105 protein-coding genes and 1 riboswitch (1 of these 106 running past the window's edge) are annotated in these 115,343 nt (G+C 44.2%); of the genes, 42 read left to right on the top strand and 63 right to left on the bottom strand.

Going from position 1 to position 115,343, the window contains the following annotated elements:
• From AB4486_RS09205 to AB4486_RS09195, 3 genes are all read right to left on the bottom strand, one after another.
• Positions 1–205, bottom strand: partial view of an HNH endonuclease gene (locus tag AB4486_RS09205; protein WP_102385395.1) — the beginning only. The gene continues 962 nt to the left of window position 1, outside the view; only the first 205 of its 1,167 coding nucleotides appear in the window; it begins with the start codon at positions 203–205; its stop codon lies off the left edge, out of view.
• A gap of 69 nt (positions 206–274) precedes the next feature.
• Positions 275–1,132: an HNH endonuclease gene (locus AB4486_RS09200; protein WP_102385396.1), complete on the bottom strand. Its 858-nt coding sequence runs from the start codon at positions 1,130–1,132 to the stop codon at positions 275–277.
• A 294-nt stretch (positions 1,133–1,426) separates the two neighbouring features.
• Entirely contained in the window at positions 1,427–1,807 is a 381-nt protein-coding gene (locus AB4486_RS09195) for a hypothetical protein (RefSeq protein WP_016800220.1), read from the bottom strand.
• Positions 1,808–1,940: 133 nt separating this feature from the next.
• Here AB4486_RS09195 and AB4486_RS09190 point away from each other — a divergent pair, with 133 nt between their 5' ends.
• Positions 1,941–2,978 (top strand): tyrosine-type recombinase/integrase, encoded by a 1,038-nt coding sequence (locus AB4486_RS09190; RefSeq protein WP_029203706.1) that lies wholly within the window; start codon positions 1,941–1,943, stop codon positions 2,976–2,978.
• 110 nt (positions 2,979–3,088) lie between these two features.
• Here AB4486_RS09190 and AB4486_RS09185 read toward each other — a convergent pair whose 3' ends face one another.
• The 3 genes from AB4486_RS09185 to AB4486_RS09175 form a co-directional block, all read right to left on the bottom strand.
• Entirely contained in the window at positions 3,089–3,238 is a 150-nt protein-coding gene (locus AB4486_RS09185; RefSeq protein WP_371958531.1) for an L-threonine 3-dehydrogenase, read from the bottom strand.
• A gap of 108 nt (positions 3,239–3,346) precedes the next feature.
• Complete coding sequence (tdh, locus tag AB4486_RS09180; protein ID WP_017059546.1) at positions 3,347–4,378, bottom strand: L-threonine 3-dehydrogenase; 1,032 nt, start codon at positions 4,376–4,378, stop codon at positions 3,347–3,349.
• 110 nt (positions 4,379–4,488) lie between these two features.
• Positions 4,489–5,682: a glycine C-acetyltransferase gene (locus AB4486_RS09175; protein WP_372117005.1), complete on the bottom strand. Its 1,194-nt coding sequence runs from the start codon at positions 5,680–5,682 to the stop codon at positions 4,489–4,491.
• Positions 5,683–6,137: 455 nt separating this feature from the next.
• Here AB4486_RS09175 and AB4486_RS09170 point away from each other — a divergent pair, with 455 nt between their 5' ends.
• Together AB4486_RS09170 and AB4486_RS09165 are read left to right on the top strand one after the other, a co-directional pair.
• Complete coding sequence (locus tag AB4486_RS09170; protein WP_065584581.1) at positions 6,138–7,070, top strand: LysR family transcriptional regulator; 933 nt, start codon at positions 6,138–6,140, stop codon at positions 7,068–7,070.
• A complete protein-coding gene (locus AB4486_RS09165; RefSeq protein WP_017069423.1) occupies positions 7,070–7,453 on the top strand; it encodes a VOC family protein in 384 nt (127 codons plus the stop codon). Before AB4486_RS09170 ends, AB4486_RS09165 begins: the two co-directional genes overlap by 1 nt.
• A 111-nt stretch (positions 7,454–7,564) precedes the next feature.
• On the opposite strand, the gene AB4486_RS09160 is transcribed toward AB4486_RS09165, so the two are convergent.
• The 4 genes from AB4486_RS09160 to AB4486_RS09145 form a co-directional block, all read right to left on the bottom strand.
• A complete protein-coding gene (locus tag AB4486_RS09160; RefSeq protein ID WP_372117003.1) occupies positions 7,565–9,100 on the bottom strand; it encodes a PepSY-associated TM helix domain-containing protein in 1,536 nt (511 codons plus the stop codon).
• Positions 9,101–9,211: 111 nt separating this feature from the next.
• Complete coding sequence (locus tag AB4486_RS09155; protein WP_017064798.1) at positions 9,212–9,562, bottom strand: hypothetical protein; 351 nt, start codon at positions 9,560–9,562, stop codon at positions 9,212–9,214.
• 301 nt (positions 9,563–9,863) lie between these two features.
• Positions 9,864–10,259 carry a cytochrome b562 gene (locus AB4486_RS09150; RefSeq protein WP_017059534.1) on the bottom strand — a complete coding sequence of 132 codons (396 nt, stop codon included), beginning with the start codon at positions 10,257–10,259 and terminating at the stop codon, positions 9,864–9,866.
• A 144-nt stretch (positions 10,260–10,403) separates the two neighbouring features.
• Positions 10,404–11,150 carry a phosphatase gene (locus AB4486_RS09145; protein ID WP_017059533.1) on the bottom strand — a complete coding sequence of 249 codons (747 nt, stop codon included), beginning with the start codon at positions 11,148–11,150 and terminating at the stop codon, positions 10,404–10,406.
• Positions 11,151–11,471: 321 nt separating this feature from the next.
• On the opposite strand from AB4486_RS09145, the gene AB4486_RS09140 reads away from it, so the two are divergent.
• Positions 11,472–14,495, top strand: coding sequence for an HD domain-containing phosphohydrolase (locus AB4486_RS09140; protein WP_372117001.1), 3,024 nt, complete (start codon positions 11,472–11,474; stop codon positions 14,493–14,495).
• A 42-nt stretch (positions 14,496–14,537) separates the two neighbouring features.
• Here the strand turns inward: AB4486_RS09140 and AB4486_RS09135 are convergent, their stop codons facing one another.
• Positions 14,538–15,563: a DMT family transporter gene (locus AB4486_RS09135; protein ID WP_372116999.1), complete on the bottom strand. Its 1,026-nt coding sequence runs from the start codon at positions 15,561–15,563 to the stop codon at positions 14,538–14,540.
• A gap of 91 nt (positions 15,564–15,654) precedes the next feature.
• Between AB4486_RS09135 and AB4486_RS09130 the strand changes: the two genes are divergently transcribed.
• Both AB4486_RS09130 and AB4486_RS09125 read left to right on the top strand, forming a co-directional pair.
• Positions 15,655–16,602, top strand: a complete 948-nt coding sequence (locus AB4486_RS09130; protein WP_065584578.1) for a LysR substrate-binding domain-containing protein — start codon at positions 15,655–15,657, stop codon at positions 16,600–16,602.
• A 36-nt stretch (positions 16,603–16,638) separates the two neighbouring features.
• Positions 16,639–16,959 (top strand): heavy metal-binding domain-containing protein, encoded by a 321-nt coding sequence (locus AB4486_RS09125; RefSeq protein WP_004730185.1) that lies wholly within the window; start codon positions 16,639–16,641, stop codon positions 16,957–16,959.
• Positions 16,960–17,106: 147 nt separating this feature from the next.
• Here the strand turns inward: AB4486_RS09125 and AB4486_RS09120 are convergent, their stop codons facing one another.
• On the bottom strand, positions 17,107–18,363 hold the full coding sequence (locus AB4486_RS09120; RefSeq protein WP_102428807.1) for a peptidoglycan DD-metalloendopeptidase family protein: 1,257 nt from the start codon (positions 18,361–18,363) through the stop codon (positions 17,107–17,109).
• A 161-nt stretch (positions 18,364–18,524) separates the two neighbouring features.
• A complete protein-coding gene (locus AB4486_RS09115) occupies positions 18,525–19,364 on the bottom strand; it encodes a tetratricopeptide repeat protein (protein WP_017067625.1) in 840 nt (279 codons plus the stop codon).
• Between the two features lie 276 nt (positions 19,365–19,640).
• Here AB4486_RS09115 and AB4486_RS09110 point away from each other — a divergent pair, with 276 nt between their 5' ends.
• On the top strand, positions 19,641–20,156 hold the full coding sequence (locus AB4486_RS09110) for a cytochrome b (protein ID WP_082151303.1): 516 nt from the start codon (positions 19,641–19,643) through the stop codon (positions 20,154–20,156).
• 80 nt (positions 20,157–20,236) lie between these two features.
• On the opposite strand, the gene AB4486_RS09105 is transcribed toward AB4486_RS09110, so the two are convergent.
• The 5 genes from AB4486_RS09105 to AB4486_RS09085 form a co-directional block, all read right to left on the bottom strand.
• The gene (locus AB4486_RS09105) at positions 20,237–20,671 is read right to left on the bottom strand and encodes a hypothetical protein (RefSeq protein ID WP_017064806.1); all 435 of its coding nucleotides are present in this window, start codon (positions 20,669–20,671) and stop codon (positions 20,237–20,239) included.
• A 116-nt stretch (positions 20,672–20,787) separates the two neighbouring features.
• Positions 20,788–21,054, bottom strand: coding sequence for a hypothetical protein (locus AB4486_RS09100; protein ID WP_017059525.1), 267 nt, complete (start codon positions 21,052–21,054; stop codon positions 20,788–20,790).
• Positions 21,055–21,289: 235 nt separating this feature from the next.
• Complete coding sequence (locus AB4486_RS09095) at positions 21,290–23,074, bottom strand: ABC transporter ATP-binding protein (RefSeq protein ID WP_372116997.1); 1,785 nt, start codon at positions 23,072–23,074, stop codon at positions 21,290–21,292.
• The gene (locus AB4486_RS09090; RefSeq protein WP_102428805.1) at positions 23,068–24,831 is read right to left on the bottom strand and encodes an ABC transporter ATP-binding protein; all 1,764 of its coding nucleotides are present in this window, start codon (positions 24,829–24,831) and stop codon (positions 23,068–23,070) included. The genes AB4486_RS09095 and AB4486_RS09090 overlap by 7 nt, the downstream gene beginning before the upstream one ends.
• Positions 24,832–25,059: 228 nt before the next feature.
• Positions 25,060–25,578 carry an NUDIX hydrolase gene (locus tag AB4486_RS09085; protein WP_017059522.1) on the bottom strand — a complete coding sequence of 173 codons (519 nt, stop codon included), beginning with the start codon at positions 25,576–25,578 and terminating at the stop codon, positions 25,060–25,062.
• Positions 25,579–25,880: 302 nt separating this feature from the next.
• Here AB4486_RS09085 and AB4486_RS09080 point away from each other — a divergent pair, with 302 nt between their 5' ends.
• Positions 25,881–26,141 carry a DUF333 domain-containing protein gene (locus tag AB4486_RS09080; RefSeq protein WP_017059521.1) on the top strand — a complete coding sequence of 87 codons (261 nt, stop codon included), beginning with the start codon at positions 25,881–25,883 and terminating at the stop codon, positions 26,139–26,141.
• A 38-nt stretch (positions 26,142–26,179) separates the two neighbouring features.
• Positions 26,180–26,302: a hypothetical protein gene (locus AB4486_RS09075; protein ID WP_017059520.1), complete on the top strand. Its 123-nt coding sequence runs from the start codon at positions 26,180–26,182 to the stop codon at positions 26,300–26,302.
• 4 nt (positions 26,303–26,306) lie between these two features.
• Here AB4486_RS09075 and AB4486_RS09070 read toward each other — a convergent pair whose 3' ends face one another.
• Positions 26,307–27,185, bottom strand: coding sequence for a YdcF family protein (locus tag AB4486_RS09070; RefSeq protein ID WP_372116995.1), 879 nt, complete (start codon positions 27,183–27,185; stop codon positions 26,307–26,309).
• 376 nt (positions 27,186–27,561) lie between these two features.
• Here AB4486_RS09070 and AB4486_RS09065 point away from each other — a divergent pair, with 376 nt between their 5' ends.
• The 3 genes from AB4486_RS09065 (at position 27,562) to AB4486_RS09055 (ending at position 31,809) form a co-directional block, all read left to right on the top strand.
• Entirely contained in the window at positions 27,562–28,932 is a 1,371-nt protein-coding gene (locus tag AB4486_RS09065; protein ID WP_372116993.1) for an L-serine ammonia-lyase, read from the top strand.
• 415 nt (positions 28,933–29,347) lie between these two features.
• Complete coding sequence (locus AB4486_RS09060; protein ID WP_102332034.1) at positions 29,348–30,826, top strand: peptide MFS transporter; 1,479 nt, start codon at positions 29,348–29,350, stop codon at positions 30,824–30,826.
• Between the two features lie 200 nt (positions 30,827–31,026).
• Positions 31,027–31,809 carry a siderophore-interacting protein gene (locus tag AB4486_RS09055; RefSeq protein ID WP_102332033.1) on the top strand — a complete coding sequence of 261 codons (783 nt, stop codon included), beginning with the start codon at positions 31,027–31,029 and terminating at the stop codon, positions 31,807–31,809.
• A gap of 134 nt (positions 31,810–31,943) precedes the next feature.
• On the opposite strand, the gene AB4486_RS09050 is transcribed toward AB4486_RS09055, so the two are convergent.
• The 6 genes from AB4486_RS09050 to AB4486_RS09025 form a co-directional block, all read right to left on the bottom strand.
• Positions 31,944–32,846, bottom strand: a complete 903-nt coding sequence (locus AB4486_RS09050; protein WP_372116992.1) for a multidrug transporter — start codon at positions 32,844–32,846, stop codon at positions 31,944–31,946.
• Between the two features lie 137 nt (positions 32,847–32,983).
• The gene (gene phnR, locus AB4486_RS09045; RefSeq protein ID WP_048609092.1) at positions 32,984–33,688 is read right to left on the bottom strand and encodes a phosphonate utilization transcriptional regulator PhnR; all 705 of its coding nucleotides are present in this window, start codon (positions 33,686–33,688) and stop codon (positions 32,984–32,986) included.
• 67 nt (positions 33,689–33,755) lie between these two features.
• Positions 33,756–35,465, bottom strand: a complete 1,710-nt coding sequence (locus AB4486_RS09040) for a putative 2-aminoethylphosphonate ABC transporter permease subunit (protein WP_372117040.1) — start codon at positions 35,463–35,465, stop codon at positions 33,756–33,758.
• A gap of 21 nt (positions 35,466–35,486) precedes the next feature.
• Positions 35,487–36,596: a putative 2-aminoethylphosphonate ABC transporter ATP-binding protein gene (locus AB4486_RS09035; RefSeq protein ID WP_136999162.1), complete on the bottom strand. Its 1,110-nt coding sequence runs from the start codon at positions 36,594–36,596 to the stop codon at positions 35,487–35,489.
• A 227-nt stretch (positions 36,597–36,823) separates the two neighbouring features.
• Entirely contained in the window at positions 36,824–38,245 is a 1,422-nt protein-coding gene (locus tag AB4486_RS09030; protein ID WP_372098268.1) for an FAD-dependent oxidoreductase, read from the bottom strand.
• A 136-nt stretch (positions 38,246–38,381) separates the two neighbouring features.
• Positions 38,382–39,392, bottom strand: a complete 1,011-nt coding sequence (locus AB4486_RS09025) for a putative 2-aminoethylphosphonate ABC transporter substrate-binding protein (protein WP_128644407.1) — start codon at positions 39,390–39,392, stop codon at positions 38,382–38,384.
• Positions 39,393–39,760: 368 nt separating this feature from the next.
• On the opposite strand from AB4486_RS09025, the gene phnW reads away from it, so the two are divergent.
• The 4 genes from phnW to AB4486_RS09005 all read left to right on the top strand — a co-directional run bounded on the left by phnW (position 39,761) and on the right by AB4486_RS09005 (position 44,618).
• On the top strand, positions 39,761–40,864 hold the full coding sequence (gene phnW, locus AB4486_RS09020; protein WP_102495249.1) for a 2-aminoethylphosphonate--pyruvate transaminase: 1,104 nt from the start codon (positions 39,761–39,763) through the stop codon (positions 40,862–40,864).
• Entirely contained in the window at positions 40,864–42,285 is a 1,422-nt protein-coding gene (locus tag AB4486_RS09015; protein ID WP_372116989.1) for an aspartate aminotransferase family protein, read from the top strand. Before phnW ends, AB4486_RS09015 begins: the two co-directional genes overlap by 1 nt.
• A 114-nt stretch (positions 42,286–42,399) precedes the next feature.
• Entirely contained in the window at positions 42,400–43,218 is an 819-nt protein-coding gene (gene phnX / locus AB4486_RS09010) for a phosphonoacetaldehyde hydrolase (RefSeq protein ID WP_048608839.1), read from the top strand.
• 332 nt (positions 43,219–43,550) lie between these two features.
• Positions 43,551–44,618, top strand: coding sequence for an OmpA family protein (locus tag AB4486_RS09005; RefSeq protein ID WP_102428795.1), 1,068 nt, complete (start codon positions 43,551–43,553; stop codon positions 44,616–44,618).
• A gap of 133 nt (positions 44,619–44,751) precedes the next feature.
• Here AB4486_RS09005 and AB4486_RS09000 read toward each other — a convergent pair whose 3' ends face one another.
• Positions 44,752–45,150 (bottom strand): OsmC family protein, encoded by a 399-nt coding sequence (locus AB4486_RS09000; protein ID WP_017068628.1) that lies wholly within the window; start codon positions 45,148–45,150, stop codon positions 44,752–44,754.
• Positions 45,151–45,350: 200 nt separating this feature from the next.
• Between AB4486_RS09000 and msrB the strand changes: the two genes are divergently transcribed.
• A complete protein-coding gene (gene msrB, locus AB4486_RS08995; RefSeq protein ID WP_229647718.1) occupies positions 45,351–46,493 on the top strand; it encodes a peptide-methionine (R)-S-oxide reductase MsrB in 1,143 nt (380 codons plus the stop codon).
• 98 nt (positions 46,494–46,591) lie between these two features.
• On the opposite strand, the gene AB4486_RS08990 is transcribed toward msrB, so the two are convergent.
• A complete protein-coding gene (locus AB4486_RS08990; RefSeq protein ID WP_372116987.1) occupies positions 46,592–47,959 on the bottom strand; it encodes a TrkH family potassium uptake protein in 1,368 nt (455 codons plus the stop codon).
• A gap of 19 nt (positions 47,960–47,978) precedes the next feature.
• Positions 47,979–48,635, bottom strand: coding sequence for a TrkA family potassium uptake protein (locus tag AB4486_RS08985; protein WP_019820412.1), 657 nt, complete (start codon positions 48,633–48,635; stop codon positions 47,979–47,981).
• Between the two features lie 186 nt (positions 48,636–48,821).
• Here AB4486_RS08985 and AB4486_RS08980 point away from each other — a divergent pair, with 186 nt between their 5' ends.
• The 3 genes from AB4486_RS08980 to AB4486_RS08970 all read left to right on the top strand — a co-directional run bounded on the left by AB4486_RS08980 (position 48,822) and on the right by AB4486_RS08970 (position 53,053).
• On the top strand, positions 48,822–49,991 hold the full coding sequence (locus AB4486_RS08980; RefSeq protein WP_065585022.1) for a mechanosensitive ion channel family protein: 1,170 nt from the start codon (positions 48,822–48,824) through the stop codon (positions 49,989–49,991).
• Between the two features lie 86 nt (positions 49,992–50,077).
• The gene (locus AB4486_RS08975; RefSeq protein WP_372116986.1) at positions 50,078–51,613 is read left to right on the top strand and encodes a mannose-1-phosphate guanylyltransferase/mannose-6-phosphate isomerase; all 1,536 of its coding nucleotides are present in this window, start codon (positions 50,078–50,080) and stop codon (positions 51,611–51,613) included.
• Between the two features lie 15 nt (positions 51,614–51,628).
• On the top strand, positions 51,629–53,053 hold the full coding sequence (locus AB4486_RS08970; RefSeq protein WP_102332022.1) for a phosphomannomutase CpsG: 1,425 nt from the start codon (positions 51,629–51,631) through the stop codon (positions 53,051–53,053).
• 110 nt (positions 53,054–53,163) lie between these two features.
• Here AB4486_RS08970 and aroG read toward each other — a convergent pair whose 3' ends face one another.
• The 4 genes from aroG to AB4486_RS08950 form a co-directional block, all read right to left on the bottom strand.
• Complete coding sequence (aroG, locus tag AB4486_RS08965) at positions 53,164–54,216, bottom strand: 3-deoxy-7-phosphoheptulonate synthase AroG (RefSeq protein ID WP_017061746.1); 1,053 nt, start codon at positions 54,214–54,216, stop codon at positions 53,164–53,166.
• Between the two features lie 313 nt (positions 54,217–54,529).
• Positions 54,530–54,745: a DUF3820 family protein gene (locus tag AB4486_RS08960; RefSeq protein WP_004730103.1), complete on the bottom strand. Its 216-nt coding sequence runs from the start codon at positions 54,743–54,745 to the stop codon at positions 54,530–54,532.
• Between the two features lie 13 nt (positions 54,746–54,758).
• Positions 54,759–55,094, bottom strand: a complete 336-nt coding sequence (locus AB4486_RS08955; protein WP_372116984.1) for a hypothetical protein — start codon at positions 55,092–55,094, stop codon at positions 54,759–54,761.
• Between the two features lie 100 nt (positions 55,095–55,194).
• Complete coding sequence (locus AB4486_RS08950) at positions 55,195–55,548, bottom strand: hypothetical protein (protein ID WP_017068634.1); 354 nt, start codon at positions 55,546–55,548, stop codon at positions 55,195–55,197.
• A gap of 323 nt (positions 55,549–55,871) precedes the next feature.
• Positions 55,872–55,961, top strand: a riboswitch (cyclic di-GMP riboswitch).
• Between the two features lie 72 nt (positions 55,962–56,033).
• On the opposite strand from AB4486_RS08950, the gene gbpA reads away from it, so the two are divergent.
• Positions 56,034–57,500, top strand: coding sequence for an N-acetylglucosamine-binding protein GbpA (gene gbpA / locus AB4486_RS08945; protein ID WP_372058056.1), 1,467 nt, complete (start codon positions 56,034–56,036; stop codon positions 57,498–57,500).
• Between the two features lie 111 nt (positions 57,501–57,611).
• Here gbpA and cyoE read toward each other — a convergent pair whose 3' ends face one another.
• From cyoE to AB4486_RS08925, 4 genes are all read right to left on the bottom strand, one after another.
• A complete protein-coding gene (gene cyoE, locus AB4486_RS08940) occupies positions 57,612–58,586 on the bottom strand; it encodes a heme o synthase (RefSeq protein WP_372103304.1) in 975 nt (324 codons plus the stop codon).
• Positions 58,576–59,631 carry a heme A synthase gene (locus tag AB4486_RS08935; protein ID WP_372116982.1) on the bottom strand — a complete coding sequence of 352 codons (1,056 nt, stop codon included), beginning with the start codon at positions 59,629–59,631 and terminating at the stop codon, positions 58,576–58,578. The genes cyoE and AB4486_RS08935 overlap by 11 nt, the downstream gene beginning before the upstream one ends.
• Before the next feature lie 102 nt (positions 59,632–59,733).
• The gene (locus AB4486_RS08930) at positions 59,734–60,342 is read right to left on the bottom strand and encodes a hypothetical protein (RefSeq protein WP_372116980.1); all 609 of its coding nucleotides are present in this window, start codon (positions 60,340–60,342) and stop codon (positions 59,734–59,736) included.
• Complete coding sequence (locus tag AB4486_RS08925) at positions 60,335–61,282, bottom strand: SURF1 family protein (protein ID WP_102428788.1); 948 nt, start codon at positions 61,280–61,282, stop codon at positions 60,335–60,337. The genes AB4486_RS08930 and AB4486_RS08925 overlap by 8 nt, the downstream gene beginning before the upstream one ends.
• Here AB4486_RS08925 and AB4486_RS08920 point away from each other — a divergent pair.
• Positions 61,170–61,400 (top strand): DUF2909 family protein, encoded by a 231-nt coding sequence (locus AB4486_RS08920; RefSeq protein ID WP_017066085.1) that lies wholly within the window; start codon positions 61,170–61,172, stop codon positions 61,398–61,400. The genes AB4486_RS08925 and AB4486_RS08920 overlap by 113 nt on opposite strands.
• A gap of 19 nt (positions 61,401–61,419) precedes the next feature.
• Here the strand turns inward: AB4486_RS08920 and AB4486_RS08915 are convergent, their stop codons facing one another.
• From AB4486_RS08915 to coxB, 4 genes are read right to left on the bottom strand one after another with little or no spacing between them, the layout of a single operon-like run.
• Positions 61,420–62,304 (bottom strand): cytochrome c oxidase subunit 3, encoded by an 885-nt coding sequence (locus tag AB4486_RS08915; RefSeq protein ID WP_009845661.1) that lies wholly within the window; start codon positions 62,302–62,304, stop codon positions 61,420–61,422.
• 38 nt (positions 62,305–62,342) lie between these two features.
• The gene (locus AB4486_RS08910) at positions 62,343–62,972 is read right to left on the bottom strand and encodes a cytochrome c oxidase assembly protein (RefSeq protein ID WP_017064839.1); all 630 of its coding nucleotides are present in this window, start codon (positions 62,970–62,972) and stop codon (positions 62,343–62,345) included.
• Positions 62,973–62,983: 11 nt separating this feature from the next.
• A complete protein-coding gene (ctaD, locus tag AB4486_RS08905; RefSeq protein ID WP_017061756.1) occupies positions 62,984–64,645 on the bottom strand; it encodes a cytochrome c oxidase subunit I in 1,662 nt (553 codons plus the stop codon).
• On the bottom strand, positions 64,642–65,844 hold the full coding sequence (gene coxB, locus AB4486_RS08900; RefSeq protein WP_372116979.1) for a cytochrome c oxidase subunit II: 1,203 nt from the start codon (positions 65,842–65,844) through the stop codon (positions 64,642–64,644). Before coxB ends, ctaD begins: the two co-directional genes overlap by 4 nt.
• Before the next feature lie 454 nt (positions 65,845–66,298).
• On the opposite strand from coxB, the gene AB4486_RS08895 reads away from it, so the two are divergent.
• Positions 66,299–68,005, top strand: coding sequence for a phospho-sugar mutase (locus AB4486_RS08895; protein WP_136982406.1), 1,707 nt, complete (start codon positions 66,299–66,301; stop codon positions 68,003–68,005).
• A gap of 106 nt (positions 68,006–68,111) precedes the next feature.
• On the opposite strand, the gene AB4486_RS08890 is transcribed toward AB4486_RS08895, so the two are convergent.
• The 4 genes from AB4486_RS08890 to yegD all read right to left on the bottom strand — a co-directional run bounded on the left by AB4486_RS08890 (position 68,112) and on the right by yegD (position 72,721).
• Positions 68,112–68,744 (bottom strand): LysE family translocator, encoded by a 633-nt coding sequence (locus AB4486_RS08890; protein ID WP_017064843.1) that lies wholly within the window; start codon positions 68,742–68,744, stop codon positions 68,112–68,114.
• A gap of 150 nt (positions 68,745–68,894) precedes the next feature.
• Positions 68,895–69,527 carry a fumarylacetoacetate hydrolase family protein gene (locus AB4486_RS08885; protein ID WP_017061760.1) on the bottom strand — a complete coding sequence of 211 codons (633 nt, stop codon included), beginning with the start codon at positions 69,525–69,527 and terminating at the stop codon, positions 68,895–68,897.
• 290 nt (positions 69,528–69,817) lie between these two features.
• Complete coding sequence (locus AB4486_RS08880) at positions 69,818–70,876, bottom strand: porin (protein WP_372116977.1); 1,059 nt, start codon at positions 70,874–70,876, stop codon at positions 69,818–69,820.
• Between the two features lie 492 nt (positions 70,877–71,368).
• Positions 71,369–72,721 carry a molecular chaperone gene (gene yegD, locus AB4486_RS08875; protein WP_017064846.1) on the bottom strand — a complete coding sequence of 451 codons (1,353 nt, stop codon included), beginning with the start codon at positions 72,719–72,721 and terminating at the stop codon, positions 71,369–71,371.
• A gap of 159 nt (positions 72,722–72,880) precedes the next feature.
• Between yegD and AB4486_RS08870 the strand changes: the two genes are divergently transcribed.
• Complete coding sequence (locus tag AB4486_RS08870) at positions 72,881–73,189, top strand: DUF1289 domain-containing protein (RefSeq protein ID WP_372116976.1); 309 nt, start codon at positions 72,881–72,883, stop codon at positions 73,187–73,189.
• Between the two features lie 134 nt (positions 73,190–73,323).
• On the opposite strand, the gene AB4486_RS08865 is transcribed toward AB4486_RS08870, so the two are convergent.
• Complete coding sequence (locus AB4486_RS08865) at positions 73,324–73,674, bottom strand: HopJ type III effector protein (RefSeq protein WP_017061764.1); 351 nt, start codon at positions 73,672–73,674, stop codon at positions 73,324–73,326.
• A gap of 194 nt (positions 73,675–73,868) precedes the next feature.
• Between AB4486_RS08865 and AB4486_RS08860 the strand changes: the two genes are divergently transcribed.
• Positions 73,869–74,528, top strand: coding sequence for a PilZ domain-containing protein (locus AB4486_RS08860; RefSeq protein ID WP_017066093.1), 660 nt, complete (start codon positions 73,869–73,871; stop codon positions 74,526–74,528).
• A 59-nt stretch (positions 74,529–74,587) separates the two neighbouring features.
• Here AB4486_RS08860 and luxQ read toward each other — a convergent pair whose 3' ends face one another.
• The 5 genes from luxQ to AB4486_RS08835 all read right to left on the bottom strand — a co-directional run bounded on the left by luxQ (position 74,588) and on the right by AB4486_RS08835 (position 79,792).
• The gene (gene luxQ / locus AB4486_RS08855; RefSeq protein ID WP_372116975.1) at positions 74,588–77,161 is read right to left on the bottom strand and encodes a quorum-sensing autoinducer 2 sensor kinase/phosphatase LuxQ; all 2,574 of its coding nucleotides are present in this window, start codon (positions 77,159–77,161) and stop codon (positions 74,588–74,590) included.
• Positions 77,161–78,255, bottom strand: coding sequence for an autoinducer 2-binding periplasmic protein LuxP (locus tag AB4486_RS08850; RefSeq protein WP_372116974.1), 1,095 nt, complete (start codon positions 78,253–78,255; stop codon positions 77,161–77,163). The genes luxQ and AB4486_RS08850 overlap by 1 nt, the downstream gene beginning before the upstream one ends.
• A gap of 308 nt (positions 78,256–78,563) precedes the next feature.
• Positions 78,564–78,878 (bottom strand): GIY-YIG nuclease family protein, encoded by a 315-nt coding sequence (locus AB4486_RS08845; RefSeq protein ID WP_017061768.1) that lies wholly within the window; start codon positions 78,876–78,878, stop codon positions 78,564–78,566.
• On the bottom strand, positions 78,879–79,535 hold the full coding sequence (locus AB4486_RS08840; RefSeq protein ID WP_017061769.1) for a YceH family protein: 657 nt from the start codon (positions 79,533–79,535) through the stop codon (positions 78,879–78,881).
• Positions 79,536–79,591: 56 nt separating this feature from the next.
• Entirely contained in the window at positions 79,592–79,792 is a 201-nt protein-coding gene (locus AB4486_RS08835; protein ID WP_017068647.1) for a hypothetical protein, read from the bottom strand.
• Positions 79,793–79,987: 195 nt separating this feature from the next.
• Here AB4486_RS08835 and AB4486_RS08830 point away from each other — a divergent pair, with 195 nt between their 5' ends.
• The 3 genes from AB4486_RS08830 to AB4486_RS08820 all read left to right on the top strand — a co-directional run bounded on the left by AB4486_RS08830 (position 79,988) and on the right by AB4486_RS08820 (position 81,529).
• A complete protein-coding gene (locus tag AB4486_RS08830) occupies positions 79,988–80,302 on the top strand; it encodes a DUF496 family protein (RefSeq protein WP_004742367.1) in 315 nt (104 codons plus the stop codon).
• A gap of 197 nt (positions 80,303–80,499) precedes the next feature.
• Positions 80,500–81,126: a D-Ala-D-Ala carboxypeptidase family metallohydrolase gene (locus AB4486_RS08825; protein ID WP_017066096.1), complete on the top strand. Its 627-nt coding sequence runs from the start codon at positions 80,500–80,502 to the stop codon at positions 81,124–81,126.
• A 166-nt stretch (positions 81,127–81,292) separates the two neighbouring features.
• A complete protein-coding gene (locus tag AB4486_RS08820; RefSeq protein WP_017061772.1) occupies positions 81,293–81,529 on the top strand; it encodes a hypothetical protein in 237 nt (78 codons plus the stop codon).
• A gap of 31 nt (positions 81,530–81,560) precedes the next feature.
• Here AB4486_RS08820 and AB4486_RS08815 read toward each other — a convergent pair whose 3' ends face one another.
• Entirely contained in the window at positions 81,561–84,125 is a 2,565-nt protein-coding gene (locus tag AB4486_RS08815; protein ID WP_372117038.1) for an ATP-binding protein, read from the bottom strand.
• A gap of 966 nt (positions 84,126–85,091) precedes the next feature.
• Between AB4486_RS08815 and AB4486_RS08810 the strand changes: the two genes are divergently transcribed.
• Positions 85,092–86,528, top strand: coding sequence for a glyceraldehyde-3-phosphate dehydrogenase (locus AB4486_RS08810; protein WP_372116973.1), 1,437 nt, complete (start codon positions 85,092–85,094; stop codon positions 86,526–86,528).
• 239 nt (positions 86,529–86,767) lie between these two features.
• Here AB4486_RS08810 and AB4486_RS08805 read toward each other — a convergent pair whose 3' ends face one another.
• Both AB4486_RS08805 and hcp read right to left on the bottom strand, forming a co-directional pair.
• Positions 86,768–87,835 carry a 2Fe-2S iron-sulfur cluster-binding protein gene (locus AB4486_RS08805; RefSeq protein ID WP_372116971.1) on the bottom strand — a complete coding sequence of 356 codons (1,068 nt, stop codon included), beginning with the start codon at positions 87,833–87,835 and terminating at the stop codon, positions 86,768–86,770.
• A gap of 101 nt (positions 87,836–87,936) precedes the next feature.
• On the bottom strand, positions 87,937–89,598 hold the full coding sequence (hcp, locus tag AB4486_RS08800) for a hydroxylamine reductase (protein ID WP_017068651.1): 1,662 nt from the start codon (positions 89,596–89,598) through the stop codon (positions 87,937–87,939).
• Between the two features lie 273 nt (positions 89,599–89,871).
• On the opposite strand from hcp, the gene AB4486_RS08795 reads away from it, so the two are divergent.
• Positions 89,872–90,102: a hypothetical protein gene (locus AB4486_RS08795; protein ID WP_372116970.1), complete on the top strand. Its 231-nt coding sequence runs from the start codon at positions 89,872–89,874 to the stop codon at positions 90,100–90,102.
• A gap of 53 nt (positions 90,103–90,155) precedes the next feature.
• Positions 90,156–91,319 (top strand): alpha/beta hydrolase, encoded by a 1,164-nt coding sequence (locus tag AB4486_RS08790; protein ID WP_372116969.1) that lies wholly within the window; start codon positions 90,156–90,158, stop codon positions 91,317–91,319.
• A 392-nt stretch (positions 91,320–91,711) separates the two neighbouring features.
• On the opposite strand, the gene AB4486_RS08785 is transcribed toward AB4486_RS08790, so the two are convergent.
• The 3 genes from AB4486_RS08785 to AB4486_RS08775 form a co-directional block, all read right to left on the bottom strand.
• Positions 91,712–92,326, bottom strand: a complete 615-nt coding sequence (locus AB4486_RS08785; protein WP_017061779.1) for a LysE family translocator — start codon at positions 92,324–92,326, stop codon at positions 91,712–91,714.
• A gap of 127 nt (positions 92,327–92,453) precedes the next feature.
• The gene (locus tag AB4486_RS08780; protein ID WP_017061780.1) at positions 92,454–93,374 is read right to left on the bottom strand and encodes a LysR family transcriptional regulator; all 921 of its coding nucleotides are present in this window, start codon (positions 93,372–93,374) and stop codon (positions 92,454–92,456) included.
• Positions 93,368–93,829: an Lrp/AsnC family transcriptional regulator gene (locus tag AB4486_RS08775; protein WP_372116967.1), complete on the bottom strand. Its 462-nt coding sequence runs from the start codon at positions 93,827–93,829 to the stop codon at positions 93,368–93,370. Before AB4486_RS08775 ends, AB4486_RS08780 begins: the two co-directional genes overlap by 7 nt.
• A 254-nt stretch (positions 93,830–94,083) precedes the next feature.
• Here AB4486_RS08775 and yjeH point away from each other — a divergent pair, with 254 nt between their 5' ends.
• Positions 94,084–95,355 carry an L-methionine/branched-chain amino acid transporter gene (gene yjeH, locus AB4486_RS08770; protein WP_017066490.1) on the top strand — a complete coding sequence of 424 codons (1,272 nt, stop codon included), beginning with the start codon at positions 94,084–94,086 and terminating at the stop codon, positions 95,353–95,355.
• A 46-nt stretch (positions 95,356–95,401) separates the two neighbouring features.
• On the opposite strand, the gene AB4486_RS08765 is transcribed toward yjeH, so the two are convergent.
• A complete protein-coding gene (locus tag AB4486_RS08765; protein ID WP_372116965.1) occupies positions 95,402–96,859 on the bottom strand; it encodes a PLP-dependent aminotransferase family protein in 1,458 nt (485 codons plus the stop codon).
• Between the two features lie 90 nt (positions 96,860–96,949).
• Here AB4486_RS08765 and AB4486_RS08760 point away from each other — a divergent pair, with 90 nt between their 5' ends.
• Together AB4486_RS08760 and AB4486_RS08755 are read left to right on the top strand one after the other, a co-directional pair.
• Positions 96,950–97,609, top strand: coding sequence for a pyridoxamine 5'-phosphate oxidase family protein (locus AB4486_RS08760; protein WP_372116963.1), 660 nt, complete (start codon positions 96,950–96,952; stop codon positions 97,607–97,609).
• 82 nt (positions 97,610–97,691) lie between these two features.
• Entirely contained in the window at positions 97,692–98,618 is a 927-nt protein-coding gene (locus AB4486_RS08755) for an urea transporter (RefSeq protein ID WP_017061785.1), read from the top strand.
• Positions 98,619–98,628: 10 nt separating this feature from the next.
• Here the strand turns inward: AB4486_RS08755 and AB4486_RS08750 are convergent, their stop codons facing one another.
• Positions 98,629–99,636, bottom strand: a complete 1,008-nt coding sequence (locus tag AB4486_RS08750) for an AraC family transcriptional regulator (protein WP_017061786.1) — start codon at positions 99,634–99,636, stop codon at positions 98,629–98,631.
• A gap of 133 nt (positions 99,637–99,769) precedes the next feature.
• On the opposite strand from AB4486_RS08750, the gene AB4486_RS08745 reads away from it, so the two are divergent.
• From AB4486_RS08745 to AB4486_RS08720, 6 genes are all read left to right on the top strand, one after another.
• Complete coding sequence (locus AB4486_RS08745; RefSeq protein WP_017066493.1) at positions 99,770–100,120, top strand: MFS transporter; 351 nt, start codon at positions 99,770–99,772, stop codon at positions 100,118–100,120.
• Positions 100,114–101,337 carry an HlyD family secretion protein gene (locus tag AB4486_RS08740; protein ID WP_017066494.1) on the top strand — a complete coding sequence of 408 codons (1,224 nt, stop codon included), beginning with the start codon at positions 100,114–100,116 and terminating at the stop codon, positions 101,335–101,337. Before AB4486_RS08745 ends, AB4486_RS08740 begins: the two co-directional genes overlap by 7 nt.
• Before the next feature lie 679 nt (positions 101,338–102,016).
• The gene (gene codB / locus AB4486_RS08735) at positions 102,017–103,255 is read left to right on the top strand and encodes a cytosine permease (protein ID WP_372116961.1); all 1,239 of its coding nucleotides are present in this window, start codon (positions 102,017–102,019) and stop codon (positions 103,253–103,255) included.
• Positions 103,256–103,264: 9 nt separating this feature from the next.
• A complete protein-coding gene (locus tag AB4486_RS08730; protein ID WP_136982714.1) occupies positions 103,265–104,542 on the top strand; it encodes a cytosine deaminase in 1,278 nt (425 codons plus the stop codon).
• A gap of 358 nt (positions 104,543–104,900) precedes the next feature.
• Complete coding sequence (locus tag AB4486_RS08725) at positions 104,901–105,113, top strand: cold-shock protein (RefSeq protein WP_004740083.1); 213 nt, start codon at positions 104,901–104,903, stop codon at positions 105,111–105,113.
• Between the two features lie 458 nt (positions 105,114–105,571).
• Positions 105,572–106,588, top strand: a complete 1,017-nt coding sequence (locus AB4486_RS08720) for a GGDEF domain-containing protein (protein WP_017060611.1) — start codon at positions 105,572–105,574, stop codon at positions 106,586–106,588.
• A gap of 130 nt (positions 106,589–106,718) precedes the next feature.
• Here the strand turns inward: AB4486_RS08720 and AB4486_RS08715 are convergent, their stop codons facing one another.
• The gene (locus tag AB4486_RS08715; protein WP_017060610.1) at positions 106,719–107,315 is read right to left on the bottom strand and encodes a malate synthase; all 597 of its coding nucleotides are present in this window, start codon (positions 107,313–107,315) and stop codon (positions 106,719–106,721) included.
• Between the two features lie 169 nt (positions 107,316–107,484).
• Between AB4486_RS08715 and AB4486_RS08710 the strand changes: the two genes are divergently transcribed.
• Complete coding sequence (locus AB4486_RS08710; RefSeq protein ID WP_082242223.1) at positions 107,485–109,014, top strand: DUF3612 domain-containing protein; 1,530 nt, start codon at positions 107,485–107,487, stop codon at positions 109,012–109,014.
• A gap of 567 nt (positions 109,015–109,581) precedes the next feature.
• Here the strand turns inward: AB4486_RS08710 and AB4486_RS08705 are convergent.
• Positions 109,582–111,231, bottom strand: coding sequence for a DEAD/DEAH box helicase (locus AB4486_RS08705; protein ID WP_372116960.1), 1,650 nt, complete (start codon positions 111,229–111,231; stop codon positions 109,582–109,584).
• A gap of 162 nt (positions 111,232–111,393) precedes the next feature.
• Entirely contained in the window at positions 111,394–112,749 is a 1,356-nt protein-coding gene (locus tag AB4486_RS08700) for a diguanylate cyclase (protein ID WP_086774385.1), read from the bottom strand.
• 283 nt (positions 112,750–113,032) lie between these two features.
• Between AB4486_RS08700 and AB4486_RS08695 the strand changes: the two genes are divergently transcribed.
• Positions 113,033–114,175 carry a DUF3541 domain-containing protein gene (locus AB4486_RS08695; RefSeq protein ID WP_371720943.1) on the top strand — a complete coding sequence of 381 codons (1,143 nt, stop codon included), beginning with the start codon at positions 113,033–113,035 and terminating at the stop codon, positions 114,173–114,175.
• Between the two features lie 144 nt (positions 114,176–114,319).
• Here the strand turns inward: AB4486_RS08695 and AB4486_RS08690 are convergent, their stop codons facing one another.
• Complete coding sequence (locus AB4486_RS08690) at positions 114,320–114,937, bottom strand: class I SAM-dependent methyltransferase (RefSeq protein ID WP_017064868.1); 618 nt, start codon at positions 114,935–114,937, stop codon at positions 114,320–114,322.
• Between the two features lie 45 nt (positions 114,938–114,982).
• Positions 114,983–115,252, bottom strand: coding sequence for a hypothetical protein (locus AB4486_RS08685; protein WP_017064869.1), 270 nt, complete (start codon positions 115,250–115,252; stop codon positions 114,983–114,985).
• Positions 115,253–115,343 lie beyond the last annotated feature (91 nt).

The following is a 115,343-nucleotide window of genomic DNA, read 5'->3' as shown; positions in this document are numbered from 1 at the left end:
AACCTCTATCCATCGTTCGATGGCAGTTAGGACAAAGCAAAAGTAAATTGTCTTCATTAACATCGCCACCTAAATGAAAAGGCAAATATGTAGAAAACTCCAAAGGCACAGACTCACCAGAAGCATTGCACATACAACACTGATTGTTATATTTCGCGACAACTTTACGTTTAGTTGCTCTTGGTATAGCTCTTCTTTGATTCATGTGATTTTATCCGAGTTCTAACTACTTAAACCGCCAAGAAACGATTTTATCTTGAGTACATGTATGTGTTTATTTGCCAAACGCTACCTTAATCACATTCTCTTCTTGTATGTCATAACGTTGTTCTAGTTTCCACTTTGGGTTTTGCTGCCATTGAATGCCTGTTTCGATACAAAATCCAACACCGCAGCGTACCATGACGCTAGATGAAACGTTCATACCTAAGACTTGCGTACCCGAATCAGAGAAATCGATATTAGTACCACCTATACTGAAATTAATTTCGACGACAGTAATAGGAAAAATAAAGTCGCTAGTATCAGAGATCTTATATTTGGACTTTAACTGTTCATCTGTCAATAGTTCCAAAAATCGTAGATAGAGAAAGTCACCGTTACCATACCGAACTTCAAGCTCTTTGCCTTGTGGAGGTGACCTAAGATCAATTGGATGCCCAATATTTTCCCATGAATTTTCATCTATAATCAGCCTTTCTTCTGGTAACAGGCTAAGCATGCTTACGCTTAACCTTTGAAAACCATTAGAATCACGGTTAAATGCCACGAGGTTATGTCCATCAATTTGTACAGGGATTGGTGTCTCATAGTAAAGGTTGCCGCCTACAACCGACAACATATCACGCCGTAGCCACTCTAAATTCCCCTTAACACTTTTTGAATGAACTCGATTCTTTTTAAACTCGTGTAATTGCTCGTTTGTGTAAGCACGTCCATCCGCTTTGTTATGATGGTGGGCACAAAGAGCAATCATCCCTTTTGGGTCGTTATGCGGCTTGATGTGAACTGGCGGATCGAAATGATGATATTCCAGATAAGGGTTACCACAGTCTCTGACAGGACAACCAAAACCGACTTCTTCTCTTAGGGTTTCCTTGACTTTTTTCGGAATGGATTTTCGTTTCGCCATACTCTTACCTAAATAGAAATACTCAACTTTCTTGGGTAGCCTTTGCTATCTGTTCGCTTGGATTTCTGACAAATCTTTGTTGCTCATCCAAACTCTACTTTATATGTTAACAGTTGCACTCTATCAACAATATTTAAAGTAGGTCAAACAAAAGGCATAAGGATACTAGTGAAATTATTTCAAACACATTTTGGGGCAAAAATGAGCTAGCCAACCTGCTAATTTAGAAGATCGAGCCGACAATACGGACTGTAAGTTTCTGGCCTAACTGATTTATAAATTATCACCTCTACATTAAAACAACCCAAACACATTATTTTTCCCATCTTGTTCAAGGCATTTGATCTGATGGTGCTTTGGTTCTCCACCAAACAATAAAATATACAACTTCCGGTCTTGATACGTCCCCACTACATAGTGGTCTTTTTGTATCACGTACTCGATAGTTTCGGCTTCTTCATCAGTACACAGATATTTAATATCGACCAGCTTCACCCACTTCAAACCGATCACGTTTTCAGCTTCTATAAACCCACCAAATGGTGCCGTAAAGCGATTACCTAGTTTCAAAACCGCATCAATCACCCCTTGGTTCTTCTTACTTACTCCAATTGGACCATCACTGTTGATTTTGAAATGACTGTAGCCAGCAGTCACATGAATTGATTGATACACAGCAATAACCTATTAGCTTTCTTAGCACTTTGAGATAGGAGCCTAACCTGTGCTTTTTGTCCGATATAAAACATTGTTCTACGTTTCAGCTCTAATTATGCTGTTTTTACATACAGTGATTTTAGGCTTTATTATGTCTATCCGCAATTTAAAAGATGGTTCTACCAAACCTTGGCTCTGCGAATGTTACCCGAATGGGCGAACGGGGAAACGTGTTCGTAAAAAGTTTACGACTAAGGGAGAAGCAAAGGCTTTTGAGCTTCACACGATGAAGGAGATTGACGATAAGCCATGGATGGGAAGTAAAACCGATCACCGTAGAATGAGCGAACTGTTAGACACTTGGTGGACCATACACGGTCATACGTTGAAATCGGGTAAACAAGCTCGGGAGCTAATAGCCAAGACAATTGAAGAATTAGGGAATCCAATTGCCTCCCACCTTAAAGAACGAGACTACTTAGACTATCGTGCAGCGCGAATACCCTACCGTGGCAAAAATAAATCTATTAAGATTTCACCAACAACACATAACACGGAATTGATTTATCTAAAGGGAATGTTCAAGAAACTGATTAAGTACAATCAATGGAAATACCCCAATCCACTTGAAGCTATCGAAACAATCAAAACAAGTGAGAAGAACCTAGCATATCTAACCAAGCCACAAATTGAAGAGTTCTTAGTTAACCTGAAAAATTTCAACCGAGTCATTACAGTCTCGATTCCGCAGCTCATTGTAATTTCTAAGATTTGCTTAGCCACCGGTGCCCGTATAAGTGAAGCTCTAACTCTTACCCGTTCACAGGTAGCTGAATTTAAACTGACTTACACCGAGACAAAAGGTAAGAGGAATCGAAGTGTGCCCATCTCACCAGCTTTATATCAAGAGATCTTAGATATCGCCGTGAGCGACCATGAAATTTTTAACACGAGTTACAAGGACGCCTGGCGCTACATTAAAAAAGCTTTACCAGAGCACGTTCCGAGTGGGCAAGCGACGCATGTTCTACGGCATACCTTTGCTTCGCATTTTATGATGAACAAAGGGGATATCTTGGTGTTACAGCGTATTCTTGGGCATACTAAGATTGAGCAGACAATGGCGTATTCTCATTTTGCTCCAGAACATTTGATACAAGCTGTACACCTCAATCCATTAGAGAATTAATGGCGACAAAGTGGCGGCAGACACTGTAATCGACCGTTATTTAGCGGTTTTATTCGTAAAAAAGGCGACATTTTCACTGTCGCCTTTTGCTATTTAGAGCCTAATTTTTTCTATTCCCAATCAAGGATAACCTTGCCAGAAAGCCCACTACGCATAGCATCGAAGCCAGTTTGGAAATCATCAATTTTAAAGTGATGAGTAATGATTGGTGATAGGTCTAACCCTGATTGAATCAAACTTGCCACTATATGAAAAAACAAAAATAACCACTAAATATCAATAGTTTAAATTAATTATCAATTAAGAATGGCGACAAAAAAGGCAACAGTTTTACCTGTTGCCTTCTGATATTCAAAACCGGTAGTATCCTACTCCCAGTCTAAAATTACCTTACCAGACATACCAGATCGCATCATGTCGAAGCCTTTCTGGAAGTCGTCCACTTTGTAGTGGTGAGTAATAATTGGTGTTAGATCTAGGCCAGATTGAATCAAAGAAGCCATCTTGTACCAAGTTTCGAACATTTCACGACCGTAGATACCTTTGATAACCAAGCCTTTAAAGATTACTTGGTTCCAGTCTACTGCCATGTCTGATGGTGGAATACCTAGTAGAGAGATCTTACCGCCGTGGTTCATGTTAGTCAGCATGCTGTTGAACGCAGATGGGTTACCAGACATTTCTAGGCCTACATCGAAGCCTTCAGTCATGCCAAGATCAGACATTACGTCTTCAAGCTTCTCTTCCATCACGTTTACTGCGCGAGTCACACCCATTTTCTTAGCAAGATCTAGGCGGTACTCGTTTACATCAGTGATTACAACGTGACGAGCACCAACGTGCTTAGCAACAGCTGCAGCCATGATACCGATTGGGCCAGCACCAGTAATTAGCACGTCTTCGCCAACTAGGTCGAAAGAAAGTGCTGTGTGTACTGCGTTACCAAACGGGTCAAAGATTGAAGCTAGATCGTCAGAGATTTCTGCAGGGATCTTAAATGCGTTGAACGCAGGGATCACAAGGAACTCAGAGAACGCACCAGTGCGGTTAACACCAACACCTGTTGTGTTACGACAAAGGTGAGTACGGCCGCCACGACAGTTACGACAGTGACCACATGTGATGTGACCTTCGCCAGATACACGGTCGCCGATTTCAAAACCACGAACTTCTTGGCCAATGCCAACAACTTCACCCACGTATTCGTGACCTACTACCATAGGTACTGGGATTGTGTTTTGTGACCACTCATCCCAGTTGTAGATATGTACGTCAGTACCACAAATTGCGGTTTTCTTAATACGAATAAGAAGATCATTATGACCCATTTCAGGTTTTTCAACCTCGGTCATCCAAATGCCTTCTTCAGGCTTTAGCTTAGAAAGTGCTTTAATTTTCATAATGTTACCTAGTTCATCTCGCCTAACTGTAAGGCGAGAATCAAAAATCTATATGTTCTACTGGATGTTGTTCTATCTAATTAAAGGATGCTCGTGGCACCCCTTTAAAATTAGATGATACCCATGTCTTTACCAACTTGGATGAACGCATCGATTGCGCGGTCTAGTTGCTCACGAGAGTGTGCAGCAGACATTTGCGTACGGATACGAGCTTGACCTTTTGGTACTACAGGGAAAGAGAAACCTACAACGTAGATGCCTTTCTCTAGTGCGCGCTCAGCGAACTCAGCCGCTACTTTTGCATCACCAAGCATGATTGGGATGATTGCGTGGTCTGCACCGCCCATAGTGAAGCCAGCTTCTTCCATGCGAGTACGGAAGTGAGCAGAGTTTTCCCATAGTTGAGTACGTAGGTCGCCAGATTCCGCAAGAAGATCTAGAACGCGGATAGACGCAGATACGATTGCAGGAGCAACAGAGTTAGAGAATAGGTATGGACGAGAACGCTGACGTAGCCAGTCGATCACTTCTTTCTTACCAGAAGTGTAACCGCCTGAAGCGCCACCCATTGCTTTACCAAGAGTACCAGTGATGATATCGATACGGTCTACAACGTTGTGGAACTCGTGAGTACCCGCTCCGTTTTCGCCCATGAAGCCCACTGCGTGAGAATCATCAACCATCACTAGTGCGCCGTACTTGTCAGCAAGGTCACAGATAGCAGGAAGGTTAGCGACTACGCCGTCCATTGAGAACACACCGTCAGTTACGATAAGCGTGTGACGAGCGCCCGCTTCTTTAGCTGCGATAAGTTGTTGCTCTAGCTCTTCCATGTTGTTGTTCGAGTAACGGAAGCGCATTGCTTTACACAGACGAACACCATCAATGATAGATGCGTGGTTTAGAGCATCAGAAATGATTGCGTCTTCTTTGCCTAGAATCGTTTCGAATAGGCCAGCGTTTGCATCAAAGCAAGATGTGTAAAGGATAGTGTCTTCTTTACCAAGGAACGAAGATAGCTTTTGCTCTAGTTCTTTGTGAGAGTCTTGAGTACCACAGATGAAACGTACTGAAGCCATACCAAAGCCGTGCTGATCCATACCATCTTTAGCTGCTTCGATAAGAGCTGGGTGGTTAGCAAGACCTAAGTAGTTGTTTGCACAGAAGTTTAGTACTTCTTCACCAGTCGAGATAGAAACCGCTGCTTTTTGTGCAGAAGTGATAATGCGCTCAGACTTGTAAAGACCTTCTTCTTTAACTTCTTCGATTTGAGTTTGAATCTGTTGGTAAAATGCAGAAGACATTGTCTATTCCTTCCTAATTATTATTCAGCAGCATCGCGCGCCGCATTATGTAGGGGATGTAAACGATTTCAATTCGATCATTTACACTGTAAAACTTATACCCCTATTCTAGTTGAACATCTCCTTCTCGATTATCCCTTTAGTTGGAAAAACATTAATGAATCACAGGCACGAATAATAGTTCATCCCAGTGACGCAGGGCACATAAACGCCCTTCACCTGCTTTTTTAAACGCCAAATTAGCTATAATTTCCGTCTAATTTCGCTTTCATATCAAATCTCAATTTTTCATCTCAGAATGCGCAGCAGCAACGCCGCTATACAGATGAGCTTCAAACACAACAACCTATCAGAGCAATCACGTCAATCAATTAATGAAATTGATTCACAAATCAAAGTAAATCGCTCACAATGACCATTAAGTTCATCGTTGAAACTAGCTTAACTGGATACTTATGATTAACCCAAAACTCATCGCCCTGCTTCCGGATCTCGCCTCGTTCATTTTGGTGGTTAACGAAGGTAGTTTTACGGCTGCAGCAAAACAGTTAGGCGTGACACCATCAGCCTTGAGTAAGCTCATCACCCGCTTGGAAAAAGCGCTATCGGTGAAACTGTTTGAGCGTACCACTCGTACCCTTATCATTACGCAAGCGGGTCAATTGGTTTATGATCAGAGTGTGGTGATGATCAACGCAGCGCAACAAGCCGTTGAACTGTCTACCTCCGACCATACCGAACCTGCAGGCTCGATAACGGTAGCGGCGCCTGAAGCCTTCTTGAATTCGGTATTGCAGCCTTTCGTTGTTCCATTCTTAAATCAGTATCCAGAAATCCAACTTAAATTGAGAGCGGCTGACGGCGACATCGATATTTTACGTCAAGGCATCGACATTGCTTTCCGCCTGACTGATAAGCCCGACGAAAGCTTAGTATTGAAAGAGTTAGGAAAAACAAACCTCGTGTTGTGTGCAAGCCCTGACTATTTAGATGCCAAGGGGATTCCTCACCACCCTACCGAGCTGTCTGAACACGACTGTTTGTATCTTGCAGAGACAGACAAAGATCACATTTGGGATTTTCTTAAAGATGATGAATTTCACACAGTACCCGTCAGTGGACGTTACGCAGTTAACCACTCGCAGATGCGACTGAAAGGTGTGAAAGAAGGTCTAGGCGTCGGTATTTTCCATGACTTCGTGATTCAAGATGCGTTGGCTGAAGGGTCTGTAGTACAAGTGTTGGAAGATTGGACCATCAAGAGTAACTACCATGGTGCTATCGCGATGCAATTTGCTCAAACCAAGTATATGCCCGCACGACTGCGTGTATTCATTGATTACGCCATGAAGCACTTAGGTGACAAGTTGGCAGGAGAAATAAACTGATGCTGAAAGGAATACACCACGCGGCCATAATCTGTTCAAACTACGACGCGTCGAAACACTTTTACACTGAGATTTTGAAACTTGAGATAATTGCCGAAAACTATCGTGAGGCTCGCCAGTCGTACAAACTTGATTTAGCGCTACCTAATGGTGCTCAAATAGAACTATTCAGCTTCCCTAACGCGCCAGAAAGGCCTAGCTTTCCTGAAGCTCAAGGGCTAAGACACTTAGCTTTTTGTGTTGATGACGTTCAACAAATCAAAAGCTATTTGGAAGAACAAAGAATCGAAGTCGAACAGATCCGAATTGATGAATTTACAGGTAAAGCATTTACTTTTTTTGCCGACCCTGACGGGCTTCCGTTAGAGCTTTATGAAATCTAGAGCTTTATCAAATATAGAGCTGTACAAGTCTAACGTCTTCTTAATAAACAGAGCATGTCATCTGAATAATGAAACTGACCTCCTGAAAAAGGAGGTCAGTTTGTATATCAATTAACTCAATGCCGTCTTGAATTTCTCAACGCGTGAAAATAGTAACCAATCCAGCAGCATTGCTGTCACGATCGTCGCTCCCGCCAGTGGAAACAGTACTGAAATAACTATCACGATCACTAAACCTGTCTTCCAAAGCCCTGCATCGCCAAACTTCGGTGGCGTGCCAAGCTTTCTTTGACCTGAAGGTCTACGTATCCACCACATCACACCGCCAGTCACGGACACAACAATGAACGCCAAACAAAACAAAGCATTTAGAAGCTTGTTAATGATGTTGATGTCACCTTGATGCAATGAAATACCTACCGCTAACGTTTTGGCAATGAAGTTATAATCTTGCCATGTCACCTCACCCAGAATACGACCTGAGTATTGGTCGAGGTGCGTAGTACGATCCTGCGTTGGATCAATGATGTCACCGCCCATAGTGTTGGCTGTGACCGTGTAAACACCTGTTTCTGAACGCGGGAAATTCACCTTGTATTGAGTGAAACCAAGTGAGTGCGCTTTTTGGATAACATCATCAATCCCGAAACTGCTTGCTGACATCACATGTTGAGAGTGGTCTTCGCCCATCTTAGAGTGATCATGAGGTTCAGATGCCTCTTCCACGTGATGTACATGTTCTGCAGGCTTATCTTGAGACAACGGCAGCGGTGTTTGTTCTAGATTCCATGGAAGTTCTTCCTCTGAGCCATGGTTAAGCGATGTGTGCGTCTTATCAGACAGCGGAATATCGTCCCACATTTGAGCAGGGAAAGTGCTCCATGCTTGAACTAATTTACCGCCCCAGAAGCCTGTCCAAGCCAATCCAGACAGAATAAACAACAACAGAACGAGCGATAACACACCTCCAATGTTCGCATGCAGATCACGCATTAAAATACGCGTTCCTGAACCAAATCGAAGCTTAAGAAAACCAGCGCGGCTCGCGTTATCTCTAGGTAACCATAAGTAAATACCACTGATGAGCAACAGAATAGACAAGCTTATTGCGACTTCAATTAGATAATCACCCCAATCACCAATCAACAAAGTGCCGTGAATGTCATTCGCGAGTTGGTACAGGCTGTCGCTACGCGGAATCTCTCCGACCACTTCGCCCGTATATTGATTTACCGTGGCGAAGACCGATGTGCCGTCTACAAGTGCTACCGAAAAGCGGTTAGCCAGATCAGGAGCTTTGCTCGGAACAAACTGGGTAACCGAACCTTGTGGGTATTGAAGTTGTACTGCAGCTAACTGTTGTGACACTTTAATCGGCTCGCCCGATGCAACAATCTCTAGGGCTTCGTGGTGGAAAGTCAATTCGATTTCATCATCAAACAGCATCACCAAACCTGTAATGCTCAGCATTAACATAAACGGGATAACAAATAGCCCAGCATAGAAGTGCCAGCGCCATGTGAGGAAATAGAGGGTTTTATTGCGGTCTTTGCTTTTTATATTGGTTTCCGAACCGGTTGTTGCACTGCTTTTAGACTGCGAAGTTGCTTGTGCTTTCGCAGGGGTTTGAGATTCATTTCTCAACATTATAATTTCCTTTGACACACGCAAACATACCTTCTGAAAAATCAGAAAGTAATCTGAGCATGTTTAACTTTACTTAATACTTTATTTTTTAATTATTTTAATGGGTTAGGTTTAAGCAATAACAAAGGGAGGGCCGCGCGGGGCTTGCCTCGTGTAGCGTTCGCTTAGAGCCAAAAAAGCGTAGCTGTCGGAGACAATAGAACTCAGTCGAGTTGTCAGTAGTGTAGTGGGAAGTTCATCTTGGTGAAACGTGGAAAAATGGCTAAACGGACACGGCTTTCCTTTATGAGTATTAGGTTCGCCTTCTTCGATTTGAACCAATTCAAAGCCATTGACCGTACATAACGACGCCCATACTCCCGCACTATTACCATGAGCATTGATAACAGGCATTAATGTCACTAGCGCCCAGCTTAATGCTGTTGCAAGTAACATGAAGAAGTTGAACGAGGTTCGGCGCATTATTCCAAGTCTTTATAAATTTCCCTTATTATGAGGGACTTGGAATATAGGTAAACGTAAAGATTAACAGCAAGTTAAAAAATTGAAGCTAACGCACACTCTTTTTCGTTAAATACTGGTTACAACACTAAAGCTAAGAAAGTAATACTCATCTCTTTGCAGCAGGCTTTCGATAAAAGAGACAATAAAAACGCCGCCTTACACCTTCCTCGAAAGAGGGTAATGTAAGGCGGCGTTTTAGAAATCGAATCTTGAGGTTTGCTCTTTGTTACCTATCTAGCAAACGTTCATGATTAACGAATTAACCGAAGATCTTGCTCCAGATGCTTGGGTTACGCTTCTCATGGTACTCTTCACGAAGGCCATCAATAGTACGAAGTTCTTGCTGTGCCGACGCTAAGTCACCTTGGTCTAGCTTCTGCTCAATGCTATCCAGTGATGCACTGATCTTTTTGAAGCCTTCCATGAAGTTGTCTTCTTTCTCGACTGGGTAAACACCCGTTTTCAGCTCTGCCACTAGCGTATCTAAACGAACGATAGGCTTTTGCATCTCTTCAATGCTTTGAGCTTCTGCCGCTTGTTTGAACGCAAGCTTCATTTCTTGCATGTTTTTCTTAAGGTCTACATTAGCAAATGCGTTGCCAGACAATACTGAAGCAGCGATTAAGCCAGATAAAAGGATTGAGCGAGTTTTCATTGTTTCTCCAAGTGAAGCGGTGTCTTTGAAGTTAGAGCCGTCATTACTGTGGCACTTCGACTTTATTATTTTCGGCTAGTGTATACAAAAATCTTTCAGGCACAAAAATTGATTGTGTCGAAATGCAAACCCGCCGACATTCTCTTAAACAAGATCTGAATATTCTGGGATTTCATTACGACCGCGCAAGGCCAAAAAGGCTAGGAACTGCTTTGGCGAATGGGTAATCACTTTACTCGAATCTACGCCCACTTCATCTAACAATGCTGCGACTAAGTCTAAGCCACCGACATCTAAACAGAAATGCGCATCGCTGCCTGTTGTAATAAATGCACCCTTCGCTTTCGCTATTCTTGCAATCTCATAGCAGCGGTCAACACTGCCAACTCGGCTATTGCCTTTGAGTGTGGTGTTGTTGATCTCAATCGCCACGTTGTTCTCAACCGCACATTGAATAACGGCTTCGAAATCGAAATCAAAATTAGGATTGCCTAAGTGACCAAGCGCATCAATTCGACCGCCCTTAATCACATTCAACAATGCTTCTGTATGGGTAGCGACATCCGATGGGCGAAATACTGGCTCATGAAAACTCGCGATCACCCAATCCAAGTTCTTATCCACACTCGGATGAATGTCGATTTCACCCTGTGTGTTCATGATGTTTGACTCAACACCTCGAATAATTGCGACATCTTCAATAAAACGAGGGAGCACACGCTGATTGCTGAAGAACCAATAGTGTGGCGCGCCCGGCATTGATTCTGAATGATCAGTAGTACAAAACATGGCTAAACCATTTTGCTTTGCCGACTTGGCGTTTTCGATCAATGTGCTGTAAGCATGACCACTTGCGTATGTGTGGGTGTGAGTATCTACTTTGAGTTCCATGAATCAATGCCCTCTTCGCTCGGTCAAAATACGTTTTTCAGAAAGTAACTCTGAATCTCTTTCAGGAAAAGAATACTTCAGAAAATGAATGCCTAATGGCAACAATTCGGCCAGTTTATCAGCTGAAAGTGACAATTAGCACCCAAACATAAAGGTTTATTACTGGTTCATTTACACGACACGGGAATACGTGGCTAACCAGAGCCAGCCAGCGCTTGGCCTTATCTAAGTAGAACCGCACACACTCGGTAATTGCGCCAATTTTTTGCAACCTACCCAAGTTCGTCAATACTTAAACCAGTCTACAAACCGGAGTGTTAGATGAGAAGAAGACGATATCCGCTGAGTATCCACATCACTAGCCTTTTCCTAATTTTGACAACACTTGTCGGTGCGGTATTGATTTCGATAAGTTATCGGCACTCCCAAGAGCTGCTGCTAGGCACAGTGCGCGAGATCAGTAATGAGCACCGCGACAAACTGGAATCAGTATTTAAACAAGCCATTGCCCCTGTTATCACAACCTTAAATGTGATGGCGGTGAGCCCGTTTGTTGCTCATCAAGCTTCCGCTGTCGAAAAAGACTCTTGGCTTGCTTCGGTCGATATCATCTTCAAGCAAAACACCAATTTGGTCGCTCTATTTTATGGTTCTGAAGATGGTGACTTCAGAATCTTTCGTCCATTAAGCACCAATAAACAGAGAGCCGAAAACAGCGCGCCCGCTAAAGCGACCATGATGGTCAGCAGCACCAATCTAGACGGTGAAAACTTTATTACCTATCTTGATGGCGCACATCAAGTGATCAGTACTCGACAAGCAGAGAGTAAGTTCAACCCCACCACTCGTCCTTGGTTTCGTAACGCAAAGCCTGATGGCTCAATACAACTCTCTGAACCCTATCTGTTCTATTTCCTGCAAACCAATGGTATTACGCTCTCTAGGCGTTCTGCCGATGGCAAGCATGTGGTTGGTGCCGACTTTACGTTGAGTTCCCTCTCTTCTCAGATCAGTGAATTAGCTTATTCTCCGCAAACCCGACTCGCCTTGTTCGATCAACATTTTAATCTTCTCGGTCAGCATCAACTTGAGCTATCAGTACCCAAGCCTGACTCCCAATCTGATGACACAAGTAAAACTGAGCAAACGAACAACCAAACAACGGGGAATCTCTCTGGCAGTGAGCAAGACCAAAGCTTCTTTAATGTGCCCAAACGTGAACAGATGGAAGCATTGAAAGCGTCCGTTATTGCGCCGCTTATCTCTGATGAAGAGAAGTTTAACTTCAATCTAAAAAACGTTGAGTACAACTTAAACACTTGGGCACTAACGCTAACGCCGGTTCAACTGACTCAAAATGTCACCTTATACTTGGCAGAAGCGACGCCACACAATGAGCTGCTCGCTGATCTTATCTCGATGCGAGACAAGCAAGTTGCGGTCGCGATTGGGATGTTGTTCATCTGCTTCGCTATCGTATGGTTTGTTGCTAATCGACTGTCTCAGCCGCTCAATACGCTGATGCAACTCACCGACAACATCGCTCGGTTCGACTTCAGGCGTACTCATTATCCCAAAAGCATGATTCAAGAAGTGGCTAACCTCGCCCACTCGATTGAGCTAATGGAACACACGCTTCATGATCTGATTACCCTACTTCGAGACACCGCCGGGAATCAGGAGTTTTCGATCTTAGCCAAGAACATTGCTCATCAAAGCTATTTAATTACCAAAGCAGAAACCATTGTCCTTTTCACTCAATCCAAAGAGAAAGACGTGTTTGATACGGCAGCCAACCTTGCCATTCTTCCTTTTAAGGCCGACATCAATGACTTCATCAAACACACGCCTTGGTTGCTGTGTCAGCTTAAATCTGGTGAGACGATCCATTTAAACAGAGAAGACAATGTTCTCAACTATTACCAAGATTCGATCTTCAATTCAGACCTGTACCTATTTCCACTATTAAACCGAGAGAAACTGTTGGTAGGGATTGTGGCAATTGGCTATGAGAGACCAATTACCAAGATGCAGGCAGACAAGCACGCCTTTTTAAGAGAGTTGCTCAGCTTTGCGGAAATAGCGAAAGACAACATCGACCAAATGCAGCAACAAAAAGACATGCTTAATGCCTTTATTGAGCTGATTGCATCGGCGATTGATACCAAGTCACCTTATACGGGCGGGCATTGCCAACGAGTGCCTGAGCTCACCAAATGGCTAACTCAAGCAACCATAGATGATGACCGCTATTACCCGCAATTCTCATTGGACAGTAAACAGTGGGAAGAGTTGATGCTCGCCGCTTGGCTTCATGACTGCGGCAAGGTGACCACGCCTGAATATGTGGTAGATAAGGCAACAAAACTGGAAACCATTTACGACCGAATCCACGAAGTGCGAATGCGTTTTGAGTTGTTGAAACAGCAAGCGGAAACCGATTACTGGAAAGCGATGGCGAACGGTGCACTACAAGAAGAACAACTCAAAATACTCGAACAAAACCTGTCTGAGCTGGATGAGGAGTTTGCCTTCGTTGCTGAGTGTAATCTTGGCGGCGAATCTATGACGGAAGAGCAGCTAGAACGCTTAGATCAAATAGCCAAACGCCAATGGAAACGTACACTGGATGATCAATTGGGTTTGTCTTGGTCTGAAAAAGAGAGATTTAACACCCAAAAAGAGTCGGTTGAGAAAGAGAGAACTGAGCCAACAAGTCAGGAAAAGGGTTTGCCTGTCATGGAGCCTCTGCTTGCAGACAAACCGGAGCATAAAATACCTTGGGACAATGGCTTTAACCCTGGCGATGTATGGCAAGAAGCGTTTGTACTTAAGCCCGGAGAAGTTAAATACAACCAAGGTGAACTGCACAATTTGAAAGTACGCCGTGGTACGCTAAACGATGAAGAACGTTTCATGATCAACGATCATATTATCCAAACCTTCACCATGCTCAACAAGCTGCCTTACCCGCCTTACCTTCAAAACATTCCGGATATCGCCAGCGGACACCACGAACGTATCGACGGTAAGGGATACCCAAGAGGCTTAAACGAAGACCAGTTACCTCTGCCGTCCAGAGCAATGGCAATTGCTGATGTCTTTGAAGCGCTCACCTCTAGTGATCGCCCTTATAAGAAAGGTAAACTCTTAAGCGAATCACTCAACATCATGACCGACATGGCCACCAGCGGTCATATCGATCCCAAGTTGTATCTGCTGTTTTTGGAAAACAAAATCTACGATAAATACGCTGAGCGATTCCTAGAAATGAACCAACGCTGCGAGATTGACCCGCACGAACACATCGACCGAGTAAAAGAATACATACGCTCATTGTTCTAAGTTTTAAATTAACCATTCAGAGGATAAGCCATAACTCAATGGTTAGCTTTTAGCTGCCGAGTCCAATACCGCAACGTCCACTACAGTCGCTACAGCCACTGTGGTGTGCGGTTTTTGTTTGGCTTTCGCCTTGCTGTGTCTTTTTGCCAGCAATGTATTGGTGATGCTCGCCACGACAATCAGGTTAATGCCAATCATCTGCTGTGTAGAAAACACATCATCAAAGAACAAGCCCTGCCAAAGCGCGCTAAACAGCATGTTAGTAAAAATCAGAGGTGCCAACTGGGAGCCACTGTCTGCAAGCTTATACGCCTTGGAACGGAAGATTTGGGTATTGATGGTAAACAGTGCAAGACCAAGTGATCCGAGAACAATCCAGCGTAAATCGTCAAAAGACAGTAACGCCGACACGAAGCCTTTTTCAGCACTTTCAAGCACATCGGGCACCGCAGAAAGTGAAGTAAACACCACCATTGGAATCACAATGATTGCCGCGACTAAAAAGGTCCACGCGTTAAGCTCTGCTGGTGTCAGGCTAGTTTTAGACGCTCGGTACAAACTCACTTGCGAGCCAGAATTAAATACCCCCGCGAGAAGTCCAAGCAGAAGCGCAGGTCTAAAGAACTCAGAACCCAACTCAAACTGCGACCAATCCCCCGCCATCATCACTACGCCAACAAAAGTGACAGCTAAACACACGATCGTCGTTGTATGAATCTTGGTTCTAAATATTAACTTTTCTAACAATGGAATAAACAGAGGACCCGTACTGAATAACACAACCCCTTCAACCAGCGTTAAGGTTTGCAGTGAAGTAAGGAAACACCACTGACACGCCACCATAAAGATCGCTCGCATCACCAAAGGTTTCCACATTTCTCGTGTCGGCTTGCTGATTTTGTAAAAAGTCAGGAAAAGAAATAAAAACAGACCGGGTAACAAAAAACGCACAAAACTGAGTAACGAAGTGGGCATCACTTCAGATAGATACTTGGCCATCAAGCCACTTAAAGACAAACTGAACGTCGACAACAACATGAAAGTCGTCGCCTTGGTAATATCAGACATAATTATCACCTCCTATGACATCTATTTTAGAGGCGTGACGTAATGAAAAATAGCGAGTAATATTAACGATAACTGTAAGGAAAACTTACCAATGAAAAAACTCGTTCCGCTTAAATCCGTTTACGCTTTCATTGCTGTCGCTGAGACTGGCAGCATGACCGACGCCGCTCGGGTGCTGTACGTCAGTCACTCTGCGGTAAGCCAAGCGATAAAGTCGTTAGAACAACTGGTCAACAAGCCTCTGTTTCAACGAGTCGGTCGTCGTGTTGTTCTTAATGCCGCAGGTAAGCGATATTACCGCAAAGTCGCGCCCGCACTTGAGCAAGTGATAGAGGCGACCGAAGAGCTTGCCAGAACGCCTAACGACCACCGCATTACCCTCAACATGGTCAATTCGCTCGCGATGCACTGGTGGATCCCACGAGTTCCCGACTTCCAAGCTTTCGCTCCCTCACTTGATATCCGTATTTCGACGCTAACTGGCCCTTTCGATATTGAACAGGAAGGGGTCGATGTTGCGCTCGTACATGGCAAGCCCAATGAGTGGGAGCAATATTACAGCGAGAAACTGGGCGACGATGATCTGGTCTTGGTGTGCAGCCCTACTCTATTAAAAAACCAGACCGGATTGAGCGTCGAGCAACTCGTCAAACAAAACCCGACCATTGGCGTTTTTAACCTCAGGCGGCAACACGACTGGCAAGTGTGGTGCGACAATTACCAAATTCCACTGCCCACATTCCATAGCAATCTGACGTTCGATGTCTCCATTCAAGCGGTGCAAGCTTCAATTCGTTCGTTAGGCGTACTAGTAACGCATCGCTTGTTTGTGAAAGATGATATCAGCCATGGGATGCTTGTCGAATTGGGTAAACCGGTTGCTAACCCGCACCAAGATTTTTACTTTGTTTGCCCAAAAAACAAATTAAAACAAGAAAGTGTGCTAAAACTGAGAACATGGTTAAGACATGAATTCACACGCTCAGAGACAGCACTGAACGATGACATTCAAGAGCAAGACCAAACTATCAATCAATAAGCGAGTGACAGCTCAGCAAGCTTACAAGAGGCCATTATGATTATTACCACCACACAATCAGTCGAAGGCAAACGCATTGTCGATTACAAAGGGGTTATTGCCGGAGAAGCCATTCTAGGGGTGAACGTTTTCAAAGATATGTTTTCAGGAATTCGTGACTTTGTGGGTGGACGTTCTGGCACCTACGAGAAAGAATTAGAAAAAGCACGCAACTACGCATTCAAAGAGTTGGAGCAAAAAGCGATTGAAGCGGGTGCCAACGCGGTGGTAGGCGTAGATATTGATTACGAAGTCTTGGGAACAGGTAATGGCATGTTGATGGTGTCTGCTAGTGGCACTGCGGTGGTGGTTGCTTAGCCAGTGGCAAACCCATCGCTCAATAGCTCTATCCATCGAATAACGGATTCATTCGCTTAATCGTGTGATTCTCTAAAAATGCCCCTTAGCTAAATCGCTAACTAAGGGGCGTGATTGTATGCGTTGCCAAGTTAGATATGAATATCTCTAACTCGCGCGATCTGCGGGCTCAGAGAGCATGGCATCAAAAGAGGCAATTCGAGCCAAAAACTCTTTTCTATCTTTAGGCATAATTGAGCTTGCCATTGGTAAGTTCGCCTTCATCGCATCGACGGCGCGACCACGAACCAATACCTCAAAGTGCAAGTGCGGGCCAGTAATACGACCAGTAGCACCCGATAGCGCAATTTTCTGACCTCGCTTAATTTGCTGACCTTTCTTAACTAAGAAGCGGCTCAAGTGAAGATAACGCGTCGTATATACGCTGTTGTGTTCAATCACCAAATATTTACCAGCATACGGGTGGTCACGAAGTGCCACCACTCGACCATCACCAGTTGAGTAGATAGGTGAACCAACAGGTGTCGCAAAGTCGGTACCATTGTGCGGTGAGATTCGCCCAGTTACTGGGTGTCTTCGTGTCGGATTGAACGAAGAAGTGATTCTTCGGAATTTTCTGTCGACTGGGTATCTATCAAAGGCTTGCTCTAGACTATTTCCCTCTCTGTCATAAAAAAGACCATCTGGTGCTAGAAAAGCTGCGACTTCTCGGTTTCTTAATTGAATTGAGATACCTTGAATTTCTGTTTTACCCGTTAGGTGATCATCCGTGTACTGCTCTTTGACCAATACATTGAAGCTATCACCAGCTCTCAGCTCTCGAGCGAAGTTGACTTTGTCTTTTAGTGTGCGGGTGATATTGGCTATCTGGTTAGTAGTTAACCCCGCTTTGTAGGCTGACGTTGAAAAGCTACCGTGAACACTACCCGCATAGAGTTTTTCTTTCCATTCGCCTGGGATCTCGTGGAATTTATAGGTGAAGCTACCATTATCGTTTCGAGTAAAGGCTGCTTGCTCAACCAAACTCTCGTGATAAATCAGCTCCACAAGCTGTTTTGAGTCACTATCCAAAAGCAACTCTAGATGGTCACCAGGTTTTATTGTGTCGAGTTTCAAAGACTCCAGATCCGCTTCCATCACCTTTTGAACGGTTCCATATGGCAGTTGCCATGACGAAAAGATGTTGCTTAGCGTATCGCCAACTTTCACAAAATAATGGACCTTAACCAAAGAGTTGGGAGTCGCTTGCGAGTCGATGACTTCCTTATCATTAGGTTGAGAACCTTGGTAAGGTGTTATTTTGATAGAGATTTCTGGTGCTGGTTTGGAGTGAAAAGAGAGCAAAGCAGCAAGGGAAAATGCGCTGATCGCAGTAACGATCAGACCAATACGGAGGAACTTCATAAAATACTTAGCGGTTATAACGAGGAACTTAGAAAGTGTTATAACATAACAATTAAATCAAAAAAATAAATGAAATGTAAGAAACCATAGCGCGATAGGTGTGAAAGTATGGTGAGCATGCAAAGCCCACCACCTTAGTTAACACGGATCTTTACCTCATATTACTCTTCACGAAGTACTTCGAAGCGTTCTAAGCCTCGCAGCATCTCAAAGTCCGGCTCTTCAGTTAGCAGCTCTCTCATGGACCCACTGGCTTCAATAGCGCGCTCTAAGTCATCGATAGCTTGACCTTCTGCCCCTAATCGAGCATAGGCGCAAGCACGTTGATACAAGGCATGAGCATTTTGGTCATCGACTTCTAATACACGGTTACAAAGACTCATTGCCCAGTGGTATTCCTGTATATCCATAGCAGCGTCAGCTTTGGCAGTAAGTGCTTCTAAATCTCCAGGACGAACCTTCAGTATTTCATCGTAGATTTCAATTTTTTGCTCTGCCGTTTGTGCGTTCTGTGCTCTCAACCATAGGTTATGAATCTCATTGATAATTTCAATTTCGCGGTTGTTGTCGGAAATGATTCTGGTCTTGCGCTTAAGATCCCGTTCAAGAACATTAAACTTCTTCTCATAGTCTTGAGCGATAGAATTAAGTCGCTTATCAGCCATGTCTTGAGTTGTGTGTTTAAGCTCTTTGATGGATTGCCAACCCACCAGCGCGATAAGAGAGGCCACACCAGCAATAATGTAGAAGAAGTAGGTTACGGTTACATTGGCGTAATTCAGAGACTTGTCTGCCACAGTCAGTTCCCGGTCAGTCATCTGAATGGTCAAGCGTCTTTCAAGATCCTGCTGTTCCATTCGAAGCTGCTTCAACTCATCCAAGATATAGCGTTCCATCAGCGGTCTATCCAAATACTCTTGTTCCGAGTACTTAACATCTTCGCTTGCAAAACTCATCGTGCTGAACACCGAGATAACTGCAACCAATAAGATTCGAAGCATTATACATTCCTTATATGTTTATATTTAGACTAACTGTATCTCGTAATAGGCATACAAGCTAGGAAGTCGACAAGTTTGCTATGTCCATATTGGAATTAACACTCTAAAACATCATTGATAATTATAAAACACCTGAAGCAACATCATTAATTTCTAAATTATAAAAATACCGCGTAATACTGTTCTATATGATTAATTCGCGATGCGAATATACCGAAAAATGGTTTATTGCATCGAGATGAATCTTATATTAATAACGATCAGAACGAGGTTAATTTGAATAATCCACGATACGATTTAGTAAGCCGTGTACTGCACTGGGTAATGGCTTCTGTAATCATCTATGCAACGATCGCAGGGTATGTGATGCACTATGTCACCAGTCATCCAGAGCTGTTTTCTTTTCTGTCAGTGCTCAACATGTCATTGGCGACCGTTGCGACGCCACTGCTTGTGGTTCGTTATATCTGGAGCCACTTTCGCTCGTCGCCAAGCATGCCAACCTCTGTGCCTGAAGGGCAAAAATGCGTTGCCAAGCTTGCACACTCTTTGATGTATCTTGTGATGTTTATGGTTTTCAGCACCGGCTACTTAATGCTAAAAGAACCGTACTCTTTATTTTGGTTAGTGAGCGTAAATAATCTAATTACCGACTCTGCAATCAACGGCTTCTTTTTCTATTTACATCGTGCCAGTTGTATTGCCCTAGCCTGTTTAATTGTGCTGCATATCAGTGCCGCACTTAAACATCACTTTGTCTCTAGGAACTATGTATTGAAGATGATGCTCTAGATTCAAAGAATTCAAGACAATTTGCACAAACAACAAAAAAACCATAGCATGTTCGCTATGGCTTTCTTATTTCAATTTGATTACTTGGTTTGAGTATCAATCATCACTTGCCAGTATTCACATTTAGCCAAGAACTCTTTTAAATAAAGCTCTGGGTTAGCAAGTTTCTCACCGCCTTTAACATCAGCACCAGTCACACGCCAAAAGCCACGAGTGACCAAGTTTCGATGATAAATAAAATCGTTGAGTTCATTAGCCTTCAAAGGAAGTTGTTCACCAAACGTATTTTCGTAGCGGCTCAGAGTCGAGGCTTGTTCACTTGGCTTCTCCCTTAAAAAGGTATCCAAATCCAAACCTAATGACTGTTGCTGCTCTTTTGATAGGGCTTTAGCTAATTTAGAGATCACACTGAACAGAGCCAACTCAACTTTTTGAGACGCTAATAACGATGCACCTAAAAGTGCATGTTCGTTGGAAATATGTTGTTCTGTTGATGAAACGGTTGCTGTTGTCACTGTGTTAACCTCAAATAATCATAACGGGTGTTACTGAACTGGATAGAGTCTTTTCACTAAGCTGAATCTTATTCTTGTTATTAAGAAGAATCTTGCAGCTAAGCAGAGCCTTTCGACTAAGCAGAATCTTTTAGCAGAACACGGTCAGCATCAATAATGGTGAAGCCTGATGCATCTTCATTCTTTTCGACTTGCACTAAACCTTTAAAACCAATCTGCGACAGCTTCTTCGCAAGTTGATCTGGTGCTGTTTCAAAAACAACATTCATAAAAGGTAAAGACTCAGCATCAACAAAACCATGCTCGTTAAACAGTTCCATTGCTTGAGATAAATGGTCTGAGTCGGTTAATTCAATAATTTCTACAACTTCTTCCAACAACATTTTCGATTCCATATTCGCCAGAAAGTGACTGACACAAGCCGGTTCTTTTTGCTTGCATACATCCCGATGCCCTAAGACACCCCTTTAGTAGTAGGGAGATCATAACATATTAATAATCGTAAAATATGTTTTATTTTCCCTAAGCTACTGGGAATACTAGAAAAGAATAGAAATTGGTGAAACATAAGCAACACCAATTCATAGTATCGATAACGGTAAACCTGATTTGAGGTGATCAGGCAACCGTTACTTGAGAATCGCCCGTTTCTACAATCGATTCTTGTAACAAGCCAGCATAAATACCATTGTGTGCCACCAACTGTTGATGATTACCTTGCTCAACAATTTCACCCTTTTCCAACACCAAAATCGTATCTGAGTGACGAACGGTACTCAAACGGTGTGCAATCGCAATCACAGTTTTTTCCTTGAAAAGGCGCTGCATTGCTTTTTGAATCAGGTCTTCGGTGATTGAATCTACCGAACTGGTCGCCTCGTCAAGCATCATCAATTGACCACCCTGTGCAACCGCTCTAGCGAACGAGATAAGCTGCGTTTGCCCTACAGACAAGTTGGAACCGTTCTTTTCCAAGTGGAAGTCATAACCTTGTGGCAATTGTTCAATAAACTTATCGGCATAAACATAGCGCGCCGCCTGTTCAACCTTAGTTCTAGATAGATGCGTTTTGCCCAGCGCGATATTGAATTGAATGGTCTCTTCAAATAAGTGCACGTCTTGCATCATCATTGAGAACAAATGAGCAGAGTCTTCACTTGAGATCTGTGACAGCTCTATTCCATTCAACAAAATGCTGCCTTCATAATCTTGGTAGGTTTTAGAGATCAGACGCAGAATCGTCGACTTGCCCGAACCCGTCGAACCCACAAGGGCGATTTGATGCCCTTTCTCCAATACAAACGAGACATTCTTTAGAACGTAGGGAGAGTCGTCTTTGTAGCGGAAGCTTACGTTCTTAAACTCTAGGCCCACAAACTGTTCAAGCTGTTTCTCAACCTTGTTAGATGGCAGCAGGTTACGCCCTTCCTCTTCAGTCGGCTCAACAAACAGTTCTTCAATATGGTCAAACGCTGCAAATGAACTCTGAATCGAAGCGATCTGCGAAGTAAAGTCTCGGATCGGAACAAACACTTTCTCTAAAGTATTGATGAACGCAATCAGCACACCCAAGGTGAGCGCTCCTTCTATCACTTGCTCAGAGCCATACCAGATCATAATCGCGATAGTGATTGAAGTGATGCCGGAGATAAACGAGAACAAAATCGCATCGTATTTATTGATCTTCTTCTGCGCTCTTAAAAACTCATCGGTATAGCCTTGGTAGCGTTGCTCGACTTGCTCTTCCGCTCGGTACATCTGAACGGTTTTCATGCCAAATAAGACTTCTTGTAAAAAGCCAATACCGCGAGCGAGAGAAGAACGAGTCACCTTATAGAGAGCACGAAGTCGGTTTCTCACATACACCGTCAAATACATCACTGGCGGCATAATGATCAATACAATCATCGTTAACTGCCAATCAATGAAGAACATCATCACCAACAGAGCAATGGTATTGATGCTGTCTTTAACTAGCCCTACAACCGACTGAACAAACGTCTCGCCGATGGTTTCCAAGTCACTGGTTAATCGTGAAAGCGTTACCCCAATCGGTGTGTTATCAAAATAGCTGCGCGGTAGTTTGAGCACGCGAGCAAACAATACTGAGCGCATGTCAGTTATCGTGTATTGACCAGTTTTACGCAGATTGTACGAATAGGTGGTATCCACCACATAACTCGCCACCAGCACGGCAACGAGATAGAAGACGTATTCGAGCAGACCATCCATATCCCCGTGACTCAGGTGAACATCGATCACTTGAATGATCAGCCAAGGGAACAACAAGCTCGTGATGACAGAAAGAGGAAGCATAGCGATGCCCAGAATCGCAGAGCCTTTGTATTTCTTAGCAAACTTAAAAAAGTGCTTGAGGTACTTGAGATCAACACGTTTTAACATGCTGCTGCCTCCGTTTCATTCTGCTGTAGTTGCCATGTATCGTAATAGTAATCACAGGTTTTCAATAACGTGGCGTGGTCGCCCTTCGCGATCACTTTACCTTCGTTCAACACGATGACTTCATCCATATATTCAAGGGCATTAACGCGGTGTGAAACCACAAGAACCGATTGATTTTCCAAACGTTTAAACAAACCTTCCAAGATCTTACGTTCTGTTTCATAGTCGACAGCCGATAGAACGTTATCCATGATGATCAGGTCGGTGGGTTGCAATAAAGCACGCGCAATACTTAAGCGCTGCTTCTGACCACCTGACAACATGATCCCTTTCTCACCGACTAAGGTTTGATCGCCGTGTTCAAAACGTGTCACATCACTAGCCAACTGGCTGAGCTCTAGCACTTCATCAACCTGACTCTTTGCCAAATCGGTATCTAGGCTACCAAAGCGGATATTGTCTTCGACGGTTGCTGAAAACAGGTAAGGGTCTTGAGTCACGGTTTTCACGTAACGGCGTAAGTCACTGCGTGAGAAGCTAGTGACATCTCTTTCACCAAGGAAAACAGAACCTTGTGGTACATCCAAGTGGTGGTTTAAGCAGTTCACTAATGTCGTTTTACCCGATCCGATCCCGCCTAACACACCCACTTTCTTACCTGTTGGAATATCAAAGCTGATGTCATCGAGAATCACGCGTTCTTCACCTGAATAGCTGAAGCTGAGGTTGCGAACAGAAAACGTTTTTCCCTTCAGTGATTCAACATCTAGTTCAGTCAGCTTATCTTCATCTAGCTCTGGGACTTTGGCATTAAGAATGGTTTGTGCACTTTGGATACCGACCATGCCTCGCTGATAAATGGTCGCGATTCTGCCAAGTTGCATCAATGGCATAGCGAGCAAAACCGAGTAAGTCAGAAAGGCGGTAATCTCACCAAGTGTGAGTTCCTGTCTCATTAACATGTAGCCACCAAGCCCAAGAATGATGATTTTCATCAGGTCATTGGCGTAGTCGAGTACCGGCATAAAGAAGACTTGAATGCGTGTAATTTTAAGGCGGCATTCAAGCAATAACTGGTTCAGTTTTTCAGTTTCAGCTTTCACCCAAGGTGACATCTGCTGGCTCTTAATCAAGTCAATCCCAGACAGGTAACTCATTAGTTGAGCAGACAGGTTTTGTAGACGCTTCATGTGCTCTAAATGCAGCGTTTTCATACGCTTGAAGCCCACACGGAAAATCACAAAAGCGATTGAAATAGGAATGATCGAATACAGTGTGAGTTCTGGCGATATGCGCCACATGTAAAGAGGCGTCAACGACAACGCAAGCAAGGCATTGAAGAACTGCAAGAAGCCGACACCAAACAGCAGTCGAATGCCACTAAGGTCATTGTTGATAATCGAGATCAGTCGACCCGAAGCAAAGCGTTCGTGAAAGCTGCTCGGTAAGCGATTCAACTTTTGTAGAAGTGTACTTTTAAGTGCGGCCTCTGTAATTCGCCCCGGATTAAGCGCATAGATACGAGACAGAATTCTCACCACCACCATGGCAACCGACATCCCGACCACAATCCAAACATAGGTTTGAAGCTGTTGGTGGCCAGTTGAAGAGGCATCATCAATCAAATCTATCGCCAATTGGATATAGCGAGGGATCTCTACTTGTAACCAGTTGACGAGAAAGATGAACACAATCGCCAATAAGTACGAGGTGCGATTCATGCGCAGATAATGGGCAATAAACTGTCTTTTATTCATAGTATTCTTTGTTTAGGGCAGGCTCACAGCGAGATTTAACGATATAACCGGGCAGTTAAGCTAGATAGGTTCATCGCTGAGGTAAAGATACATCAAAAACACTTAGTTGACAATATCAACCATATTCAATAATTAGTTTCGGGTATTAAGTTTTAGCATTGCTAGAAACAACTTTGCCGCCAAAAGTGGCGGCAAATAAATAGCTTAGCAGGCTAGTATTGATAACGGCTAAAGCATCTCTTTGGCAATCAAATGCAGCAAAAAGGTTTCACGTTCAATACTCATGCCCTTCTTAGGGCTCTCTGCCATGGTCTTTTCGTTATGAGCGATCGCTTCATGGATATTCATCCACACCGGTTTCATCCCGTTTTTCACTTCATAATCTTCGTAAGCCGTTTCACCAAGCTCACGATCGATCTTGCATGAGTAGCAGTAAGAAATCATGTGCATCATGTCTGCATCATCTTTGTACCAAGGACGAAACTCTTCAAAAATGCCGAACGGCTTGATGCTATGGATATTCTTCGCGCCAGTCTCTTCTTCGAGTTCACGAACCATACCTGCGATCACATCTTCCCCTTCATCCAAACCACCACCAGGAATGGTGTAGTCGTGATAACGCTCTGTATACAGCATCAGAATGTCTTCACCATCTAACACAATGGCACGGGCAGCGTTGCGCTTATAGACCGTTTTATTGTCTAGATGGTCGATATCAGGATGGATGGTTGTTTTTAGGTGTCTCATGATTCTGACTGCTCTACTGAATTTGGCGGCATCATATCATAATCATCAATAGATTCGAGGTTCACAACCGCTAACCAGAACGGATCGGACGGGGATATTCCTACGGTAACTTGAATCCACTTAGCTTGATCTAACACTCAAAAAGTCGTTAAACATGAAGAAATATCAACCTATTTCAATATCTTGACCAAATTAGGACAACCTTTTCTGAAATCTAAAATATACTAATTTCATAGAGCTTCTCATTTGGTTCTGTAGAACTTAACGCATTCGATTATAGAGTTATCACGTAGGAGATAGACATGAAGAAAATTGGTTTGATGGCTGTATGTGCCGTTGTATTAGGCGGTTGTGCAAACGACTATGCAGAATATAGCGAGGGCCAACGTGTTTCAGTCGCTAACCCAGCAGCGGTTTATTGTGTTCAACAAGACGGTGAATTAGACACGGTTACTGAAAACAATCAGCGTACAACTTACTGTGTATTCGATGACGGCGAGCGCATTGAACAGTGGGAGTACTACCGCAATAACCATGAGCAAGATTCAGAAAACCAAAGTTAATCACTGTAAAAAACACATGAGCCTTCTGGCACAATGTTATGGGCGATGATTACGTTCGAGCGGTTAAAAACATCGCTGAAGAAGGCACTGAGCTTCTAGCTTACTGTCTGATTGCCTTTGCGAGTTTAAAGACCGTTATTGGCATCACGAGAAAGAAATAATCACCTATCGCCACCAGCGATGTGTGAGATCCGATTCCGGATCTAAATAACGGTTCAATAAAGTCAGGTTAGTATCTAGCAGTGCTAGATATTCCCTGACTTTTTTTATGTCAGTATCGACAGGAGTTTGCTGGATACAGCGCTCCAATATTGGGAGTAAACTGTCCACAATTTCAAAGTGAGATGAACGCCCAACGAGTTCCTTTGCGGCTATCAGTGCTTCCAAGGACAACCTTTCAGGCTCACGCCTTACGGACTCCAAGTCTCTCTCAAATGCGCCCGCAGAGACACCTTCAAGATAGACTCGGTAGGTCGTCAGTACATCCATCAATAGAAACAATTGCCCTTGAGTACTTTGATGAGGATATGGCACCGCAACATGAGCCTCTAGCTGACGATCTATTTGCAGCTCTACCCCAAGTGCAGAACACTTCTCGACTAGAACCTTAAGCAAACCTTGCTCGTCCATCAACATCTGGATGTCAAAAATACGTTGCAAGTGATAGTCATTAGAAATGAATGTTACCCGTACACTCTGCCCACGAGTAAACAATCCACTGTCAATCATTTCCGAAGCTAGGTTTTGAATATTCTCTACTGTATTTGTCGAAAGCTGTTCTAGTAAAACTGCACTCAGCATAAACGGAACTTCACATTGACTTTCCAGATTTCGAAAATACGCGTGCATTGCATCAGCTTCGGAGATTGTCTGGCCCTTTGTCACTCCACCACAAAATGCAACCGCGGTTTGCTGATTCGACTCTTCTACCAAAAGCTCAGCAAGATATTCAACCAGAGCATCAACTCGACTGATTCCTTCATTAGTCAATTTATTCTCATTAAGTCGCTTACCTAGCACAATAAGGAGGTGAATAATGCTCATTTTATGTTCAAGTCTCGTTTTAGTGATTAGATGGAGTGAATTATGTATACAATACTTATTAACAAAAGTATTTTGAAATTCTTACATGTTGCTATCAATAATGCTCACTATTGATAGCAACATCTCGGGTCATACAAGAATAGACGTGTCGCTTTAAAGCAAACATAGCACGCTCTTGTATTTCATCGCTCTATGCTTGCTCAACACGAGTTTCAATAAAAGAGACCTTTAAAGCAAAGAGCCAGCTCAATCGAATAACTGTTTCAGCCAAAGAACTGCTTCACCCAAAGAACAGGTTCACTCACAGAAGTGGAACTAACGAAATACAAATTTTACACAGAGTTCGTTCATCGAACCGTCTTCACAGGAAGTTACTATGCTGTCTATTTTTGATATCTACAAAATTGGGGTTGGACCGTCCAGCTCCCACACAAATGGACCAATGATCGCTGGGTTTAACTTTACCCAAAAAATTGATGCTCAGCTTACACAAGTAGAGCGTATTCAAATCGACTTATACGGCTCGTTATCATTGACGGGTATTGGTCACCACACAGACAGAGCGACCTTGTTAGGTTTGCTAGGTAACCGCCCCGACACCATTAAAATCACCAGTGCTAACCAAGCAATGCGTAAGGCGATTGAAGATAAATCTCTATTGGTTAGCGGTAACCATGAAATTTATTTCGATGTAGAAAGCGATCTGCTCTTCCACAAGACCAACCTTCCGCTGCATGAAAATGGTATGACTATCTCTGCCTTTAACGAAAGCGGCAGCCTTCTGGATATGGAAACCTACTACTCGATTGGTGGTGGCTTTATCGCAACCGCTGATGAGCTACAAAACGGCAAACAGGAAGCAGAAACTCAAGTTGAGTTCCCTTTCTCTTCTGCTGATCAGTTGCTTGAACTATCCGAACAACAAGGACTGAGCCTTGGTGGCTTAATTCTACGTAACGAAGTTTCATTCCAAGGTATGGATGTGATTGACCAGAAAGCCGACCAAATTTGGAAGGTGATGTCTCTGTGTATGCAGCGTGGCTTTGACACGGAAGGCATCCTTGATGGCGGTCTAGAAGTCACTCGTCGAGCACCTGCTCTGCTTAAAAAGCTGGAAGCGAATGCCTCGATTGAAAACGATCCAATGGAGATCATGGATTGGATTAACCTATTTGCCTTTGCCGTGAGTGAAGAGAATGCAGCGGGCGGTCAGGTCGTGACATCACCTACTAATGGTGCGGCTGGCGTTATTCCTGCGGTTTTGATGTACTACCATCGTTTCATCAAAGAGCTAGACACTAAGCAGCTTAAAGACTTCTTGGCAGTCTCTGGCGCAATCGGCATCTTATACAAAACCAACGCTTCGATTTCTGGCGCAGAGGTAGGTTGTCAGGGTGAAGTCGGCGTTTCTTCATCAATGGCCGCAGCAGGCCTAACTGCCCTACGTGGTGGTAGCAACGAACAGATTTGTATTGCAGCTGAGATCGCGATGGAGCACTCTCTCGGCATGACATGCGACCCAATCGGCGGACTAGTACAGGTACCATGTATCGAACGTAACGCAATGGGTGCAATGAAAGCGATCAATGCATCGCGCATGGCATTGAAACGTACCAGCAAGTGTCTTATCTCGTTAGACAAGGTTATCGAGACCATGTATCAAACAGGTAAAGACATGAACAAGAAGTACCGTGAAACTTCTCTAGGCGGCCTAGCCGTGATCCACATGGCACCACCTTGTGAATAAAAGACAGGAACACGAGTGGAGAAAGCCTCTATAGAGACAGCATTCTTGTAAACTTAGTTTTCAATATCTCAACAAAGCCAGCCACCAAGCTGGCTTTTTTATTGGCTAAAGCCCAACAGCTAATTGAAAGTGATACTCACTCAAAATAACTTACAGAATGACTACCTCTAACTTTCCCTTTATTAGTTCATTACTTAGCCACAAATGATGATGGCTAAATTTCATACCGCCATGCATCCACTTGCAAAATCTAACGTTGCAAATCTCATTCATGAGAAATATGAATGCACTCATAAGAAAAGATATATCGAGTATAGTTCTGTTTGGGACAGATGTTTCAGTTTATGTATTACTACTAATGATATTATAATCGGGTAATTACACTACATATTAATACAAACGTGAGAATAAAATAATGTGGAATAGATTAAACAAATCAATGATGTTCTGCCAAATGATGTTCGGACTTTCGTTCTATGGCGTCATGGTGATCTTGACTCGTTTCTTCCTTGAAGATCTGAACTACAATGAAGCCGACACCATGATGGTTGTTGGTGCTTTCTCTGCAATCGGACCGCTATTTGCTATCGCAGGTGGCTTTATCGCCGACAAGTTTTTAGGCGCTTACCGATCTTTAACCATTGCCTTCCTAGGGTTCGCAAGTGGTTACGTTCTACTGGTACTTGGTGCAGCAGCAACCAATGTTCCGATGGCATTATGTGGTATTGCGTTAGCAAGTTATGCACGTGGTTTGATGTCCCCTTCTTACCCAAGTCTTTACAAACGCACGTTCAAAACTCAAGAAGATTTTGAGAACTGCTACCCAATCAACTACTCAGTAAACAATATTGGTGCTCTGTTAGGCCAATACCTGTTCCCAATGCTAGTACTTGTTGTTGGTTTCCACGGTGGTTTCCTTCTTTCAGCGGTTCTAGCCGGTGCTGCGCTTCTGATGATGATCTTTGTTCGCAAAGGCCTTGTTGAAGCAAGTGCTGAAATCGACCAAAAACCAGTAAGCACTAAAAACTGGGCAGCGTTCCTTGGTCTTTCTGCCGCTATGATTGGCTTGGTATTCTTCATGTTCTCGAACATGGATATTGGCCAAAACATCGTATACGCAATTGGCGGTGCAGCAATCGTCTACTTTGTTTCTTTGATGTTGAAATCGAAGAAATCAGACATGCTGAAAATGGGCACTATTTTAATCATCACATTCCTGACGACATGTTTCTTCGTGTACTACGGTCAGATGATGACTTCGATGACAATGGTAGCGATCAACACAATGCGTGGCGATCTATTTGGTTTTATCCCTGTTGCACCTGAAGCTTCAATGGCAATGAACCCACTATGGTGTATGGTTGCTGGCCCTATCATCGCGGGTATCTTCTCTAACCTAGAAAAGAAAAACATTAACTTCTCAACTGCAACCAAAGTCGGTTTCTCTTTCATCCTTACGGCTATCGCTTTCGGTATCCTTACGATGGCAGTAACGACAGTTGGTGACGATGTTCTGATCCGCCCAGAAGTCTTCCTAGCGATTCACTTCTTCCTAGCATTCGGTGAAGTGATTGTAGGTTCAATGGTTGTAGCCTTCATCCTGTCTGTTGCACCTAAGCACATTGAAAACTTCTCAGTAAGCTTGTTCTCTGTTGCTATCGCACTATCAGGCATTGTTGGCGCGGTATTCTCAACGTCTATTGCACTAGAGAAAGGTCAAGAGATCACACAAGAGATCGTGCAAACGGTTTACGGTGATTACTTCCAAATGCTGACTGTTCTTGCCGTCGTGATGGTAGGTATCGCAATGGCAGCATCGTTCATTATTCGTAAGATGCTAGAAGCTGCGAAAGCCGCTGAAGAAACGATTGAACTAGAGCAAGCAAACAGCTAATTCTGTTCGCTGAGTCAAACCAATCCTAAGAGCCCTTTAGTTTTCTAAAGGGCTCTTTTTTGTAGGATCCGTTTCTCAATAGGATCTGTCGTATAAGTTAGGTAGTACATGTGTAAATCAAAGTAAATGATAACTATTAGTATTGAGTGTTTTTTAGTTCAGGATTATGATGTGGAAATCCAAATCTAAGAGAGCCTTATATGAGCAAGCCTAGCCCTATCACATTAACCGTTACTCAAACCTCAACAATTACTCCAAACATGCAGCGCATAACGCTTAGCGGTGAGGGATTAAGTAAATACCCAACAGAATGTGCCGGCGGCTACATCAAGCTTTTATTCTCGCCACTTGGCACGACTGATTTAAGCCAGCTAAACGAAGGTGAGCGCCCAACCATGCGTACCTACACCATTCGTCAGTACAATCCTGTAGAGCAGTGGATTGAAGTCGATTTCGTTCGTCACATCACTAAAGATTTGCAGTGTGGCTTTGCTGCAAGGTGGGCAATGAACGCGAAAGTGGGTGACACTATTTCAGTGGCTGGTCCTGGTTTAATTCAGGGGCTTAACCTAGAGTCAGACTGGTTCTTCTTAGTTGCAGACATGACGTCCCTACCTGCGCTTTCTGCAAAAGTAAAAACGCTCCCAGAAACAGCGACTGGTCACGCTATCATTCAGATCAACTCAGCAGCAGATAAGCAGGTACTTGAGACTCCTCAAGGTATCAAAGTAACCTGGTTGATTGAAGATGAAACCTCAGAGTCACTTTCACAAACCGTGCGCAACACAGAATGGTTAGAAGGTCAGGTTTCAATATGGACAGCGTGTGAATTTGAAAGCATGCGTGAGCTAAGACAATACTTCCGCAACGAAAAAGAAGTCGCGAAAGAGAACATCTACATCAGCAGCTACTGGAAACGTGGTGTCACTGAAGATGGCCACAAAGTGTTGAAACAGCAAGATGCTCAAGATTTAGCGGGGTAAGTCTTTTACTACCTACAGCTTCTTACTAGATAAAGAGAAAACGCCCTTAACGAAGTTTGTTTCGCTAAGGGCGTTTTTTCATTTAACTTAATAGAGATACCTATTCACAAATCCCCAATCACTCAGGCGATCTTTTAAGTCAATGAGATAACTAAGCCAGCAATAATTAGAGATACGCCTACACCGCGAGTCGCGTGCCACTTTTCCTTTAAAAAGTAGATCCCCATCACTACGCCGAAAATGATACTCACTTGCCTAAGAGCAACAACCAAGCTGACGTTCTCTGTCATAGTCATCGCAAATAACACCAAACCATAAGTCGAAGCCATCATAATGCCTGCAAGCGTGGCTTTCTTTCGCAATATCCAAGCATTAGTAAACTCGACTCTTTGGTTGGTTACGAATAACCAAACACTCAACGGAATCACAATTGCCCAGAACTGGATACCTAGGTAGAAAATCGCGGTGTGCTTGTTAGTTATAACTGGTGTGCTCAAAGGATCGAGTAACAGAAGCGCTTCTTTATCAATGATGGAATAGCCCGTGGTACCAATGGCCGCGATTAACGCCCACAGTACGCCAAGGTTGAGATACGCTTTTAACCTAAGATCTGAAAACTTCTTAAGTGGTACAAACAAGCAGCCTAATGTTATTAAAGTGAACCCAATCCATTGATTAGACGACAGTTCATAACCAATCAACACTGTACCCAAGCCAACCATTAGAACCGGAAGAGCTCGGGCCATTGGATAAATCACGCCGATGTCTGCTTGTTTATAGGCAGTCCCTAACCCAATCAAATAAACGATTTGACAGATCCCGCTCAAGAAAACCAGTTGCCAAAATGGAATTGAGATATTTGACAGGCCAACACTGTGTACATACCAGATCAAGTAAGGCGTCAATATCGCGGCAGCGGTAAAACCAGAGGCCAAGAAGAAAGACGAGCCCGAGCCTTGATTAGATTTACCCAGAACATTCCAACCCGCATGAAGCAGAGCCGAAATGATCACGATGACAATGGCAGAGAATTCCATTTCATTCCTAAATTATTGATGAATAAGCGCAACGGCTGACAACAGGTGATAAAAAAGGCCTCTTGGTAAGAGACCTTTGATCGATTCAATTGGGCAAGCCCACAGAGTTACAGATATGTACACGTTCTAAGGTATGACTAGCGCTCTAGCTGCGCGATTGACTCGATACTGATCGCGTCATGACGCCAATACTCAATATCGCAGTCAATCAAGTCGCCGTTTTGGTTGTAGTTCACACGCTCTACGACCATTGCAGGAGAGCCAGAAGTCGCACGTAGGGCTTGCGCTGTCTCGCCAAGTAAAGACGTTGTGCTCACTCGGTAACGGATCTTCTGATACACCACACCAAAGTGTTCGCGGTAGATGTCCGTCAACGATTTAGACAAGTCGTAGTCAAGCAAGTTAGGGAACAACTCAGGTCGAATGTAGTTGGTCACATACACAACCGGCCTATCTTCAAGATAACGAACTCTGTCTACTCGATAAACGTCCGAGAAAGGTTGTAACTCAAGAAGCCGAGTCGCCTCCTTGGTTGCTAACATTCCTTTCGCCGCCACCAACTCTGTTTTCGGCTTACGATTCTGCGATAGAGCCATATTGGTGAAGTTCAGCGTTTGTGTTGGATCGTAACGAAGCGGCTCGGGAGAGATAAACCAACCACGTCGGTCTTCTCGATAAATGCGCCCTTCCGCTTCAAGTGAAGACAAGGCTTCGCGTAAGGTAACTCGAGTCGTATCAAACGATTCAGCCAGCTTACGTTCCGCAGGCAGCTTCTGTCGTGGTGTTAACATCCCCGACTCTATCTGCTCTACGATGACATCTTTGATTTTTACGTACTGCACTTCATTTCCTTTCATTCTTGTTCTTGTCGTCAGCCACTCCTTGGCCAACTGCAATATAAGTGGTTCGCTAGCGTTTACGCCAAGCTTGGGTGCGCTTATCGAATAACTTGTTGATTAGCATATGAATCAACTTCGCACTCGCTGCAGATATCATGATCATCACCGCCATCGCTGCTGCTGCACCGGTTTGACCTGCATCGTCCATATTCAGTACTGATACTGACGCTGGAATCGTATTGGTAGAATACAAGAATACTACCGCAGATGTCGTGGTAAGTGCATTAATAAACAGGTATGTCGCAATATCTAAAATCGCCGGCAGACAAACAGGTACCGTCACCTTAAAGAACAGCTTGTATTGCGGTAAGTTTACCGAAGCCGCTGTTGCTTCAATTTCGGAAGGCAGTTGTTTCAATGCCGTTAACGCCGTCATGTGCCCTACCGTGTAGTAGTGAACCACGGTATTAATCACCAAGAACGCCATCGGGCCATACAAGAAGTTAAGTGGGTTACTCAAATCATTGAAGTAGAAGATATAACCCAAACCCAGCACCATACCCGGAACGGCCATCGGAACAACGCTGAGCATTTGCATCGCTTGACGAACAGGACCGAAGGCGCGACCTTTCTCAATGCAGTATGCCCCTAGGAAAATCAGAACAGTACCAATTATCGCAGTCCAAGCACCAAGCGTTAACGAGTTGAAGAATGGCGCCCAACCATAGGTACTCATTTCTGCAAAGTTATAGTTGTTTAGCGTCAGCGCTTTGTTCCAAGGCCAGAAGGTGACCATCGAACCGTATATCGCCATGCCCAACACGATAACCACAGCAGCAGAGATGATGGTGCAATAAAGGAAACATAAGCCATCACGCAGAGAGCTAGGTTCAGGTTGGTACGCGACAGAACGAGTATCAAACAAGCTCTTCTGTTTCTTTTGAACCCAGCGGTCAACGGTAAACGCAAGCAACGCAGGCAATAGCAATAGGATGCTAGTCACCGCGCCCATAGAGAAATTCTGTTGCCCTACTACCTGTTTAAAGATATCGGTAGACAGAACGTTGTAGCTACCACCAATCACCTTTGGCACACCAAAATCACAAACCACCAGCGTAAACACAACGATCAAGGTACTTATCAAACCGTATTTTGCCGCAGGTAACGTCACCATGAAGAAGGTTTTTAGCGATGAAGTATTGAGTGCACGTGCCGCCTCATAAAGGCGAGCGTCAGAGGTTCTCAATGAAGTAGTTAAAATCATTAAGGCGTGTGGAAACGTCCAGAATATCAGGCCCAGTGAGATACCAATCAAGCCGTACACCGAGTTACCACCTAAGACTTCTTTAGCGATACCTTGATTACCAAATAAGAAGATCAAACTGATCGCTGGAAGCAATGAAGGAGCCAGAATAGGCGCAGAACCCAGCACTTGAAAAAGCCCCTTAAAAGGCATGCATGAACGAGTTAGCGCATAGGCATAACCAAACGCCAAGACGCCCACGACAACTGTCACTAGCAACCCAAGCGTGAAGGTATTGCCTACCGACTGCCATAAGCTTTGAGACGCAAAATACGTTGCGAAATTCTCTAAGCCTACAAATTCGCCATCTGCGTTCTGAACACTCTTTTTCAACATCGCCCACAGTGGCATCAGGATAAACAACGTCATGACCACAGACAAAAAGGCCAACAGCCCAAACAGAATTACGTTGTCTTTGCTTAACCGAGCCAGAAAAGGTTGTACTCGTCGTTGAATTAGCAGCTTAGATTGCATCATTTGAGTCGATTCCATGATTGTTTACGCCGCCTCGTCTTTCATCACTTGCAGGCTTTTCGATGGGTAAGCTCTAAGGCCTTCTTGATCAAACGCCACGTAACGAATATCACTGCGACGCAGCTTCAATCGGTTGAACTCTTTGACGGGTACATCAACGATGATCTCTTTCGCCGTTGAGTCATGTTGCAATTGGCACTCAATACGATAAAACGCCCCTAAGAATTCGCTTGATACGATTCTCACTGGCAAGGATTCACTAAAACGATCAACAAACTGGATTTGCTCTGGACGAACGGCAATATCGAAAACATCACCCAGATTTGGCGTGAGATTATCTAAGCCAGGTAACGGCAGCATTGACTCAGCAATGCGCATCTTGCCTTGAGCCGCAACAGAAGCTTGGATAAAGTTCATGCTGCCAACAAACTCAGCAACAAAACGACTGACGGGTTTTTGGTAGATCTCTTGAGGAGCACCGACCTGCTCGATAACACCATGATTCATCACGACAATACGGTCTGCCATCGTTAACGCTTCATCTTGGTCGTGCGTCACCATAATAGTGGTGATACCCAGCTTGCGTTGCAGTTGGCAGATCTCATCACGTAGGTGTGTTCTTACCTTCGCGTCCAACGCAGAAAGTGGTTCGTCGAGTAGCAACAAGCCTGGAGATAACGCCAATGCGCGAGCCAGAGCAACACGCTGCTGCTGTCCACCAGATAGCTGATTTGGATATTTCTGACCAGACGTTGGTAAGCCGATGGTTTCTAACCAAGACTCAACCGTCTCAAGGGCTTCTTTGGTCGACATGCCTTGGTTTTTCAGACCAATCGCAATATTTTCTTCCACAGTGAGATTTGGAAACAAAGCGTAAGACTGGAACACGATGCCAAAGTCGCGCTTTTCTGGTGGCAAGAAGGTCGTATCATTACCGTTCTGCTCAATAGAACCTGACGTTGGTAAGTCTAGGCCTGCAATCGCACGTAATAAGGTGGTTTTTCCACAGCCAGATGGGCCAAGGAAGCAGACGAACTCGCCTTTATCTATCGATAGGGAGATGTCTTTTAACGCTGTAAATTGGCCAAATTGCTTTACAACGTTTTCAATATTCAAATAAGTTTGGTTGCTCATACTACAGCACTCTCTATATGGTATATACCAAATTTAAACTGAGAATATTGCAGTTGAGTGACAAATTTATAGTAGCTAAATGACAGTTATATTGCAGATATAATAAGCATTAAGGATTGCTATTTGTTCAGCATTAACAGTTCGTTCAACGTTGAAAGCCCTCAGTGACTTGCCCATAAATCACTGAGAGCCTTAATGTAAACTTCTAATTTAAACGCAAGATTAATCTATGATTCAACCTTGTCGGCTTTGCCCGCCGCACCTGCGAGTTTGGATAACTGTTTATCTAGCCACAATGGCGTGTTACCCGAATCTTCCGCATTCTCTTTTCTTCGTACCGCATCACGCACCATCATCGCACCTACCCAACGAAATGGCTCTGGCGGGAAGTGTCCTAACGGGCCTTTAGTTAAACCGCTTCGTGTCCAAGCATTGTCGATATCGAGCACCATTGCTGACAAAATCTTCCCGCCCATACGGGTTTGAGCAACGCCATTGCCTGAATAACCAAGCCCATAATAGATGTTGCTTTGGCCTTTTAGGTTACCGAAAAATGGCAATCCGGTAACCGAACGATCTGAGCCGCCAGACCAGTTGTAATCGAATTCACTTTGTTCCAATTTAGGGAACAGTTTTTGGAACGATTGATTGAGAATCGGCAGGTAGTTAGTCGTTTGGTTAAACATGCTTTCAACTTGATTGGCAAACGAGAATTTATTGCCGCCTTTGCCCAACATGAGTCGTCCGTCCTGGGTATCTCGGTAGTAGTGGACAAAGATACGCGAATCCACCACCGCCGCCCCTTTCTCTGGGCCAAATTGCTTGAGCTTTTCCGGAATGGGCTTGGTCACCACCATATCTGAAGAGACAACCACAATGCTGCGTTTGAACTCTTTGAAGTGATCGAGCATCCACGCATTGAGTGCCAAAATCACTTTATCCGCAAATACTGACCCGCCTTTGGTTTGAATTCGAGCGGGAGAGCCATAGTCGAGTGATGTCATTTCTGTGTTTTCGTGAATTTCGACACCCAATTCGATCGCAACGCGGCGTAAGCCTCTCGCCAATAACGCTGGCTGCACACTACCCGCAGCTTCTGAGTAGTAACCCTCAATGTGGCGTTCAGATCCCGCTTTATCAGCCAAAGAATTGTCGCACTTCTTCCAGCTATTGATACCCTGCTTAACCAGCTCATTAACAACAGGCTCCATTCCACCCTTTTGGGCTTCATTAGTCGCCGTGTAGTAAGTACCGCTTCGATATAGATGCGCGTCAATCTTGTGTTCGTTACAGAAGGCTTCGATCTCGTATATAACCTTTTCCGACTCCTTAACCAACCATTTCGCTTGTTCTTTTCCATAGAGCTTTTTCAGCGTCGGATACTTAGTTGACCACGTCAGCATGCAACCGCCGTTCGCACTAGAAGCACCGCTACCACATAGGCCTTTTTCAATCACGACAACATGCTTTTCTGGTTGCTGTTGTTTGATTAAAATCGCCGTCCATAAACCCGTATAGCCACCGCCAACAATGGCGATATCACAGTTGACGTCTTTTTGGAGCGGCTTAGCCGAATCTAGCCCCGCATGGATGTTGCCAAACTCTTGTTCCAACGCTTGCTTGAACCAATATGAGTAGTGCTTTGTCATTTGTTGTACCTTACTTAAAACCTAAAGGCGTAAAACTAAAAAAGGAAGACCGAAGCCTTCCTTTACTGATTTCTAACTTCTAATGAACTAAACAGTTAAATAGCTAAATAGTTAATTAACTGAGTAGCTCGATAGATTAAGATTTTGGCTCTGATTTAGCGTCAAACTTCTCAGACCATGTTTTCAATACGTCTGCACGCTCGCTGCCCATACGTGCAAAGTCCATTTTTGCCATGTTCTTTTCGACGTTAGGGAAGTTTTCAATTGTTGCCGTCACATCTTGGTGACCAACAACTGGGTACATTTCGATGTAAAGCTCGTTTGCTGCTTTAGAGATAGACCAATCAACCACGCGTTGCGCAGCATCAGACGGCTTCACAAGACCTACCGCTTCAGATTCCCAGCCGATACCTTCAGGCGTAATCACAGAAAGTGGTGCACCTTGAGTTTTCAACTTAGCGCCGCGGCTCGCCATAGAAATACCGATAGCGACTTCACCCATACCCGCTTGAACACATGGCTTAGAACCAGAGTGCGTGTAGTGAGCGATGTTTTGGTCTAGCTTCTGCATGTAGTTCCAACCTTGGTCTTCACCCATGTTTTGTAGCCAAGCAGACACTTGCATATAACCCGTACCAGAAGACGCTGGGTTTGGCATCGCAATGTGGCCTTTGTAGATAGGCTTGGTTAGGTCATCCCAAGATTTAGGTGCTGGTAGGTTAAGTTGTTTCGCTACCGCTTCGTTGAAACAAACCGCATTGAAGAATGCATCGTTGCCATACCAAGCTTGAGTAGATTGCGGATCGTTGAGGTTTGAGCGCAGCGCTTCTACACCTTGAGGAGTGTAAGGCTTAAGAATGCCCTCCTCCTTAAGTAGAGCCATTGAAGAACCCGCAAGGCCCCACACCACTTCTGCACGAGGGTTGTTTTTCTCAGCCAATAATTTTGCCGTCATGATTCCTGTTGAATCACGAACCCATTTGATGTTGATGTCTGGGTTTTCGCTTTCAAAAGCATTTTTGTACTTCGCTAAGATGTCAGTTTCAAAAGCGGTATAAACCGTCACTTCCTGTGCCGCATAAGCGTTACCAGCTAATAGTGTGACTAATGCTGCAAGTGATCCTTTCATAAAACGGTTTTTCATCATTTTCTCCAGTCAGGCCCAACTCTAGAGTGAGAAGTTGCCAAAATTAAAAATTGCCAAAGTTAAAGTTGTTAAAGCTAGAAGCCCTATCGAGAGGCACCTATATTCAAAAATTCATTCCAGTTGTTGGCACACACCTCTCCCACTGGTATGTACCAGATTTCGATTATTAAGCTAACTGGCTTTTGTGACGATTAAATGAACGAAAAATGGCAATTTAAAGATCGAAAACTTTCTCAAGACAAGTGACCATTTTTAATATGAAGCTTTTGTGAAAATGATGTTTGGGCTATTTACGACCGTTTAAATTGGTTGTTAAAGTAACTCTAAATATTGGTATAGTCCAAAAATTAAAATCACGAGAGTTGAACATGAGAAACGAATACTTACTGCTGACACCGGGCCCTTTATCTACTTCTGAAACCGTTCGCCAAGCGATGCTAAAAGACTGGTGTACTTGGGATGATGAATACAACAAAGACGTTGTTGAAGTGATTCGTAGCAAGCTTGTTACTTTGGCGACTAAGCAGGCGGGATATACAAGTGTATTAATGCAAGGCAGCGGCACTGCTTCAGTTGAAGCAACAATCGGTAGCGTTATCTCTAACAGCGATAAGCTTCTTGTGGTCGATAACGGTGCGTATGGTGCTCGTATTGCTCAAATCGCAGAATATTTAAACATTCCATGCCATGTCGTTTCCCCAGGTGAAACATCACAGCCTGACTTGAACAAAATGGAAACGGCATTGGCTATGGATTCAGATATTACTCACGTTGCGATTGTGCACTGTGAGACCACTACAGGTATGTTGAATCCAATCGAAGAGATTGCCAAATTGGCAAAACAGCACAACAAAACCGTCATTCTTGATGCGATGTCGAGCTTTGGTGGCATCCCTATGGATATTGCTGACTTAGGTATTGATTACATGATCAGCTCGGCAAACAAGTGTATTCAAGGTGTACCTGGATTCGGCTTTGTTATTGCGAAGCAATCGGAACTGGAAAAATGCAAAGGCCAAGCTCGCTCATTAAGCCTTGACCTGTTTGACCAGTGGCACTGCATGGAAAGCAACCATGGTAAATGGCGCTTCACCTCTCCGACTCATACAGTGCGCGCTTTCTACCAAGCTCTACTTGAATTGGAACAAGAAGGCGGCATCGAAGCTCGTCATAGTCGCTACCAAACCAACCAAACCACATTGGTTGCAGGTATGCGTTCTCTTGGTTTTGAACCACTGCTTAATGATGACCTTCATTCACCTATCATCACCTCTTTCTATTCTCCAACTCATAGCGATTACCAATTCAAGGAATTCTATGACCGTTTGAAAGAGCAAGGGTTTGTGATTTACCCGGGCAAGGTTTCAAACGCAGACTGCTTCCGAATCGGTAACATTGGTGAAGTGTATCCGTCAGACATTGAAGCTCTCATTAGCGCAGTGAAAAACGCTATGTACTGGGACATCAAATAATGACGACGACCAATCCAGAGCCAGTTCTAAAGGCCACACACTTTCGAAGCGAAGGCGATGTGAACACCACGCCAGCACGCGAAAAATGGAACGAGTCGCTAAACGATGATGCGACTCAAGTAATGTTAAAGCGTGATGCTGACGTGTTTCTTCATCAAGCCATGTCAACGCCTTGCCTAGACACACTTGAAGCAGCCGAAGGCATCTACATTCAAGATGCGACGGGCAAGAAGTACATGGACTTTCACGGCAATAATGTTCACCAGCTAGGTTATGGTCACCCACACATCATCAATAAAGTGACTCAGCAAATGGCGTCATTGCCGTTTTCACCGCGTCGCTTTACCAATGAGACGGCCGTTCAGTGTGCTGAGAAACTCACACAGATCTGCGGTGGTGATTTGAATCGCGTGTTGTTTGCTCCCGGTGGCACATCAGTGATCGGCATGGCGCTAAAACTTGCTCGACATGTCACCAACAATTTCAAAGTAGTGTCTTTGTGGGACTCATTCCATGGCGCGTCACTCGATGCAATTTCAGTAGGTGGCGAAGCGTGTTTCCGCGAAGGCATGGGGCCATTAATGGCTGGCGTAGAGCGCATTCCACCAGCCGTCTCTTATCGTGGCGCTTTCCCGTTTAACGAGAATAGCGCAGTCAATGCAAACGAAACTGCATGCGACGTTCACTATGCCGACTATTTAGAGTATGTGATTGAAAAAGAAGGCGGTATTGGAGCCTTCATTGCAGAAGCGGTTCGTAACACAGACGTTCAAGTGCCAAGTAAGGCTTATTGGAAGCGCATTCGTGAGATCTGTGACAAACACAACGTCATATTGATCATTGACGACATCCCAAATGGCATGGGTCGTAGCGGCGAATGGTTTACACACCAAGCGTTTGATATCGAACCTGACATTCTTTGTATCGGTAAAGGTTTTGGCGGAGGCTTAGTACCAATCGCAGCCATGATCACTAAAGACAAATACAACACGGCAGCGCAAGTATCTCTTGGTCACTACACCCACGAAAAAAACCCAATCGGTTGCGCGGCAGCACTCGCCACCATGGAAGTAATTGAACAAGAAAACCTACTTGAAAAAGTACAAGCGGACAGCGCATTCGTGCGTGAACAGCTGCTTCAAATGAAAGAGAAGTACCCAGTCATTGGTGACGTTCGCGGCATCGGTCTACTCTGGGGGGTGGAATTGGTCACCGATCATATCACCAAAACCCGAGCTTTCGATGAAGCGGAAGCAGTACTTTACCAATGTTTAAACGATGGCCTGAGCTTTAAGGTGTCACAAGGTAATGTGATTCAGTTGAGCCCACCATTGATCATCAGCCGCAGCGAACTACAAGTCGCTCTGTCTGTATTCGAAAAAGCGATAGCAAAAATCTGCAAAGACTTTGAATACCTTTAAACCACCTTTAAAAGCATGCCTTGAAGCAATAATTTCAAGTAACCAATAACCTAAAACAATCATTCATCTCCCAGAACAACCTGAGTTGGGAGAGAACAGAAATAGGACACGACTATGAATACAACATCACCTATCCAAGCGGTTATCTTTGACTGGGCCGGCACTATCGTTGATTTTGGGTCATTTGCTCCAACCAGTATTTTCGTTGAAGCATTCAGACAAGGTTTCGACTTTGATATCGATTTAGCAGAAGCGCGTGAACCTATGGGGATCGGCAAATGGGACCACATCCAAGCAGTGGGTCGAATTCCTGCTGTTGACGCTCGTTGGAAAGCTCAGTTCGGACGTTCGATGACCAGTGAAGACGTTGATGCGATCTACGCGGCATTCATGCCTCTTCAAAAAGCGAAAGTAGCCGATCACGCAGCACCTATTTTGAATGCGATAGAAGTGGTCAATAACCTAAAAGAGAAGAACGTGAAGATCGGGTCTTGTTCAGGTTACCCACGTGAAGTGATGGATGTTTTAATTCCTGCTGCTGCAGATTACGGTTACCGACCAGATAACGTGGTAGCGACCGATGACTTACCTCAAGGTGGTCGCCCTGCTCCATTTATGGCACTGAAAAACGTAATCGATCTAGGTGTAACTAGCGTTGCTGCGTGTGTAAAAGTAGACGACGCAGCACCGGGGATCGATGAGGGTCACAACGCAGGCATGTGGACAGTTGGACTTGTATTATCGGGGAACGAAGCAGGCTTAACGTATCAAGAATATTTAGATGCAGACGAGACAACACTTGCAGCTGCACGTGAAAAAGCAAGCGTTAAGCTAAACAAATCAAACCCACACTACCTAATCGATACCATTGCAGACCTACCAGGTGTCATTGCAGATATTGAAAAACGTTTGTTAGCTGGTGAGCGCCCATAACGGTAATCACCTAGATTACCCAACCAAACATTCCGTACACATGAAAATGAAACCTCGTATCGCCTAAAAATGATACGAGGTTTCTTCGTTTCCAACATTTGAGACAGCAATTAATTGACAAAAACCTCTGTAAATAGCACCTTAAATATATAATTTTTAACAATTTCATTGACCATACTAAGCAACTGTACTAACAATGTAATAACAGTTCCAAGATAGGTTCGACCTGAATCTACGCCTTGAACGATCTACTGTTGCAGTGTCCCAATCAGTAAGTCGTCGCTTTAAAGGCTCATTCAGATAACAATAAGAGTTAATCCAAGGATAAGATTATGAAAAAATTGTCAAAAATCATGTGTGCTGTGATAGCTGCTTCAGGTTTCGCTGCTGCTCCATCAATTGCCGCAACGACATACGTAGGCGCAAAAGTTGGCATGGGTTGGCTAGATAGCGCTTGTGTCGACAACATTGATTGTGAAGATGATTCAGTGGCGGGCGGTATTTACGGTGGTTACAACTTTACCGATAACATTGCTCTAGAATTGAATGCAGATTACTTAGGTGATTATGACACCAGCTTTAACAACAACGGAGCGACTCAAAGATACAGCGATTCTATAGTAGCCATTTCTTTAAGCCCAATGTATCGACTAGCGATTAAACAAGAGTTTGATATCTTCTTTAAAGCAGGTCCTGCTTACATCATGCACGATGACGAAGACGACGTTGTTTTAGCCTTAGGTATCGGTGCCGAGAAACAGCTTTCAGACGATTGGGCGCTGAGAGTGGAATACCAATACTTCGATGATTTTGACGATAAGATCATCCAAGACCTAAACTCCAACCTTGTCACAGTAGGTCTTAGCTACAATTTCGGCACGGGTAATACAACCGCATCAGCGGCTGCAGCTTCTGCGGCGGCTGTAACTCAAGCACCTTCTGAACCAATCACAGAGCCAGAAGCTGTGGTCGTTGAAGAGGAAGCGGAGGTAGTGGTTACCAAAGCGCAAACTGAGAGTTTCTCTCAAGGTACATTTGCGACTAACAGCACAGAACTTTCAGACGAAGGTAAAGCCGCTATACAGCCAATTGTGGAAGTCTTACAAACATACCCTCAGTCTACCGTTAACATTGTTGGTCACACAGATTCAACAGGTGCAGCTGAGTACAACATGATGATCTCTAAGAAACGTGCGGCAGCAGTAGCAGCATACATCGAAGAGCAAGGTATTGAAGCTGATCGCATTACCGCTTCTGGTGAAGGGGAAGAAAACCCAATCGCATCAAACGATACGGCTGAAGGTCGTGCTCAAAACCGTCGTGTGGAAGCAACAATCCCAAGCTTCGAGTACCAAGAAGATGTTCAAGTTGAAGAAGTTATCATTGAAACAGTGGAATAATCGTATTCTAACGTAATAACGACTTCCTTAATAACAAGGGAGGAGCACTGCTAAGTGCTCCTCCCTTTCTTTATCTATGTTTGCTCATAAGCCGAAAAGTAACGACTCAAAGCCAAGCTATACAGCCAGAAGACTAGACGATTTCCCAGCTGTGAGTCATTTCTACGCCAGCACCTAACATTAGACATACTGAACAGTATTTTTCTAACGAATCAGCACATACTTTAGCCACTAACTCAGGATCTAGGTTGTCACCAGACACTTCAAAGTGAATGTTAATCACAGTAAAGATTTTTGGTGCTGTTTCACGACGTGTCGTTTCAAGTTTTGCATTACAGCCTGTGATGTTCTGGCCTGCAGATTTCAAACCATCGACGACATCAACAGAGCTACAACCACCAGCGGCCATAAGGACCATTTCCATTGGGCTTGGCGCGGTTGCACCACCACTGCCATCCATTACTACAGAGTGGCCAGATTGAGATTGACCTAGGAATTTAAAGCCTTCGACCCATTTAACTTCTGCTTGCATGTTGTTCCTTAGATGTACGATAACCGCCATCGCTGTCTATTATTGGATATCAATACTGACACCCTACTACTGGCGGCATTTATGAGCAAGATTTTCTCGGCGACATATTTTTTTGTGAATGATGCAATTTTTTCCATCTAAAACCTGTCTCTATTCGTACATTCAAAATCGAATGAGAAGAACGTCAAGATGAGGTATCTATGAATAAATTATCTAAAATATTGGTATCACTCGTGGTTGCGCTACCACTGATTTCGCTGTTTGTAAGCCAGACTGGCACTGCCAATACAATGGATAAAACGGCTAATTCAGGTAAAAGTGAAATCGCGACACTGGCTGGTGGCTGTTTTTGGTGTACGGAGTCCGATCTAGAGAAGCTAAAAGGTGTAACCGACGTTATCTCTGGATACTCTGGTGGTGAACTGGAAAACCCAACCTACAAACAGGTCTCTTCGGGTAAGTCAGGTCACATCGAAGTGATCAACGTGACCTATAACCCTGATGTGGTTAGCTACGAACAGGTTCTTGACCAATTCTTCCGACACATCGACCCAACCGATGACAAAGGTTCTTTTGTAGACCGAGGCCGTCATTATCGACCAGCTATTTTCTATCATAACCAAGCACAAAAAGATGTTGCTCAGAACTTCATGATGGAAATCGACAAAGCTAATATCTTTGGTGAACCACTAAAAACAGAACTGATTGAATTTGAAAAATTCTGGCCAGCGGAAGACTATCACCAAGACTATTACAAGAAGAGTAAAGTTCGTTATAACTACTACCGCTATGCTTCTGGCCGCGATCAGTACCTAGATAAAATCTTCGGTGATGATAGAAAGGACAACCCTAAAACACTACGTCAGATCATCGACAGTAAGAATGCGACAGCCAATGCTAAAACCTACGTTAAGCCGTCTGACGCGGAGATCAAAGCCAAGCTAACGGCACTTCAGTACGATGTAACGCAAGATGACGCGACAGAACGCCCGTTTGATAACAAATACTGGGATAACAAACAGGAAGGAATCTACGTCGACATCGTTACTGGTGAGCCGTTGTTCTCATCAAAAGACAAATACAAATCAGGTACGGGTTGGCCGAGCTTCACCCAACCAATCAGCGAAGCTTATGTCGTTACAACTACTGACTACAAGCTGCTTTACCCAAGAACAGAGGTTCGAAGTAAGTTTGGCGATTCCCACCTAGGGCATGTATTCAAAGATGGTCCAAAACCAACAGGGTTACGTTACTGCATGAACTCAGCCGCAATGCGCTTTATCCCTGCGGATAAATTAGCAGAAGAAGGCTATGAGGAATACGTTGAGATGTTTGAGGGATAGGCATTCAGCAATTAACGATCAGCCTATGACAACAAAGCCAGCATATCGCTGGCTTTGTTTTTATTTACAGAGCTTTATTTATCAGCCCATGGACCTAATTAACCCGTTAACACCGTGTCTTCAGGGTATTTCAACAAGGAAGGTTCTGGGCGAGCTAGCATATAAGCCAAGGTCAGGGGGCCGATACGTCCAATCACCATAACCACAATCATGATGTATTTACCTGGCTCAGTCAGGTTTGCGGTTAAGCCAGCTGTTAAACCAACCGTTGCAAAGGCAGAAATCACCTCAAACATGACTCGATCAAACGCTGCCTTTTCAGTAAGCATTAACAAAAACATCGCGGTGGTTAATAACGCCCCACTTACCACAATAATGGCCAATGACTTTGTTACCGCTTGCCAAGTCACAGTGCGCTTAAACATCACCACGTGCTTTTTCTGACGGAGGAAGGTCCACGTTGCGACAAAGGCTACTGCAAAGGTCGAAACCTTAATACCACCACCTGTTGAGGTAGAACCTGCACCAATCAACATCAGTACAATCATTACCAGCAACGCAGGCTGTGTGTACTGAGACAAATCCACACTATTAAAGCCAGCAGTACGAGCACTTGCCGACTGAAAAAATGCGGCTAGCCACTGTCCTTGAGTCGATAACCCTTCCATGGTTGCTGAGTTATTTCTTTCTAGCAGCCAGAACAATACCGTACCTACCAACAATAGAGTCGGAGTGGCGGTTAGCATAATCTTGGTGTGTAAATGAAGATGTCGAAAACCTTTACGCCAGTTACTCGATAGGTCGCCGACGACTGTGAAGCCTAGCCCACCGAAAATAAACAAGCCAGCTAAGGTGAAGATCACCAGCGGATCATCAACAAAACTCATCATACTGTCTGAAAACAGTGCAAAACCTGCGTTATTGAATGCAGATATCGCATGAAATAGAGCATAAAAACTGCCCGTTGACCATCCCATCTCAGGTACCCAGCGGAAGCAGAGCAATACAAAACCGATAAATTCAGCCACTAATGCAAAGATGATGATCTTCTTAACCAATTTACGAAGGTTAATCTTACGATCTTGGCCAAGCGCTTCTTTCGCGAGTGCTTGTTGTTTAAGGCTTAACCTAACACCGAACATGTAAAGCAGTACCGCAGATAGAGTCATCTGCCCTAACCCGCCGACTTGCATCAAGAACATCAGTAAGATTTTACCCGTCAAGGTGAAATGCTCACCGGTATCGACAACACCTAATCCTGTCACACTGATCGCCGAGGTTGCTGTAAACAGTGCATCCGTAAAACTTAGGCCTGTCACAGAGAATACAGGCATCGTCAACAATATTGCAGAGGGGATAAGTACGCCTAAGAAGCTCGTAAGGATAATCTTAGGTTCAGAGCCTTTACGTGGCTTTTTATCACTCTTAAGCGTGTAGAAAGTACCTTTTCGTTTTAACGAATTCATACTGTTACCTTATTGCCAATTACCAATTGCGTAGCTTTCTAGATAAGGTCTCTTTCGGCCCAGCGATGATCACCACATCCCCAATTTCTAAACTCACATCCAATTCTGGTGCTTTAGTGAGGTTCGGCCCTCGCTTGAAGCCAAGTACCTCAACACCATTTTCTTTACACAGCTTAAGATCGCCAAGTTTCTTACCCAACAGTTTAGAACCAATAACAATCTCCGTCATCGCTAAGCCACTGCCAAGGTCGATAAATTCGAGAACGCGTCTATCCAACATTTTACGCGCAACACGAATGCCCATATCTCGTTCAGGCATGATGATATGGTCAGCACCAATCTTAGAGAGAATCTTGCCGTGAAACTTATCGTTCGCCTTAACCCAGACTGCTTTTGCTCCAGATTCTTTCACCACCAAAGTCGTTAGAATGCTTGAGTTAACGTCAGAGCCTATCGACACCATCACCATATCGTAATCATCGAGTCTTAACTCTTTCACCGTCTCTTCGCTCGTGCAGTTCGCAACAATCGCTTGTGAAACAAAAGCCGCTGCTTCTTTCACTCGCTCTTCATCAATATCGACGGCCAGTACCTGTGCCCCTGAACTTTGTAGCTCTTTGCAAACAGACAGACCAAATCGCCCTAAACCGATAACTGCATATTGTTTGTCGCTCATTTGAAATCCTGTTTAGAAATTTTAATTACACGGGATAGCCAAACCTACATTAGTTTCTATCTCAAAAAAAGTTAGTTCTGCAAGAATAAGGTTATACTATTGTCATAATCGCTTGATTTATAAAGGTAGAGAACAACTCGAGTTTCTGCTAATTTCCAATTCATAATTTCTGCGGCAGCACACACAATGAATGAATTCATAACCCAAGTACAAACCTACATCAACCAGAGCCATAGTGATTGGGCAAACAGCGTCCTATGCATCACTATTGCGAGTTTTCTCGCTTGGGTAGCTTGGCGAATTATCCATAATCGCTTGGAAGTTCTGGTACAGAGAACCCACTTTCACTGGGATGACCTACTACTAGAGGCACTGAAAACCCCTGTCAGTACGTTACTTTGGTGTTGGCCAGCGACCGTATCTATCGGGTTGATTCTTCAAGATCAGTTTGGCAATGAAATCAACTGGTTAAAAACTCTCAAGCACATATTGATCATATGTACCTTCGTTTGGTTCACCTTACGAATGATCACCAATGCTGAAGCATACGTCTTAGAGCAAAAAAACAGGGATGAGACAACTGTACAGGCGATTGCAAAAGTAGCTCGTCTGTTCTTTATGGTCATGGGCGGCCTGACAATCATGCAAGCGTTTGGACTCAGCCTATCAGGCTTACTCACCTTTGGTGGTGTTGGTGGCTTGATCGTCGGTTTAGCGGCTAAGGACTTACTGTCGAATTTCTTCGGTGGCATGATGATTTACTTCGACCGCCCTTTTAAAGTCGGTGATTGGATACGTTCTCCCGATCGTCAAATCGAAGGCACTGTCGAACGCATTGGTTGGCGCATGACGATCATCCGCACTTTTGATAAGCGTCCTTTGTACGTGCCAAATTCGGTGTTCAGTAGTATTGTGGTAGAGAATCCATCGAGAATGTTGAATCGTAGAATCAATGAAACCTTTGGTCTTCGTTATCAAGATGCAGACAAATTGGCGCTCATTGTTGATGATGTAAGAACCATGCTCGAGACCCACCCAGATATTGATGCCAAACAGACGTTGATCGTTAACTTTGACAAATTTGGGCCATCAACGCTCAACTTCTTTATCTATACCTTCACAAAAACAGTCAACTGGATCAGGTACCACAAAGTGAAGCAAGACGTTCTGTTACAGGTTCTGGCGATTATTCATAAACACAATGCAGACATCGCGTTCCCAACACAGACACTCAAGATTGACCCTCAAGACTTTTCTAATGTTCAAGATCATAACAGCGTTCAAAGCCTAGGTGATAATCAGAATATTAGCGATCCCAAAGACATGTTGAACTCCCCTACGGAAGGTCATCGATAGTCATATCCTTCTTGGTTATCGATAAGTAATAAGCGTGAAGCGTGGTAATATGATGGCAGTATTCTAATGCACCTAATTACCACGCTATGATTTTACCTGTCATTCTAGCCGGCGGCTCCGGAAGTCGTCTCTGGCCACTGTCTCGCGAGCTTTACCCTAAGCAATTTCTCAATATTGCCGGCGACCAGTCAATGCTTCAGCACACACTTCAACGCCTGCAAGGCCTTGAAGAGCACTTGATGGATAGTAAATGCGATGCCCCATTCATTATCTGTAATGAAGAGCATCGCTTTATTGCCGCTGAACAAGCTCGATCAGCTAACATTCAACATAGTGGTATTCTGCTAGAGCCAGTCGGTAGAAATACAGCCCCAGCCATTGCGCTTGCCGCCCTAAAGGCTTTAAGTAAACCACCGCTTAATGAACAAAGCGCATCCGACCCTATCTTGTTAGTGCTGGCTGCTGATCATCACATCGCGAAAACCTCTGAATTCCAACAAGCGATTAGTCGTGGTGTTGATTATGCAAAACAAGGCAAGCTGGTGACATTCGGTATAACACCTAGCTCCCCAGAGACTGGCTATGGCTATATCAAGCAGGGAGAGCCTCTTTCCTCCAGTGCTCAAACTGATACTAATGGAACAGAGCAGCCAATCAATCACGCCTTCGCCATAGAATGCTTTGTAGAAAAGCCAGACACAGCAACAGCAGAAGAGTACATCCGCTCAGGACAATACTTATGGAACAGTGGCATGTTCATGTTTAAGGCATCACGGTATGTTGAAGAACTCGCCGAACACCACCCTGAGATAGTAGCGGCTTGTAAACTCGCTCTTGCAAAGCAAAATACCGACCTCGACTTTATCCGTATCGACGCTGAAGCATTCAAAAGCAGTCCGAGTGATTCAATCGATTACGCCGTGATGGAGAAAACCTCGCACGCAGCTGTGATCCCGATGGATGTCGGTTGGAATGATATTGGCTCATGGTCTGCTATCTGGGATGTAAGCGACAAAGATGGGCATAACAACGTCATTGAAGGTGACGTGTTAACCGTCGACTCTCAACACAACTACATTCATGCTGAAAACAAGCTAGTTGCTACTGTAGGTGTCGATAACCTGATTATTGTCGAGACCAAAGACGCTATATTGGTCGCAGATAAAGACAAGGTTCAGGGTGTAAAATCGATTGTTAGTCAACTAAATCAAGCAGGTAGAACAGAGCATATTCATCACCGAGAGGTATTTAGACCTTGGGGTAAATACGATGTGATTGATTTAGGAAAGCGAGACAAAGTTAAGCGTATCACCGTAAAAGCGGGTCATCAGCTTTCACTTCAGATGCATCATCATAGAGCGGAACATTGGATAGTAGTAGCTGGCACTGCAAAAGTGACCAACGATGAGAAAACCTATCTCGTCGAAGAAGATCAATCGACTTACATCCCTTTAGGTCACATCCACTGCCTAGAGAACCCTGGCGAGACACCTCTTGAAATGATTGAAGTTCAAACCGGCAGCCATTTAAGTGAAGACGATATCATTCGATATCAAGACAGTTATAGGCGAGACGTGCGCAAGCAACAAGTCCACTCATCAAAGCACAACCAAACGAAATAAAGCAGCGACAAATCGATGAAACCAACATTAGACCTAAACTGCTTTAAGAACAACGATATCCGCGGCGTCATTGGTAAACAAATCAATGAGCCACTCGCCTACCTGCTCGGTAAGGCATTTGGCGAATACGTCCTATCCGCTAAGCCTGAAACCTCACTCGATGGTTTGGCGCAGGTAGTGATTGGTCGTGATAACCGCAAAACCTCCCTGTCATTACAAGAAGCCATGACCAAAGGCTTAATCGAGTCAGGGATTACCGTCATTGATCTAGGTATGACTGGCACTGAAGAGGTCTACTTTGCGACTCGTTACCTAAAAGCGATTGGCGGAATACAAATCACAGCCAGCCACAACCCAATCAATTACAACGGCATGAAAATGGTCGGTGTAGACGCTAGCCCTATCAGTAAAAACAGTGGTTTAGATGAAATCAAACGACGCATTGAAGAACTTAATCAAGAGCTGAACTGCAATTTACCGTTCGTTCATGCACAACCAAGTAACTCTAGTAGATCGAACAGTATTCTTGCTCCGTACGTCGAGCACCTACTCTCGTACATAACCCCATCAAAGCTGTCACCGATGAAGATTGTGGTTAATGCTGGGAACGGTGTTGCAGGACATATCATTGATGCTTTAGATAATAAATTTAACGAACTCGGTGTCCCTATCACCTTCATCAAAGTTCATCATAACCCTGATGGAAACTTCCCAAATGGTATTCCAAACCCTTTGATTAGAGAGAACCAAGCAGCCACTCGAGATGCCGTTTTAGAGCATTCTGCCAACCTTGGAATTGCTTGGGATGGAGACTTCGACCGATGCTTTTTCTTTGATGAGCAAGGCAATTACATCGAGGGTTATTACATTGTAGGGTTGCTTGCTGAAGCATTCTTGGTCAAACAGCCTAACACGACTGTATTGCACGATATGCGCATGACCTGGAACACAATTGAAATCGCAAAAACGCATGGTGGAAAAGCGATTGGAATTAAAGCAGGACACGCACTGATCAAAGAGAAGATGCGTGAAACGAATGCCGTCTATGGGGGCGAAATGAGCGCACACCATTATTTTCGTGATTTTGGATATTGCGATTCAGGCATGATTCCTTGGCTATTGGTTATCGAGCTGATGTCGAAAACTCAACAATCTCTTCACCAATTAACGAGTACTAGTATAGATAGATTCCCCTCTTCCGGGGAGATCAATCGAAGAGTCTCAGACCCAGAGCAGGTCATGGCTTGCGTGTTATCGCACTACCAAGATCATGCCGTTGAGATCGATCACACAGACGGAATCAGCATGAATATGGGCTCATGGCGCTTCAACTTAAGAAAGTCCAATACCGAGCCATTAATACGCCTTAACGTTGAAACCAAACAAGATAAAGCTTTACTGTCACTTAAAGTCGACGAGTTACTGTCTTTTCTCATTTAAGAATACAGACACTTCCAGTTTTCAACTAAGATCCACAAAAAAGCCCTTATTAGCTGTTGCTAACTAAGGGCTTTGAATTTTCAGTAGCTTAATCGCTGACTGTAATTAGTCTATTTGTTACGACGAGCTTCAACAGCGTCTGCCAGCTGGCGAAGTACTGTTTCAGTGTCTTCCCAACCAATACACGCATCAGTAACAGATTGGCCGTACGTTGCAGCTTTGCCCTCAACCAGGTCTTGGCGACCTTCAACAAGATGAGATTCAATCATCACACCAAAGATAGCTTTGTCGCCACCAGAAATTTGTGCGCTTACGTCATCAGATACGTTCATTTGACGCTTAAACTGCTTAGAGCTGTTTGCGTGGCTGAAATCGATCATCACTTTTTGTGGAAGACCAGAAGCTGCTAGCTCTTCTTTAATCTTACCAACGTGTTCTGCGCTGTAATTTGGCTCTTTGCCACCACGTAGGATGATATGACAATCAGGGTTACCTGCTGTTTCAACGATAGCTGAGTGACCGTACTTAGTTACTGATAAGAAGTGGTGAGAAGCGCTAGCAGAGCGAATAGCATCTGTTGCAATCTTGATGTTGCCATCAGTACCATTCTTAAATCCAACTGGGCAAGATAGGCCAGAAGCCAGTTCGCGGTGAACTTGAGATTCTGTAGTACGTGCGCCGATTGCACCCCAGCTGATTAGGTCAGCAACGTATTGAGGCGTGATCATGTCTAGGAATTCGCTTGCCGTTGGCATGCCCATGTCAGTTAGGTCCAGCAGTAGCTTACGTCCTAGACGAAGGCCATCATTTAGCTTGAACGTATCGTTCATGTACGGGTCATTTATTAGACCTTTCCAACCAACAGTTGTACGTGGTTTTTCAAAGTAAACACGCATTACGATTTCAAGGTTATCACCAAGTTCGTCGCGCAACACTTTCAAACGTTTACCGTACTCAAGAGCAGCTTCTGTGTCATGAATAGAACATGGGCCGACAATAACAAGCAAGCGATCATCGCTCTCTTCTAAAATATTGTGGATCGCTTTGCGGCTTTCAAAGGTTGTAGAAGAAGCAACTTCTGTCGCTGGAAACTTTTCTAAAACAGCAACAGGGGGTAATAACTCTTTTACTTTGTTAATTCTTACATCATCAGTCTGGAACATTGCTTACTTCTTCCTTTTTTCTATCCTTGAGCTGAATGTACGTTGTCTCACGTCACTTTCTATCAGCACTAATCTTCTTGTTCCCTGTAACTTAACTAGTAAAAACTCTAGTTTCAATCACTAATTAAAAATAAACGCAATTTTTTTTGTGTTTTATATTTAAAACACCCTGTATACCATTATTTACACGCTATCGATTGCGTATTTTATAGCAAGGTAAGAAGAGCCATTCTTCAAGCTACATCATGCATGTAAAATTGTGTCGAACTCAAAAACAAAAAAGCTCACGTGATCAGCGTGAGCTTTTATTTAATTACATTCTTTTCAATGGCTTGACGACACTATCAAGCCCTTCAATTTTCAGAGCAAGGCACAGTTTCAATAAATCGCCGAGTTCACCAGACGGGAATCCCTTTTTATCAAACCACAGCAAATATTCTTCAGGTAAGTCAATCAGTGTACGACCCGCGTACTTTCCAAATGGCATCTGCATTCGAGCCAACTTAATCAGGTTCTCTTTCTCTAGCATTATTCGGTCTTTACTATGCGTCATCTATGTTGTGTAGAGTATCACCTAAACGTTCAACCCAATAGTTGATCGCGTCTTTGGCATCATCCAGCGAATCAATCATGGTTGAAAAGTCTTTATTACCCGCTTCACGGTCGATCACCACAGAATCGTAGTCATCTAACTTGGATTTCAAACGCTGCGCGTCACGTAGCCCAACCCTTGCCCAAACCAAGTCGACGCCTCCGTCAGGCCCAGCCTGAAAATCTTCGTAGCTGGTAAATTTAGTAGCGGTTCTAATTGGGCCGCCTGCACAACCAAGCAAGAAAATGCTGGTTGCAACAAGCAAAAGGACTTTTAAAGGGTTCATAACGCACTTAGTCAAAATTAAGGAATCTAATTAAGTATGACATACCCTATGTGAAAAGGTTGTAGAAAAAGGGGGTTAAAAATCAGAGCTAACTCTAAAATTAATCATGTTGAACAGTGTGTGCGTACTCTACAATTACCTGATTTCCTTCAATATAAGCATTTTGGATCTCACCATCAACACTCATTCTACTTTTCAGGTAGACCACTTTAGGCCCCGATTCATTGACCTCTTTTAGCGAGGGGAATACATTCCTTGGTTCCAAATGAAGTAAACGACAAAAATGACTAATGAAAGACATGGTTAATGGCGTCTCCCCTCTTAGCACTCTTGAGAAATCAAGCTGGTTCATGCCTAGCTTTTTTGAAAACTCCATCTGCGTAATTCGCATTCTCGATTTTTGTGACATCCACGTTTGATACAACGCGTCTCTGTCTAGTTCTGTGAATTCCATACTGGCTCCTTTATATAATTCATACCAATCAATTGTCCGGTTTTTCATACATGGCGTGTCAGGGTTCGGTTAGTGGAAACCAAAGGTTTGGTTTTGATATGTGCACAATTGTTGTACAGAGCGAAGCGAAACAACCCAAAGTCATTCACTAAAACGATTAGATCAAATGCTTTCTTTATTTATATCAATAATTTATACGTTAACGAACTAAACATATAGCAAGTTAATTTGTATCAAGAATTAAAAGTTCGAGATTGGCATTCCACATTTCAATCGATTGATTCGCATTTATAAAACTGGTTGGCTACATTTCGATTGCTCAAACGCACTTCTGGCAAACTATTTGAAAGAATAGGACGCAAAGCCACCGGTCTGTCGACAAATATTCTGTCTATGATAGCGGGGCCGCCACTTAATAGAATTTAAGTGTAAATGCATGCCGGGGTGTTCTCTTTTTTGTCGGCCAAATACAGTAAGGACAAATAATGAAACAACTCCAAAAAAAATCACTCATCGCGCTATCGCTTCTTAGCGTAAGCGGTGCAAGCTTCGGTCACGGTTATGTCTCGGCATACAACAATGGCGTAGCTGAGAGCCGTGTTGCCCTATGTAAGTTCCCTGCGAGTGATACGCAAGAGAAAAACACCAACTGTGGTGGTATCCAATACGAACCACAAAGTGTAGAAGGCCCTGAAGGCTTCCCAGAAGTTGGCCCTGCTGATGGGAAAATCGCCAGTGCGCAATCTTCTTTAGCAGCAGCACTAGACGAACAAAAGGCAGACCGCTGGGTTAAACGCCCTATCAAGTCTGGTTCTCAATACTTCGAGTGGACATTCACAGCTAACCACAAGACTCGCGATTGGAAATATTACATTACTCAACCCGACTGGAATCCAAACCAGCCGTTGGCTCGCAGCTCTTTTGACTTAACGCCATTCTGTGTTGTTGAAGGCAATATGGAACAGCCACCGATGCAAGTCAGTCACTTGTGTAATGTCCCAGAGCGTGAAGGTTATCAAGTGATCCTTGCCGTATGGGATGTAGGTGACACTGCAGCGGCTTTCTACAACGTTATCGACGTGAAATTTGATGGTGACGGCCCTATCATTCCTGATTGGGATCAAGGTGGTCAAATCAACCCGACACAAGACCTGAATGTTGGTGACGCTGTTTATACGCGTGTATTCGACCAGTCTGGTGAGAACGCTTCATACAGCACTGAGCTTGTGATTGAAACTTCTGAACAAGGCAAAGCCAATAACTGGTCTTACGCGCTTGCTTCTAAGATCAACCAAGAGCAGACGCAAATCAAAGCAGGTCAATTGAATGACCAAGGCGATTTCGCACCCGTTTACGGCACGAATCCTGTTTATCTAAAAGCAGGCTCTGGCTTTAACAGTGTCGAAATCGGCTACAAGATTGATACTCCAGAACCCGAGCATGATCTTGAAGTCTCGGGCTTAGAATCAGAGTACATTATCGATGAGAGCCAACCTACTCAGCTTGATCTTACGTTAACGGCAACAGGCGATATCCAAGCTGAGCTTACCGTGTACAACCATCACCGTGAAGCACTTGCATCTCAGAAATCGGATCTAACAGACGGACAAGTTGAAGATATTCAACTGACTCTTTCTAAGTCTGAAGCTGGTCACCACATGCTTGTGGTTGTGACGAAAGATGACCAAGGTAACTTAGTTGATCAGAACACGCTTGATTTCCACCTAATGGACGAGCAAACACCGCCACCAGCAGGCGACTACGACTTCGTGTTCCCAGAAAGCATTGAGTCTTACACAGCAGGAACAAAGGTTCTAAGCAGCGATGGTGGCGTTTATCAGTGTAAAGAGTTCCCATACTCTGGCTACTGTGTTCAATGGGCTCCAACAGCAACTCAGTACGAACCAGGTGTCGGTTCACACTGGCAAAGTGCTTGGAACAAAGTGGACTAAGTACTCGCTAGATACTTACTTTGTATTAGGTGAGTTTTAGTGATCAACCAAACAAAAACGGATGCCCAGAGCATCCGTTTTCTTGTTCATTAAAAGTAGAAACGCCAGTTGTCAAAGTAGATAGTGGTCTGCCAACAGAGCCACAAACAAGATCATGAGATGATAGATGGAGAACTTAAAGGTCTTCATCGCCATATTAGGCTCATCACGATATTTAAGTATCCAAGCGTGATAAACAAACCCGCCGTTGAGCACCAATGAAGCGCTTAGATATATCCAACTACTCATGCCGACCAACACTGGCAATATACATACGATGCTTAGCAGCAAGGTATAGAGCAGAATCGATGTTTTGGTGTAAGCAATACCATGGGTCACAGGCAGCATGGGGATATTCACTTTGGCATACTCATCACGACGATGAATTGCCAACGCCCAGAAGTGCGGAGGTGTCCAAATAAAGATGATCATCACCAACAACCAAGCATTTGAATGAAGCTCGTTGGTGACTGCCGTCCAGCCCAGTAGAGGTGGCATTGCGCCTGCAATCCCTGCGATCACAATGTTTTGTGGCGTCGCTCGTTTTAAGTACATGGTATAAATCACCGCGTAACCCAACAAGCTTGCAAAGGTTAACCAAGCCGTGAGTTGATTGACCCACACCATTAACGTGGCAAACCCAAGTAAGCCGATACCTGCTGCAAAGCTAAACACACGCACACTACTCAGCTCACCGGATGGTAAAGGGCGTCGATTTGTTCGAGTCATCTGGCCGTCGATCTTTTTATCGATCAAATGGTTAAACGCAGCCGCTGAACCTGCCATTAACCCTATCCCAATCATTCCGAACAGAGTTTGTTGCAAAGGCAATCCATTCGGCACGGCCAAACACATCCCAACCAATGCTGTCAGCAACATCAAAGCCACCACTTTAGGCTTAGTCAGCGTTAAATAAACTTTCCAAGTGGCTTTGTTTTTTTCAGCCTTTTCGTTACTTAAAGTTATGTCATTATTGGCTGTTATCTTATGAGTTAAGGCTGCGTCTTGAGCCACCACTTCATACTGTGTTGACGTTCTACTGACCATGATTACCTCCTTGTAATACACTGTTCTTCACCAAGCTCTGACTTGGTTTGTGTTGCCACACGACAAAATTGGTTACAACCATACTGATGAGCAACATCGCTGCGACTAGGTTATGCAAAACCGCGACTGAGATTGGCAGGTGAAACCATACATTACTGATCCCAAGGCTGATTTGGGTAAACAGGACTATTGCGACAATCACGCTCAGCTTTTGGTGAGGCGCTTGGCCAAATTTCCATAGCTGGTACACGATCATCAGCACCGTTAACGTCGCCACAATAGCCCCGAACCTGTGCATAACATGAATGGTAAGCCTTGCTGGATATTCCAACACGCCAAACTCATAGTTGTCGTGTCCATGTTGAGCAAAATCGAACGCATTCTTGAAATCTAAATAGCTTGTCCAGTTCCCTTCGCAGATAGGTAATTGGGTACACACCAGAGCGGCATAATTAGACGATGTCCAGCCACCAAGCAGTATCTGCCCGACTACAATGAGTAATCCGAATAGTGCCGAGACTTTAAGTGATGAAGAATAGGTAGCCTCACCAAAACGGCTTTGGAATTGAGACAAACGACAGTAGAGCAGACACAGCAGTGACAGCAACGTGAAGCCCCCCATCAAATGCGCCATAACCACAACGGGCATCAACTTGAGAGTCACCGTCCACATTCCAAGCAAAGCCTGAAATATCACGGTTGCAGAGATAAGTAACGGAAGACCAGCAGCTGTTATATTCTTTTTAATACACCAAGCAACAACGACAAAGATAAGCAGCCCTAATGTTCCTGCAAAGTAGCGATGGATCATCTCTATCCAAGCTTTGTCTGCTTCGAGAGCTCGTTCTGGAAATTGTAGATTGGCTTGATTAACTGCTTGGGTATTCGAGGGAACGGTAATCTTTCCATAGCACCCAGGCCAGTCAGGACAGCCAAGGCCAGCATCAGACAAACGGGTATAAGCGCCGAGCACAATCACGGTAAGGGTTAACAAGATAGTTAATCTCATCATGTGCATGAGTAAATCAGGGGCTTTATTCTGCATCGTTTATCTCCCTATACTTATTCCCTTTTCGCTAACAACACTCAGCATTAACGCAATCTGCTAAAGCTTATAAACTTAAGCTTTAGTGGATAATCTTATCAACTACCCAACTCGTGATAGCTTAAGTAGCTTTCTTAAATCATGAATCATGCCTTTGGATTGCCCGACTAACTGCGACGGTTCCGACACGCTTTTGTATTCCATAACCAACTGTCCTAGCGGGTCAATAATGACAATGGAAGCCGGTGCAAACTCGGTGCTTAACTGATCGCCACCAGCTAAAAAAGACAAATCCGGCTTATCAAGGTAACCCGTTAACGAGTTACCTTCCGATACAAAAACAACGGCGGTCACGCGCTCTTTGTTTTTCCCTAGCGCTAAATAACTTTGATTCAAATAATGGAGTTGTTGTTCACACAAGCTTTCGCACTCCATCGGTGCGATATACCCCACAACCCAACCCTCTCCTGCCATGGGTACCGTTACGCCAAAATCCGCTAGTGTAATTCTTGGTTCTACCAATTCGCCTGAGTTAGTGACACCTGACGTATACCAATTCTGATCCAACACAGTTTTGGCGATAATGGCTGGCAAAGCGAAAATTAAAACGAGTCCGATTAATACCAAGCGTCCTTTAGTACGACGGCTTCTGAGCTCAGCCATGTTTGCCTCGGTAATTTCCCTGTTCACTTGTGCTTGAGATTTATCCATCCTTATTCCTCGTGATAGGTGTTGCTTTTAGGTACCGATAGCCAATCAACAACATCAAAAACAAAAGTACCGCAGCCATAACAAACCATTGAAATGAGTAACCAAAATGCTTCTCAGACCTCATCGCCGTTGGACGCCATAACATTTCATAGGGCCATGAATCTAAACTCTGAGGTTGGAAGACAAAGGGCAGCACTTCTTGTCCTGTATACTGTGATAACGCTGCTATGTTTAGGTTTTGGATTCTATTCGGTGTCGTATTTTCTAAACCCAACTCATGACTTAAAGGATTAATTGAGCGTGTATACAAGCGCCCTGACATTTTGGTTGGTACAGTGATACTTCCTAATTGCGGTAGTTCTCTTCTGTCATTACTTGCCGGAACAAACCCAAGATCGATCAATAACTGCTTTTCGTGTAAAAGCTGGTTGCCTTGCTCTTTAGATTGAACCTCACCCAACATGTAAATCACATACCCCACCGTTCCTTGGTTAATCTGATTGTCTAACAAGACCACCAAACCACTTGGTGTTTCCAATTCAACATCAACCTTCAAACCATTTAAAAACTGCTGTTCAGATGTACCTTGGGCTTGTGTACGCGAGCCCTTCCATTCAGAGATAACCGTGTCCAATGACCTAAACGATTGCTGCGCTCTTTCTGATAGTTGCTGTTCATAACGTAATTTCTCGTTACCACGATCGAGTTGCCATAAACCTAACTTGATTAAAGCGCCGACTGAAACCACAGTTAAAACAACCGCTATCCAAAAACCTTTACTGCGGAACTTGTGTTCATCATCAATCAATCGGTTTGGAGTTATCACTATGGCGTCATCTACCTTTGTTCTGTTATTTAAAGTCGTATTGGTCGCTTTGCTGTTTTTTATCGCTTTCAATTTGATGAAAGGTCTAATCCAAATCGCCTCAGGTAAACACAATGGAAAAAGACTCAGTTACTTCTTGGGTCGTCGTGTCATGTGGTCAGCCGTTGTCGTGCTACTTTTATTACTTGCTTTGGGATCAGGAGTGATAACTCCTAACCCTCGCCCCTATTAATCCCCTATAGGCTCAGCAGTTAAAGCACATAGACAAATACAAACAGGCCTAACCAAACCACATCAACAAAGTGCCAATACCAACTGCCCGCTTGGAACGCAAAGTGGTCTTTCGGAGTGAAGTGGTCTTTCGCAACCCTTGCCAGCAACACAATCAAAAAGATCGTCCCTAAACAGACATGTAAGCCATGAAACCCAGTAAGTAAAAAGAAGGTATTACCGTAGATGCCAGACTGAAGTGTCAGCCCCATCTCTTGATAAGCGTGAAGATACTCTTCAACTTGGAAGAACAGGAAGAAGCCAGCCAGAACAATGGTTATCTCCAACCACACGATCAAAGCCATACGCTTATTTTGTTCAAGACTGATATGTGCCATGTGCAGCGTCACAGAGGAAAGCAGCAGAATAATGGTGTTCTTAAGCGGGATACCTTGCCAAGGCATGGCTTGTGTCGTTACGCCATCAGGGGTCGTCGTTAGTGGCCAAATTGATTGGAACATCGGCCACAATACTTCATGGGTCATTTCATTATTGCCCGCACCACCAATCCAAGGCACAGAAATCATTCGAGCATAGAAAAGCGCGCCAAAGAAAGCGCCAAAGAACATGATTTCGGAAAAGATGAACCAACTCATTCCTTGTCTAAAAGAACGAGAAATCTGCTCAGAATAGAGACCACTCAATGATTCTGTGATCACATTGCTAAACCAACCTGCGAGCATGTAAAGCAGCACAGCAAACCCGACTAACAACACCGCTTTGCCAAACACACCACCTGCGGCGTCGGTACCCATGTTTTGCACCGTCAAGCCAGCGCCAACCGCGACCAAAAACAGTGCTACAGCACCCACCAATGGCCAGTGACTTTGATGTGGAACGAAATACACTTCCTTTTTAGAACTCATCGCTCAACTCCTTATGTTGATACTGGTTCTGTAAATTCCTAGTTACTTGCGAGTACGTTAGGCTCAGATTTATTGGCCGCAGCACCCACCTCATTCGTGATATTGAATAATGTGTAAGAGAGCGTCAGCGTATGTATCGATTCTGGAATATCTGGCTCAATGTAAAATATCAAACCCATTTCTGCGCTCTTGTGCCCGTCCAATGGCTGCTGATTAAAGCAAAAGCATTCCATCTTATTGAAGTAGGTTGCCCCCATACCTGGAGAAACCGACGGTACGGCTTGGCCAACCAATGAGGCTCCAGAAAGGTTTTTGGCAATGTAGTTAGTTTGAACCACCTCACCAGGATGAACCTCTAACACTCGAACTTCAGGCGAAAACTGCCATGGCATATCTGGCTTGATGTGGGACATGAATTCGACTCGAACCGTACGAGAGTAGTCTGGCTGCATTCCCTGAGGTTGCACCGCTGAAACAGTATTAGTTTTGCCATTGATGCCTAAGGCCTCACACATGACATCGTAGAGCGGCACCAAAGCGAAACCGAAGCAAAACATCGCAACCACGCTCAACACCAAGTAGCCCGTCAGCTTTTTGGTCGATCGCTTATTAGACAGGCGCTTAGGTTGTTTTTTATCTTGATTGGGATCGCTTTGCTTATCACTCATGGTTCTGCCCTCTAATCCACTTTCGGCGGATGGGTAAAGGTGTGGTGAGGCGCAGGGCTTGGTACTGTCCATTCAAGACCTTCAGCTCTATCCCAAGGCTTACTTGGCGCAGGCTCTCCCCCTCTTACGCACTTAATCGCTAGCCATAAGAAAATTAGCTGAGACAACCCAAACGCAAAACCACCAATCGACACGACTTGGTTAACGTCAGCAAACTGAATCGCATAATCAGGAATACGACGCGGCATACCCGCTAACCCTAAAAAGTGCATCGGGAAAAACAGTACATTAACTGAAATCACCGACGTCCAGAAATGCCACAGGCTGAGCTTGTGGTCGTACATATGTCCGGTCCACTTAGGCAGCCAATAATAGGCAGCAGCCATAATCGAGAACACGGCACCGGTTACCAGAACATAATGGAAGTGAGCCACAACAAAATAAGTATCGTGGTATTGGAAATCAGCTGGCACGATAGCGAGCATCAATCCAGATAACCCGCCAATCGTAAACAAAACAATGAAGGCAATCGCAAACAGCATTGGTGTTTCAAAGGTCAAAGCACCGCGCCACATGGTCGCCACCCAGTTGAAGACTTTCACACCGGTCGGCACCGCTATCAACATGGTGCAATACATGAAGAACAGTTCGGCAAATACTGGCATACCCGTGGTGAACATGTGGTGTGCCCAAACCAAAAATGACAACAGTGCGATACTACAGGTCGCATAAACCATCGAGTGATAACCAAACAGGCGCTTACCACTGAATGCAGGGATGATGGCTGAGACAATACCAAAAGACGGCAAGATCATGATGTACACTTCGGGGTGCCCAAAGAACCAGAATATGTGCTGGAACATCACCGGATCACCACCACCAGCGGCATCAAAGAAACTAGTCCCAAAATATTTGTCAGTCAGTACCATGGTCACCGCACCCGCGAGCACGGGCATCACGGCTATCAGCAAGAAAGCGGTAATTAACCAAGTCCATACGAACATCGGTAGCTTGAACCAAGTCATGCCCGGTGCGCGCATGTTCACTATGGTTACGATCACGTTAATCGCCCCCATGATCGAACTGATCCCCATAATATGAACTGAGAATACGAATAGCGCGGTACTGTCGGGGCCATAAGTTGTCGAGAGTGGCGCGTAGAAGGTCCAACCAAAGCTCGGGCCGCCACCCTCTGTAAACAAAGATCCAATTAAGATTAGAAACGCAAAAGGCAAGATCCAGAAACTGAGGTTGTTCATTCTCGGCAGCGCCATATCTGGTGCACCGATCATCATCGGAATCATCCAGTTAGCCAAACCCGTAAATGCAGGCATTACGGCACCGAATACCATGATTAAACCATGGACTGTAGTCATCTGATTGAAGAAATCTGGCTCAACGAGTTGCAAACCCGGTTGGAACAGCTCCGCACGGATCACCATCGCCATTGCGCCGCCCGTTAAGAACATTGCAAAGCTGAACCACAAATAAAGTGTACCAATGTCTTTATGATTGGTTGAATACAGCCAACGAGCCCAGCCTTTAGGTGCCGCATGTGAATCGTGATCATCAACAGGCAAATCATTATTGCCCAAGGTGCCTTCCGCAGAATGGCTCAGTACTTGATCTTCTGCTGGAGCCGATTTCACCGGCTTATTGATTGGTGAACTCATAACTGATCCTTAGCATCATTTTGTGCATCATCCGTTGAGCTTTCAGAACTGCCTTCTTGCTTCGCCTTATAAGCGTTGATATCTGAGGCCTGAACAATATCGCCGGTATCATTACCCCAAGCGTTTCGTTGATAAGTCACTACCGCTGCGATCTCTTTCTCGGTTAACTGATTATCGAATGCTTGCATCGCCGTACCGCCACGACCATAAACAATTGTGTCGATATGAACATCCACATCACCAAGGGCAATAGGACTTCCTTTGATGGCAGGGAATGCTCCAGGAATGCCCTCACCGTTTGCTTGGTGACAAACCGCACATCGAGTTTTGTAAACCTCTTCACCGATGGTATTCAACTCCGCCAAGGAAAGTGACGCATCTAATGCATCTTTCGCGGCTTGTTGTTCAGCTATCGCCAACTCTTTCTGTTCCGCTAGCCATGCGTCAAACTCGTCTTCTTCCATGGCATGCACCACGATCGGCATGAAACCATGGGCACGACCACACAACTCTGCACACTGCCCTCGGTAAACACCAGGCTCATCTATCTTAGTCCAAGCCTCATTAATAAAGCCCGGAATGGTATCTTTCTTAATGGCGAATGCTGGCACCCACCATGAGTGAATCACATCATCGGAAGTCATCAAGAAACGGACTTTACGGTCAACAGGCAGTACCAGCGGCTTATCAACTTCTAGCAGGTAATGCGCGCCTTTCACTTCGAGGCCTTCAATCTCTTTGTCACTGGTCGCTAGAAGGCTGAAAAATTCGACGTCTTCACCAAAATAGCTGTAATGCCATTTCCATTGTGACCCGGTGATTTTAACGGTCAGATCTGATTGGGAGGTATCTTCCATCGCTATTAAGGTTTTGGTGGCGGGTATCGCCATAGCGATGAGAATGATGATAGGGATGATGGTCCAAAGAATTTCGACTTTCGTGCTTTCGTGAAAATGGGCAGCAACTGCGCCCTTCGATTTCCTGTGCCTCAAAATCGAATAAAACATCACACCAAAAACAACAAAGGCAATCGCACAACAGATGTAGAAGATCAGCATATGAAGTTCATACACCTTACCACTGATCTCAGTGACGCCTTGAGTCATGTTGTAATCACTGCTAGCGTGCACTAAAGGCGATACTAAAAGCACAACAAAACTCTTCAAAAGCCACGCTAGCCTAACCAGTAATCTTTTCAAAAGATCTCTCCTTGTCCTTCCTAATTGGATACTTGCGACCTAAATGTCGTTGCGAACTGGACAACATTCATTGTTATTCCGGCTACACATGAAAAGGCTGAATCTCAATCTACAACTCACATGGAACTAGCCTGTGAGCAGGCTACTGACCTCATATAAACCCAAGAACTAATACGGTTCAAAAGCGTTGGAGGTTTCCATGAAAGATTCAAAAACGGCGAATTTGTTAAATTTTGTTATATTTATGTAAAAGGCTAGTTAGTGATATCCAATTATTCAAGGTAAGTTTACTTACTAAACAGTCAATTATTTGAAGTGGCTTAATCTACGTGCCCTCTTGCCGTTGGAATTTATTTTATATCGAGTTTTACGATTGCTTTCATGGAAATGAGAATTAATATCACTTAAATTAAATCAACGGTAAGTCATACAGACATTAATAGGTTTAGTGATTATGCAAGATGCAATGAATTGGTTAGCGAGAGACCCAGATCCAAGAACTCGTGAAGAACTTCAACACCTCATCGATGAGGGAATGCACGACGAACTTGAAGACCGCTTTACTCAACGATTAGAGTTCGGAACGGCAGGACTTAGAGGCAAAGTTGGATGCGGCCCAAATCGAATGAACCGTTTAGTCATACAGGAAACAGCAACCGGGCTCGGCCACTACTTAATCGAACATATCGCTAATGCGACCATCCGCGGTGTGGTCGTCGGTTATGACGGCCGTTTAGATTCCAAGCAGTTCGCGATTGATACCGCTTCCGTACTCACGGCTTTAGGCATTAAGGTTTATCTAACCTCGAACGTCGCGGCGACCCCTATCGTTGCTTTTGGTATTGAGCACTTCAACGCCGCAGCTGCCGTTGTGGTGACGGCCAGCCACAACCCACCAGAATACAATGGTTTCAAAGTGTACTGGGAGAATGGCGCTCAAATCATTCCTCCTCACGACGCGGGTATTGCCGCTGAAATCGATATCGCATCAACCAAGCCGCTCCCTTTAATGAGCCTAAGTGACGCTGAAACGCAAGGTAAGTTGGTGTGGTTAACTGAAGGCTATTATCAAACGTACCGCGCTGCGATCAATCAGAGCCCATACGTGAGTGACGAGATCGAATCGGCGAACACCACCATCACCTATACCGCAATGCATGGTGTCGGCGCACAAATGGCCGAGGATCTACTTCACGATTCTGGTTTCCATAAGGTGTTCAGCGTCGCCGAGCAAAGAGAGCCCGATGGTAACTTCCCGACCGTCAACTTCCCGAATCCGGAAGAAAAAGGCGCGATGGATCTGGTGGTTAACTTAGCAAAAAGTGTCGATGCCGACATTGCTTGTGCCAACGATCCAGATGCAGACCGATTTGCGGTTGCAGTGAGAACAGATGATGGCTCATACAAAATGCTAACAGGTGACCAAGTCGGCGTGCTATTCGCTCATTATCTACTCTCAAAGCCGCATACCAAAAACCAATTAGTTGGTAACAGTATCGTATCTTCAACATTGCTTGAAAAAGTAGCTCAATCCCACGGGGCGACTTATTTCCAAACGCTGACAGGTTTTAAATGGTTAGCGAATATTGGCATGCAATTGGAAAATGATCAGAACGACTTCTTGTTCGCCTATGAAGAAGCATTAGGCTACACAATTGGTACTCAAGTACGAGACAAAGATGGGCTGTCTGCTATTGTCGTGTTTGCTCAATTGGTTGAGGAGTTAAAATCTCAAGGTCGAACAGTTTGGGATCTTCTCGCTCAAATTTCATTTGAACATGGGGTTCATACCAACGCTCAGCGAAGTATTGCACTAGACCCAGACTCACCATCGATTGGTTCTAAGCTCCGCTCGGCACAGCCTAAAGCAATCAACGGTGTCGCTATCTCTGTAATTGAAGACCTGCAGTCTTCTTTACGCTTCGTCATTGGAGGCAATACTGAAGCCATTAACCTGCCTGCAAGTGACGTACTCATCTATCATCTCGAAGATGGTTCACGCATTATCGTAAGACCTTCCGGTACTGAGCCAAAAGTTAAGGTCTACTATGAGACGGTGACAAAATTTGAAGGGACAGAAACCTATGAAGACACTCGCCTGCGCGGTGAGAAGTACATGGAGAAACTGATTGAACAGCACCAACAAGAGTTGAATTCATAGCGATTTAGCGCGTTCAACATGTAACGGTTAAACATAAAAATGGACGCTCGAAGCGTCCATTTTTGTCTCAGCGGCTAACCACGAGAAGATGTCTGATTTGATTCGTCTACGAAGTAAAGAAAGAAGACAACATCCAGATAGCTAACACGATGAAAACTCCGCCCATGACTTTCTGTTGATAGGTACGAAACTTCGCGTTTTCTACGAGAGATTTACCAATCGTACCCACTAACGCCACCAGCAAAAAGTTAAACGTTAAGCCGAGAACATTCAGTAATAAACCCAGAACAAGCATCTGCTGACCGGAAGTCGCTTCAATATTCGTCGACACAAACTGAGGCAGAAACATCACAAAGAAAACCAAGGCTTTAGGGTTAAGCAGGTTGCTGATCAGCGCTCGTTGATAATAGGCTTTTGCAGCAAAATTATCGTTTAACTCCGGCGCATTACCCTGCTCTGTTCGCAGGCAATCCCAACCCATCTTCAACAAGTACGCGCCGCCTAACAAATGGAGAGCTTTAAGCGCTATTGGGCTCATTGCGATCAACGCTGATACACCCATGGCCGCTAATACTGTCAGAATGATTCCAGAAGTCGCATTACCTAGGCTTGCAAACACGCCGACCTTACGGCCATAGCTCATGCTTGAACTCGCAATCAGTAACATATCAGGGCCAGGTAAAAGAAGAAGTGCAACAACGGCAGTCAGGTAGACAGGTAAAATGGTTAAGTCGATCATGAGGGTCAGCATTGATAAAAACGGAGGCGGATTTTATATCAATTACTAACACCCTTCCAGATGCAATCAGTTGTTCGACGTTTATTTAATCGAATTAAAAACCAACATTAATCGACAAAGCCAATTTATTAACTAAATAGAAAAGACTAATTAACTTGCTACCCATTCGATCTCAATCAATGTCGTATCGCCACACTTTAGGCGACCAAGGAAGATATCGCCTCGATGTACGGCCCCAACACCTTTTGGCGTACCTGTCATCACAACATCGCCGTCTAGTAAGGTGGTATAAGAAGACAGCTCTTCTAGGATAGTTTTTGGAGAGTAAAGCATCTGCTCAACATGTCCTTTCTGAACACGAACACAGTTAATAAACAACTCTAGGTTTAAGTCTGCAAGGTCTAAGTTATCAATTGGAACAAAGCGACTCAAGACAGCGGAACCATCAAACGCCTTGGCGCGCTCCCAAGGTAGGCCTTTCGCTTTTAAGCTACTTTGTAATTCACGTTTGGTGAGATCTAGTCCTAAACCCACAGCGGAGTACTGGCCATTTTCAACAATAAAACAGATTTCTGCTTCGTAGTGCAGCGCTTCTTGATGAAAAGAAGACAGGGATGACGTAACGCTGGTACTTGGTTTATTGAAAACCACCATAGAGTCTGGGATTGCGTTATTGAGTTCTTCGATGTGATCGACATAGTTACGCCCAACACACAGCACCTTAGTTGGGGTTGCTGTTCGTCTCGAATTCATCAGCTGTTCCTGATCGACAACACTGCTCATAGTTTATCCCTGAACTATTTTTTTTGAGTGGAGAGTTTAACGCATCATAAAATGAGAGTCTTCGACAAGATGGTTACCAATATCTAAATTCTGATCTTTAGCTCAATTCGATGATTTGAAAGCGTTTATACGAAGGTCGCAATAGTGCGAAATCACCATTCAAGACAAAAGCCCAAAACGAAAAAAGCCCTCTCTAACCAAAAGGTTTGAGAGGGCTTAGCATGGTGTCTAGGACAGTATCCTAAAAGGTAAACCTAAGGAGTAAACACTATGCTAAATCAGTCTGCGACTTATAGGTAGTAACGAGCACCAAGTAGCCATTGGTCGTCAGCTTTCTCTTTGTACTCACCAGAACCTTGTAGGTCGAATTGGTAACCAGCGAAGCCTACGAACTGAGATGTGAAGTTGTATTCAGCTTGTAGAGCTGTTGTAGAGAATACAGTTTCGCTCTTCTTATCATCTTCTACAGCTTCGTAGTTAACGCTTAGGTTAAGGCTGTTAGAAAGAGCGTAAGATGCTAGTAATTCAACTGCTACTGTCTCTTCTAGAGCAACGCCTGAACTTGAGTTCATGTAGTTGTTCATTGCGTAAACACCAGCTAGGAACAAGCCTTCTGAACCGTAAGAGCCGTATGTTGCACTAACTACGTGAGAATCAGCTGTTTTAGAACCACCTGCGATGTTACCAAACGTAACATCACCAGTGTTGTATGCGTAGTTTGCAGTCACATCAGCAATCGAGTAGTTCAACGCGATTTGACCACGGTTACCGTATTCGTTTGTGTTTGAAGCTGACACGTCGTCAGACTTACGACCTTGCCATGCAACACCAACGTTTAGAGAACCTGCGTTGCCGAAATCGATAGCATTAGCGTAACTAACCATCTCTTCACCACGACCAGTACCTAGGTTACCGTGATCGTCATAGATGAAGTCGTTCGCGAATGCGATTGGCATATCAGCAACACCAGCAACGTTGTAGTAAGGTGCCCATTGAGTACCTACTGCTGCACGACCGTAATCATCGTGAGAAAGGCCAACGTAACCAAGACGAGTTGTGAATGACTCATCACCACCGTCTAGCATGTTTAGCGCCCATTCACCTTTAGCGTCAGCAGTAAAGCCATTACCAAGGTCGTGAGTTGCACCGAAGTTGATACGTGGAGAAACAGTTTCTACACCGATGTCATCTTCGTTAAGACGGTCAGCGCTGTTTACATCACCAACTGCAACTGAAACGTGACCGCCAACTGAGAATGTTGTGCCGTCTTCGTTGTAAAGTTCTACTGCAACTGCCTGTGTACCAAATACTGCACCAGAAATTGCTAGCGCTAAAAGTTTCTTATTCATTTGTCATGTCCATTATGTAACTGGGTGAGTTATTCACTAACAACCTCGTGCTTACGGAGAAGTTGTTACCTGTATTTAACAAGTAGCCAAACCCTAATATACGAATGATAATAAAGTTGCATTAAAATATATAAAATAAAAAAAATCGCACTATAAAAAACAAAAATCCCTTCTAAAACAAATAAATAACACAGTAATCACTGGGAGCTCTTTTCATTCTTTGAGATAATTACTTTGATTATTTTTGATTTTATAATCACCAAAAAAGCATTGAAAATCTAAACCCAAGGTAACTCATCAGACCATCGAGAGGCTCGCCTTTGCCTTTGAAACATTTTGTAACACGTAGAGCTCAGCTGAAATATTTAGCTTTGTGAAACAAATCCCAATATGAGCTAGGAAAAATCGTTCAATAGAAAGTTCATTAGAGAAAAACAAAAAAAGGGCAACCAATCAGCGACTGGTTGCCCTTCATAACTCATCATTGAACTCTTATTTGAAGCAAACCTCAGCCCAACGAGCTAAACCTGCAGTTACTGAACCGAAGTAATTACCACTCACAATCGGTACATTCGGCACAGCTTGTTGTACGGCTTCACGAAGTATCGGTGAACGAGCGGAACCACCCGTCATGTAGATTACGTCTGGCTTTTTCTGGCCTTGTTGAATCGCTTCTTTAACCAACTCAATCATCTTAGACTTTGGTGTTTCAATCGCTTCAACCATCTGTTCGACTGAGATATCTACCTCGACCAGTTCAGAGGCAACATTAATCGCAGCACGATATTGAGGGGATTCTGCCAGCGCAATCTTGGCCTCTTCCGCTCTACGCACAATACCGTAACCCAAAGTGTCGTGATAAACCTTCATCAAACGTTCTAGCTTTTGAGGCTCTGACGCTTCTTTACGAAGTAATTTTAATGCCGCTAGGTTTTCTCTTGAATAGAAGTTCTTTTGAGCTTCAACATTATTAATCGCAATTGGGTTCCAGAATTGAGTCAGTGGCATATCAATACCCGAAATGCCTTTGCTGCCCATACCAAAAGGTGACATCAGTTGTTTGAATGCAAGATAGATATCGAGGTCATTCCCCCCTACCCTTTGCCCACTGTGTGCCAACAAGCTCTGGGTACGATCCGCTTTACCAGACCACGTTGGTCCCATTTCTAATAATGAGCAATCGGTGGTACCACCGCCAATATCAACAACCAATACTGTTTGGTTTTCAGTTAATGTGCTTTCGTAATCAAGGCCTGCGGCTACGGGCTCAAATTGAAAAGCGATATCAAGGAAACCGGCACGCTTAGCTGCGCGAGACAGTATGTCTTCAGCTTGTCTGTTCGCCTCTTCACCACCTCGACCGTGGAAGTTAATTGGTCGGCCGATAACAGCTTGCTTGATCTGCTCTTGAGTCGTGAGTTCGGCTTGATTCTTGATATTTGCCATCATGGCGCACACTAAATCTTCGAAAAAGCTCACCTGCACATCATGCAGTCCACTCGCGCCAAGGAAAGATTTAGGGGACTTAACATAATAAACATCGCGAGGGTCTTCTAAATATAAGTCCAACGCAGCCTGACCAAATGCCATGTCTTCTGGCACTAAGTCGATACTCTCTTCTCTGTTCAGCGCAATCGCACGTCGTAGTACTTGCTCACCGATCGCATCACTCGGCTTGATATTCAAGTGGCGGAATAGATGTTCAGAAACACTCTCACGAGTAGGCGCAAACACGGTTGAGGGAATATAGTGGTTGTTACCTTCTAGCGGTAACAGGCTTGGCTCTCCATTAACCATCGCCGCGACAGAACAGTTCGCTGTTCCATAATCAAATCCAATAAACATAATATCCCCCACTCAACAAAAGGGGCGAGATGCTACATGAAAAGCCTAAAAATTACGAGGTCATTTCTAAATTTAACTGAGTAATTTCTTAGCTTAACGGCTCTTCAAGAAGAAACAAATATGCTACATTTCAGCCCAAATGAATCACGGGTTAGAGAAATGAAAACACCTTGCCGAGCGGCTTGTAAAAATAATGGCGGAATGTGTAGTGGCTGCTTTCGAACAATGGATGAGATTATTAGCTGGAAAGGCTTATCTGAAAACGAACGAGCGTCAGTCATGGATAACCTTACTGGTACGAGTTCGACTCACCAATGTCCACAGTGTAATGAGCAAGCTCAATGCGATATCAGTGCGGGTAAAGATACGTGTTGGTGTTTTGACCTAGAAAAACGAGATACTAGCGATATTCCAAAGGCTGGAGTTTGTATGTGTCGTAAGTGCTTGTCTGCCCTGCCCGTTCAGTAGTTTAGAGCCCATTTAGTAAGTTACTGGATAGCAAGTTACTAGCCAGTTCAACATAGACAAAAAAAGCGAGAGGTTGTTTTCTCGCTTCAAAATACTGAGATTAAATTTCGACCTAATCGTTACCTGGTTAGTGTCTACTTCACTTTTGCAACCAGCGCAGGCTGAGAAAACTGGATACCATTCCAGCCATGAACCATAAAGTTACGAATATTTTGATGGTCGCTGTTCTCAGGAAAACCTAGCACGTCGTTACGATAAAATTGACCAAAACAAGCAAGTGTTTGCTCTGCTGATAGGCCTTGCTCTAAACCAAAAGCAAAAATCTTACACGAACCATTATTCTGCCCTGCAGCGTTCACTACCTCACCATTGCGAAATTCGCGCTCAGAAAAATCATAGTGAGCTTCGATCACTTGCATTGTATCTTCAAATTGCACGGCCTCTGGGGTTTCAGCCAGAGTATTCAATAAGGTTTCCAGTTCCATTTACTATTTCTCCATCAAGTATATATCTGTCAGCAGTGTATCTTGTTTTACGACAAGAGTAAGCCGTTGTTTACTTGAGATAGCGATTCACTTTTTTGTTGTACGCTGCTAATGACTTCAATGAAACTAATGACATAGTTTTATCAGGGCGTTATATTATTTTATCAAACGATTAACATTGTTCAGTAACGAATATGCATAAAGATAAAAACTTAGAACTGTTCAGATACCTAAAGCCAGGTACAAAAACAGCAGGTGTATTGGAATTTGGCCCAGACGACTCAATCCAGATCAGTACACTTTATATCGGACACAAAGAAGATCAGTACCTCATCCTAGAGCTTACGCAAAAAGCGACAGAAGCACTGACGCTGAGAAAGCTCACAAACGTTGATATTATTGTTCGTGCGATTACCGACACCGAACTTGGGCACATTGTCGCGTTCAAAACCAATGTACTGGCTCATATCACCTCTCCAGCACATCTAATCTTCCTTCGCCCACCCTCAAACTTTGCAACCAAGCCTATTCGTGAACACGAAAGGTATAAAGTACGTCTCAGCTGTGAAGTCACTTTTGATACCTTGTCGCTGGATGCCACACTAGTCGACTTTTCAGCGTCAGGGTGCGGTATCTATCTTACCCAGCAATCAGATATTGATGTCGGCTGGAAGATAAAAGTTAATTCTGACTTAAATGAGTACTTAGATGACGATCTTGTCTACAAGGTGGTAAGTAAGAAAAGGCAAAGACAAGGCTGGCTGCTAGGTATCCAATTCCCTGAACACCTAGATATGAGTGATGAGTTGAAAACGCTGCTATTGGAACAAGCCTTTGTCGCTGGCTCGATATAAAGGCAGAAAATTAGTTACTTCTCTTCAACAGACTCCATTAAAGAGCACTAAGTTAAAGCCTAGTGCTCTGTGTCATTCCAGTATGAGTTTTTGAAATGAACAAACGCTTGGTGGAGCGACTCTTCTTTAATCGGCTTTACAATCACGTAATTCGCCCCTGCGGCCATAAAGCTGTCTCTAGTTGACTCTTGAGCATCAGCGGTACACGCATAAATAGGGGCTGACACACCAATCTCACCTCTTAGCTGCTGAGTGGTTTCAACACCACCGAGATTAGGGAGTTGGTTATCCATCAAGATCAAGTCATAGGTAATCGTCTTAGCCATCTCAATCGCTTCTAAGCCATCTTTTGCCCAGGTGACGACCATGCCATATTTCTTACAGAAAGCCTGAGCAATAAAGGCGTTGGTGTGATTGTCTTCCACCAGCAACACATTCAAAGGTCGACTAAACAACGCCTCTGGCTCAACCTCAGCTTGTTGCTTAGCATCGACTAATAGCGGCTTGGCGTGTACGACTACAGGAATTTCTATCGTGAACTCTGAGCCTTGACCTATCACGCTGCGGACTTGAATGTCCCCTTCCAGCATATCGACCAGATTTTTTACAATTGTAAGTCCTAAACCAGTGCCACCATATTCACGAGTGGTGGTCTCTTCGGCTTGAACAAAGGGTTCAAAAACAGCATCAATTTTGCTTTCATCAATACCAATGCCAGAATCTTTCACTCGAACGATCAAGCTGGCGTGATCGGAGTTAAAGATACTCTCGATCTCAAAGCTGACGGAGATACCGCCTTGATGAGTGAATTTAAAAGCATTACTCAACAGATTAAACATGATCTGATTGAGGCGTACTTGGTCAGTATTGATTTCAATGTCATCAACCAAGTGATTCACAATGGTAAATTCGACGGATTTATCTTCACACAGCGGTCGATAGATGCTGTCTAAGGTATTAACTAACTCCCCTAAACGGAAGTCTTTCTTTTGAATATTAAACTGCCCTTGCTCAATCTTTGAGAAGTCCAAGATATCGTTAAGTACCGCCAGTAAATGTTCCGCACTATTACACAGTACATCCACCTGCTCGCGATTATCTTCATTGTGCATAGAGCGCTTGAGCAGCTGAGACACACCGAGAATACCGTTGAGCGGCGTGCGAATCTCATGACTCATCTTAGCTAAGAAGTCTGCTCGCACATTCGCAAGATGCTCAGCTTCTTCTCTTGCTCGATCAGCCTGTCTTTCCGCCTCGATAAGCTTAGTAATATCTTGCCCTTGTACCACCACTCCTGTGATGCCGTGTTCCACGCGAATAGCAGACATGTTCCAACGAAACACCTTTTCACCAATGGGTACGTTAATACCCGTCAGTTTAGAACCCTGAACCACCATTTGAATATTAGGCAGCATTCGCTGCTCAAACTCTTGGGCAATTGGACCATAATTGTCATCAGCATCGAACAACGCCATGCGAGCGGCGGGGTTCATCTGAATCAAATCGCCTTTTTCAGACCAAACTAAGATAGGCGAATGAGCAAAGTTAAAGAGATCTTGGAATTTTTGATTCTGTTCAGATAAGCGCTCAAAGGTGTCTTCAAGAGTACAACCAATATGATGAAATTCGAAAATGTTAGAGCCATCGAACTTGTTGTACTCTTCGCTAGCACTTGCCGAACGAGTAAAGTCCATTAGCTTATCAAGCTCGGCTGAGACTCTCTTTTGAATCCAAGTTCGAGCAAAAAAAGACATCAATATGATCACCACAATCACCACGATGATCGCACGCTGATAATTCTCTTCTAACGCAACGAAATTATTATTTTTTTGAACAGCTCGAATGATTAAAGGAGTTTCAACAGCATTAATCTTAATGGTTGCGATGGTAACGAAATGACGCGGCAACTGTTCGTACATTTGGTAATTGAGGATGTCAGTAATGGTGTAGCTTTCATCACCACTGAATGGCGATGTCACCGGTGTACCGTGCGCTTCAATCACGATATTTTCGCTATTACTGCCCTGTTGGATTGACTCAGCCAAAGAGAAGTTGTTGTCAAGCACAATGGCGATATAGAGTTGACCAAGGACTTCCCCAGTAGCGTTATCAACAATAGGGGTACGGCGAGCCAACAAGTGACGCTTACCTATATCTGTCCTCAGTTTAATAAAATGCCAATTACTGCTGAACGAAACCTCATCAGAAATATGCTTTAAGTTGGACTCATCCAAACCATAAAATTGACTGTTGCCGTCTTCCCAAGCCAAACCATCGTGGGTTGAGACAAAGCGTAAATCTGGTGCATGATCCGGTTCACGTTGGTCAACACCAAAGAAAAAGTAGCTCAGAGTCTCGTCATTACCCGTATCAAAGTACTCTCTGAGAGTTTCACTGTGTGAGCTACTGTCTTGATGGATTTGCAGCACCGACAAACGATAATCAAACATGTTTTGGATCAGGCTTGAGGTTTGCTGTACCGTTCGATTCGTCTCTTGCTGTACGATATTACTGCTGGTTTCATAATTATGAATAAGCACGCCAAGTGCCATCACGCCTATCACCAAAATAACGATACGCGTAATGAGTCTAGCTAAAGTGTTTCTAGGTGTACTGGCGTAACTTTTCTTCATTAGTGACCTGAGTACCTAAATGCTCGCTGTTTAAGTTCTGAAATACGTTCTGGGGAATCTTCCTTGGTGACAATTTCAAATTCACCAGAGTAAACGGTAGGCACTTCCAAACCGGCCAGATCCCACTTGATCGCCTCTGCCATTGCAATGCCTGTATCGTCGTTCATACGCATGACAGTAACATCTAGGTCGCCCCTTGCAATGGCTTCAAGTTCAGCAGAGCCGCCTCCCCAACCATTCACTAAGATGTCTTGGCCCAATTCACGAATCGCTTCCATTGCACCGAGAGCGACATCCGTTGAACATGCATAGATAAAGTCTAGATCCTTATCGTTCTCTATGCTGATTTTAGCCGCTTGGTAGCCACTGTCTTTGTTTGATTTTGTGTAAAACGAAGACTTAAGGGTAAAGTTGGTATCCGTATTCACTTCATGGATAAAAGTATCTCCACGCGCATCACTGATATAGCCTTGTGAGTAATACAAAACAGAATACTTACTGTCTGGCGGACTTACTTGTTTAAAATAGTCCGCCAGTTTTAAACTGCCTGTCGCATGGTCAAAACCCACATACATAAATGGCTGTCTATCTGCCCAAGCTCGCACTGGCGTCGTGATATTTTGAAGAATCAGTTTGGTGTCTGTAGAGGTCAACACGTGCTCGATAAACTTGCGGTGGCGCGTGGTATCTAGCGTGAAAATCAAATAATCCGTCTTGTTTTCAATCGCTTCTTGCAACGAAATACTCTGCTGCGCGAGATCGGCATTAATACGGGTAAACACTTGATTTATTTGATAGCGGATCTTCAGCCTATCGAGACGCTTCTCAAAAGCTTGAATATTGCGAACCCAGTAATCCGAGATCTGTTGACCCGGATACACCACGGAAATCGTGATCGGCTCATCTTGGATCCTTCTCAGTGGCACAGGGTGATTTTGTACAGCCTCGACCATTTTATCGGTCAATGCTCTTTGTTCTGGAAAAGTGGAAAGATAATCTTGGTATTCCCAGTACCCATTGAGGACATGAGTACCATGGGAGAGAGCGGACGCAGAAAATACGGCAAGTCCAAACAACATCAGTAAACGTTTCATATTTTTCTCGTTTTATATGAGCTACTTTGGCTCATTTTTTAACCTAGCATGACACCATCTCTTTGTATGGCTAATGGATATTATGTAGGACAACGATGATAAATGATAGCGTCTAACACTAATTAGAACGACATTCCAAATGAGCAATATGTTAATTTGGAATGGAGATTAAGAACAACGAGTTAAATTATGATTTCAGCCCATTCACGGTAAGAGTAATTACCATTTAAATTCATAAGCTTAGCTAGAGCCGATATAGCTCCTTACACTATTAAGATTTAATCAATAACAAACATTTTAGCTATGAATTATGAGACTTCGATATATTGAATTTTGTCTTTTTGCCACTCAATAATCAGTTTGAGTGATACCAGTTTTTCTTTGCGGGATTTGGGCAACTGCTTGATCGCGTATTCGGTTTTCAACGCCTCACTTTTTGAGCCAACACCAAAGCTCCAAACCAGCTTAAGTGGGCCTTTACCTTTTAAAGCTTTGGCGCCTTTACCGGTTTGATGTTGTTCAAATCGACGTTCTAGATTGTTCGTCACGCCACAATAAAGGGCATTGTGACGATTGCGGATCAAGTACACGACCCAATCCGCATTTTTATCAGCATCTGACATTTAAAGCAGTGATTCAACCAGAGCCTTAAGCTCTGCCACTTCTGCTCGTAGGCTTGCAACTTCAGACTCAAGCTCTTCAAACTTTTCACTCGTTGCAGAGGGGGCAGCCGCGCTTACTGATGCCATCGCAAACGCTTCAACGTCCACTTCACCGCTCAACAAATGCTGGTAGCGTGATTCACGTTTACCCGCTTCGCGTGGCAGCTTCACAACCAAGGCACCTGCTTCTCTTGCAGCGAGTTTGTCTAATGTTGCTTCTACTTCTTTCACATCACTAAAGTTTGCAAGGCGACCCGTTCGAGTACGAAGTTCACCGGGTGTTTGCGCACCGCGCAGTAACATACAGCAGATGATTGCACGCTCTTGCTCTGTAAATTGCAGATCGCCGAACTCAGTGTTGCAGAAACGATGCTGATACTTATTAACACGGCTATTGAAGCTGCTCTCATCACTCACCATGCGACGTCCGATTAAACCATCAACTGCATCTAAAACATCTGACTCAGAAAGAGAGAGAACAGGTTCACGGTTACTCTTTTGATTGCATGCCGTGGTTAAACTGTTCAGTGTCAGTGGGTAATGATCGGGAGTAGTGACTTCTTTCTCGATCAAACAACCGATAATTCTCGCTTCAATTGGGGAAAGTACTGTGTTCATCGTTTTTCCTTTTTATTATTTTGATAATTCCATCTCAACACCTAACAATGCAGTAACTAGTGTTCAGACAAAATTGGTACTCGTTTCTTTCTGCCCTGTTCATCAATCATTATGATCTTAGAACGGTTTAGCTCTATTTCCACGACTTCCAAATAAGTACGCTCTTGTACATACGCATCACGAAGCTTGTTTTGTTCTGCTGAAGATTCAGTGACATTGTCGTCCAATTCTTCGTTTTCCAATTGTTGTTGATTCATTTCACATTTCGTATCAATGCAGTATCTACATGGGATACTAACTTGAACGGTAAGATAAAAACAATCACACATCAGCGAGAGTGACGAATAATTAAACAACCTTACTTTTGCTTTGATCTAAAGACTGTTACATCATCAATTGATGTGCTTTAATCAGAAGCAGACAACGTATTTGACGAATAGGAAAAGGAATCTATGAGCAGCGTATTTGAAATTGTTAACCAAGCACGACGTAAGAACAAACTTAAGCGTGAACTTTTAGACAACGAAAAGAAAGTTCGTGACAACCGTAAGCGTGTCGACCTTCTTGATAACCTACTTGATTACATCAAGCCAGAGATGACCCACGACGAGATCCTAGGCATTATCAAAAATATGAAAGCTGACTACGAAGACCGTGTTGATGACCACATCATCAAGAGCGCTGAGATTTCTAAAGCTCGCCGTGACATCAGCCGTCGCATTCGTGAACTGACAGAAGAAGACAAGCAAATCCAAGGTAAGAAGTAATCTAACCTCGCTAATTTACTTGTAACAATGTTAGTAACCCACTCTTAGTAGTGGGTTTTTTTTACCTAAACTCCAGCGTCTATACTTAAGCATCTAAACCTAACCGTCTAGGCTTAAGCGTACCTAAGCAAAATGAATGAAACTCAACAGCAGTATCAAACTAAATAACAAGTGTACACTAGCGATGGAGAGACTTTATGTACGGAAGTATTCTGATTACCTTGGCGTTATCAACGACACAACCTTACCCTGAAAAATTTGAGAAACTTTATACCGAAGAAACCGAAATCACTTATGACGATCTCGTGGTCGATGTTCATGGCTACAAGGTTCCGACCCGATCAGCATTTCGAGGTTGGATGCTCCTCAATCACGCTCAAGACCAAGTGAGAGCAATCGGACAACAACTCAAGGACAATGGCGTTACTCAGAGCATGCCTCTGCATCTCGTTCTATTGCAAGGGACGGATTGGGCAATGAGTAATACAACCTTGTTTACCCTCCCAAATAAGAAACATGTGCCAAACATGATCAATACCCTGAAGTACATACAACAATATATTGAGCCTGAAATCGGTGTTGTTATACCAGTATCTGGAGAGCGAACCGATATCTACAATCAACAAGCTGGTGGTGCACTGCGAAGTAAGCACTTAGAGTTTTGTGCCTTAGACCTAGTGCCTGCAAATGACATTACTCGCGAAGATCTACACGTGAAACTTAAAAAGATTCATTCGGAATTCGGGCAAAAAAATAATGTTGGGCTTGGTTTATATTCAGGTGTTCGATTCCACATCGATACTTGTGGGTTTAGACAATGGTAAAGAAACACGATCAAGTCATAAAGACCTGCAATTCGCACGTGTCACTTAGACTCTCAAAACAAGCGAAATTACATAAGATTATGATTTTAAATGTAAATTAAAACTGGAACGCTAATTGATATTAATAACAAGTATCATAATTATTAATAGCAATTAGGAATTCAATATGAAGACGATGACTCAACGCTTTCAAACTCTGCTTTCTGTTTCAAACTTCAGTCTAGCTATCACAACCTTGCTTATGCTTCTCAGTATTATTGTTGCTTATCCAATGGCCGATCACTTCTCACTGCCAATTCAAATCGTCGCCCACATCAGCACCATCTTAGTCGCAGCCTTGCTGAACATCAGCTATGTCGGTCGTTGCCTTGCACAATACAACCTTGGATTGGAAGTTCGTTAAGTAGCGCCGCGCTAGCCTTGATACGGGAGCCCTAGACAATATCAAGGCTACTGAAAAGATCGTACAGCTGGTGAGATTTATAGGGTTTAGGTAAGTAGGCGTTCATACCGGCTTCAAAACAATCTTTGATGTCTTCTTCTAGAACACTGGCGGTTAAAGCTATGATGGGTAATGGTGTGACTTGTTGATCGGCTTCCCACTGACGTATCGCACGAGTCGCCGTTATGCCATCCATAACAGGCATCATGCAGTCCATTAAGACTGCATCAAACTGAGCACCCTGGGTGATGACATCCACCGCTTCTTGGCCATTACTGGCAATCAAATATTCATAACCCGCTTGCTCAAGGAAGAAGCTCGCTATTTTTTGATTCATCAGATTGTCTTCAACGATCAAAATGCGTCGATTCAGAGAGCGAACTTCTTCATCTTTTGCTTCCACTTGAGGCGTTTGCTCTTCGCCCACATCGAGAGATTGTAAGCTGGTTAAGAAACGTCGGCCCAAGAATGGCAAGGTATGAGTCGAGTGGACCGTTTCTCTGATTAGGTTGGTTTTAAATAGGTGATGCTGACAAACGATGACGCGAGCAAGAGGATATATCACCTTCAACGTCGCAAGATCTTTTTCCATAGAGTGGTGCAAGGTATGACAATAAAGTATGAAGTCACTTTCTTTTACACTTTCACTAAGAGCAGCAATGGATGACACCACATTGGCTCGAACATTCAAACGCTCACACTCTTTAACGAGCTGATCGAGGTAATTGAAAGAGTTCGAGATGATGGTCGCTCGGCTCAGGTTATCGAAAGTTTGAACAGGCGCTTCTACAACATCGACATACAAACAAAAAGTGAATGTAGAGCCCTCTCCTTTCACTGAACGCGCGGTAATGTAACCACCCATCAAATCAACAAGCTGTCGACAAATCGCAAGCCCTAACCCCGTACCGCCAAATTGACGGGTAATGCTGCCATCTTCTTGAGTGAAAGGTTCAAATATGGACTCTAACTTCTCGGGCTCAATCCCAATCCCGGTATCAGACACGCTGCATTCAAGCTTGCCCCTGCCCATAGACATAGGTGTATAAGCAATGTCAGTTGTAATTGTGCCCTTAGACGTAAATTTGATGGCATTAGAAAGCAGATTGGTCAGCACCTGTCTCACGCGGTACTCATCGAAAAACAGTTGTGACGGCGTTTGATAATCGATATTGATGTCGAGCTCAATATCCTTACTTATCGCTTTCGACTGAATCACACTCACAGAGTCATAAACCGCTTCTCGCAAATCAGCATTGTGTGGTGACAACATCAAGTTACCCGACTCGATTTTAGACAGGTCGAGTATGTCATTCAGCAGCACCAGTAAAGAGTGAGAGGACGATTCGATATCCCCCAGTACTTCTTGTTGATTTGGGCTCAGTTGGCTTTGAGATAAGATCTCAGCCATGCCAATGATCCCGTTAAGTGGCGTGCGTATTTCATGTGACATATTTGCTAAGAATGCGCTTTTGGCTTTGTTAGCCGAAATCGCGTCTTCTTTTGCTGTTATCAACTCTTTGTTGTGCAGATAGTTGCGTTCCATCACTCGATTTAGGGTTTCAGTGAACTCGGCAAGCTCATCGTTCCCTTGGATACGAATCACCTTTGGCTGGCCGTAGCTATCAGCGCATTCCGACACACCTTTCAAGATAATCGACAGGTTTCTGTTTAAGCGCAGAGATGTCGCAACCCCAAGCCACATCAAAACACCAGAAGCGATGAGTATAAGCAACGTCATGACCAAGGTTTGCCTTTTCTGCAACGCGATATTCTTGGTCAGTTCAAACTGTATTTGATTGGTGTAAGCGCCAATCGCGTTTGAAATAGCCCGTTTTTTAACCTCTAAGCTTTTCAAGTGTTGATATATTTCGGGTGATGAAAAGTCCCCTTTGAGGATTCGAGATATAAATTTGTCTTGAAAATCATCTTTGGCGACCGCGTTTAGCAGTTGCCTAATTTCAGGTGAACGAGTGTCAGAGCGGAAAAATGCATCAAGCAACTGTTGCTGCCTCTCTAGCGCACCTACATAGCTCAATAAATATTGATTTCTTAGCTCGGGCGAGCGATACAAACTGAAGCTTAACCACGCTTCTCTCTGAGTCCAAAACACATAATGCGTAAGATTGATAAACATCGCTTCCGCTTGACCAATATTGCCATCGACTAAGGCCATGCGATATTCGGACAGCTCCATCAGCACGTCTTTTAACAAGTCGAAAGCGCGCTCTGTCAATTGTCTGCTGTCTGTCGTTTCAGGTGTACTAGCTAGGATCATCAACAGCTTTTTCAATTCAGCTAACTGAGGGTCAATACTCCAATTGCTGTCGAACCGTTGAAGTCGCATTCCATACTGAGTCAGTCTATCCAGTTCTGATTGCAGTGTTAAAAGCAACTGACCTTTCTCAGGGGAATCATTAGACAGCACCAACCATCGATAAGCATCACTTGAAACCGTATTAAAAGATTGAAGCGCTTCAACCTTAATACGCGTTGTTTCAAGGTGATTCATCTTCTCATCGTTCTTAAGCACTTCATTCACTGTAAACCCGAACATAATGAGTACAGAAACCGTGGAAAGAAAAATAAGACGCCATCTAATTGACATGTTTATCATTTTTATAACGACTCCCTTCCCGAAAGTAATTTACCTAGCCCAAATTAAGAATAGGACATTAACAGGGGGTTATTGATCAAATTGGATATGAACAAACGATACTCTGAGCCCAGAACCAAAAATTAGAATCAACAAGCATCCAAAACAGGGCTTTACAGCGGAGGTGTCTGCTTTACTAAGTGAGGTTGAGACAAGCCGATTCTAGACAAGTGAACGTTATGTGAGAGAGGTCTACTCGAGGAGGTTTCTACCAATGAAATGTAAACAAGCGAGATTTCAGTGAGCAAAATGTAAACAAAAGACGTTTTCTCCAGTTATTATCACCGGCATAACAAGTACACATCCACATTCTGCGGCTCAACTAGACTGTGAATAATGACTCTGCGCGCTAACAAAGCGGATAGTTAGGTTAAAATTGTGACATCCAATCGTTTGCGTGATGCACTTTTCACGCTCAAGCTAGGCTTATTCAAAGGTCGAACAACAATACTCGCTGATTCCCTTATTTGTCGTTTACTGTTTACGTGTAACTTGAGTTAGCGATCACACCTTTATTGTTCATTATGACCTGCATTACATATTATCTTTTGAATTGAGTATTTTTTGACGAAAAATAAGTGCTACAGATTGTTAAAGTCAATAGTCTTTATCGACGTTCAAATCTTGATTTATTGCTAATATCAAGGCAATTTAAAGATATTTTGTCTGCATTTATTTTTCCTAGCAGAATAACCCGTCGTACCTTACAATCCTGCCACATAAAAATCACAAGTTACACACAAGGTATATCAGCACATTTAAGTGGCAATAAAGACCACAGACTGATGCCTCAAATCCCCTATGCTGATTGGCTTCCCTACATCCGCCATGAATGCAGAAACTTAACGTGAAAGGTCCCGAGTAAAGATGAGTCCCGAAAAGCACCTCCTAGATTGGCAAACTAGTCAAACCATTGCTGAATCCATCGCTCCAACTTTAGGTCAGTTATACCGTCAAAAAGGCGTAGAAGTTATCCTCTTTGGTAAGACCTTAGTTAACGCGACAACTATCGACATCATCAAAGCTCACCGCATCGCAAAACGTTACACGGGTTCTCCTCTTACAGCAGAACAGACTCAACCTATCATTCAACACCTTCTCTCTATGGACTTATCTCCATGTCGTATTGATGTTGGTCGCCTTGCGCATTCATTCTGGCAAGATCGCGAAGACACACACGGGTTGGATGATTTCCTACAAACTGCACTTATCGAATCGCTTGAAGGCGATGCAATGACAGAACCTCGTGACGTTGTATTGTACGGTTTTGGTCGTATTGGCCGACTGCTAACTCGTCTGTTGATCGAGAAAAGTGGCCCGGGGTACCCACTGCGTTTACGTGCAATCGTTGTACGCGGCGGCAAAGATGGCGACCTAGAAAAACGTGCAAGCCTGCTTCGTCGTGACTCTGTACACGGCCAATTCAACGGCAGCATTGTTGTAGACCAAGAACGCAAAGCGATCATCGTTAACGGTAACTTCATCCAAGTTATCTACGCAAACAAACCAGAAGAAGTGAATTACACGGCTTACGGTGTTGAAAATGCACTTGTGGTTGATAACACAGGCGTATGGCGTGACGCGGAAGGCCTGAGCCAACACGTTGCGTGTAACGGTGCGAAGAAAGTGCTACTGACTGCACCTGGTAAAGGCGACATCAAGAACGTGGTATTTGGTGTGAATGAAAATGTTATTCAGCCAGAAGACACCATCATCTCTGCAGCAAGCTGTACTACTAACGCAATCACGCCAGTATTGAAAGCGGTTCACGACAAGTTTGGCGTGCTGTCTGGTCACATCGAAACGGTGCACTCATTTACCAATGATCAAAACCTAATCGATAACTTCCACTCGGGTGATCGTCGTGGTCGTGCTGCATCATTGAACATGGTACTGACATCGACTGGCGCTGCTAAAGCAGTATCAAAAGCGATGCCGGAAATGGAAGGTAAGCTAACAGGTAATGCGATTCGCGTTCCTACGCCAAACGTTTCAATGGCAGTTGCGAACCTAAACCTTGAGAAAGGCACAAACAAAGAAGAGTTGAACGAGTACCTGCGTGAAATGGCGCTGTCTTCTGCTTTGTCTGCACAAATTGATTACACAGACTCGACTGAGATTGTATCTACCGACTTGGTTGGCTCTCGTCACCCAGGTGTGGTTGACGGTGTGGCGACTATCGCACAAGACAACCGTGCCGTGCTGTACATTTGGTACGATAACGAGTTTGGCTACAGCTGCCAAGTTGTTCACTGTATGGAACAGATGATGGGTGTACGCTACAAGACATACCCAGAAGTTTAATTAACTTCGCTCTTGTAGATACGTCCATCGCAACAAGCTCCACAACATAATAACTATATCTGCGAAGTCTGTATGGACTTCGCAACCCCTTTTGTTTTACTCCCCCGTATAAACAAGAGGGTTGCCACTTAGATCTGCTCTCTCTAACTGATCTAGGTGGCCTTTTTACATCTAGCGCCCTAACTTTTATCGCTATAATAAGATCTTGTCTTCATCACTCTTGCACAGCTTTACGTCTGTTATAACTCAACCTCAACATCTGACTGAATCGAGCTTGAACATGCAAGCACGTAGCCCTGTTCAATCTGCTCTGGCGTCAATGTTTCTTGGCTGCTTGATTCCACAGATCCTTTGGTCACTTTGCATTTACACGAACCACAAATCCCACTACGACAAGCGATAATAATTGGAACGCCTGCTTTTTCTAATGAATCCGCCAATGGTGTGCCAGTTTCCGCTTCAACTTCAGCGCCGAACGCAGGCACAAATACCTTAACAGCACTATTCGTATCGTCAGCAATTTCGGCGTTTGACGCTTCTGATTGAGCATCCTGAGTAGCAGGAGTAAAGCTTTCTTGATAGAAGTTATCCATGTTGAACTCAAGCTCTTTCAGATAACTCTCAATATCTTGCATGAAGCCGACAGGCCCACACAGGTAAACCGTTCTATCTAAGATATCTGGGCTCAGTTTCACCAACCAGTTTTTATCTAAACGACCTTGAGGGGCGGTTGTTCCTTCGTTGTCTTTTAACAGCAGTTTTAAGTTGAAATTCGCATGTGATTCATCGAGCTGATGAAGTTCTTGAAAGTAGATAGTCTCAAGCTTGTTGCGTGCCATGTGGACGAAATCAATCTCAATGTCACTGTCACTGTCACTGTCTTGAGACAGCCAATATTTTACCATCGCCATTACGGGTGTAATGCCACAGCCCGCACTCACTAGCGTTACTTTCTTTGTTGCCGTTGGCATGCAATCAATACAGTTAAACGAGCCTGCCGGCTTCAACACAGAAACCTCGTCACCTTCATCAAGCTCATCAACAATAAAGTTCGAAACCAAGCCACCTTCCACACGCTTGACCGTCAACTTCAGGCGGTTATCTTCGGGGCAAGAAGCCACGGAATAAGCACGGTAATCCGTTTTCGTCGGCATATCTAAACCCAAGGTGATGAACTGACCGGGCTTAAAATTGAAATGTAAATCTTGTGGAATACTGCCAAGCTCAAAGCTGACCGTATCTGGCGTCTCGTGCCATTTCTTTAAACACACTAAATTGATTGAATCGCTATCCGACCATGCATACATAGTTCACACACCTCACTGATACTAAAGAATTAAATCTAAAAAGCCCCGCCGCTGCACGTTCCTAGAGAACAGCAACAACGGGGCTTGGGAGTGGGCTTAGATTAAGCCGCTAAGATTGTTTTAAGATCTTGCTCTGGCGTTGAGATAGAACGCATATCGAACTCGTCTTGAATAATCTTTAGTAGGTTTTCAGTTAGGAATGCAGGCGCTGTTGGGCCTGTGTAGATACCTTTCACACCCAGTGCGAACAGAGTAAGCAGGATAACGATCGCTTTTTGCTCGAACCAAGAAAGAACAAGTGTTAGTGGTAGTTCGTTGATGCCACAATCAAACTCTTGAGACAGCGCAAGAGCAAGCTGAATCGCTGAGTATGCATCGTTACATTGGCCAACATCGAGCAGACGTGGAATACCGTTAATGTCGCCGAATTGGTTTTTGTTGAAACGGAATTTACCACATGCCAATGTCAGGATTACTGAATCTTCTGGCGCTTGAGCTGTGAAATCTGTGTAGTAGCTACGTTCAGATTTGTCGCCGTCACAACCACCCACTAGGAAGAAGTGTTTGATGTTGCCTTCTTTCACTTGTTCAACAACCGCAGGCGCTGCTTCCATCAAGGCGTTACGACCAAAACCGACAGTGATCATTTGCTCGATCTCGTCATGCTTAAAGCCTTCTTGCGCAAGAGCACAATCGATCACTGCACTGAAATCGTCACCTTCAAGGTGAGCAACACCCGGCCAGCCTACGATGCTACGCGTAAATAGGCGGTCAGCGTACGAGCCCACATCTGGGTTAAGCAGACAGTTAGATGTCATTACGATCGCACCTGGGAAGTTCGCAAATTCTTTTTGCTGGTTCTGCCAAGCGCTGCCGTAGTTACCCGCAAGGTGTGGGTACTTGTTTAGTTCAGGGTAGCCGTGTGCAGGTAGCATCTCACCGTTGGTGTAAACGTTAATGCCCTTGCCTTCCGTTTGTTGAAGGATCTTTTCTAGATCATGCAGGTCGTGACCAGAAACAAGGATACAGTGACCTCGCTTCGTCTTCACATTCACGGTTGTTGGTTGAGGGTGACCGAAGGTATCTGTCTCGCCTTTATCCAACATTTCCATGACCTTGTAGTTCATTAAGCCGATCTGCATAGACGTATCTAACAGTTGTTTTAGGTCTGATGGATCTGTACCTAGGAACGCCATGATTTCATGGTATTCAGCGAAAATAGCATTATCAGTTTGACCAAGAACACGTGCGTGCTCCATGTAAGCTGCTGCACCTTTTAGACCGTATAGGCAAAGAAGGCGAAGACCAATCACATCTTCGTGTTGAGAGTCGTGACCACGGTTTACCGCCGCTTGAGGGGCAAGCGCCAATAGCTCTGAAGAGTCCGTTGGAAGGTCGAATTGAGCAGCAGCAGAAAGCGCTGGGATCTCAAAACCAATCAATGTCGCTGCCGCGCGAACCTGTTGCTCTAAACGCTGCTTGAATTCATGGGACTGTTGTGCGAATTCGATGATACGAGCAGGGTCGAAGTTAACGTTGGTTAGTGTTGCGAAAAACGCTTTTGGCGCCCACTCGTCGATTTCAGTATCAATAACATCACACGCACGGCCCAAATTGGCCCAAAAAGAAACACCTTGAAGAGAATGCACCAACACGTCTTGAAGGTCGGATACTTCCGAAGTTTTACCACACATACCTTGTGCGAAAGAACAGCCTTTTACGGTTGGGGTTTGAATTGTTTGTTCACATTGAATACAGAACATATAAGGGCTCCAGTAATTTTTATTAACTGTAAGTACTTTGCTTACAGTGACTTATTCCAACCCCTATAGAGCATCAAGCGTGCCAACTTTTAACATATTGATTTTATTAAACTTAGTTTTATTCCATGTTTTTAGTGCGTGATTATGACTACATATAAACTCCCTAACAGCACACATCCGTGTCATAGTGACTCTCAGAGATTTATTAACGGCGTTCATGTTTCGTTCAGAATAGAAGCGATAAAGTAACAACATAGAAAAAGAGGAATGAATATGAAAAATATATTAGTTACGATTGTTGCATTGTTTACTGGCCTTTTGGCGTTATTCACAAGCTTGATCCTTGCTATTCCTTTAGCTATTGCAGCTTTAATCACTGGCAAACGCATTCAGAATCAAATGAAGAAACAGGGTTTCGCAGCTCACATTAACACACGTCAATCATCAACCAATGATGCCGGTGTTATTGAAGGTGAATACGAAGACCTTTCAAGCAAAAAGTAATCTAAACTTAAGTTTCAAACACAGTGAAAGCACAACAGAGACAACATTAAAAAATGCATAGAAATACCATTCTAACGCTGCTCGCCTTAACGACTTTAAGTCTCGTTGGTTGTTCCAACGAGACACCGATACCCGCTTACGAAACATCTCCAGACTTGCCTAGCTATCAGCAAGACAGCTTTGATGCCTACGTCAATGACACACAAGATTGGTTATTGAAAAACCGCGTGTTCATGACGGAAGACAAGCAACTCGAGATCCAACTCAATTCACCAACCGAGTATCAACCAACCTCGCCAAACGGCAAGGCGGTATTATTGGTTCATGGATTAGGCGACTCACCTTACTCATTTAAAGACATCGCTACCCATTTGGCAGAGCAAGGTTACTTAGTGAGAACCGTATTACTTCCGGGTCACGGCAGTCGCGTGGGTGATTTAATGCAGCCGAGCCTAGAAGATTGGCAAGGTGTGGTGGCTCATCATACGAAGTTACTTGAGCAAGAGTATGATTCTGTTTGGCTAGGCGGCTATTCAACCGGCGCGAACCTCGTGACTTCACAGGCGATGAACGATCCAAAGATCTCTGGGTTACTGCTGTTCTCACCTGCGTTTCAACCGAGCTCGTCTGCCGTTCAATACGCGGGACTAGCAAGCTACTTTGTCACTTGGGCGGATCAAGATCCTGAAGACAATGTGTTGCGTTACAACTCGTTGCCAATGAATGGTGCATCGGTTTACTACGAGACATCAGAAGTCGTACGTGGTGACTTACAAGATAAACACTTCGATAAACCAGTTTTTATTATGATGAGTGAAGGCGACAGCGTGATTGACACCAACTACGTTCAGCAAGCCTTTACTGAATCTATGCCGAATCCAAACAATGTGTTGGTTTGGCAAGGAGAGACGACTCTCGAGGATCCTCGCGCTGTTCAGTACAGCATGAAGATCCCAGAGCAACGCATCTCGAACGGCTCTCACATGGGCTTACTGTTCTCACCAAACAACCCTTATTACGGAATCAATGGTAGCGAGAAGATTTGCTCCAATGGTCAGGCAGAAGGGTTTGAAGAACAATGCAATGCAACCAGTGAGGTTTGGTACTCAGCTTGGGGCTATCGTGAAGAAGGGAAGAACCATGCGCGTTTGACCTACAACCCCTACTTCTCAGACTCGATGGCGAAGCTAGATGCCGTACTGAACTCTGAAGGCTAATAAGCTCAAGTCTTCCAAAAGCTAATCCAGAGAAATCAAAAAGGCTCACTAGATAACGTCTAGTGAGCCTTTTTTAATGAGTGTCGTTTCTGGTGAACGTCTAGGGTCTGTTGACCTTTAGAGCTGATTTTTGCAGCACTTTGTGGGAAATTTCTACAAGGCAGAGGCTTCTCATGTAGCTAGCCTACATGAGAAGCCGATAACGCAGTAGAAATGAACCACAAAGGCTGCCCGAAGGGTTCGGCTAGAATCGTTTTATGCTTTGTTAAGAAGTATTAACTTAGAATGACTAGGCTACATACTCCTTGCCGCGCCTAAAACGATTCTATCTCGAACAAAATTTAACCACTAAAAGTTAACAGACCCTAGTTACTTATTCTTATCGTTTACTGCTATATCGTCCACACCACGCGAACAGCAAGCAGGATCAGCACCACGCCAGATAGTCGATCAATCAACTGAGCTTTCGAGCGAATACGTTCAACAATCAACGGGCTAGACAGTACCAAGGTGATAAAGGTGTACCAAAGGCCGTCGACAATCAGCGGCGTTGAGACAATAATCACTTGATTGGTCAGTTCATTACCTAGCGCTACAAATTGGCTAAACAGAGCGATGAAGAACAATGCGATCTTTGGGCTCAAGATAGAGATCAAGAAAGCCTCACGAGCAGACTGCATGTAACTCATCTTTTCACCCGCTTCTAATTTCGCGGCAACACCACCTTTCGAACGTAACGCATTAACGCCAAGATAAAGCAGATAAGCAGCCCCCGCTAAGCTAATACCTTTAAATAACATTGGGGATTGCTCAAGCACAACAGCTAAACCAACAATGGTTGCGAACGCATAAATACCGATACCAGCAGCGTGTGACCAAGCTGCGATAAGCCCGTTCATACGGCCACCAGCCAAACTGTGTTTAGCGATCATCGCCAAGCTTGGGCCCGGAGACATTGCACCCAACAAGCAAATCGCTAATAAAGAAAACCAAATTGTTACTGTCATCATTCCATTCCTAATAAAATAAAGCGTTCCAGCTGAACGCTCTACGCTTAATACTCAATACTTGGCACTTACCATAATTCGCAGGAGGTATTATTTGAAATCAAAGATTATCATCACACCTATGATTTCAAGTCATACTGATATTGTAACTCGACTTTTGCATGGCTTGGAATGCTTTTTCTCGCGCCCATTTGTGGGCAGAGTCGTTGTCATATTTAGGATGCCACATTAACCAATAGGTATGCATTTCCGTATCAAATGGCAACGAAAAGTAGGTAGTATCGAGGTGTCGACCTAGGTTATAGGCGATATGTTCTGGCACGATCATCAGATAGTCGTCTTGCAATAACACAGTACCAGCAGATGAAAAGAACGGAACCTGTAAAGCCACTCTTCGCTTCAGCCCTTGCTTCTTCAATGCTATGTCCGCGTAACTGTCTTTATCTCCACCACCCGTCACTTTGATGTGAGAGTAGTGAACAATATCTTCTGCACTCAAAACCGCTTGTTGAGCCAGCGGGTGCGACTTTCGCATCAAACACACCGACTTATCTTCACCAAGTTTGATACTTGAGACATGTTCTGGCTTTGTGGGAAACATACTGGAAGCCAAATGAATCCCAGACTCGTTCAGTGCTTCAAGGTAGTTTGGCTGCCACAATCGATAAGCCAAATTAATGTTCGGCGCTTCAGCAGACACCTCTGCCACAATCACAGGAAGAATATACTGAGCGACATAATCACTCGAAGACAACACCAATTCACCCTGCCAGTCTTGCGGCTCGAAGGGTTTATCATCTAACAGGTGGTCAAACTCGCCAAGCAGGTCGTCGAGTTTACCTTTGAGTAGCAATGCACGGTTGGTCGGCACCAGTTTGTTGCCGTCACGGACCAGCAAAGGGTCGCCACACAAATCACGTAACTGGCTGAGCTGACGGCTCACCGCGGATTGTGTGATATGCAAACGTTGGGCGGCACGGCTCACATGACACTCTTCAAGAAGTACATGCAGTGAACGCAGTAGGTTTAAGTTGATATTGCCTAACATGAATGCACCGTCGCATTCTGTTTGTTGAAAAACTCGGTCAAAACCGTATGAGTCATTAAGTGGCGAAGATCCGGGTAACTTTGCAGCTGATCGCGAACTCGGTTCAAGCTCTCCATGCTTTCCACTTCCACGTACAACATCATATCTGTCTCACCGCTAATAGAGTGGCACCATTGCACCTCATCAATACTCTGGATTTGTTTCGCGTAAGACTCACAACTATGGTCACTACTCGACATGTCGAACTTCAACAAGATATAAGCGCACACATTCTTCGTTTGGTTGGGTTCTGCCACTTGAGCGCAGTAGCCCGTAATCACTTTCTCGCTTTCCAGTTTCTTGATTCTGGCGTTCACCGCTGAGCGCGAGAGGCTGACATCTCGGGCGATATCGCTCACTGAGCATCGTGCATTGGTTTTGAGAATATCCAAAATCTGGCGATCAAATTTATCCATGCTTCTGATTCTTTTCATTTATTGTTCTATTTATAACGCCTAATTTGACACAACTTTCCTACTTATAACAGCCATTCTGACAGCCGACACTTTCACACTGAATCGGATTAATACCGTTAAAATGACGGTGTCTTACGACGTTTCGCTAGCTGTATTATTGATGTCAACAATGTATGCTCTCAATCATAACTTCTCACACACCAGAAGAAAGTTACTGGAAGACCGTGACCAGAATCAAATAGCTAGGAGAGCGAATGACACAACTCAAACAAGAAATCACGCTTATTTCAGGAATCGGACAACTCTCGACGACCTTGCTAGGCACTGGATTATTTATGATCCCTGCGATCGCAGCAGGCATTGCAGGACAGTTGTCTCTTCTCGCTTGGTTAATCCTGTTTATCGCTATTTGCCCGATTGCACTGACCTTCGCATCATTAGGAAAACGCTACCCGAATGCAGGTGGTACTGCCTATTTTGTGCGCCAGGCGTTTAGCGAGCGATTAGAAACAAGCGTGGCGTGGTTGTTTGTGAGTGTTATTCCTGTCGGTATTCCAGCGGCCATTGCACTGGCTGGTGGTTTTGCTCAACAATTGTTACCCGCACCTCTCGATACACCACTTGGTGCTCAATCCTTTACCGTCGCCCTGCTTATTGCCGTCAATTTGATGGGCAGTAAATCTTCTGGCCGACTGCAAACCGTGATCGCATTGTCGATTTTTGCCTTAGTCAGCGCTTTTGTTTGGAAAGCCGACATCACGGCAACCGATGTTGCTCTTCCTGCCATCTCATCCAATTCAATGTGGTCTATCGGCGCTGCTTTAGCTGTCATGTTTTGGTGCTTTGTCGGAATAGAAGCTTTTGCTCACATGGGAGAGGAATTCAAAAATCCACAACGTGACTTCCCAATCGCCATCATTGCAGGCTGTTTTGTTGCGGGGCTAGTGTACTGGGCTTGTTCAGTAGTGATTCTTAAGCTGGGTGCTTTCGGTTCATCTGAATTCGATGCCGCATCCATCCCTTGGGTAACAGAACAACTGTTTGGTAATGGCTTCAAAACCGTCATCAGCGTGCTGGGGTTCTTTGCTTGCTTTGCCAGCCTAAACCTTTACACACAAAGCCTGTCTCGGATGATCTGGGCTCAGGCCCGCCAACACAGCCCTGCAAGTCGAATGGCTCAACTGAACAGCCGCGGCGTACCGCTCTACCCAACGTTAGCAATTGGCTTTGTCGTGCTTATTTCGTGTGTGATTGGTGAGCTGTCTAATTTAGACCTTGAGTTCTTTCTCAAGCTCGCCAACGGTATTTTTGTTCTGGTTTATCTGCTCGCAATGTTAGCCGCTTGCCGATTACTAACAGGCGCATCTAGATACACTGCCATGCTTTCATTGGTCATCTGTACCTTGGTGTTTATCTGTTTAAGTTGGTCGATGCTCTATGCTGTGACTGTTTTTGTGACATTGTCACTCCCTTGGCGGAAGTGGCTAGGTAAAGGTAAACCCACCGTCTCTATCGACAAGTTGTAACTCGATTCGTGATGAATCAGAAAATGGTAAACAAGCCCTACCAATATTACTGATAAAAAAGCCGAGCGATCTGTTTGATCTTCGGCTTTATGTCAGCCAATCGGATATTTCCAAACCCCAACACCACCCCACTCCAATCACGAGCATCACTTGATCCATATTCATAAAAATCAAACGGACGAATGATGATATTTTCAAGCTCAGCTCTATGACTCCATTCAGTCTCAGATATACCTTGATACCACTTCACGGTCACATGTAGCCCTGCTGCCTGACTGATCACTTCAAGATCACCGTTAAACTCGCTTTCAATCGCTTCTATCATGGCTTCATACTTGAGTTTGTATGACCGACGCATCTTTCTAATATGACGCAGCAAGTCGCCTTCTCGAACAAAATCCGCCCAAGCTTCCTGTGTGTGGGACGCCGTGTCTCCAGTAAGCGCGTCTTTGATCTCAAGACACTTCGCCACCAGACTTTCTGGTACCACTAAGTACCCTAATCGAAGGCCATTGAACATAACCTTACTCAGAGAGCCGACATAGATGATGCGATCATCGAACCCCAACTTTCCCGCCAACCCTTGCATGCAGGTATAAGGGCGATGAGCAAACTGGAACTCACTGTCATAGTCATCTTCAATGATCCATGACTGATGTTGATTGGCCCAATCGATCAGTTTAAGGCGCTGCTCAGTATTTAAAGTCGTGCCCATTGGGTATTGGTTACTCGGTGTGACATACAGAGCCTTAGCATTACTGGCCAACACTTTCTCAATATCCAACCCCACCTTTTCACGCACACTTACACCTTCTAACTCTAGTCTCAACAGATCGATAATTTTATGTACTTGTCGATAACCGGGTTCCTCCACGAGGATTTTGTCGCCCATCGCTAACGTTGCCATTAATCCGATTGAGATGGCTTGCTGCGCACCTGCGGTGATGATGATTCTGTCGGCATTACAATGAACGGAACGACTGCTTGCAAGATACCCACTCAACGCTTCCCTCAAGGCTGAGCTTCCCTGAACCTCTTGATTGCCCGCAATGTTCTGACGTGTAGAGTGACGTTGCAGCAACCTCTGCCATTTCGCAAAAGGGAACGCATCTAAGTCAGGAACTCCTGGGGCAAAGCTGCGGTTATTGTCGTTAGGTGTCGCTATGTTTGTACTCGGTTTACTGACTGTTTGTTTGACCTTCGGATCCTGAACACTGTTTGGCTTAGACAAACTTAGAAAGTGTTCTGGTTGTTCAACCGAGACATAAAACCCTGAGCCTTGCTTACTCTCGATATAGCCTTCAGTAACCAGTTGTTCGTACGCATAAATCACCGTATTTCGACTCACCGATAACTCGACAGCCAACTTACGTGTTGAAGGTAACTTACTGCCCTTGCTCCATAAATCTTGAACGATCTTCTCTCTTATCGCGTGGAACAAGGCGGTTTGACGCGTGCCGTGTTGTTCGTCTAACTGTAGATCACCGACATCGATAGGCTGCATAACTGGATCCAAATAGTGTTTAAAAGTGGCTCTATTTAATAGACCAGTTAATCGCTACATTAATCAAAAGGCAATGATTAAGGAGCGATTATGTTATCTAACACGAAAAGAACCGCGATTAAAAAAGGGGCTCACAAAGCCGTATTTGAACAAGAGAAACTGCACCAAATTATTGATGAGAGCTTAATCGCACACATTGCATTGCAGGGCGAACAAGGACCAATGGTCATCCCGATGCTCGCGTGGCGAGTGGGTGATATAGTCTACATTCATGGAGCTAAAAACAGTCGCCTACTAAAAGGACTAAAAAAGGGAGAACCAACCTGTTTAACGTTCACCTTGTTCGATGGTTGGGTGCTGGCTCGTTCGGCATTTCATCATAGTGCGCATTATCGTTCTGCTGTGGTATTGGGGTCATTTTCAGTCATCGATGACAATCAAGAAAAGGATCGCTTGTTGAATATCTTTATTGAGCAAATCGCACCGGGCAGAACCGATGAAGTGAGGCTCAGTAATGAAAAAGAACTCACTGCGACCGAGTTGTTGGCGATACCTTTAACAGAAGCTTCCGTGAAGATTGGTAAACATGGAGTGAATGATGATAAAGCCGATATGGACATTCCAGTTTGGGCTGGCGTATTACCCTATAGAACTGTTGTTGGGCCGTTAGAAACCGTTCCAGAACAAGAAGGCATCATTGAAACACCAGATTACCAACAAGCTTATGGTGAACGCTGGTATCAGAATTAACACTCGAAGATGGTGAACTTGATAAAATTGTATACAATCTGAATTACAAAAATTTAACATGACTCAATAATGTAATCAGACGATGAAAACGAACAAGGATATTCTGCCGTTTCAAGGCTTGCTCAATGGCATTGGGCAAGTCTATTTCACACCGTCTATCATGACGTCGACTTTGCTGTTGCTTGCCATTTCTATTGAGTCACTGGCGCTGGCTTTTCTTACCTTACTTGGCGCCAGTTGCAGCTATGCATTAGCTTTCTATGGCTATATGTACACCAACACCAACACCAACAAGTCAGTTGACGACATTGATAGTGGAATGTACGCGCTAAATGGCGCTTTGATTGGTTTATTTATCGGTAACTTTTTTGGTGTGACACCATTATTGGCTTTAGTGACTGCGTTAGGTGCATTACTCACGGTGCCGATTGCCCACATCGTATTCAGTTTTGAGAAATATCGCGGTTACACTAGCGCCTTTATCCTCACCACTTGGCTGATTTATATTATCCAATCAACCTTTGAGCTGTCAGCGTTTTCTGCACCTGATTCCGCACTGATGCCACTCATCAGTATTGAGGCTAACTCGTGGTTCAACCTGCCGACAGTGGTGATCCCGTTGTTAAAAGGGATAAGCCAAGTCAGCTTCATCGAAAATGCGTTGTCGGGGCTCGTTATCTTAGTCGCCATCGCACTCAACAATATCAAGCATGCCATTTGGGTTATGCTCGCAGTAATAATTAGCACCGTATTTAGCGGGTTGATTGGCGCTTCTAACGAACTGGTAGCCCAAGGTCTTTACGGGTACAACGCCATTCTTGCCACTTTAGCACTTGTGCCCTATCCGCGAATCCGTTGGCCGTTAATCCTATTAGGCATGCTGTTAAGCTGTCTCATCACACTTGGTTTTCATGAACTGTCACTGTTACCACTCACCGCCCCTTTCATTTTGAGTACTTGGGGGATGGTTTACTTGTCCAGCCTGATCCATAAACGAACCATAAGTTAGCTCTGAATAGTTACAGGCCAGTTTTTAGGCGCTCAACATATTGCTTGGGTGTCAAACCTCGATGTTTCTTAAACATCCGATTAAAGCTCGCGACATTGGTATAGCCGAGCCTCGTCGCGACTTTATCTATTGGCACTGAATACATCAACAACTCCACCGCCACATTACTTAACGCATAGCCCATAATGGTAGAAAAGTTGATGCCTAAGTTATGCAATCGACGTTGAAATTGCTGTTCAGATAACCCAAGCAAACTCGACACTTTATGCAGTGTTGGCAGGCCGAAATGGCGACTGTAATTGATCATCTCATAGGTCACCTTATGCTCATCCGCGGCATCAGGCATGTTGAGGTAATTATCTAAGTCATGAAAGTTCATTGCCAAGCTCATCTTGCCGCTAGAAGGGGCTTGATTGCTCGATAACCTCGACTGGCTTGGTATCCAGATTTCAGTTCGTGGCTGGCCCCACTGAATATTGCACCCAAAATACTCTTGATAGAGTTGAGTGTTCTCGCGATAACCTGCGATAGAGACGGCTGCGGGAGTAAAGTCGTCTCCCAAGTAACGCCTTAATATCTTCATCATAAAGATGGCAACTCGAATTGAGTCATGAACTTTACCCACCTCAGTATAAGCAGGATTGTCGTAGCACCATTTGATGAAATTACCGACTTGAGCGCCATATAGAAAAGCCCCGGACTGCAAACAGTGCAACCCGATGTTAACTCGGCGTATAGACGACGCCAGATCGTGCCCCGAGAAAAACCAGTTAGAGAGAGGACCTAGCCTTTCAATATCCACTCTATCAGCCAGCTTCAAGATAATATCGGAATCACCGGTTTGTTGTTCAAGTAAGCCATACCATTTGTCCACTTCACTTACGGGGATAAGGTTCATCGGGTTATTAAACACCGATTTAGGAATACCTAATTGCTCAGTATTCACAGCCTTATTAGTCGTTGCGTATTGGTAAATACCCAAAATACCCAATGCTCTTAAGAAGTTACAATTGTTCATTAGCCACCATACTTAGAAGTCACTATTACAGATCAAATCATAATGACATCATTATTAAAGTAATTGGTAAATTATCAACTTCTAAATCTGATATCAATAACACTCGGTGCTCAATTTAACCTAGGGTATATCAATGAGTTTAGTTAGTGTCCCATTTGTCGGAACCGGCGCAGATACCGCACTACACGTAGTTGCAGGCGTAGTGTTAGTCGCAACCATCGCTGCTGCATGTTACGGCTTCTGGCGTGTGCATGAATTACCAATCAACAAGGCTCACAGTAAAGAGCATCAACAACTCGGTTTGATCACCGCATTAACATGGATTGGTTTTGTATGGCACTGGGTATGGGTACTAGCAGTAATTTTGGCCTTCGTTGATATGGAAAAAGCCATCATCAATCTAAGAGACACATGGAAGTCACCGACCACAACCAAGGAGCAAACAACTTCCGACAAGCAAGATGAGGAGAGCCAAACATGTTAGAAGGCTTGGCAATTTGGGCACTGTTCATTTACTTACTCAGACTTGTTGGTATGCCTTGGAACAAAGGCACCAAGGCGTTTGCGTACCTAGGGGGTACATCTTGGTTGCTGTTTGTATGGGTTGGCCTACTCAATTTTACTCCGATGGATCTATCGGGAGGCTCAGTGGTTCAGTCTCCACATATTCAGCTGCGTCCCGATTCAACTAATGTGTCGGGAAAAACTTCCAAAGTCCACATCGACCCAAACCAGGATGTGACTGAAGGACAACTAATTTACGAAATTGATGACACCAAATATGTCATCGCAAGAGACAAAGCCAGCGTTCAACTTGAGTCTGCAGAGGTCGCTTTAGACACAGCTCGTCAAGAAGTGAGCATTGCAAAAGTCAGCTATCAATCGGCGCTTGAAGACATCAAAGCTTCAGTCGCACAAATAGATTCGGCTAAAACAGACTTAGTACTGCAGTCAAAGACGCTTGATCGTTACCAGAAGCAAAACAAAGTGGTAGAACATACGATCACTGAAACTGACATCGACCAACAAACAGCAAAGGTAGACTTAGCGACGTATAACGTTACGACATTGGAATCTCAGCTTAGCAAGAAAGAAGTCGATGCCGAGAATGCGAAGTTGAACATCCACAAAGCTGAAACCAATGTGAGCAAGAAGCAAACTGAGGTCGATTCAGCAAAGGCAACACTGGCACAAGCACAATGGGACTTGAACAGCACCAAAGTCACGGCACCGACTGACGGCTTTGTAACGAACTTTATTCTTCGTGAAGGTCAGCGTGTTTCAATGATGCCTCGTATCCAGATGTATACCGAAGAGAAGTACGTGCTGATGCGAGTTAACCACCAAGCGATTCGTAATATTAAGGTCGGTCAACCTGCGGAATTTGCGACAGCGGTATACCCAGGAAAAGTGTTCTCTGCAACCGTAGAAGGCATTGTAGAAGCCACTGGTGAAGCGCAAGCAAGTTTGCTGGGTATCGATGAGCAGGTTCGTGTTACCACAGGCAAAAACCTTCAGAACAAGCACCACTTTGTTCGTTTAAAAATTGATGAGGCAGAGGGTTACGATATTCCTGTTGGCTCTGTCGGATTAGCGTGGGTAAGCGGTGAGAAGCCTATCAGCTTTATGGCGTTCCTAGACGTAATACGCGGGATCATCATTAGAATGAAGTCTCAACTGTACTTCTTCTACTCCATCTAATACTTCCTATTGGTGAAACAATACCCAAGCCCGTGCGCTCTTAGATCGCACGGGCTTTTTGTTTATTTCACCATTCGTCGCCAGAAAGAACACAAACCCGAAAAACGAATAAACACTCTAAAGTTGCAAATCGCAATTGTATTTTGCAATTGGGTATTTCAAAAACGCAAATTAAACGCTCAAATACGCACCAGATTGCTATAAAACTGCCGTTTTACGTGGTTTTAAAAGTTGGCACACTAACTGCATTGTATATATTGACCCTTCTTAAGCCGAGGGTCACCTAGCCAACTGACGTTGTTAGTGAACCTATTCTTGTTCACAAAATATATAGGCCAATTGCGATTATTGCGATTGGCTATTTTTTTGCCTGCAGTTTGGCCAACCGCCCTCTTTTTCGATACAGACACCCATTCAGACGTATAATAATAAGCATTCATAGCCAACCAAGAACAGCAGATAACCAACGCATTATAGAAAACGTTTTCTATTTGTTTTTTTAAATAAAGACAGAAAATAACCCTATGTTTTACAAGATAATTACTGCAATAACTGGTTTTTATGGGCAATTATTGACAAAATTAGCATTGACTATGTGATTTATATCACCATAATGCGCAAGTTTGCCTGCAATACGGCGGCCGTTAATTTTAATTTTGATCATTTGCGGAGGTAAAAAATGGCTGCTGATAATAACTACAGTCTAGGGCCGGTTCCTACATCGGCTAGGAAAGGAGTCGCTTCACTCACCATGGTAATGCTTGGACTCACTTTCTTCTCTGCAAGTATGTGGACAGGTGGTTCACTCGGGACAGGTCTTTCATTCAACGATTTCTTCCTCGCCGTTCTCATCGGTAACCTAATCCTCGGTATTTACACTTCTTTTCTTGGCTACATCGGCTCATCTACTGGCCTCTCTACCCACCTCCTTGCTCGTTTCTCTTTCGGTACTAAAGGCTCATGGCTTCCTTCTGCTTTACTTGGTGGTACACAAGTCGGTTGGTTTGGTGTGGGTGTTGCGATGTTTGCTATTCCAGTACAAAAAGCAACGGGCATTGATACCAACACCTTGATTATCGTATCTGGCTTATTGATGACGGGTACAGTGTACTTCGGCATTAAAGCGCTAATGGTGCTTTCAGCGATTGCAGTGCCTGCGATTGCGATTCTGGGTGGTTACTCAGTACTGACTGCGGTAGACAGTGTTGGTGGACTAGAGCAATTGCAACTTATTAAACCAGAGACGCCAATGGACTTTTCAATGGCTCTTACAATGGTTGTAGGTTCGTTCGTAAGTGCGGGTACGTTAACGGCCGATTTCGTTCGCTTTGGTAAAAAGCCAGCAAGCGCAGTATTAATTACTATGGTTGCGTTCTTCATCGGTAACTCGCTGATGTTTATCTTCGGCGCAGCAGGAGCAGCAGCAACCGGTCAGGCTGATATTTCAGATGTGATGATCGCGCAAGGTCTGCTGCTTCCAGCCATCATCGTGCTAGGCTTGAATATCTGGACAACCAATGAAAATGCACTTTATGCATCCGGTTTGGGTTTATCTAACATCACTGGTCGCTCAAGTACTACAATGTCAATCATTAACGGCATTATCGGTACGATTTTCGCACTTTGGTTATACAACAACTTCGTTGGTTGGTTAACCTTCCTTTCGCTGGCGATTCCACCAATTGGTGGCGTAATCATCGCCGACTTCTTCGCGAACCGTAAACGTTACAAAGATTTTGCAAATGCAGAGTTCCAAACCGTTAACTGGGCTGGCATTATCGCGGTAGCAACAGGCGTAGCCGCTGGTCACTTCCTACCTGGCGTTGTTCCTTTGAACGCAGTGTTAGGTGGTGCAATCAGTTACCTCGTGCTTAATCCTCTATTGAACAAAAAAGCTCTGAAATCTCAGGCCGCTTAAGGACACACTATGACAACCTTATTAATCAAGAACGCGAAACTTCAAGACCAAGAAGGCTTGAAACAGATTCTGATTGAAAATGGTCAATTTTCTCGCATTCTCGATAATGGCGCGCAAATCAATCATCAAGGCGACATCCTTGATGCTGAAGGTGGCATTGCAGTTACTCCTTTCTGTGAACCGCACATCCACCTAGATACTACTCAAACTGCTGGTGAGCCTAACTGGAACATCTCTGGCACTTTGTTTGAAGGTATTGAGCGTTGGGCTGAGCGTAAAGAACTGCTATCAATCGAAGACGTAAAGTCTCGTGCCAAGCAAACACTGAAATGGCAGATAGCTAACGGTGTTCAACACGTTCGTACGCACGTTGATGTGTCAGACCCAACACTCGTTGCGTTAAGAGCGATGGTTGAAGTTCGTGAAGAGATGAAAGAGTGGGTCGACATCCAGATCGTTGCATTCCCTCAAGAAGGTATTCTTTCATACCCTAACGGCAAAGAGTTGCTTGAAGAAGCAGTGAAGATCGGCGCTGACGTTATCGGTGCTATCCCTCACTTCGAATTCACTCGTGAATACGGTGTTGAATCTCTGCATTACGTGTTCGAGCTTGCACGTAAGTACGACTGTCTGATCGACGTTCACTGTGATGAAATCGACGACGAACAGTCTCGCTTTGTGGAAACATTAGCAGCTCTTGCTCATAAGTTTGAAATGGGCGAGAAAGTAACCGCTAGCCACACGACTGCAATGGGCTCTTACAACGGTGCTTACGCATCTCGCCTATTCCGTCTATTGAAGATGTCTGGTATCAACTTCGTGGCAAACCCGTTAGTGAACATTCACTTACAGGGCCGTTTCGACGATTACCCGAAACGCCGCGGTGTAACGCGCGTTAAAGAGATGCTAGCAGCAAACATCAACGTTTGTTTTGGCCACGATGATGTGTTTGACCCATGGTACCCACTGGGCACAGCGAACATGCTTCAAGTTCTGCACATGGGACTGCATGTGACACAGGTTATGGGCTACGATCAAATCAACAACTCACTTGATTTGATCAGCAAGAACTCTGCTCGCACATTGAACATACAAGACAACTTCGGCATCGAAGAAGGTAAGCCAGGTAGCTTACTGATTCTTCCTGCTGACAATGGCTTTGATGCAGTGCGCCGCCAAGTACCAGTGCAGTACTCAATACGACACGGTAAGGTGATTGCAGAGACTCAACCAGCGAAAACAAAAATAAATTTAGATCAAACTGAAGATATCAACTTTAAGCGTTAATATCGTCTATACTAATGATCAAAAGGAAGCTGAGATGCTTCCTTTTGTTGTGTTGGACGAAGCGACAAAACTATCACTAAATCAGTGTAAATCTTGTACATTCGCACGGTATGACAAAAAAAGCACAAATTTCTTAAGCAATGCGTGTACATCTCAAAAGACTGTGTTAACATGCTCTCGCTCTGTTAGCCGGAGTTATTTAAGTTAGATGAATAGTAAAAAATTGACATGTAAAATCGTTACCCGTTTTTGTAAGTAGTTTTTCCTTATTTCTTAGCAATATTAAATAATTCAATTATCAGCGCATTGCATTAAATGCAATCAACAACTTAGAAAATTTATGAATAAGGGACAAATTATGTCTAACACAAATACTGGCACTGTAAAATGGTTTAACGAAGAGAAAGGTTTCGGCTTCATTTCTCAAGACAACGGCGGCGCTGACGTATTCGTACACTTCCGTGCAATCGTTTCTGAAGGCTTCAAAACTCTGAAAGAAGGCCAAAAGGTTTCTTTCGAAGTTGAAAACGGTCAAAAAGGCCTACAAGCAGCAAACGTTGTTGCTCAATAATTAGCTCTTATAGCTAAAAAGAATTTTAAAGCGCTGATTTTTATCGGCGCTTTTTTATGCCTGCTCATAAACATTTCCCCTCTTGATGCAAGCTTCACCCGTTAACTCTGAACAAATACAAATCACCAGCCAAGCCTCCCAATCTAACCACTCTCAGTTAAAGCTCGACGCCCAAATAACTTCACTTTTTGTATGCACTTCCAGAGACAACAACACTCATTTCTCAGCAATCTTTTGATACTAACTCACGCTACGCCGAAAGTTTGATAAGCCCAAATATGGTTAAAGAACAATCCATTAGATTGTACTTATGAATACGCAATCGATATTCATAATAAAAATGAGTTATTTATCCAATCCTCATCCACTAATTATATAATTTTTAAAGCAAAGACCTTCGAAATCCGCTAACCTTGTTCGCAAGTGGCTTAGTTGTTTTGGTATCTGCAGTAAAAATAATGAACAAAGACGAATTTCAGAAATCCACCGCAAATCTAAAAAAAGCGGTGCCTCTTATGATGAAGAACAGGGTGTCAACGACACCTGCAAATTACGCACTTTGGTACACCTATGTCGATAACGCTATTCCCCAGCTAACTCAAGACATGGATGGTGTTTTAGAACACTACGGTATTTGTCCTCCTGCCGTTGGTGAGCAGCTATACAACAATTATGTTGCCAGCAAATCCGAAACCAATATCAATGACCTTCGCGCTAATTTGGAACTGTTAGTTTCTGAAGTTTCCAATTCAATGAATGACACCCTGACCGACACCTCCGCTTTTTCTGACATGATCGATAAAAGCTTCGAGGACTTGGCTCGTGTTGATAATGAAAGCCTATCTATTGATGAAGTCATGTCCTTAGTTCGACAGCTGGTGTCTGAATCCCGTCATATTCGTCACTCTACTCAGTTTTTAAACTCTCAGCTAAACTCTGCAACCTCAGAGATCACCAAGCTAAAAACCCAGTTAGTAGAAGTTCAGAAAGATGCGCTTTTCGATAGTACAACCACACTCTATAACCGTCGCTCTTTCGACCGTGACATAGAAACCCTGTGTGAAGCACAACAATCTTTGTGTCTGATTCTTCTCGATATCGACCACTTTAAAAATTTCAACGACACCTATGGCCACTTGTTTGGCGATATGGTGCTTAAAGCGATCGCTCGCAAGCTGAAGTTAAGTTGCCGTGAAGGTATTTCTGCCTATCGATTTGGTGGTGAAGAGTTCGCGCTGATTGTGCCTAACAAGTCTTTGCGTATTGCTCGTCAACTCGCTGATACCAATCGTCGCTCTCTAGAAAAGCTGTCGATTAAAGATCGCCGCAGTGGTCAACAAGTCGGCAGTATCACTGCATCGTTTGGTGTCGCTGAACTTGAACCCGGCGAATCAGCTCAATCGCTGATTGAACGTGCTGATAAGCTACTTTATGAAGCGAAATCACTTGGCCGTAACCGAGTCATGCCTTTGTAAAACACACCAACAATGCTCTTATCGACATATTAGTCGGCTCGTATTGAGACTAGAAAGCCCCAAAGTTCATTATCTTCGGGGCTTTTTTTCTTTAGTTGTATAAATTACTTTAGCTAACTAGGATTCACCGTTAGATCTGGAAGCAATAATTCAAGCAGTAGTCTTCACCACTCTTTGCTCTGAACTCTTTATCTTCACTGCATGCCTTTGGTTTACCCTTTGCGTCACCTTGAATCAAACTGATCCAGTGGCGCATCGCTGCAATGGTCTCTTCACGCATTGTGGTTGTTGCTTCCATTGGTGATTGGCCAAACGTGGTGCATGATTCCAACTGAATATCATCAATTTCTACTAGCTCAATACAACCTGTCCCTTTGTGGCAACCAAACATCACCTCTAGGTGGCTGCCACTGCCATCTCGAAACAAGATAGAGTCTGGGTCGTTCTTCTCACCCATGTACGCTACAAACTGCTTAGGGTGCTTCAGACCGCTGTGCTGACCGTCTTTAAAGTAAGCCATAATATGGCGGTAATCGACTACGTAGCTGGTTACGTCTTGATGTGAGCCATTCTCTAGTGGGAATAGTCGATCAAGCAGCTGCTTTGCTTTCACTTGCTTTTCAGTTTGCTGATTAGCATTGATTGTCTCCACGGCAAAGACAGCTTCAGCGATAAATGGCTTTGATTGTTTTTGGATTTCTGTTTTATCGAATGTAAGCATATTCATAGTCTTTCCCTCTTGACCAGTCCGGTGATAACCACCGATTTCTACAGCAAAAATGTGTCCTAGAGCAATTATTCCAAACTAACGTTTAATTTATTTGTCATTTTGTGAATTGCTTAGTTTGTAGATTAGCGCTTTTTTACATACAATTTCACAACAAAAATTTTACAATGTGAATTTTACAAATATGGCCTTGTCAAAAAGTTTAGTTCGTCAGTCACATTTCCTAGGTACGAAAATACGTAACCTAAGAAAACGTAACCATTTAACGATGGAAGACCTGTCTGCGCGTTGTATTAGAATCGACCCAGAATGTGCTCCTTCCGTTTCTTACCTTTCAATGATTGAACGTGGAAAGCGGGTTCCGAGCATCGATATGCTGGAAGTGATTGCACAGGTCTTTCAGAAGAATCCGACGTGGTTCCTCGACGACGAATCTGAACAACAAGCCATTGCTCCTGATAAGGGGAATCGTGGTGGGATAAGTGGCATGGCGCTCGAGCCGAGCTTCCTATTCTCAAACGACATCCTGCAAATTGCGATTCCTGAGATGCTGTCACAAACGGGCATTTCAGGCCGCCAGTTTGCGCACCTCTTGATTCGAGCACACCAAGAGAGCAACCAGAACCACTTCCCTGACCTTGAGCGCGCTGCGGAAGAAGTAGGCTTAAAACGTCTTAACCTCAGCGTAGAAGACCTGATAGACATCGCTAGAAGCCTAGGAATCAACATCCGCTGGGTGACGCGCACGCCGCAAGACGTCGTCGATGAGCTCGGAATTAACGCTAAGCAGTTAGTGACCTCCTTCTTTGAGCCTCCCGGTACTATCTTCTTAAACGAGATTCTTAAAGAGTATCCAACTCGTCTGAAATACGACCTTTCGGTTTATATCGGTCATTGCATTCTGCACAGCAAAGAAGGCCTAAAGAGTGTGTTGTCGGTCGGTAACAACAACACGTGGGACGACAACCAGGTATCAGGCTCTTCACAGCTCAACTCCCAAGATATTCTTCAAGCATGGCGAGACTTTGAATCCAGCTTCTTTGCTGGCGCACTTCTGTGCCCGAAAGTCCCGTTTAGGCAGCTACTTGACCGCACTGGTTACGAAATCGACGTTCACAAAAGAGCAGGGGTTTCCCCCTCTGTTGCGATGCGTCGAATGACTGTAGTATCGCCCTACCCTCACTGGCACTACTTTGATGCTTATGGGCCGGGGAAACTCAAGGCGGTATATCGCGGGAACGGGATTCCGCTACCTTGGGGAAATATGAGAACGGTCGCTGACCCATGTCAACATTGGGCTGTGTTCCGTCGATTATCAGAACCTCGAGCGGGAAGCTCGGCTCAAATATCCATTTTGAACGTGGGTGATGAGCCAAGGATCTACTGCTGTGAATCCATCAATATGACGGATCCTGCGGGTAACAATCGTGTGCTGTGTGCTGGTATAGATCTCAACCCTGCGATTGATGCTCAAGGCGGTAATTCAAGAGACATAGCAGAGCAGCTTAAAGCGTCATGCGTTAACAATGGTGGCTCTGTGGTAATTCCGCGTAACATCAAGAAAGATCTCACGACAATAGCCAAGATTCTAAATATAAATTGGATTGAACGTGGGATTGAGACAGAGGCGAGGCTTATCTGCTCCAGAGGTGGAGAATGCCCACGCCAGCCAAGCTGTTACTCGAAGTGTGGTGAGTAAAAAAGTAATAACAAAAAATAGAACCTAAAATTCAGGCAAAAAAAAACCAATCACAATAAGGGTGATTGGTCATATATTTTGTGTGAACAAGAAAGGTTCACTAACAACGTCAGTTGGCTAGGTGACCCTCGGCTTAAGAAGGGTCACTATTACTAATGCAGCATGCGTGCCAACTTTTAAAACACGTATTTACTACGCATCTGGACACGTATTGGCCGGATACCCTTGTTTGTTTTGCAAACTGGAATTGCAAATTGCGAAAACCAACAAAAACGCTAGTGATTATGTTGTTATTAATGAATCATTAAAGATTCATTACCCTTCCCCAAAATGCCATATTTCCCTTAGATTCAATCACTTTAAACAGCAATAAACCTCCCCTAGCTTACTCAAGCTATACGGTTACTCAACATCAACAATACCCCAAACAGCGCCCATAAAAAAACGCGAACATTGAGATTCAATATTCGCGCTTATTCGATTTCTATGACAGAAAGAACTTAACCCACCAGACGCCTTTTTATAAAGCGACTCCTGTTCATTGCTCTTTCAATATCTCAGAAAAGATTACTTCTGAGGAGCTGGCTTAGAACGGCTTCGAGACGGTTTGTTTGTCGAAGGTTTGTTGCTTGTCGGCTTATTTGACGACTTGCTTGGGCCGTAGCTACCGCCGTAACCAGACTTCTTAGGTTTGCCTGCAGGTTTACCCGCGTTGTTTGGCTTACCAGTACCGTTAGATTTACCCGCACCGCTTGGTTTGCTCAGAGTGTTCTGAGCACCTGCGTTATTTGCAGCAGGTTTATTGCCCGCACTACCGCGTTTAAAGTTGCTGCCGTTGTTTCTTACTGATTTATCTTCAGTTGTCGCAGCTGAGTTGTTTTCAGCAGGTTTCTTACCAGATGTCGGCTTACGCTTTGGAGCCGAACCATTACCAGCTACATGACGCTTGTTCTTACCTGCTGGCTTGTGCCCGCGAGCGTTATCACCAGAGCGTTGACCATCAGCATGTTCACGTGGCTGTTTTGCTTTCTTCGGTTTCTTAGGCTTGATTGGACGTGAATCCAAGCGAGACTCAGGCAACTTGTTTACTGGAGAGAAACCTTCCAGTTCACGACGCTCTAGCACTTGTTGAATCAGGCGTTCAATACCGAACAATTCACCCACTTCATCCGCACAAACCAATGAAATCGCTTTACCTGCTTCACCAGCACGGCCAGTACGACCGATACGGTGTACATAGTCTTCTGATACATGAGGAAGATCAAAGTTAACTACTTGAGGCAGTTGCGGGATATCGATACCACGAGCAGCAATATCAGTTGCAACAAGTACTCGTACCTTACCTGTTTTGAAGTTCTCTAAGGCTTTAGTACGTGCACCTTGGCTCTTGTTACCATGAATAGGTGCAGCAGTGATGTCTTGCTCTTCAAGGAAGCGAGCAAGCTTGTTCGCACCGTGTTTCGTCTTGCTGAACACCAACACTTGTCGCCAATCGTTATCTTTGATTAGCTTCGCTAGCATTGCGCTCTTTTTCTTTTTGTCTACTGGGTAGATGCTTTGCTCAACCGTTTTTGCCGTCGAGTTTGCAGGGCTTACTGAAATCTCAACAGGATTGTTCACCAAGCCTTTCGCTAAGCTGCGGATATCATCAGAGAACGTCGCTGAGAACAGTAGATTCTGACGCTTCTTAGGTAAGAAAGCTAAGATCTTACGGATATCGCGGATGAAACCCATGTCTAGCATGCGGTCCGCTTCATCTAGCACTAGGATTTCTAGTTGGTCAAAACGCACTGCATTTTGGTTGTATAGGTCAAGTAGACGACCAGGTGTTGCCACCAACACGTCACTACCTTTACGCAGTTTTTGCATCTGAGGGTTAATCTTCACACCACCAAACACTACCGTCGAAGTCAGCGGTAAGTTAATACCGTACTTCACTACGCTGCCATTCACTTGCGCAGCAAGCTCACGAGTTGGCGTTAGCACGAGCGCACGAACTTGGTTCTGACGTACGCGAGTACCTTTCGATAACATTTCAAGAATAGGTAGCGTGAAGCCTGCAGTTTTACCTGTACCTGTTTGAGCAGCGGCCATAACATCTTTGCCCGTTAGGACAGCTGGCACGGCTTTCTCTTGTATTGGTGATGGCTTATCGTAACCTTGTGCTTCAATAGCTTTAAGGATCGGTTCAGAAAGGCCAAGGGAGGTAAAACTCATAGATTATTTTCTCAGTTGAATAACATTTAGTATGAGCAACACGTTAAAAGTGCGTTGCTTCAGCTTTTGCTCATCAAATACATTGATACGGAGCAAAGCGCGGTATTCTGAGGCTTTTCCCCACATTCAGCAACTAAATTCTAATCGCAGCTCAAATTCAACCTAGATAACTTGTCGCTTCTGTTCGTACATTTTTTCATCAGCGGCTTTTAAGAGCGCATCGACATCATTGTAGTTGTTATTTTGAATAACCCAACCCACACTGATTCTGAGATAAATAGAGTGCGCCTCGTACACAACTGGTGCCGAGCATATCGCCTTTCGTAGTTTAGTCACGATCGACGATACGTGTTGATCATCGATGATGCGTGGCAACAAGACCAAGAACTCATCACCGCCTATCCTTGCGACGATATCTGAAACACGCAGCTCACTTCTGATGCGGTTAGCACACTCGATCAATACCTGATCGCCTGCCGCGTGACCATAAGTGTCGTTGATTGCTTTAAACCCATCGAGGTCGATATTTACAACGGCAAAGGTTCTCGCTCTCTGTTTTTGAGTGGTTTTGAAGGCCTGCTTGAGGCTATACATGAAGTATCGACGATTCGGTAACATCGTTAGCTCATCATGCATAGAGCGGCTATCTGCAATCCGGTACAGGCGATAAATAGTAAAGAAGGCAAACGCCAGCACTAATATTATGGAGTAGCCCACCAGCCTTACCGCTTGGATTCGATACCAAGGCTCATCCATCAATACATGTTCGTTACCGGAGAGAGCAAGGTACCAACCCCCGTATGGGAAACTCACCTGTTCAGTGGCAAACGCATTATCGAACACATCCTGAGTACCATAAAAGACAGCGCCATCTTTACCTGAACTGTTTGCACCACGAATTGCTAATTCATACTTGTTCTCTATCTTGCCGATTCCAACATCTTCAAACAGCTCATCTAAACCGATAACAGCACTGGAGACACCCCAGTAATCTTGATTGAAAGGCGGGTCTCGGAAGATCGGAGTGCGCGTAATGAGGGCTTGCCCACCTTGGAACAACTCAAAGGGACCAGCAATAAAGGTGTTGCCAAGATTACGGGCTATCTCAACAGACTCCCATTGATTTGGGTGATCACGATAATTAATACCGAGAATCTGCTCATTACCTTCCAGCGGGTAAACAAAGTTTAGAATGTCGTCTTTGGCGAGTCCGATAAGTCGAATATGGAAGCCATCTTGAATGATATTCTCAGCAATCTTGTCCCAATTTTTCACCTCACCATCGGGGTTGATGGTCACTAAGGTCGAGAAGTTATTGAGGATATACATATCTGACACGATCGCGGCTTCAATCCGAGAACGAATAATGGATAGTTGCTTTTTTGCCTCTGAATACGATTCGTTTTTAAGAAAAGTTAATTGCTTGGCATGAAAGAACTCAATTGCGCTTACTATCGCAAGGAAAAAAAGAAAAGCTACTACTCTGGCAGACCACTGCTTGCTAGAACCACTTGGCATTTACGAACCTCTAACACTATTGTTCTATATACTGCCTTATAACGGCTCATTTCTGGCTTATTGCTCCAGTATGCCGCTAAGTCATTAAAAATCCATACTGACGTCGACTATCTATCAAATATTGAGTGATCCATCACTTCAAACTTCTTTACTAAACGAATGGTTTAATCAAAAAGGGTTAGTGAACCTTATAAAGCTTACATTGTATTGACTCAACGCTTACATTGAAGGATTCATCAATGTTATTTTACATAGACTAATAATCAGCTTGGTACCTCACGACATGAAGTTAAAAACTATCACACTGTGTACATTGCTATCAGCCTCGGTTGCCGTTCACGCACAAGAAAACGTTCAAGCGCCAACCGCAGTGAACGTTCAATCCCAAGCAGATTCGCTCAATTCTCAAGAACAATCTTTCAAGCAATCTGCAGACCTAATTCGCACCACCTACGAAAGCCAGCTTTACACCCTGCCTGCATTCAAAGAAGGTCACTACGGGCTGCGCATGTATCGTCAAACATTAGACGATAAGTATTCAGCGGCGGTGTGGAGCGACATGGCTCGAGTGGCAAGCAAGCTCAGCACCCTGTCGAATGACGTTCAAACCATGGAACAAATCGTACTCTACTCAGAGAAGCGAGTTGCATCTTATATTGGTGATAACGATGAGCGCAGTATTCGACGCTACAACATCACCAAGCACATGCCTGAATACCTTTACCTTGGTGTTGACCTTCTAGGCTCTATGGCTCGTGCTAACGAATACGGTTTAGAACACAAGAACGATGCCAAGCTACGCGAAATCATTCGTCGCTATGACTTCTCACGATACGTGACCAATGAAGACATGGTGAAAGCGTGGGCCGCTCAATTAGCGAATCAGGTTTACTGGTTGCGCCAACTGGGTGAGCAGGATGTCGTTGATGAGTTTGTCGATACCTTCAAAAAAGCCTACCCAGATTCGCAAGACAGGAAGCTTTCAAGCCAGCAATACGGCAATAAGATCTATGGTATGACCCATGTGATCTTTGGTGATTCAGAATATTACCAACATCAAGTAAGCGAACAAGACCATCAATGGATCTACGATTACTTCAGAGAAAACATCGATACGATTCTGCTGCGTGCGAAAGAAGATGTGATTGCTGAGGTTGGATTAACCTTCTTATTGGCAGGTTTAGAAGATGACCCAGTTCTAGAGAAAACTCGACTCGCGATTCAAGCTTCAATCGATGAGAAACAAGGCATGATCCCTTCTATCACTGGTGATTTTGATCTTGAGTACGGTGAACACCGCAACGTGTTAGCAATCATGCTACTCGATTGGCAGCAAGTGAATGAAGCGCCGACTTATGAAGGCAACCCTAAGGTGTTTACTAACATCCCTTACGGACTCATTAAAAACCAACCACCGAAGAACTAGCAACATACCTAGCCTAGGTTCATCATAGAACCCAAAAAGCCTCATACCTTTCAAGGCTGCGGCTTTTTGCTGTTTACTACGTCAGTACTCGTATCAAAAGTTGTTAATATCAAAACCTGCGTAAAGATAAAAACAAAGACGACATCAAGCTCCTGACACGGCTTTGTTCATCACTATCGTAAAATCCCCTTCTGCGTAGCCCTCCGTTAAAGAGACATCATCGCAGAGCGTTTTACAGAAACGATAGACACCTTGAGGGTGATAACTCATCAAGGTATTACGCGAAGGATACTGGCTTGAGTTGAGAAGATTAAAAATCACCGTCTGATTCGCCAGTTCATACATGCGAGTAATCATGTTTGTCAGATAATCAGAATCACGAGAGATGTAGTTCAGTGAACCACTAGCGATGACAATGTCGTGCGCCTCAAGGTTCATTTTGCTCATATCACCCGCCAAAAACTGACAACGATCTTCTGTGTAGTTTTGCTTCGCCTTCTTAAGAAAGCCTGCGTGTTGGTCAACGCCGGTATAAGATTGAATACGATAGATGCTGTCGAGCAGTTCAAACAGCTCGCCATAGCCGCAACCCAAATCTAAAACACTCTTCTTTTCGAAGTCCGCCGCACGAGCGATTACTTCAAAGCGACACAATTGACTCTCTTCGCTAGTCCAACCTAAAGCTTTAGCCTTGTCGCCATTCGAGCGGTTAGTTTGTTTCCGATGATAGCGATACACCTTCCAACGATCGAGCCAGTGCATTCAAATCAGCCCTACTTCAATGAACATCAGCACACCTTGATAAGATTAAGCTTTAGAACTTGAAGAAAAGAGCCCACCGATTTTATAACCGATCGCATAGCAAACCACGGCGACAGTAACAAACACCAATGCCGAGAAGAAATACGCTACAGACGCTGCGACACCAGCCCCCCACACCACGCTGAACACCAAACCGAGATAAGCCTCTTTTGGCCACTGGTAGATAGGAAACTGAGCGCCGCCAGCAATTAGGTAAACCATCGCAAACAAGCCAATGAAGGTAACAATAAGACCGATGAGAACGCGAATGTTCATGGAGAGACCCTTGATTAATTTAGCTTGGTTGCCATTGTTCCTAATCGAAAGCGGATATGCTTAGTCGGAACCGAATGTTCTCAATCGAAAT

Source organism: Vibrio sp. 10N.222.55.C6, assembly GCF_041473395.1.
Taxonomy (GTDB): domain Bacteria; phylum Pseudomonadota; class Gammaproteobacteria; order Enterobacterales; family Vibrionaceae; genus Vibrio; species Vibrio crassostreae_C.
This window is presented reverse-complemented; position numbering and strand designations above follow the sequence as displayed.

What these genes read in the sequence shown, in the direction of transcription:
- msrB (WP_229647718.1), top strand. Translation starts at nt 45,351, where the DNA reads ATGAATAAATTATCTAAAATATTGGTATCACTCGTGGTTGCGCTACCA.
- AB4486_RS09130 (WP_065584578.1), top strand. Translation starts at nt 15,655, where the DNA reads ATGAAAAAACTCGTTCCGCTTAAATCCGTTTACGCTTTCATTGCTGTC.
- AB4486_RS08930 (WP_372116980.1), bottom strand. Translation starts at nt 60,342, where the DNA reads ATGGATAAATCTCAAGCACAAGTGAACAGGGAAATTACCGAGGCAAAC.
- AB4486_RS08715 (WP_017060610.1), bottom strand. Translation starts at nt 107,315, where the DNA reads ATGAATATGCTTACATTCGATAAAACAGAAATCCAAAAACAATCAAAG.
- AB4486_RS09135 (WP_372116999.1), bottom strand. Translation starts at nt 15,563, where the DNA reads ATGTCTGATATTACCAAGGCGACGACTTTCATGTTGTTGTCGACGTTC.
- AB4486_RS08805 (WP_372116971.1), bottom strand. Translation starts at nt 87,835, where the DNA reads ATGTATGCATGGTCGGATAGCGATTCAATCAATTTAGTGTGTTTAAAG.
- codB (WP_372116961.1), top strand. Translation starts at nt 102,017, where the DNA reads ATGGCTGCTGATAATAACTACAGTCTAGGGCCGGTTCCTACATCGGCT.
- AB4486_RS08850 (WP_372116974.1), bottom strand. Translation starts at nt 78,255, where the DNA reads ATGAAACGTTTACTGATGTTGTTTGGACTTGCCGTATTTTCTGCGTCC.
- AB4486_RS09065 (WP_372116993.1), top strand. Translation starts at nt 27,562, where the DNA reads ATGCTGTCTATTTTTGATATCTACAAAATTGGGGTTGGACCGTCCAGC.
- AB4486_RS09100 (WP_017059525.1), bottom strand. Translation starts at nt 21,054, where the DNA reads ATGTTGTTGGAAGAAGTTGTAGAAATTATTGAATTAACCGACTCAGAC.
- AB4486_RS08860 (WP_017066093.1), top strand. Translation starts at nt 73,869, where the DNA reads ATGCATAAAGATAAAAACTTAGAACTGTTCAGATACCTAAAGCCAGGT.
- AB4486_RS09120 (WP_102428807.1), bottom strand. Translation starts at nt 18,363, where the DNA reads ATGAAGTTCCTCCGTATTGGTCTGATCGTTACTGCGATCAGCGCATTT.
- AB4486_RS09040 (WP_372117040.1), bottom strand. Translation starts at nt 35,465, where the DNA reads ATGATGCAATCTAAGCTGCTAATTCAACGACGAGTACAACCTTTTCTG.
- AB4486_RS08920 (WP_017066085.1), top strand. Translation starts at nt 61,170, where the DNA reads ATGGCGTCATCTACCTTTGTTCTGTTATTTAAAGTCGTATTGGTCGCT.
- ctaD (WP_017061756.1), bottom strand. Translation starts at nt 64,645, where the DNA reads ATGAGTTCACCAATCAATAAGCCGGTGAAATCGGCTCCAGCAGAAGAT.
- AB4486_RS08700 (WP_086774385.1), bottom strand. Translation starts at nt 112,749, where the DNA reads ATGCCAAGTGGTTCTAGCAAGCAGTGGTCTGCCAGAGTAGTAGCTTTT.
- AB4486_RS09015 (WP_372116989.1), top strand. Translation starts at nt 40,864, where the DNA reads ATGACGACGACCAATCCAGAGCCAGTTCTAAAGGCCACACACTTTCGA.
- AB4486_RS08690 (WP_017064868.1), bottom strand. Translation starts at nt 114,937, where the DNA reads ATGCACTGGCTCGATCGTTGGAAGGTGTATCGCTATCATCGGAAACAA.
- AB4486_RS09175 (WP_372117005.1), bottom strand. Translation starts at nt 5,682, where the DNA reads ATGTCTTCTGCATTTTACCAACAGATTCAAACTCAAATCGAAGAAGTT.
- AB4486_RS08985 (WP_019820412.1), bottom strand. Translation starts at nt 48,635, where the DNA reads ATGAGCGACAAACAATATGCAGTTATCGGTTTAGGGCGATTTGGTCTG.
- AB4486_RS09090 (WP_102428805.1), bottom strand. Translation starts at nt 24,831, where the DNA reads ATGAATAAAAGACAGTTTATTGCCCATTATCTGCGCATGAATCGCACC.
- AB4486_RS09115 (WP_017067625.1), bottom strand. Translation starts at nt 19,364, where the DNA reads ATGCTTCGAATCTTATTGGTTGCAGTTATCTCGGTGTTCAGCACGATG.
- AB4486_RS09160 (WP_372117003.1), bottom strand. Translation starts at nt 9,100, where the DNA reads ATGTTGAGAAATGAATCTCAAACCCCTGCGAAAGCACAAGCAACTTCG.
- AB4486_RS08935 (WP_372116982.1), bottom strand. Translation starts at nt 59,631, where the DNA reads ATGCAGAATAAAGCCCCTGATTTACTCATGCACATGATGAGATTAACT.
- yegD (WP_017064846.1), bottom strand. Translation starts at nt 72,721, where the DNA reads ATGTTTATTGGATTTGATTATGGAACAGCGAACTGTTCTGTCGCGGCG.
- AB4486_RS09085 (WP_017059522.1), bottom strand. Translation starts at nt 25,578, where the DNA reads ATGAGACACCTAAAAACAACCATCCATCCTGATATCGACCATCTAGAC.
- AB4486_RS09030 (WP_372098268.1), bottom strand. Translation starts at nt 38,245, where the DNA reads ATGACAAAGCACTACTCATATTGGTTCAAGCAAGCGTTGGAACAAGAG.
- AB4486_RS08910 (WP_017064839.1), bottom strand. Translation starts at nt 62,972, where the DNA reads ATGAGTGATAAGCAAAGCGATCCCAATCAAGATAAAAAACAACCTAAG.
- gbpA (WP_372058056.1), top strand. Translation starts at nt 56,034, where the DNA reads ATGAAACAACTCCAAAAAAAATCACTCATCGCGCTATCGCTTCTTAGC.
- AB4486_RS09200 (WP_102385396.1), bottom strand. Translation starts at nt 1,132, where the DNA reads ATGGCGAAACGAAAATCCATTCCGAAAAAAGTCAAGGAAACCCTAAGA.
- AB4486_RS08980 (WP_065585022.1), top strand. Translation starts at nt 48,822, where the DNA reads ATGAATGAATTCATAACCCAAGTACAAACCTACATCAACCAGAGCCAT.
- AB4486_RS08825 (WP_017066096.1), top strand. Translation starts at nt 80,500, where the DNA reads ATGTACGGAAGTATTCTGATTACCTTGGCGTTATCAACGACACAACCT.
- phnX (WP_048608839.1), top strand. Translation starts at nt 42,400, where the DNA reads ATGAATACAACATCACCTATCCAAGCGGTTATCTTTGACTGGGCCGGC.
- AB4486_RS08815 (WP_372117038.1), bottom strand. Translation starts at nt 84,125, where the DNA reads ATGTTCGGGTTTACAGTGAATGAAGTGCTTAAGAACGATGAGAAGATG.
- AB4486_RS09035 (WP_136999162.1), bottom strand. Translation starts at nt 36,596, where the DNA reads ATGAGCAACCAAACTTATTTGAATATTGAAAACGTTGTAAAGCAATTT.
- AB4486_RS09165 (WP_017069423.1), top strand. Translation starts at nt 7,070, where the DNA reads ATGCTGAAAGGAATACACCACGCGGCCATAATCTGTTCAAACTACGAC.
- AB4486_RS09190 (WP_029203706.1), top strand. Translation starts at nt 1,941, where the DNA reads ATGTCTATCCGCAATTTAAAAGATGGTTCTACCAAACCTTGGCTCTGC.
- AB4486_RS09055 (WP_102332033.1), top strand. Translation starts at nt 31,027, where the DNA reads ATGAGCAAGCCTAGCCCTATCACATTAACCGTTACTCAAACCTCAACA.
- AB4486_RS09075 (WP_017059520.1), top strand. Translation starts at nt 26,180, where the DNA reads ATGGGCGATGATTACGTTCGAGCGGTTAAAAACATCGCTGAAGAAGGC.
- hcp (WP_017068651.1), bottom strand. Translation starts at nt 89,598, where the DNA reads ATGTTCTGTATTCAATGTGAACAAACAATTCAAACCCCAACCGTAAAA.
- AB4486_RS08960 (WP_004730103.1), bottom strand. Translation starts at nt 54,745, where the DNA reads ATGCTAGAGAAAGAGAACCTGATTAAGTTGGCTCGAATGCAGATGCCA.
- AB4486_RS08790 (WP_372116969.1), top strand. Translation starts at nt 90,156, where the DNA reads ATGCATAGAAATACCATTCTAACGCTGCTCGCCTTAACGACTTTAAGT.
- AB4486_RS08895 (WP_136982406.1), top strand. Translation starts at nt 66,299, where the DNA reads ATGCAAGATGCAATGAATTGGTTAGCGAGAGACCCAGATCCAAGAACT.
- AB4486_RS09060 (WP_102332034.1), top strand. Translation starts at nt 29,348, where the DNA reads ATGTGGAATAGATTAAACAAATCAATGATGTTCTGCCAAATGATGTTC.
- AB4486_RS08890 (WP_017064843.1), bottom strand. Translation starts at nt 68,744, where the DNA reads ATGATCGACTTAACCATTTTACCTGTCTACCTGACTGCCGTTGTTGCA.
- aroG (WP_017061746.1), bottom strand. Translation starts at nt 54,216, where the DNA reads ATGTTCCAGACTGATGATGTAAGAATTAACAAAGTAAAAGAGTTATTA.
- AB4486_RS08730 (WP_136982714.1), top strand. Translation starts at nt 103,265, where the DNA reads ATGACAACCTTATTAATCAAGAACGCGAAACTTCAAGACCAAGAAGGC.
- AB4486_RS09140 (WP_372117001.1), top strand. Translation starts at nt 11,472, where the DNA reads ATGAGAAGAAGACGATATCCGCTGAGTATCCACATCACTAGCCTTTTC.
- AB4486_RS08970 (WP_102332022.1), top strand. Translation starts at nt 51,629, where the DNA reads ATGAAACCAACATTAGACCTAAACTGCTTTAAGAACAACGATATCCGC.
- AB4486_RS08765 (WP_372116965.1), bottom strand. Translation starts at nt 96,859, where the DNA reads ATGCAGCCTATCGATGTCGGTGATCTACAGTTAGACGAACAACACGGC.
- cyoE (WP_372103304.1), bottom strand. Translation starts at nt 58,586, where the DNA reads ATGGTCAGTAGAACGTCAACACAGTATGAAGTGGTGGCTCAAGACGCA.
- AB4486_RS09170 (WP_065584581.1), top strand. Translation starts at nt 6,138, where the DNA reads ATGATTAACCCAAAACTCATCGCCCTGCTTCCGGATCTCGCCTCGTTC.
- AB4486_RS08830 (WP_004742367.1), top strand. Translation starts at nt 79,988, where the DNA reads ATGAGCAGCGTATTTGAAATTGTTAACCAAGCACGACGTAAGAACAAA.
- AB4486_RS09145 (WP_017059533.1), bottom strand. Translation starts at nt 11,150, where the DNA reads ATGGAACTCAAAGTAGATACTCACACCCACACATACGCAAGTGGTCAT.
- AB4486_RS09005 (WP_102428795.1), top strand. Translation starts at nt 43,551, where the DNA reads ATGAAAAAATTGTCAAAAATCATGTGTGCTGTGATAGCTGCTTCAGGT.
- AB4486_RS08955 (WP_372116984.1), bottom strand. Translation starts at nt 55,094, where the DNA reads ATGAACCCTTTAAAAGTCCTTTTGCTTGTTGCAACCAGCATTTTCTTG.
- AB4486_RS08820 (WP_017061772.1), top strand. Translation starts at nt 81,293, where the DNA reads ATGAAGACGATGACTCAACGCTTTCAAACTCTGCTTTCTGTTTCAAAC.
- AB4486_RS09070 (WP_372116995.1), bottom strand. Translation starts at nt 27,185, where the DNA reads ATGAGCATTATTCACCTCCTTATTGTGCTAGGTAAGCGACTTAATGAG.
- AB4486_RS09000 (WP_017068628.1), bottom strand. Translation starts at nt 45,150, where the DNA reads ATGCAAGCAGAAGTTAAATGGGTCGAAGGCTTTAAATTCCTAGGTCAA.
- AB4486_RS08950 (WP_017068634.1), bottom strand. Translation starts at nt 55,548, where the DNA reads ATGGAATTCACAGAACTAGACAGAGACGCGTTGTATCAAACGTGGATG.
- AB4486_RS09025 (WP_128644407.1), bottom strand. Translation starts at nt 39,392, where the DNA reads ATGATGAAAAACCGTTTTATGAAAGGATCACTTGCAGCATTAGTCACA.
- AB4486_RS08685 (WP_017064869.1), bottom strand. Translation starts at nt 115,252, where the DNA reads ATGAACATTCGCGTTCTCATCGGTCTTATTGTTACCTTCATTGGCTTG.
- AB4486_RS08705 (WP_372116960.1), bottom strand. Translation starts at nt 111,231, where the DNA reads ATGAGTTTTACCTCCCTTGGCCTTTCTGAACCGATCCTTAAAGCTATT.
- AB4486_RS08870 (WP_372116976.1), top strand. Translation starts at nt 72,881, where the DNA reads ATGAAAACACCTTGCCGAGCGGCTTGTAAAAATAATGGCGGAATGTGT.
- AB4486_RS09125 (WP_004730185.1), top strand. Translation starts at nt 16,639, where the DNA reads ATGATTATTACCACCACACAATCAGTCGAAGGCAAACGCATTGTCGAT.
- AB4486_RS08840 (WP_017061769.1), bottom strand. Translation starts at nt 79,535, where the DNA reads ATGAACACAGTACTTTCCCCAATTGAAGCGAGAATTATCGGTTGTTTG.
- luxQ (WP_372116975.1), bottom strand. Translation starts at nt 77,161, where the DNA reads ATGAAGAAAAGTTACGCCAGTACACCTAGAAACACTTTAGCTAGACTC.
- phnW (WP_102495249.1), top strand. Translation starts at nt 39,761, where the DNA reads ATGAGAAACGAATACTTACTGCTGACACCGGGCCCTTTATCTACTTCT.
- AB4486_RS08975 (WP_372116986.1), top strand. Translation starts at nt 50,078, where the DNA reads ATGATTTTACCTGTCATTCTAGCCGGCGGCTCCGGAAGTCGTCTCTGG.
- AB4486_RS08835 (WP_017068647.1), bottom strand. Translation starts at nt 79,792, where the DNA reads ATGAATCAACAACAATTGGAAAACGAAGAATTGGACGACAATGTCACT.
- AB4486_RS08755 (WP_017061785.1), top strand. Translation starts at nt 97,692, where the DNA reads ATGAAAACGAACAAGGATATTCTGCCGTTTCAAGGCTTGCTCAATGGC.
- AB4486_RS08865 (WP_017061764.1), bottom strand. Translation starts at nt 73,674, where the DNA reads ATGGAACTGGAAACCTTATTGAATACTCTGGCTGAAACCCCAGAGGCC.
- AB4486_RS08780 (WP_017061780.1), bottom strand. Translation starts at nt 93,374, where the DNA reads ATGTTAGGCAATATCAACTTAAACCTACTGCGTTCACTGCATGTACTT.
- AB4486_RS08810 (WP_372116973.1), top strand. Translation starts at nt 85,092, where the DNA reads ATGAGTCCCGAAAAGCACCTCCTAGATTGGCAAACTAGTCAAACCATT.
- yjeH (WP_017066490.1), top strand. Translation starts at nt 94,084, where the DNA reads ATGACACAACTCAAACAAGAAATCACGCTTATTTCAGGAATCGGACAA.
- AB4486_RS08720 (WP_017060611.1), top strand. Translation starts at nt 105,572, where the DNA reads ATGAACAAAGACGAATTTCAGAAATCCACCGCAAATCTAAAAAAAGCG.
- AB4486_RS09080 (WP_017059521.1), top strand. Translation starts at nt 25,881, where the DNA reads ATGAAGAAAATTGGTTTGATGGCTGTATGTGCCGTTGTATTAGGCGGT.
- AB4486_RS08760 (WP_372116963.1), top strand. Translation starts at nt 96,950, where the DNA reads ATGTTATCTAACACGAAAAGAACCGCGATTAAAAAAGGGGCTCACAAA.
- AB4486_RS09050 (WP_372116992.1), bottom strand. Translation starts at nt 32,846, where the DNA reads ATGGAATTCTCTGCCATTGTCATCGTGATCATTTCGGCTCTGCTTCAT.
- tdh (WP_017059546.1), bottom strand. Translation starts at nt 4,378, where the DNA reads ATGAAAATTAAAGCACTTTCTAAGCTAAAGCCTGAAGAAGGCATTTGG.
- AB4486_RS08695 (WP_371720943.1), top strand. Translation starts at nt 113,033, where the DNA reads ATGAAGTTAAAAACTATCACACTGTGTACATTGCTATCAGCCTCGGTT.
- AB4486_RS08880 (WP_372116977.1), bottom strand. Translation starts at nt 70,876, where the DNA reads ATGAATAAGAAACTTTTAGCGCTAGCAATTTCTGGTGCAGTATTTGGT.
- AB4486_RS08845 (WP_017061768.1), bottom strand. Translation starts at nt 78,878, where the DNA reads ATGTCAGATGCTGATAAAAATGCGGATTGGGTCGTGTACTTGATCCGC.
- AB4486_RS08885 (WP_017061760.1), bottom strand. Translation starts at nt 69,527, where the DNA reads ATGAGCAGTGTTGTCGATCAGGAACAGCTGATGAATTCGAGACGAACA.
- AB4486_RS08915 (WP_009845661.1), bottom strand. Translation starts at nt 62,304, where the DNA reads ATGAGTTCTAAAAAGGAAGTGTATTTCGTTCCACATCAAAGTCACTGG.
- AB4486_RS08750 (WP_017061786.1), bottom strand. Translation starts at nt 99,636, where the DNA reads ATGAACAATTGTAACTTCTTAAGAGCATTGGGTATTTTGGGTATTTAC.
- AB4486_RS09150 (WP_017059534.1), bottom strand. Translation starts at nt 10,259, where the DNA reads ATGAAAACTCGCTCAATCCTTTTATCTGGCTTAATCGCTGCTTCAGTA.
- AB4486_RS08775 (WP_372116967.1), bottom strand. Translation starts at nt 93,829, where the DNA reads ATGGATAAATTTGATCGCCAGATTTTGGATATTCTCAAAACCAATGCA.
- AB4486_RS08740 (WP_017066494.1), top strand. Translation starts at nt 100,114, where the DNA reads ATGTTAGAAGGCTTGGCAATTTGGGCACTGTTCATTTACTTACTCAGA.
- AB4486_RS09155 (WP_017064798.1), bottom strand. Translation starts at nt 9,562, where the DNA reads ATGCGCCGAACCTCGTTCAACTTCTTCATGTTACTTGCAACAGCATTA.
- AB4486_RS08990 (WP_372116987.1), bottom strand. Translation starts at nt 47,959, where the DNA reads ATGAATTCGTTAAAACGAAAAGGTACTTTCTACACGCTTAAGAGTGAT.
- AB4486_RS08725 (WP_004740083.1), top strand. Translation starts at nt 104,901, where the DNA reads ATGTCTAACACAAATACTGGCACTGTAAAATGGTTTAACGAAGAGAAA.
- AB4486_RS08785 (WP_017061779.1), bottom strand. Translation starts at nt 92,326, where the DNA reads ATGACAGTAACAATTTGGTTTTCTTTATTAGCGATTTGCTTGTTGGGT.
- AB4486_RS09095 (WP_372116997.1), bottom strand. Translation starts at nt 23,074, where the DNA reads ATGTTAAAACGTGTTGATCTCAAGTACCTCAAGCACTTTTTTAAGTTT.
- AB4486_RS08745 (WP_017066493.1), top strand. Translation starts at nt 99,770, where the DNA reads ATGAGTTTAGTTAGTGTCCCATTTGTCGGAACCGGCGCAGATACCGCA.
- AB4486_RS08795 (WP_372116970.1), top strand. Translation starts at nt 89,872, where the DNA reads ATGAAAAATATATTAGTTACGATTGTTGCATTGTTTACTGGCCTTTTG.